Source organism: Hallerella succinigenes, assembly GCF_002797675.1.
Classification (GTDB): Bacteria; Fibrobacterota; Fibrobacteria; order Fibrobacterales; family Fibrobacteraceae; genus Hallerella; species Hallerella succinigenes.
The window spans coordinates 1,151,854-1,266,903 of record NZ_PGEX01000001.1; the positions used below are offsets into that span (position 1 = coordinate 1,151,854).

At 47.0% G+C, this 115,050-nt stretch carries 111 protein-coding genes, 1 tRNA gene and 1 riboswitch (1 of these 113 only partly in view); of the genes, 49 read left to right on the forward strand and 63 right to left on the reverse strand.

What is annotated here, in order from left to right:
• Positions 1 to 106 precede the first annotated feature (106 nt).
• Positions 107 to 754 carry a hypothetical protein gene (locus tag BGX16_RS05165; protein WP_157797877.1) on the reverse strand — a complete coding sequence of 216 codons (648 nt, stop codon included), beginning with the start codon at positions 752 to 754 and terminating at the stop codon, positions 107 to 109.
• A 118-nt stretch (positions 755 to 872) separates the two neighbouring features.
• Between BGX16_RS05165 and BGX16_RS05170 the strand changes: the two genes are divergently transcribed.
• A complete protein-coding gene (locus BGX16_RS05170; protein ID WP_100425093.1) occupies positions 873 to 1,535 on the forward strand; it encodes a DNA alkylation repair protein in 663 nt (220 codons plus the stop codon).
• 50 nt (positions 1,536 to 1,585) lie between these two features.
• Here BGX16_RS05170 and BGX16_RS15075 read toward each other — a convergent pair whose 3' ends face one another.
• Entirely contained in the window at positions 1,586 to 3,229 is a 1,644-nt protein-coding gene (locus tag BGX16_RS15075; RefSeq protein ID WP_100425094.1) for a type IV pilin protein, read from the reverse strand.
• A gap of 470 nt (positions 3,230 to 3,699) precedes the next feature.
• Here BGX16_RS15075 and metH point away from each other — a divergent pair, with 470 nt between their 5' ends.
• Positions 3,700 to 7,266, forward strand: coding sequence for a methionine synthase (gene metH, locus BGX16_RS05180; protein ID WP_100425095.1), 3,567 nt, complete (start codon positions 3,700 to 3,702; stop codon positions 7,264 to 7,266).
• Positions 7,267 to 7,390: 124 nt separating this feature from the next.
• On the opposite strand, the gene BGX16_RS05185 is transcribed toward metH, so the two are convergent.
• On the reverse strand, positions 7,391 to 8,503 hold the full coding sequence (locus tag BGX16_RS05185) for an Rpn family recombination-promoting nuclease/putative transposase (RefSeq protein WP_100425096.1): 1,113 nt from the start codon (positions 8,501 to 8,503) through the stop codon (positions 7,391 to 7,393).
• A gap of 301 nt (positions 8,504 to 8,804) precedes the next feature.
• On the reverse strand, positions 8,805 to 8,975 hold the full coding sequence (locus BGX16_RS14535) for a hypothetical protein (protein WP_157797878.1): 171 nt from the start codon (positions 8,973 to 8,975) through the stop codon (positions 8,805 to 8,807).
• Positions 8,976 to 9,251: 276 nt separating this feature from the next.
• Between BGX16_RS14535 and BGX16_RS05195 the strand changes: the two genes are divergently transcribed.
• Positions 9,252 to 10,466 (forward strand): IS256 family transposase, encoded by a 1,215-nt coding sequence (locus BGX16_RS05195; protein ID WP_100424606.1) that lies wholly within the window; start codon positions 9,252 to 9,254, stop codon positions 10,464 to 10,466.
• A gap of 422 nt (positions 10,467 to 10,888) precedes the next feature.
• Here BGX16_RS05195 and BGX16_RS05200 read toward each other — a convergent pair whose 3' ends face one another.
• Together BGX16_RS05200 and BGX16_RS05205 are read right to left on the reverse strand one after the other, a co-directional pair.
• Positions 10,889 to 11,854, reverse strand: a complete 966-nt coding sequence (locus tag BGX16_RS05200; RefSeq protein WP_157797879.1) for a hypothetical protein — start codon at positions 11,852 to 11,854, stop codon at positions 10,889 to 10,891.
• 93 nt (positions 11,855 to 11,947) lie between these two features.
• Positions 11,948 to 15,121 (reverse strand): fibrobacter succinogenes major paralogous domain-containing protein, encoded by a 3,174-nt coding sequence (locus BGX16_RS05205; RefSeq protein WP_241899460.1) that lies wholly within the window; start codon positions 15,119 to 15,121, stop codon positions 11,948 to 11,950.
• Positions 15,122 to 15,579: 458 nt separating this feature from the next.
• Between BGX16_RS05205 and BGX16_RS14820 the strand changes: the two genes are divergently transcribed.
• Positions 15,580 to 15,930: a hypothetical protein gene (locus BGX16_RS14820; RefSeq protein ID WP_198514864.1), complete on the forward strand. Its 351-nt coding sequence runs from the start codon at positions 15,580 to 15,582 to the stop codon at positions 15,928 to 15,930.
• A gap of 176 nt (positions 15,931 to 16,106) precedes the next feature.
• Entirely contained in the window at positions 16,107 to 16,304 is a 198-nt protein-coding gene (locus BGX16_RS05215) for an HMG-CoA synthase (protein WP_100425098.1), read from the forward strand.
• A 98-nt stretch (positions 16,305 to 16,402) separates the two neighbouring features.
• Here the strand turns inward: BGX16_RS05215 and BGX16_RS05220 are convergent, their stop codons facing one another.
• The 5 genes from BGX16_RS05220 to BGX16_RS14540 all read right to left on the reverse strand — a co-directional run bounded on the left by BGX16_RS05220 (position 16,403) and on the right by BGX16_RS14540 (position 23,239).
• On the reverse strand, positions 16,403 to 17,020 hold the full coding sequence (locus BGX16_RS05220; RefSeq protein ID WP_241899461.1) for a DUF5915 domain-containing protein: 618 nt from the start codon (positions 17,018 to 17,020) through the stop codon (positions 16,403 to 16,405).
• A gap of 171 nt (positions 17,021 to 17,191) precedes the next feature.
• Entirely contained in the window at positions 17,192 to 18,529 is a 1,338-nt protein-coding gene (locus tag BGX16_RS05225) for a DNA cytosine methyltransferase (RefSeq protein ID WP_100425099.1), read from the reverse strand.
• Between the two features lie 34 nt (positions 18,530 to 18,563).
• Complete coding sequence (locus BGX16_RS05230) at positions 18,564 to 19,529, reverse strand: hypothetical protein (protein WP_100425100.1); 966 nt, start codon at positions 19,527 to 19,529, stop codon at positions 18,564 to 18,566.
• A 115-nt stretch (positions 19,530 to 19,644) separates the two neighbouring features.
• Positions 19,645 to 22,845, reverse strand: a complete 3,201-nt coding sequence (gene ileS / locus BGX16_RS05235; RefSeq protein ID WP_100425101.1) for an isoleucine--tRNA ligase — start codon at positions 22,843 to 22,845, stop codon at positions 19,645 to 19,647.
• 121 nt (positions 22,846 to 22,966) lie between these two features.
• Complete coding sequence (locus BGX16_RS14540; RefSeq protein ID WP_157797880.1) at positions 22,967 to 23,239, reverse strand: hypothetical protein; 273 nt, start codon at positions 23,237 to 23,239, stop codon at positions 22,967 to 22,969.
• A gap of 31 nt (positions 23,240 to 23,270) precedes the next feature.
• Here BGX16_RS14540 and BGX16_RS05240 point away from each other — a divergent pair, with 31 nt between their 5' ends.
• Positions 23,271 to 23,912, forward strand: a complete 642-nt coding sequence (locus BGX16_RS05240; protein ID WP_146139538.1) for a hypothetical protein — start codon at positions 23,271 to 23,273, stop codon at positions 23,910 to 23,912.
• 25 nt (positions 23,913 to 23,937) lie between these two features.
• Here the strand turns inward: BGX16_RS05240 and BGX16_RS14545 are convergent, their stop codons facing one another.
• Positions 23,938 to 24,111 carry an HNH endonuclease gene (locus BGX16_RS14545; RefSeq protein WP_157797881.1) on the reverse strand — a complete coding sequence of 58 codons (174 nt, stop codon included), beginning with the start codon at positions 24,109 to 24,111 and terminating at the stop codon, positions 23,938 to 23,940.
• A gap of 253 nt (positions 24,112 to 24,364) precedes the next feature.
• Between BGX16_RS14545 and BGX16_RS05245 the strand changes: the two genes are divergently transcribed.
• The 3 genes from BGX16_RS05245 to BGX16_RS05255 all read left to right on the forward strand — a co-directional run bounded on the left by BGX16_RS05245 (position 24,365) and on the right by BGX16_RS05255 (position 28,908).
• Positions 24,365 to 26,281 carry a cellulase family glycosylhydrolase gene (locus tag BGX16_RS05245; RefSeq protein ID WP_100425103.1) on the forward strand — a complete coding sequence of 639 codons (1,917 nt, stop codon included), beginning with the start codon at positions 24,365 to 24,367 and terminating at the stop codon, positions 26,279 to 26,281.
• 173 nt (positions 26,282 to 26,454) lie between these two features.
• Positions 26,455 to 28,338, forward strand: a complete 1,884-nt coding sequence (locus tag BGX16_RS05250) for a DNA cytosine methyltransferase (protein ID WP_100425104.1) — start codon at positions 26,455 to 26,457, stop codon at positions 28,336 to 28,338.
• 9 nt (positions 28,339 to 28,347) lie between these two features.
• Complete coding sequence (locus BGX16_RS05255) at positions 28,348 to 28,908, forward strand: hypothetical protein (protein WP_100425105.1); 561 nt, start codon at positions 28,348 to 28,350, stop codon at positions 28,906 to 28,908.
• Here the strand turns inward: BGX16_RS05255 and BGX16_RS05260 are convergent, their stop codons facing one another.
• Positions 28,909 to 29,955, reverse strand: coding sequence for an IS630 family transposase (locus tag BGX16_RS05260; RefSeq protein ID WP_073306514.1), 1,047 nt, complete (start codon positions 29,953 to 29,955; stop codon positions 28,909 to 28,911).
• A gap of 23 nt (positions 29,956 to 29,978) precedes the next feature.
• Between BGX16_RS05260 and BGX16_RS05265 the strand changes: the two genes are divergently transcribed.
• A complete protein-coding gene (locus BGX16_RS05265) occupies positions 29,979 to 30,698 on the forward strand; it encodes an MvaI/BcnI family restriction endonuclease (protein WP_100425106.1) in 720 nt (239 codons plus the stop codon).
• A gap of 471 nt (positions 30,699 to 31,169) precedes the next feature.
• On the opposite strand, the gene BGX16_RS05270 is transcribed toward BGX16_RS05265, so the two are convergent.
• Positions 31,170 to 31,931 carry a tRNA threonylcarbamoyladenosine dehydratase gene (locus BGX16_RS05270; protein WP_100425107.1) on the reverse strand — a complete coding sequence of 254 codons (762 nt, stop codon included), beginning with the start codon at positions 31,929 to 31,931 and terminating at the stop codon, positions 31,170 to 31,172.
• A 177-nt stretch (positions 31,932 to 32,108) separates the two neighbouring features.
• Here BGX16_RS05270 and BGX16_RS05275 point away from each other — a divergent pair, with 177 nt between their 5' ends.
• The gene (locus BGX16_RS05275) at positions 32,109 to 33,407 is read left to right on the forward strand and encodes an OmpP1/FadL family transporter (protein ID WP_100425108.1); all 1,299 of its coding nucleotides are present in this window, start codon (positions 32,109 to 32,111) and stop codon (positions 33,405 to 33,407) included.
• A 3-nt stretch (positions 33,408 to 33,410) separates the two neighbouring features.
• On the opposite strand, the gene BGX16_RS05280 is transcribed toward BGX16_RS05275, so the two are convergent.
• Positions 33,411 to 34,178 (reverse strand): nuclease-related domain-containing protein, encoded by a 768-nt coding sequence (locus BGX16_RS05280; protein WP_157797884.1) that lies wholly within the window; start codon positions 34,176 to 34,178, stop codon positions 33,411 to 33,413.
• A gap of 203 nt (positions 34,179 to 34,381) precedes the next feature.
• On the opposite strand from BGX16_RS05280, the gene BGX16_RS05285 reads away from it, so the two are divergent.
• The 4 genes from BGX16_RS05285 to prmC are packed head-to-tail and all read left to right on the forward strand — an operon-like array spanning position 34,382 to position 37,868.
• Positions 34,382 to 34,942 carry a LemA family protein gene (locus BGX16_RS05285; protein WP_100425110.1) on the forward strand — a complete coding sequence of 187 codons (561 nt, stop codon included), beginning with the start codon at positions 34,382 to 34,384 and terminating at the stop codon, positions 34,940 to 34,942.
• Between the two features lie 9 nt (positions 34,943 to 34,951).
• Positions 34,952 to 35,926, forward strand: coding sequence for a M48 family metallopeptidase (locus tag BGX16_RS05290; RefSeq protein ID WP_100425111.1), 975 nt, complete (start codon positions 34,952 to 34,954; stop codon positions 35,924 to 35,926).
• Between the two features lie 26 nt (positions 35,927 to 35,952).
• Positions 35,953 to 37,017, forward strand: coding sequence for a peptide chain release factor 1 (prfA, locus tag BGX16_RS05295; protein WP_100425112.1), 1,065 nt, complete (start codon positions 35,953 to 35,955; stop codon positions 37,015 to 37,017).
• Positions 37,014 to 37,868, forward strand: a complete 855-nt coding sequence (prmC, locus tag BGX16_RS05300) for a peptide chain release factor N(5)-glutamine methyltransferase (RefSeq protein WP_100425113.1) — start codon at positions 37,014 to 37,016, stop codon at positions 37,866 to 37,868. Before prfA ends, prmC begins: the two co-directional genes overlap by 4 nt.
• Positions 37,869 to 37,877: 9 nt before the next feature.
• On the opposite strand, the gene BGX16_RS05305 is transcribed toward prmC, so the two are convergent.
• The 6 genes from BGX16_RS05305 to BGX16_RS05330 are packed head-to-tail and all read right to left on the reverse strand — an operon-like array spanning position 37,878 to position 44,107.
• Positions 37,878 to 38,099, reverse strand: a complete 222-nt coding sequence (locus BGX16_RS05305; protein ID WP_100425114.1) for a hypothetical protein — start codon at positions 38,097 to 38,099, stop codon at positions 37,878 to 37,880.
• A 44-nt stretch (positions 38,100 to 38,143) separates the two neighbouring features.
• Complete coding sequence (locus tag BGX16_RS05310; protein ID WP_241899463.1) at positions 38,144 to 40,036, reverse strand: tetratricopeptide repeat protein; 1,893 nt, start codon at positions 40,034 to 40,036, stop codon at positions 38,144 to 38,146.
• A 51-nt stretch (positions 40,037 to 40,087) separates the two neighbouring features.
• Positions 40,088 to 41,797 (reverse strand): tetratricopeptide repeat protein, encoded by a 1,710-nt coding sequence (locus tag BGX16_RS05315; protein WP_100425116.1) that lies wholly within the window; start codon positions 41,795 to 41,797, stop codon positions 40,088 to 40,090.
• The gene (locus tag BGX16_RS05320; RefSeq protein WP_100425117.1) at positions 41,797 to 42,639 is read right to left on the reverse strand and encodes a sigma-70 family RNA polymerase sigma factor; all 843 of its coding nucleotides are present in this window, start codon (positions 42,637 to 42,639) and stop codon (positions 41,797 to 41,799) included. The genes BGX16_RS05315 and BGX16_RS05320 overlap by 1 nt, the downstream gene beginning before the upstream one ends.
• 53 nt (positions 42,640 to 42,692) lie before the next feature.
• Positions 42,693 to 42,989: a DUF971 domain-containing protein gene (locus BGX16_RS05325; RefSeq protein WP_100425118.1), complete on the reverse strand. Its 297-nt coding sequence runs from the start codon at positions 42,987 to 42,989 to the stop codon at positions 42,693 to 42,695.
• A complete protein-coding gene (locus tag BGX16_RS05330) occupies positions 42,986 to 44,107 on the reverse strand; it encodes an Mrp/NBP35 family ATP-binding protein (protein ID WP_100425119.1) in 1,122 nt (373 codons plus the stop codon). The genes BGX16_RS05325 and BGX16_RS05330 overlap by 4 nt, the downstream gene beginning before the upstream one ends.
• A 40-nt stretch (positions 44,108 to 44,147) precedes the next feature.
• Here BGX16_RS05330 and crcB point away from each other — a divergent pair, with 40 nt between their 5' ends.
• A complete protein-coding gene (gene crcB / locus BGX16_RS05335) occupies positions 44,148 to 44,519 on the forward strand; it encodes a fluoride efflux transporter CrcB (RefSeq protein WP_100425120.1) in 372 nt (123 codons plus the stop codon).
• Here the strand turns inward: crcB and BGX16_RS05340 are convergent.
• Positions 44,516 to 45,895 carry an ATP-binding cassette domain-containing protein gene (locus BGX16_RS05340; protein WP_100425121.1) on the reverse strand — a complete coding sequence of 460 codons (1,380 nt, stop codon included), beginning with the start codon at positions 45,893 to 45,895 and terminating at the stop codon, positions 44,516 to 44,518. The two genes, crcB and BGX16_RS05340, sit on opposite strands and share 4 nt — an antisense overlap.
• A gap of 36 nt (positions 45,896 to 45,931) precedes the next feature.
• On the opposite strand from BGX16_RS05340, the gene BGX16_RS05345 reads away from it, so the two are divergent.
• Together BGX16_RS05345 and BGX16_RS05350 are read left to right on the forward strand one after the other, a co-directional pair.
• Positions 45,932 to 47,803 carry a BatD family protein gene (locus tag BGX16_RS05345; RefSeq protein WP_241899464.1) on the forward strand — a complete coding sequence of 624 codons (1,872 nt, stop codon included), beginning with the start codon at positions 45,932 to 45,934 and terminating at the stop codon, positions 47,801 to 47,803.
• On the forward strand, positions 47,800 to 48,555 hold the full coding sequence (locus tag BGX16_RS05350; protein ID WP_100425122.1) for a tetratricopeptide repeat protein: 756 nt from the start codon (positions 47,800 to 47,802) through the stop codon (positions 48,553 to 48,555). The genes BGX16_RS05345 and BGX16_RS05350 overlap by 4 nt, the downstream gene beginning before the upstream one ends.
• A gap of 39 nt (positions 48,556 to 48,594) precedes the next feature.
• Here BGX16_RS05350 and BGX16_RS05355 read toward each other — a convergent pair whose 3' ends face one another.
• From BGX16_RS05355 to BGX16_RS05380, 6 genes are all read right to left on the reverse strand, one after another.
• A complete protein-coding gene (locus BGX16_RS05355) occupies positions 48,595 to 49,884 on the reverse strand; it encodes an efflux RND transporter periplasmic adaptor subunit (RefSeq protein ID WP_100425123.1) in 1,290 nt (429 codons plus the stop codon).
• Positions 49,881 to 51,161, reverse strand: a complete 1,281-nt coding sequence (locus BGX16_RS05360; protein ID WP_157797885.1) for a TolC family protein — start codon at positions 51,159 to 51,161, stop codon at positions 49,881 to 49,883. Before BGX16_RS05360 ends, BGX16_RS05355 begins: the two co-directional genes overlap by 4 nt.
• A 70-nt stretch (positions 51,162 to 51,231) precedes the next feature.
• Entirely contained in the window at positions 51,232 to 52,071 is an 840-nt protein-coding gene (locus BGX16_RS05365; RefSeq protein WP_100425125.1) for a lecithin retinol acyltransferase family protein, read from the reverse strand.
• Between the two features lie 54 nt (positions 52,072 to 52,125).
• A tRNA-Val gene (locus tag BGX16_RS05370) sits at positions 52,126 to 52,200 on the reverse strand.
• Between the two features lie 66 nt (positions 52,201 to 52,266).
• Positions 52,267 to 52,731, reverse strand: coding sequence for a PTS sugar transporter subunit IIA (locus BGX16_RS05375; protein ID WP_100425126.1), 465 nt, complete (start codon positions 52,729 to 52,731; stop codon positions 52,267 to 52,269).
• Positions 52,732 to 52,863: 132 nt separating this feature from the next.
• Entirely contained in the window at positions 52,864 to 53,565 is a 702-nt protein-coding gene (locus BGX16_RS05380) for a type I 3-dehydroquinate dehydratase (protein WP_100425127.1), read from the reverse strand.
• A gap of 31 nt (positions 53,566 to 53,596) precedes the next feature.
• Positions 53,597 to 53,802: riboswitch (cobalamin riboswitch) on the forward strand.
• 9 nt (positions 53,803 to 53,811) lie between these two features.
• Between BGX16_RS05380 and BGX16_RS05385 the strand changes: the two genes are divergently transcribed.
• A complete protein-coding gene (locus BGX16_RS05385; RefSeq protein ID WP_198514865.1) occupies positions 53,812 to 55,845 on the forward strand; it encodes a TonB-dependent receptor in 2,034 nt (677 codons plus the stop codon).
• 19 nt (positions 55,846 to 55,864) lie between these two features.
• Positions 55,865 to 57,043: a hypothetical protein gene (locus tag BGX16_RS05390; RefSeq protein ID WP_100425128.1), complete on the forward strand. Its 1,179-nt coding sequence runs from the start codon at positions 55,865 to 55,867 to the stop codon at positions 57,041 to 57,043.
• Between the two features lie 72 nt (positions 57,044 to 57,115).
• Here BGX16_RS05390 and BGX16_RS05395 read toward each other — a convergent pair whose 3' ends face one another.
• The 4 genes from BGX16_RS05395 to BGX16_RS05410 are packed head-to-tail and all read right to left on the reverse strand — an operon-like array spanning position 57,116 to position 61,902.
• Positions 57,116 to 58,231 carry a Gfo/Idh/MocA family protein gene (locus tag BGX16_RS05395; RefSeq protein ID WP_100425129.1) on the reverse strand — a complete coding sequence of 372 codons (1,116 nt, stop codon included), beginning with the start codon at positions 58,229 to 58,231 and terminating at the stop codon, positions 57,116 to 57,118.
• A gap of 16 nt (positions 58,232 to 58,247) precedes the next feature.
• A complete protein-coding gene (locus BGX16_RS05400; protein ID WP_100425130.1) occupies positions 58,248 to 59,462 on the reverse strand; it encodes an ATP-grasp domain-containing protein in 1,215 nt (404 codons plus the stop codon).
• Positions 59,463 to 59,473: 11 nt separating this feature from the next.
• A complete protein-coding gene (rffA, locus tag BGX16_RS05405; RefSeq protein ID WP_100425131.1) occupies positions 59,474 to 60,607 on the reverse strand; it encodes a dTDP-4-amino-4,6-dideoxygalactose transaminase in 1,134 nt (377 codons plus the stop codon).
• Positions 60,608 to 60,621: 14 nt separating this feature from the next.
• Positions 60,622 to 61,902 (reverse strand): hypothetical protein, encoded by a 1,281-nt coding sequence (locus BGX16_RS05410; protein WP_100425132.1) that lies wholly within the window; start codon positions 61,900 to 61,902, stop codon positions 60,622 to 60,624.
• A 54-nt stretch (positions 61,903 to 61,956) separates the two neighbouring features.
• Between BGX16_RS05410 and BGX16_RS05415 the strand changes: the two genes are divergently transcribed.
• The 12 genes from BGX16_RS05415 to BGX16_RS05470 all read left to right on the forward strand — a co-directional run bounded on the left by BGX16_RS05415 (position 61,957) and on the right by BGX16_RS05470 (position 73,654).
• Positions 61,957 to 62,898 carry a glycosyltransferase family 2 protein gene (locus BGX16_RS05415; RefSeq protein ID WP_241899465.1) on the forward strand — a complete coding sequence of 314 codons (942 nt, stop codon included), beginning with the start codon at positions 61,957 to 61,959 and terminating at the stop codon, positions 62,896 to 62,898.
• A gap of 1 nt (position 62,899) precedes the next feature.
• Entirely contained in the window at positions 62,900 to 63,757 is an 858-nt protein-coding gene (locus BGX16_RS05420; protein WP_100425134.1) for an ABC transporter permease, read from the forward strand.
• A gap of 30 nt (positions 63,758 to 63,787) precedes the next feature.
• The gene (locus BGX16_RS05425; RefSeq protein ID WP_100425135.1) at positions 63,788 to 64,033 is read left to right on the forward strand and encodes a hypothetical protein; all 246 of its coding nucleotides are present in this window, start codon (positions 63,788 to 63,790) and stop codon (positions 64,031 to 64,033) included.
• A 32-nt stretch (positions 64,034 to 64,065) separates the two neighbouring features.
• Positions 64,066 to 65,178 (forward strand): AAA family ATPase, encoded by a 1,113-nt coding sequence (locus tag BGX16_RS05430; protein ID WP_073301661.1) that lies wholly within the window; start codon positions 64,066 to 64,068, stop codon positions 65,176 to 65,178.
• On the forward strand, positions 65,179 to 65,850 hold the full coding sequence (locus BGX16_RS05435; protein WP_100425136.1) for a DUF4276 family protein: 672 nt from the start codon (positions 65,179 to 65,181) through the stop codon (positions 65,848 to 65,850).
• A gap of 4 nt (positions 65,851 to 65,854) precedes the next feature.
• Positions 65,855 to 67,138, forward strand: coding sequence for an ABC transporter ATP-binding protein (locus BGX16_RS05440; protein ID WP_100425137.1), 1,284 nt, complete (start codon positions 65,855 to 65,857; stop codon positions 67,136 to 67,138).
• Between the two features lie 20 nt (positions 67,139 to 67,158).
• A complete protein-coding gene (locus BGX16_RS05445) occupies positions 67,159 to 68,265 on the forward strand; it encodes a DegT/DnrJ/EryC1/StrS family aminotransferase (protein ID WP_100425138.1) in 1,107 nt (368 codons plus the stop codon).
• Positions 68,262 to 70,088 carry an ATP-grasp domain-containing protein gene (locus BGX16_RS05450; protein WP_100425139.1) on the forward strand — a complete coding sequence of 609 codons (1,827 nt, stop codon included), beginning with the start codon at positions 68,262 to 68,264 and terminating at the stop codon, positions 70,086 to 70,088. The genes BGX16_RS05445 and BGX16_RS05450 overlap by 4 nt, the downstream gene beginning before the upstream one ends.
• Positions 70,082 to 71,068 (forward strand): hypothetical protein, encoded by a 987-nt coding sequence (locus BGX16_RS05455; protein WP_100425140.1) that lies wholly within the window; start codon positions 70,082 to 70,084, stop codon positions 71,066 to 71,068. The genes BGX16_RS05450 and BGX16_RS05455 overlap by 7 nt, the downstream gene beginning before the upstream one ends.
• Before the next feature lie 68 nt (positions 71,069 to 71,136).
• The gene (locus BGX16_RS14825; protein WP_198514866.1) at positions 71,137 to 71,481 is read left to right on the forward strand and encodes a helix-turn-helix transcriptional regulator; all 345 of its coding nucleotides are present in this window, start codon (positions 71,137 to 71,139) and stop codon (positions 71,479 to 71,481) included.
• A complete protein-coding gene (locus BGX16_RS05465; protein ID WP_100425142.1) occupies positions 71,478 to 72,710 on the forward strand; it encodes a type II toxin-antitoxin system HipA family toxin in 1,233 nt (410 codons plus the stop codon). Before BGX16_RS14825 ends, BGX16_RS05465 begins: the two co-directional genes overlap by 4 nt.
• Positions 72,711 to 72,715: 5 nt before the next feature.
• Positions 72,716 to 73,654 carry a glycosyltransferase family 2 protein gene (locus BGX16_RS05470; RefSeq protein WP_100425143.1) on the forward strand — a complete coding sequence of 313 codons (939 nt, stop codon included), beginning with the start codon at positions 72,716 to 72,718 and terminating at the stop codon, positions 73,652 to 73,654.
• Here BGX16_RS05470 and BGX16_RS05475 read toward each other — a convergent pair.
• The 4 genes from BGX16_RS05475 to BGX16_RS05490 are packed head-to-tail and all read right to left on the reverse strand — an operon-like array spanning position 73,651 to position 77,817.
• The gene (locus BGX16_RS05475; protein WP_100425144.1) at positions 73,651 to 74,937 is read right to left on the reverse strand and encodes a glycosyltransferase family 4 protein; all 1,287 of its coding nucleotides are present in this window, start codon (positions 74,935 to 74,937) and stop codon (positions 73,651 to 73,653) included. The genes BGX16_RS05470 and BGX16_RS05475 overlap by 4 nt on opposite strands.
• Positions 74,938 to 74,948: 11 nt before the next feature.
• Positions 74,949 to 76,238: a glycosyltransferase family 4 protein gene (locus tag BGX16_RS05480; RefSeq protein ID WP_157797887.1), complete on the reverse strand. Its 1,290-nt coding sequence runs from the start codon at positions 76,236 to 76,238 to the stop codon at positions 74,949 to 74,951.
• Positions 76,239 to 76,246: 8 nt separating this feature from the next.
• Positions 76,247 to 76,960 (reverse strand): glycosyltransferase family 32 protein, encoded by a 714-nt coding sequence (locus BGX16_RS05485; RefSeq protein ID WP_100425146.1) that lies wholly within the window; start codon positions 76,958 to 76,960, stop codon positions 76,247 to 76,249.
• Positions 76,942 to 77,817: a glycosyltransferase family 32 protein gene (locus tag BGX16_RS05490; RefSeq protein WP_241899466.1), complete on the reverse strand. Its 876-nt coding sequence runs from the start codon at positions 77,815 to 77,817 to the stop codon at positions 76,942 to 76,944. Before BGX16_RS05490 ends, BGX16_RS05485 begins: the two co-directional genes overlap by 19 nt.
• Here BGX16_RS05490 and BGX16_RS05495 point away from each other — a divergent pair.
• Positions 77,780 to 79,477, forward strand: a complete 1,698-nt coding sequence (locus BGX16_RS05495) for a hypothetical protein (RefSeq protein ID WP_100425147.1) — start codon at positions 77,780 to 77,782, stop codon at positions 79,475 to 79,477. The two genes, BGX16_RS05490 and BGX16_RS05495, sit on opposite strands and share 38 nt — an antisense overlap.
• A gap of 13 nt (positions 79,478 to 79,490) precedes the next feature.
• A complete protein-coding gene (locus BGX16_RS05500) occupies positions 79,491 to 79,856 on the forward strand; it encodes a hypothetical protein (RefSeq protein WP_100425148.1) in 366 nt (121 codons plus the stop codon).
• A gap of 71 nt (positions 79,857 to 79,927) precedes the next feature.
• On the opposite strand, the gene BGX16_RS05505 is transcribed toward BGX16_RS05500, so the two are convergent.
• Entirely contained in the window at positions 79,928 to 80,299 is a 372-nt protein-coding gene (locus BGX16_RS05505) for a hypothetical protein (RefSeq protein WP_100425149.1), read from the reverse strand.
• A gap of 102 nt (positions 80,300 to 80,401) precedes the next feature.
• On the opposite strand from BGX16_RS05505, the gene BGX16_RS05510 reads away from it, so the two are divergent.
• Positions 80,402 to 81,007, forward strand: a complete 606-nt coding sequence (locus BGX16_RS05510) for a type IV toxin-antitoxin system AbiEi family antitoxin domain-containing protein (RefSeq protein WP_100425150.1) — start codon at positions 80,402 to 80,404, stop codon at positions 81,005 to 81,007.
• A complete protein-coding gene (locus tag BGX16_RS05515) occupies positions 80,994 to 81,722 on the forward strand; it encodes a nucleotidyl transferase AbiEii/AbiGii toxin family protein (RefSeq protein WP_100425151.1) in 729 nt (242 codons plus the stop codon). The genes BGX16_RS05510 and BGX16_RS05515 overlap by 14 nt, the downstream gene beginning before the upstream one ends.
• A 20-nt stretch (positions 81,723 to 81,742) precedes the next feature.
• Here the strand turns inward: BGX16_RS05515 and BGX16_RS05520 are convergent, their stop codons facing one another.
• Complete coding sequence (locus BGX16_RS05520) at positions 81,743 to 82,888, reverse strand: ATP-binding protein (RefSeq protein ID WP_157797888.1); 1,146 nt, start codon at positions 82,886 to 82,888, stop codon at positions 81,743 to 81,745.
• Positions 82,889 to 82,984: 96 nt separating this feature from the next.
• Here BGX16_RS05520 and BGX16_RS05525 point away from each other — a divergent pair, with 96 nt between their 5' ends.
• The gene (locus BGX16_RS05525) at positions 82,985 to 83,338 is read left to right on the forward strand and encodes a type II secretion system protein (RefSeq protein WP_198514867.1); all 354 of its coding nucleotides are present in this window, start codon (positions 82,985 to 82,987) and stop codon (positions 83,336 to 83,338) included.
• A 71-nt stretch (positions 83,339 to 83,409) separates the two neighbouring features.
• On the opposite strand, the gene BGX16_RS05530 is transcribed toward BGX16_RS05525, so the two are convergent.
• Positions 83,410 to 83,649, reverse strand: coding sequence for a hypothetical protein (locus BGX16_RS05530; RefSeq protein ID WP_100425153.1), 240 nt, complete (start codon positions 83,647 to 83,649; stop codon positions 83,410 to 83,412).
• 221 nt (positions 83,650 to 83,870) lie between these two features.
• Here BGX16_RS05530 and BGX16_RS05535 point away from each other — a divergent pair, with 221 nt between their 5' ends.
• On the forward strand, positions 83,871 to 85,073 hold the full coding sequence (locus BGX16_RS05535) for an ATP-binding protein (protein ID WP_100425154.1): 1,203 nt from the start codon (positions 83,871 to 83,873) through the stop codon (positions 85,071 to 85,073).
• A 131-nt stretch (positions 85,074 to 85,204) separates the two neighbouring features.
• Here the strand turns inward: BGX16_RS05535 and BGX16_RS05540 are convergent, their stop codons facing one another.
• The 3 genes from BGX16_RS05540 to BGX16_RS05550 form a co-directional block, all read right to left on the reverse strand.
• Entirely contained in the window at positions 85,205 to 85,567 is a 363-nt protein-coding gene (locus BGX16_RS05540) for a hypothetical protein (RefSeq protein WP_157797889.1), read from the reverse strand.
• 74 nt (positions 85,568 to 85,641) lie between these two features.
• Positions 85,642 to 86,094, reverse strand: coding sequence for a putative toxin-antitoxin system toxin component, PIN family (locus BGX16_RS05545; RefSeq protein ID WP_100425156.1), 453 nt, complete (start codon positions 86,092 to 86,094; stop codon positions 85,642 to 85,644).
• Positions 86,051 to 86,272 (reverse strand): hypothetical protein, encoded by a 222-nt coding sequence (locus tag BGX16_RS05550; RefSeq protein ID WP_157797891.1) that lies wholly within the window; start codon positions 86,270 to 86,272, stop codon positions 86,051 to 86,053. Before BGX16_RS05550 ends, BGX16_RS05545 begins: the two co-directional genes overlap by 44 nt.
• Before the next feature lie 113 nt (positions 86,273 to 86,385).
• Between BGX16_RS05550 and BGX16_RS05555 the strand changes: the two genes are divergently transcribed.
• Positions 86,386 to 86,733 (forward strand): hypothetical protein, encoded by a 348-nt coding sequence (locus BGX16_RS05555; protein WP_100425158.1) that lies wholly within the window; start codon positions 86,386 to 86,388, stop codon positions 86,731 to 86,733.
• 92 nt (positions 86,734 to 86,825) lie between these two features.
• Complete coding sequence (locus BGX16_RS05560) at positions 86,826 to 87,023, forward strand: hypothetical protein (protein WP_100425159.1); 198 nt, start codon at positions 86,826 to 86,828, stop codon at positions 87,021 to 87,023.
• Positions 87,024 to 87,102: 79 nt separating this feature from the next.
• Here BGX16_RS05560 and BGX16_RS05565 read toward each other — a convergent pair whose 3' ends face one another.
• Both BGX16_RS05565 and BGX16_RS14550 read right to left on the reverse strand, forming a co-directional pair.
• Complete coding sequence (locus BGX16_RS05565) at positions 87,103 to 87,693, reverse strand: N-acetyltransferase (protein ID WP_198514868.1); 591 nt, start codon at positions 87,691 to 87,693, stop codon at positions 87,103 to 87,105.
• Entirely contained in the window at positions 87,690 to 87,848 is a 159-nt protein-coding gene (locus BGX16_RS14550) for a hypothetical protein (RefSeq protein ID WP_157797892.1), read from the reverse strand. Before BGX16_RS14550 ends, BGX16_RS05565 begins: the two co-directional genes overlap by 4 nt.
• A gap of 112 nt (positions 87,849 to 87,960) precedes the next feature.
• On the opposite strand from BGX16_RS14550, the gene BGX16_RS05570 reads away from it, so the two are divergent.
• The gene (locus BGX16_RS05570) at positions 87,961 to 88,236 is read left to right on the forward strand and encodes a hypothetical protein (RefSeq protein WP_157797893.1); all 276 of its coding nucleotides are present in this window, start codon (positions 87,961 to 87,963) and stop codon (positions 88,234 to 88,236) included.
• Between the two features lie 80 nt (positions 88,237 to 88,316).
• Here the strand turns inward: BGX16_RS05570 and BGX16_RS05575 are convergent, their stop codons facing one another.
• Genes BGX16_RS05575 through BGX16_RS15230 form a run of 3 tightly spaced genes read right to left on the reverse strand, consistent with a single transcriptional unit; the run spans position 88,317 to position 89,220 of the window.
• Positions 88,317 to 88,532: a hypothetical protein gene (locus tag BGX16_RS05575; RefSeq protein WP_073301625.1), complete on the reverse strand. Its 216-nt coding sequence runs from the start codon at positions 88,530 to 88,532 to the stop codon at positions 88,317 to 88,319.
• Entirely contained in the window at positions 88,529 to 89,005 is a 477-nt protein-coding gene (locus BGX16_RS05580; protein WP_100425161.1) for a DUF3990 domain-containing protein, read from the reverse strand. The genes BGX16_RS05575 and BGX16_RS05580 overlap by 4 nt, the downstream gene beginning before the upstream one ends.
• The gene (locus BGX16_RS15230) at positions 89,002 to 89,220 is read right to left on the reverse strand and encodes a DUF3791 domain-containing protein (protein ID WP_073301621.1); all 219 of its coding nucleotides are present in this window, start codon (positions 89,218 to 89,220) and stop codon (positions 89,002 to 89,004) included. Before BGX16_RS15230 ends, BGX16_RS05580 begins: the two co-directional genes overlap by 4 nt.
• A 241-nt stretch (positions 89,221 to 89,461) precedes the next feature.
• Between BGX16_RS15230 and BGX16_RS05590 the strand changes: the two genes are divergently transcribed.
• Positions 89,462 to 90,421, forward strand: coding sequence for a site-specific integrase (locus tag BGX16_RS05590; protein WP_241899467.1), 960 nt, complete (start codon positions 89,462 to 89,464; stop codon positions 90,419 to 90,421).
• A 61-nt stretch (positions 90,422 to 90,482) separates the two neighbouring features.
• On the opposite strand, the gene BGX16_RS05595 is transcribed toward BGX16_RS05590, so the two are convergent.
• The gene (locus tag BGX16_RS05595; RefSeq protein ID WP_100425162.1) at positions 90,483 to 90,833 is read right to left on the reverse strand and encodes a hypothetical protein; all 351 of its coding nucleotides are present in this window, start codon (positions 90,831 to 90,833) and stop codon (positions 90,483 to 90,485) included.
• Between the two features lie 94 nt (positions 90,834 to 90,927).
• On the opposite strand from BGX16_RS05595, the gene BGX16_RS05600 reads away from it, so the two are divergent.
• Both BGX16_RS05600 and BGX16_RS05605 read left to right on the forward strand, forming a co-directional pair.
• Positions 90,928 to 92,148: an ATP-binding protein gene (locus BGX16_RS05600; protein WP_100425163.1), complete on the forward strand. Its 1,221-nt coding sequence runs from the start codon at positions 90,928 to 90,930 to the stop codon at positions 92,146 to 92,148.
• Positions 92,149 to 92,188: 40 nt separating this feature from the next.
• Positions 92,189 to 92,548, forward strand: coding sequence for a hypothetical protein (locus BGX16_RS05605; RefSeq protein ID WP_100425164.1), 360 nt, complete (start codon positions 92,189 to 92,191; stop codon positions 92,546 to 92,548).
• A gap of 72 nt (positions 92,549 to 92,620) precedes the next feature.
• On the opposite strand, the gene BGX16_RS15080 is transcribed toward BGX16_RS05605, so the two are convergent.
• Positions 92,621 to 93,100: a type IV pilin protein gene (locus tag BGX16_RS15080; RefSeq protein ID WP_100425165.1), complete on the reverse strand. Its 480-nt coding sequence runs from the start codon at positions 93,098 to 93,100 to the stop codon at positions 92,621 to 92,623.
• Between the two features lie 363 nt (positions 93,101 to 93,463).
• The gene (locus BGX16_RS05615) at positions 93,464 to 94,597 is read right to left on the reverse strand and encodes an Rpn family recombination-promoting nuclease/putative transposase (protein WP_100425166.1); all 1,134 of its coding nucleotides are present in this window, start codon (positions 94,595 to 94,597) and stop codon (positions 93,464 to 93,466) included.
• Positions 94,598 to 94,713: 116 nt separating this feature from the next.
• Between BGX16_RS05615 and BGX16_RS05620 the strand changes: the two genes are divergently transcribed.
• Positions 94,714 to 95,376 carry an HAD family hydrolase gene (locus BGX16_RS05620; protein ID WP_100425167.1) on the forward strand — a complete coding sequence of 221 codons (663 nt, stop codon included), beginning with the start codon at positions 94,714 to 94,716 and terminating at the stop codon, positions 95,374 to 95,376.
• A gap of 109 nt (positions 95,377 to 95,485) precedes the next feature.
• Here BGX16_RS05620 and BGX16_RS05625 read toward each other — a convergent pair whose 3' ends face one another.
• Complete coding sequence (locus tag BGX16_RS05625) at positions 95,486 to 96,895, reverse strand: COG3014 family protein (RefSeq protein WP_100425168.1); 1,410 nt, start codon at positions 96,893 to 96,895, stop codon at positions 95,486 to 95,488.
• 22 nt (positions 96,896 to 96,917) lie between these two features.
• Positions 96,918 to 97,529: a penicillin-binding protein activator LpoB gene (locus BGX16_RS05630; protein ID WP_100425169.1), complete on the reverse strand. Its 612-nt coding sequence runs from the start codon at positions 97,527 to 97,529 to the stop codon at positions 96,918 to 96,920.
• A 165-nt stretch (positions 97,530 to 97,694) separates the two neighbouring features.
• Here BGX16_RS05630 and BGX16_RS05635 point away from each other — a divergent pair, with 165 nt between their 5' ends.
• Genes BGX16_RS05635 through BGX16_RS05645 form a run of 3 tightly spaced genes read left to right on the forward strand, consistent with a single transcriptional unit; the run spans position 97,695 to position 99,090 of the window.
• Positions 97,695 to 98,243, forward strand: a complete 549-nt coding sequence (locus BGX16_RS05635; protein WP_100425170.1) for a hypothetical protein — start codon at positions 97,695 to 97,697, stop codon at positions 98,241 to 98,243.
• Entirely contained in the window at positions 98,240 to 98,668 is a 429-nt protein-coding gene (locus BGX16_RS05640; RefSeq protein WP_100425171.1) for an RrF2 family transcriptional regulator, read from the forward strand. The genes BGX16_RS05635 and BGX16_RS05640 overlap by 4 nt, the downstream gene beginning before the upstream one ends.
• The gene (locus BGX16_RS05645; RefSeq protein WP_157797894.1) at positions 98,665 to 99,090 is read left to right on the forward strand and encodes an RrF2 family transcriptional regulator; all 426 of its coding nucleotides are present in this window, start codon (positions 98,665 to 98,667) and stop codon (positions 99,088 to 99,090) included. The genes BGX16_RS05640 and BGX16_RS05645 overlap by 4 nt, the downstream gene beginning before the upstream one ends.
• Positions 99,091 to 99,269: 179 nt before the next feature.
• On the opposite strand, the gene cysS is transcribed toward BGX16_RS05645, so the two are convergent.
• The 8 genes from cysS to BGX16_RS05685 all read right to left on the reverse strand — a co-directional run bounded on the left by cysS (position 99,270) and on the right by BGX16_RS05685 (position 110,996).
• Complete coding sequence (gene cysS, locus BGX16_RS05650; RefSeq protein ID WP_100425173.1) at positions 99,270 to 100,685, reverse strand: cysteine--tRNA ligase; 1,416 nt, start codon at positions 100,683 to 100,685, stop codon at positions 99,270 to 99,272.
• 21 nt (positions 100,686 to 100,706) lie between these two features.
• Positions 100,707 to 103,145, reverse strand: a complete 2,439-nt coding sequence (locus BGX16_RS05655) for a DUF3536 domain-containing protein (protein WP_241899468.1) — start codon at positions 103,143 to 103,145, stop codon at positions 100,707 to 100,709.
• A gap of 21 nt (positions 103,146 to 103,166) precedes the next feature.
• On the reverse strand, positions 103,167 to 104,213 hold the full coding sequence (gene queA, locus BGX16_RS05660) for a tRNA preQ1(34) S-adenosylmethionine ribosyltransferase-isomerase QueA (protein ID WP_241899469.1): 1,047 nt from the start codon (positions 104,211 to 104,213) through the stop codon (positions 103,167 to 103,169).
• On the reverse strand, positions 104,210 to 105,184 hold the full coding sequence (locus tag BGX16_RS05665; RefSeq protein WP_100425175.1) for a helix-turn-helix transcriptional regulator: 975 nt from the start codon (positions 105,182 to 105,184) through the stop codon (positions 104,210 to 104,212). The genes queA and BGX16_RS05665 overlap by 4 nt, the downstream gene beginning before the upstream one ends.
• A gap of 2 nt (positions 105,185 to 105,186) precedes the next feature.
• Positions 105,187 to 106,452, reverse strand: a complete 1,266-nt coding sequence (locus tag BGX16_RS05670) for a BON domain-containing protein (protein ID WP_100425176.1) — start codon at positions 106,450 to 106,452, stop codon at positions 105,187 to 105,189.
• Between the two features lie 12 nt (positions 106,453 to 106,464).
• The gene (gene gltX, locus BGX16_RS05675; protein WP_100425177.1) at positions 106,465 to 107,931 is read right to left on the reverse strand and encodes a glutamate--tRNA ligase; all 1,467 of its coding nucleotides are present in this window, start codon (positions 107,929 to 107,931) and stop codon (positions 106,465 to 106,467) included.
• Between the two features lie 113 nt (positions 107,932 to 108,044).
• Positions 108,045 to 108,833 (reverse strand): tRNA (N6-threonylcarbamoyladenosine(37)-N6)-methyltransferase TrmO, encoded by a 789-nt coding sequence (gene tsaA / locus BGX16_RS05680; RefSeq protein WP_241899470.1) that lies wholly within the window; start codon positions 108,831 to 108,833, stop codon positions 108,045 to 108,047.
• Positions 108,834 to 108,842: 9 nt separating this feature from the next.
• Positions 108,843 to 110,996 (reverse strand): glycosyl hydrolase, encoded by a 2,154-nt coding sequence (locus BGX16_RS05685; protein WP_241899471.1) that lies wholly within the window; start codon positions 110,994 to 110,996, stop codon positions 108,843 to 108,845.
• A gap of 157 nt (positions 110,997 to 111,153) precedes the next feature.
• Between BGX16_RS05685 and BGX16_RS05690 the strand changes: the two genes are divergently transcribed.
• The gene (locus BGX16_RS05690; RefSeq protein WP_100425179.1) at positions 111,154 to 111,549 is read left to right on the forward strand and encodes a pyridoxamine 5'-phosphate oxidase family protein; all 396 of its coding nucleotides are present in this window, start codon (positions 111,154 to 111,156) and stop codon (positions 111,547 to 111,549) included.
• On the opposite strand, the gene BGX16_RS05695 is transcribed toward BGX16_RS05690, so the two are convergent.
• From BGX16_RS05695 to BGX16_RS05705, 3 genes are all read right to left on the reverse strand, one after another.
• The gene (locus tag BGX16_RS05695; RefSeq protein ID WP_100425180.1) at positions 111,546 to 112,385 is read right to left on the reverse strand and encodes a hypothetical protein; all 840 of its coding nucleotides are present in this window, start codon (positions 112,383 to 112,385) and stop codon (positions 111,546 to 111,548) included. The genes BGX16_RS05690 and BGX16_RS05695 overlap by 4 nt on opposite strands.
• Positions 112,386 to 112,456: 71 nt before the next feature.
• Positions 112,457 to 114,295 (reverse strand): pectate lyase family protein, encoded by a 1,839-nt coding sequence (locus BGX16_RS05700; protein ID WP_100425181.1) that lies wholly within the window; start codon positions 114,293 to 114,295, stop codon positions 112,457 to 112,459.
• Between the two features lie 227 nt (positions 114,296 to 114,522).
• Positions 114,523 to 115,050 carry the final stretch of an ABC-ATPase domain-containing protein gene (locus tag BGX16_RS05705; RefSeq protein ID WP_100425182.1) on the reverse strand. The gene runs 1,182 nt beyond the window's last position, so 528 of the gene's 1,710 nt are visible here — the last part of the coding sequence; its start codon lies off the right edge, out of view; it ends in the stop codon at positions 114,523 to 114,525.

Genomic DNA, 115,050 nt, shown 5'->3' on the forward strand with positions numbered 1-115,050 from the left:
GATATATTCAATTTTTTACAAAAGGGGGGTAAATCCCCGAAACTTGCGAAAAATCGCAAAAATCCGTAAATAAAAAGCTTCCCGGACTTAGGAAGCTTCAAAACGTTCAAGTCGTGCTCGGTTCTTCCGGGAGCGGATTCTTACGAGGGCGTCCGCGTTTGCGCTTGACTGGAGCCACAGGAACGGTGAGCGAGAGAGCCGCAGCTGCACGTTTTTTGGCGAGTTCGCGTAAACGCTTCGCTTCTTCTTCCGCATGCTTCTTGGCAAAATCCGATTCCGAAATCAGCTGCGTCTTCGGAGCGCCGAATTTTCCGCCGAACGAACCGACGAGAACTCGGCCCGTGCTTTGACGCGGAGGAAGCGGTGCAACCGTCGGCTTCGGAATGGAAACCGTCGGAGCCGGAGCCGAAGCAACCTTTTTCATTTGGCTCGGCACAAAAAGCGTTTTCTTGGGAGCGGCAGAGCGGCGAATCGGCATACTCGGGCGACTTCCGTCGTAATCCGAAATCTTTGGCATCGGGCGGGAAAAAGACGAAATGGAATCGCGATTTTTATACTGTTCCGCGATCATGCGAATTTTTTCCTTTTCCTTTTCGAGCTTTTTCGCAGCTCGTTCCCTTTTTGACGGACGGAAACGGTCGCGTTTGTCTGGATTCACAGGATGCAGAGCGATGATTTCCTCATCGGAAAGGCCTCGTAATTCTGGGGGAACTTCTATAATCGGAAGTTCTTCGGTCGATTTTTTATGCGTCATTTTGATTGAGAAGGGTAAAAAGCTTAAAAATTCAAAACCCGTGCTTTCCATTTAATTTAAAAATTTCCGTTTGTCAAGACCTAGAAATTATCGTTCTATAGTTGTATTTTTTACACAAATGCTTCGATTTACACAAGACATTCTTTTAGCTCTCCGAGCCAGAGCAAATGAAGAAGAAGCCCACTCCATGTCCAAGAGCATGAGGGACTCCTTCGACTTCCTCGGCGTAAATGTCATTCGACGTCGTGAGGCTACCTACCCGATTTTCGACAAGTTCCCGCCGAAATCTGGCGACGAACTGGCCGCAAGAGTTTCGGATATGTGGGTTCAGCCGTATCGCGAAGTGCAGTACGCTGCCTGCGATTATCTTTTCAAGCACAAATCCCTTCTCGGCGGACAGCATTTGAATTTTTTGAAAATGCTCATTAAAACGCGTCCGTGGAAGGATACGGTTGATACGATTTCTACAAGTGTACTCGGTGACCTTGCCTGGAGAATCCCACCGATTCGCCAAAAAGTGGCCACCTGGATTCGCGACCCGAACATTTGGGTTCGTCGTAGCGTAATCCTTTTCCAGTTGCAGTACCGCGACCATACGGACTGGGATCTTCTCAAGTCTTGCTGCTTGCACTGCGCCAAAGATGACAACTATTACATTCGCACCGGTATCGGTCGTGCTCTTTCCGAATACGCCCGCATCAACCCAAATGAAGTTCGTCACTTTGTGATGGATACGGAACTCGCTCCGCAGACTTCTCAGGAAGTGCTCCGCAACATCTAATTTCTCGTTTTCATTTCCAAAAAAGACCGCGAATGAACGCGGTCTTTTTTTTACCTAAATTTTCTGAACCACTCCTTTTGGTGTTGCTTGTACCAGCCTTTGTGCTTTCCATTGTCGCACTTATTTTTTCCGTTTTTACCGCCTTTGCCTTGATTTTTCTTTCCATAGCATTTTTTTGCAGCTTCGCAAACTTCCGCCTGGATTTTCGCGTCGTACAAGGATTTAGCAAGGGCATACTTGAACGAATGGTATTTCTGAACCAGTTTTTTGTAGTCCGAAATCCACTTGTTCACCTTTTGCTTGTACTCCTGTTCCGTCATGCAGTTGGATTCTTCGGTGAGGTTGCCTTTTTTTTTGAAGGTACAGAAGTCGCCGCCCGGTCGACGTTCATTCGCCTGCAAAGACATTCTTTCTTTTAAGAGATTTCGCCAGCTTTCATTCCAGGTTTGATAGAATTCCTTCGCCTGATTGATTAGATCGTGTTTGAGATCGTTGTACGACTTTGCATTTTCGCATTTTTGAGCGTATTCCTCTTCGCTAGAAACGCTGAATTCATCTTCATCATCGGCGTTTTGTGTATGTTCGCTTTGGGAATTTGCGTTCTGGGAAGTTGGCGAATCGTTATCCGTAGCAGAAGCCGACCCGAAATCATCCAAGTCGCCTGCTATCGAGGCTACGATTTCGCCCGTTTCCATTGTGCAGATTTCATCTTCCGTAAAGCCGTTTCCGTACAAATCGCTATCCGACCAGCCGGCAACATTTTCCGCTGAAGTTTGAGCAGCGAGTTCCGTTACATAGCCTTCCACTTCCGATTCGTATGCTTCAGCAGCAGATGCCAAAGTCGCATAATTTGCCTCCGACGATGTATTCGCCGAAGCCGCCGCGGAAGTATTTCCGGACGTTCCTGTGGACGTATTGGTGGATACGGCAGCGCTCGTGTTAGCAGACGTATTTGTAGAAGAAGCTGTAGAGGCATTCGTAGAGGACTCCGTGGAGGTCACTGCCGACGTTGTCGGTGTCGTTGTAGATGTCGTTGTAGACGGCTCGATAACGCCCGCCATCGATTCCGCCACCGAAGAAGGGTCCGAAACCGTTGCCATCACGGTATTTTTCGTGGAGGTATTCGTTATCGTTTCGGGAGCCGCTGCAGTCGAAGTTTCCAATTCCGGAGTCGTAACAGTCGGAATGCCCGCATCAAAAATCACCCCGTTCTCCGCTCGATTGTAGGAATCACCCACCATCGCAAATTCTGGAGTCTTTGCGGCACAGTTCGCATTCGAAACCGATGCTGAATAGCTCATGGACGAGCCCGTGCTTCGTGCTACAGAAACGAACCAAAAAGTGCCAGCCGGACAATCTCCCAAGGCGACCTTATTTTTTGCCATCCAGCCAACCTTAGCGCTAGCCACTTCATCGACGTCATAGTTCTGGGTGATTTCCCCCTGGCTGAATTCAAACACGGATCCAGTCGGAGCGGTATAGCCGATATCCGACCATTTGCTTACTGCCGCATGTTCCTGCGCATAGGCTTCCTGCAAACGGACGTACTTTTTAGCAGCGGAAGCAACCGTTGCCGCTTTCGATTTGGAAAGTTGACTTGCAACCACGGGGATTGCTATCACTGCCAAGATGCCGATGACAGCCACAACGGTCATAAGCTCGACCAACGTAAATCCCTTCTGATAGGCTTTCATACAATCACCCTCCGTTTAAAAGACTCTTTTACTTTAATTTATATTCGCCACAAGTTTGCCGTCTTATTTTTGCAATGGCGCAAACGCTCTTTTTTTCACAGGCTGTGAGCTAATCACAGCGAAACGGGAAAGAAAATCCCAGTCCAAAACGCAAAACCGCCAAATTCAAAACTTCTCTGGAACTTTTTTTATACAGCAATTTGGAATAATCTTTATCCGACCATAGTCAGGCTTTCGACCGTCGCACCGCCCTGGAATTTGGAAACCATTTCCTTTTGGCATTTGCGGAAAAGCCGCTTCCATACAAAAGCGTTTGCGCAGATGGGATAGCACCGATTCGATGTCAAACTTTTACTGGTTATCGTTTTTCTGATAACCGACACGATTCGAAACTGTTTAGAACCTAAACACTCCATTCCGACATTTGAAAAGCCAAACTTTGCAAACTCGTTTTCTAAATTTACGCCATCATGACACTTCGCGAAGCTTTTGAACAAAAAATTCTGCTGCTAGACGGCGGCATGGGCTCGGTGATTCAAACCTACGGCATCCAGGGCGCCAACAACGACATGCTGTCGATTGAAAAGCCCGATGTGATTCTCGACATTCAACGACGCTATGTGGCAGCAGGTGTTGACGTTCTGACCGCAAACACGTTCTCGAGTCAGCGCATTTCCCAGCGCGAATATCACCAAGAAAATCGTATTGCCGAAATGAACCGCGCCGCGGTAAAAATTGCAAAGCAAGCGGCAAGCGACGCGAAGAATCGTCCGGTTTTTGTTTTAGGCGACGTCGGTCCGACAAGCAAAATGCTCTCGATGAGCGAAGATGTGAACGACCCGGCGAGCCGCAGCATCACTTTCGACGAACTCGAAGCGGCTTACTACGAACAAATCGACGTTCTTGTGGACGCCGGCGTGGATGCGATTCTCATCGAAACGATTTTCGATACGCTGAATGCCAAGGCGGCTCTCAGCGCTTACCAGAAAGTCAAGGATAAAACGTCCCGACCGCTCGAAGTGATGCTTTCGATGACGGTGAGCGATGCTTCGGGAAGAACGCTTTCCGGTCAGACGGTCGAAGCTTTTGTGGTGAGCGTCATGCACGCCAATCCTTTGTCAATCGGTTTGAATTGCGGCTTAGGCGCAGACGGCATGCTGCCGTATTTGCGTCGCATGTCCTCGGTCGCACCATGTTACATTTCTTGCCACCCGAACGCGGGTCTTCCGAACCAGTTCGGCGGTTACGACGATACGCCGGAAGATATGGTGAAGATGATTCAGCCCTATCTTAAAGAAAAACTGGTGAACATGATCGGTGGCTGCTGCGGAACGACCCCGGAGCACATGGCCGCCTTCCGCAAGGCGATCGATTCCCTCGCTCCGGATTACGAACGTCGCAAGCCTGTTCACCGCTCTCCGATGCTCATGCTCAGCGGTCTTGAACCTCTCGCTGTCGCCCCGATTCAGAAGCACGACAAGTTGAGCTTCTTTGTCAAAGTCGGTGAACGTTGCAACGTTGCAGGCTCTAAAAAGTTCTTGCGCCTTGTGAACGAAAAGAATTACGACGAAGCGTTGGAAATCGCCCGTACACAAGTGGAAAAGGGAGCTCACGTTGTAGACGTGAACATGGACGACGGCCTTTTGGATGCCCAGAAGGAAATGACGCACTTTTTGAATTTGCTCGCAAGCGATCCGGCGGTGAGCTGTGCCCCGGTGATGATCGACAGTTCCCGTTTTGAAGTGATCGAAGCGGGCCTGAAATGTGTACAGGGCAAGTGCATTGTGAATTCCATTTCGCTGAAGATGGGCGAAAAAGCGTTTCTCGATCATGCGCGGACCGTGCAGCGTTTGGGTGCAGCTGTCATCGTGATGCTCTTCGACGAAGAGGGACAGGCGACCAATTACGATCGCCGTGTGAAAATCGCAGCCCGCGCGTACAAGCTTTTGACGGAAAAGTTGAACTTTTGTCCGAACGATATCATTTTCGATCCAAACGTGCTGACCGTAGCGACGGGCATGGAAGAACATTATGCCTACGCGGCGGACTTTATCCGTGCGACGCGTTGGATTATCGACAATTTGCCTGGAGTCCGCATTTCGGGCGGTCTTTCGAATTTGTCTTTCGCATTCCGCGGAAACAATTATTTGCGCGAAGCGATGCACTCCGTATTTTTGCATCACGCGATTCCGAACGGTATGGGAATGGCCATTATGAATCCCGCCGCCGAAATCGAATACAAGACGATTCCGCTCGAACTTCGCATGGCGATTACAGAAGTCGTATTGAATACATTCCCCGAAGCTTCCGAAGAACTGATCGCGATTGCCCAGCGCATGACCGAAGCGATGCTCAAGGCGAAGGAAACCGGCGAAAAGTACGATCCGAAGGCGATCTTCGCCACGTCCGTCGCAAGTTCTTCGAACGATTTCGCCGAAGTTGCAGAAGCAAAGCAAACAACTCCCGAAGAACGTTTGCAGGAAGCGCTTCTCAAGGGAACTTCCCATACGCTGAAAGAAGATTTGATGCAGCTGATTGAACGCGGAGACAGCCCGGTGGGAATCATTTCCGGGCCTTTGATGGACGGGATGAATGAAGTCGGACGTCTTTTCGGCGAAGGAAAAATGTTCTTGCCGCAGGTCGTGAAAACGGCCCGTACGATGAAAAAGGCTGTGGAAGTTTTGCAGCCCTACATTGAAGCGGGCAAGGATTCAAATTCAAGTTCCCGCGGCAAGATCGTGATTGCAACGGTCAAAGGCGACGTGCATGATATCGGAAAGAATATTGTTTCGGTGATCATGGCGTGTAACGGTTTTGATATGGTGGACCTCGGCGTAATGGTTCCGGAAGATGTAATCGTGAAAGCAGCGATTGAACATAAAGCAGACATCGTAAGCCTCTCCGGTTTGATTACCCCGTCCCTTGAAGAAATGTGTCACGTCGCCACGGCCATGCAGGAAGCCGGTCTTCGCATTCCGATCATTGTCGGCGGAGCAACGACTTCCCCGACGCATACCGCCATGAAAATTGCCCCGTGCTACGATGGTCCCGTTTTCCATGTGCGCGACGCTGCAAGCAACCCGGGCCTTGCAGCCAAGCTTTTAAATCCCGAGACTGCGGAACAAACCATTCAAGAAAACCGCGAAGAACAGAAGCGCATTCGGGACAAGCAGAACGGCATTCAGGCGAGTACCGCAAATGCGATGGCAGCCGCAGAGAAAACTCCGGTCGAACGCCGTTACAGCCCAGACTGGAGCAAGTACCAACCGGCGCGTCCGCCATTTATGGGCGAAAGCAAGCTTCCGCCCATTCCGCTCCAAGACGTCATTTCTCTCATCAACTGGGAATATTTCTTCTACACTTGGAAGGTCAAGGCAGACTGCGAAGAAGCCCAAAAGCTTAAAGCCGACGCCGATGCGCTCATTCAAAGTTTGAATCGACCAGAATACGCCCTACGCGCCATTCAGGCGTTCTACGCTGCAGCAGGCACAGAAAATTCGATCAAGTTCAATACGGGCCGCACCGGCACCGAAGAAGACATTGTCGAAGTTTCGACCGCCCGCCAGCAAAAGCCGGAAGGCATCTGCCTTTCTCTCTGCGACTATGTGGCACCCGTAAACGCAAAAACCGAAAGCGCCTTTAGTCAACCTACCGGCAATGACCTATACCGCGATATCGTCGGTGTTTTTGCAGTGACCGTGAGCGAAGCCTTTGTGAAGCGTTTGGAAAAGCTCAAAGCAGAACAGGGTGGCAGCGACTACGATGTTCTTTTAATGCAAACCGTAGCAGATCGCCTCGCTGAAGCGGGAGCGGAATACTTGAGCAAGGAACTCGAAAAGGAAAACGATTGGAAGGGTATTCGCCCGGCAATCGGCTACCCCGTGCTCCCGAACATCAAGGAAATCTTCAACGTCGCAAAGCTCATCGATTTCGACAGTGTCGGAATATCCCTCACCGAGAACGGCGCTATGTACCCACAAGCGTCTGTCAGCGGACTCTACATCAGCCACCCGGAAGTCCATTACTTTAGCTGCTGATTGTGAAAACGTCAGTCTCGTGCGGAAGGGTTTACGTCCAACCGCACTTCATAGAATTTCTCTGTTGCAATAAAAAAGACCCTTTCCGGAGAAAGAGTCTAAAAACAGAAACACGCTTAAAAAGCTAAATGTTTTCCAATTCTTGTTGAGAAAGTTGGAAAATACTCGCTAGTTCATTCAACGGAACTCCGCTCATTTTAAGACGCTTTGCAAGCTGCAACTTTTCTTTCTGCAAATTCAACTTCATTTCGTCCAATTGAGCCTGTTTTTCACAAATCAGAACATTTTCATTGCGAAGGCGAGCGGCTTCCTTCTGCTGGCGGGAAATTTCCTCTTGAATGCGAACGGTCTCTTCTTGAAGGCGAGACTTTTCCTTTTGGATGCGGGCCTCCTCCTCGCGAACGCGGGCGGATTCCTCGCGAACGCGGGCTTTTTCGGCGCGGAGTCTAGCGGCTTCCTCACGGATGCGGGCGTCTTCTTGTTCGCGGTAACTCTGTATCGCGTAAGCGTCCCACTTGGCTTTCTGTGCTGCGTCAATCATCTTCTGTTCCTCTTTACTGAATTTAGCTAATTCAGCGGTACGGAACAAGAGCTCGAAAGAGGAGCCTGTATACTTCGAAGGCATCTTCCGCAATTCCTTGATATGGCATAGCGCGTAAAGGCACTTGTCCAGGTTCGTTTCCAGTTCCTCGAGCTTCTTTCTGAATTTCGGGAGTTCTACGAACACGAAGTTCAGCGTCCGTGAAATTCTTTTGCCATCCTTTTCGCGGAGCATCGCTTTCCGGAGATACTTGTCCTGTTCGTCAAATACGCTGAACTCCATGAACACCACCGTGATCACGGGATCCAGGCCGTATTTATAACCGCGTCCGCGATCCCCTTGCGAAACGACGGTCTGCGCCGCGTAATAGATCGCGCGGTTCACGATATTTTCCTGTTTCGCGATCTGGATCTCGATAATGAATTTCCGATTTTTGGAATCCACGCAGTGCAGGTCAAAAATCGTCGTGCGGTTTTCGTTCGATCCGTCATTATGCTCCTTGTCGCGGGACTGTACGTCTTCAATCGGTTCGTCGATTTCGCCTTCGAGCAGCGCGTTCAAAAGTTCAATCAGGCACACCTTATTTTGCGTATCGGGATTGAACGCCTTTTTAAAGGTCAGATCCAGCAGCAGGTCCGCATAAACACCCGAGCCCTTGTAATCCTCGTAATTGTCCGCTATCTTCGTTGTCTTCATTTTTCTTCTTCAACGGGAACGCCCCCGCAAAGCAGGCGAAGATTTCCTCACCTGTATTTAAAGACGCTCGGGACCGACATTTTTCTACCGGAAAGTGAAAAAAAAAACTTCAGCTTTAATTTCTTTAAAACCTGGCAGATATCCAGCCTGCCCATGCTCTAAATATTTTCGCCCTATTTATAACGTGATTGAATAATAGAAAGCACAGAAATTAAAAAGGCGCCCCACTTTCGGAGCGCCTTTTCAGTTTCAAGGTTTGCTTCAGGACTTCGTCCTTCGCAATGACACATAATCGTATGTCTTAGGCTTTTACCGTTGTGAATGCAAAAGCTTCGCCATCAGCATCATTAACTTCGAGGCCATCGGCAGCGGCAGCCCACTTGATAGCGACCGCTTGAGTTTCGCCTGCGATGTAAGCTTCGTTCTCCGCCACGGCCTGCTTGAAGACTTCGCTTGCAGAGGACAGCGTCACTTCTTCAAATCCTTATCCCTAGAAACAATATATGCAGCATCGATTGTTTCTGCAAGAGTGAGCAAGTAAAGGTCTTTGGGATCACGAATTGGGGATTACTACTTTCATTTTGCGTATCGGACAGCGTTGACTTCCGCCATCCAAACTTTCGGATAAGTTCACTAAACAGGTAACGTATATTTTCTTTCGCAAATTCCTCTAAGGGAGTAAAAAAAATAGGATGTTCCAATTTTTAGATTTGAAATAATCACAAATCAACCTAAAAAGGACCATCCTATGGACAACAATATAATCAAAATCGACGAAGAAGGCCTCAAGAACGACCTGAAAGGAGTCATTAGAAAGACCATCGAGGAAACCCTCAACACGATGCTGGACGAGGAAGCCGCGGAGCTGTGCAACGCGGAAAGGCATGAGCGGACTGACGAGCGCAGGAACTACCGCAGCGGTCATTACCACCGCAAGCTTCTGACTTCCGCCGGAGAGGTCGACCTGTCCGTACCCAAGCTGCGCCTGGCCCCGTTCGAGACCGCCATCATCGAGCGCTACAGACGCAGGGAATCGTCCGTGGAGGAGTCTCTCATCGAGATGTACCTGGCGGGAGTATCCGTGCGCCGCGTGGAAGACGTCACGGAGCTCCTGTGGGGCTCTCGGGTCAGCGCCTCGACCGTCAGCAACCTGAACCAGAAGGTATACGGCAAGATCGAGGAATGGCGAAACAGGGCCATAGGCGGGGAATACCCCTACGTGTTCGTTGACGGCATCTACCTGAAGCGCAGCTGGGGCGGCGAAATGACCAGCGTCTCGGTACTTGTCGCGATAGGGGTGTCCGAAGACGGCTACCGGGAGATACTCGGAGCATGCGAGGGCGCAAGCGAAAGCAAGGAATGCTGGCGTAGCTTCCTCGTAAGCCTCAGGGAACGTGGCCTGAATGGCGTCCGGCTGTTCACATCGGACAAACACCTGGGCTTCCTGGAATCGGCCTCGGAAGTGTTCCCGGATGCGAAATGGCAACGCTGCATGGTGCATTTTTTCAGGAACCTGATGACAAAGATCCCTCGCAACAAGCTCGCTTCGGCCATGCCCCTGCTGAAGGCTACGTACGCCCAGGAAGACAAGGAGGCGACACTGAAAAAGGTTGCCGACGTAGAACAGAAACTGCGCGATATGGGGCTAAAATCCGCCGCAGACCTTTACCGCAAGGGCGTGATGGAGACGCTGACCTATCTCGACTTCCCGCACGAACACTGGCGCAGCATAAGGACGAACAACATCCTGGAACGCCTGAACCGGGAGATACGCAGAAGGACTCGGGTTGTGGGTTGCTTCCCGGACGGGGAATCTGCCCTGATGCTTGTGTGCGCTAGGCTAAGGCATATCGCCACGAAGGAATGGGGTACCAAGAGATACCTGAACATGAAGCATCTTTACGAGATGGAAAAGGAGAACGAGCTGAAACGGGAACAGGAAAAGGACGGAAATGTAGCCTAGATCTGATGTTGGGACAAACTATTTTTGCGAAAAACCCTTGACACTACCACTAAACAGAGACCAATCCTTTTCGGGGACATCCAGATAAATTCCTTTTGCCGCTTGCTCCGCTAACATATTATACCTTTGTGTTAAAACCTACAATCAACATATATTTTCCTTCAGAAGAAATGCAAGTTGCACCCACAGAAAAAAGCCTAGAATTAAGCAAAAAGACCGCAGCGGTGAGCTACGGTCTAAATTTTTTGGGGGCGTTCCCCACTTTGTGGGTCGGGCTGTCGCGGTATCGCACGGCAATTTTACAAACAACAACAAGGTCGCCGTGCGTCCGTTCAGCCTTTGATTTCGTCATTCCGGCCATTGAGCCGGAATTGACTCGTCAAAGTCCGAACCCTTCGGGCTTCCATCCCTAACGCGAAAAGCTACATTTTTGATCCTAAATTAATGGTTTCTATTAAGCTTGAAACAATACTTGTTGGAAACAAGCCATAGGCAACCAGAATGACCGCTGTTGAAACAATTAAGATGGTGGGAATAATTCCTAACCCAAGAAGTAAGAAAACGCACAAGCTCCACTTCTTTGAAAATTGCATTGGCTCTATTTTTCTCCGACTAACAGTCCCAAAAACCTCCGAAACCAATTGTGCGGCGGTGAATTTATTTCTGCCAAATATAAATTTATTCTGAATAACAGCGAGAATCCGCATGATATACTTAATAATACATACAATCGAAACAACAATGAGTGCAAAAAACGATATGGAATACAGCCATCCGCCAACCGATATTTCTTGGAAGCGCAATCCAAACAATTGCGTTGATGAAAAAAGGGTGGATGTTACAAGAAGAGCGACAAAGAAGATAAAGTACCGCATCAAACCATCGGATTGAACTTCTGTTTTTGCTCGTTCCCAGTCATATTTTAGATTATGGGACATACCTTCTTCAAAATAAGCAAGAAGTTTCATTACAGAAATCTTCTCACCATCACCCCAAAATCGATAATCTTTCCATTGCAATGAAAGTTCATAAGTTGCTGCTGCATCCTTGTGTGCCAACATATCCAATATCGCCATTAGTTTACAATCTTCTTTATCACTCAAGTTCAATCGAACTTCAAAGAATGCTTTGGCTTCTGCAGCGGAATGAAATACGATGCCGCAATTTTCCTTACCATCTGTTTCATTCCCTTTGTTACAAAAACGATCCTTATTTTCAAAATATCGCCTCAACGCAATCGTTGCACCTCGCAAGTCGTCTCGCCATTTCTTGCGTTCTTGGGTGATGTTTTCGATGGCGTTCTTTTTGTCGGCGGTTGATTTTGTGATAAAAGCCGTAATCAAGGCTGAAACAATGCCTATTAATGCTGCCGTAATTTCTGAATTCATATTTTCCATAATAATCATCTATTTCTTAAATTTTCGCGACCGAGCTTCGCGCAGGTTGGGGGTGGGGCTACTGCCCTTGGCGGTTGCCTACAGTCAGTCCCGGAGACAACGAACAGAAAACCCGTAGCGCTTGTAGTCGTAGTTCAGGCTCGCATCGTCATTGCTGTAGTACAAGTACATGATGTACGCGTAGCTGCCATTGCTCTCCGTAGAACTCCAGAAGTTCGCGCCGTAGCCGTAGTAGAAGTAGGCGTAGTTGTAGCCGCCAACAGGCAGCGCCGAAAAACCGAAGGCGTCCGTTCCATTACCATTAGAATTCCATCCGTTTGTTGCTTTGAGCATTTTTCCTGCCGTTGATTCTCCTCCTACATTCATGAAAAGGGTTTCAAATTCAGTCCTGGTCGGCAGGTGCCATCCGCTGGGGCAAATTCCACGCACAGGGTATGTGGGCGTGCAAATCTTGCCATATCCGCAGCCTTTTCCTCTGGAACTGAATGTTCCAGCACTATCCATGGCGGCAGCCCAGGTGTATACGCGGCCATATTTAGCGCAACTGTCCAAGCTGTTTTTTAAACACCAGTTCCGTTTTTGCATTCCGGGGTAACTGACGCTATCGGAATAGTTCAGGTTTTCCGCCATCCAGGTTTGAGTTCCGATAGTGACAATTTTATACATCTTTTTATCTCTCCTATCCAACAGATACCCTTCAGGAACAATAATTTCTGAACCCTGCCATACCCCTTTTTTACAAGTATAAATGGAATCGGTTGTGCTAGATATGAGCCTTATGATTTCATTCCCTTCTGTATAGCTGACACAACCCTTATTCAGGGAAATTTCCTGTTCATTTACAGTTCTAAAGGTGTCTGCATCACAGACATATTTGTTTGTTGAAGTAACTTCTCCAAAGACAATTGAACCGTCTGTAAGACATATTTTTCCATAGGTGTCATACTCTAGCACAGTTGCAACGTTCCATTTCTCAGACTTGCAGATGTAATACACGTCGTTCATTTTTTCGACGGCACCATTCTTTGCCGTGGTGCAATATCCTAGTTCATATTCTGTAGCGGTGATCTCTTTCCAAGCTTTATTTTCGCAGATGTAGTACTTGCCGTTGAGCGGATGTTTTTCACTTTCGCGAATGGTGACGCACGCGCCGTAGTTGTATTCCACATCGTTCTTGCTTGCACGCCACGCCCCGTTTTCGTACACGTAATGGTTCGAGGTATCCACGCTGCCTGGCTTGACGGCTCCTTCCGTCCCGGCATCCCAGCCGTAGGTGTCGTATTCTAAAGCCGTTGATTTCGTCCAGCCGCTTGTCTTGCAGGTATAGTAGGTGTTCCCGGACTTACCCACTTCATTCAATCGGCTTGTGACGCATGCGCCCAGGTTGTTTTCGATTTCACTTGCAGATGCCCGCCACGCCCCGTTTTCGTAGACATAATACTTGTTTTCATTTACCTTGCCTATGCGGACTTCGCCGTCGTTGCCCGCACCGAACTGGTAGGTGTCGTATTCCAGCATGGTGGCCTTGCGCCAGTTCTTGCTGTCGCAAATAAAGTAGGTGGTGTCGATTTTACCTATTTCGCCATTGCGGGCCTCGGTACATAGTCCAAGGGCCGTTTCGTTTTTCGCCACGGTCCACTTGCCGTTTTCAAACACATAGTAAGTCGCCGTCACGTTTCCTTTCTTGACTTCGCCCTCTTCACCTTCGGCCCACTGGTAGGTGTCCTTCTCGAAATCGGTCGCCTTCTGCCAACCTGTGGCCTTGCAGATGTAGTGGACTTTGTAATTCTTGCTCTTGGCGTTCCTGTTCTGGGCCACCACATCGTAGCGGGTCGAGGCGCAGCCGCCCAGTTCGTAGGCGTTGTTCCAGTAAATGGTCAGGTAGTTCTCGTAGGCGGGAATGTCCAGGATGTTCCAGCTCTTCACGTTGGCCCGCACGGAACCGCCGTCAAAACCTTCGGCCCAGTCCGCCATGTCGGCCTTGGTCTGGGCGTCGTTCCACTCGCCGTCACCGGCCATGTCCTGCTTAAAGTCGGCAATGGCCTTCTGGATTTCGGCTTCGTTCCTGTCGCCAATGAAAAGCAAAGAAATCGCCATCAGGGTGGCATTGACATCGTGGTTCGTGCTGGTGGATGGCACGAATGTTTTCAGGTCTTCGGAATACTCCACCGTCGTCGCAAAACCGAACGCCGTCATGATTTCATAATCCGCCTGTTTCTTGGCAGCAAACACGCTGTAGCCCTTGTTCACCAGTTTTACGGCGCGGTCGTATTCCAGGTGGGTCAGCAGGTTGATGTTCACCTCGGTGCGAGTGGTAAGGTCCGTCAAGGCGCGGAGCGTCATGGAATCCTTGCTCCATTCGCCGGTCACTTCGTTGCGCCACAGGCCACGGACTTCAAGCACCGCGTAGGGATAAACCAGATTTACCTTCGGAATCACGAAGTCGCCCTTGTTGCTGGAAATTTCATCGATGTATTCGCGGCCCGTGTAGGTCAGTGCGTCGTCGTGCAAAAGGACTTCGCGGAGCGTCAGGGGCGAATCGAACTTGAAAGGACCCTTCTGCGCCGCACCCAAAATGGACGCGTTCTTCACGACATAGCCGTCGGCGGTCTCGGGTACCCACTTTACGGAATCGCATCTGAAGAAGACGGAATCCTTCTTGACCAAAATGCGCTGCTTGGCGTTGCCTGCGTGGCACTGGGGCAAGTCTTCCTTGGTAGGAACGATGTCGTAACCCAGGTAGGTATCGTCCTTTGCCCAGCCATCCGCCTTGCACGTAAAGTAAGAAGAATCGGCCAGCACCAGGGCGCGTAGGCCGATGGCGCTGGAATCGCAGGCGACAAGTTTGTCTTTTGACTGCACTTCGATGTAGGACTCACGAACCGAAGAACTGGAGCCGTTGCCGCTTAGCGGGTCGTCCACTGTGGAACTGCTAGATTCCGGGTCGATGCCCGGAACGATGCTGGAAGAAGACTGCGCCGGGTCGGGATTCTCCGGCAGGGTCGTGATGTCGAGCCAGTTGTTGCCGGAACACAGGTAGTCGATGGATTGCGCCGTGACATACACGGTATCCCCTTCGCGGTCGGGGGTGCAGGCTCCAAGGTCGTAGATAGTGGAAACTTCGCGGACGGGGGCATCTTCTGCTCCGCTGGACTTGCTCCCGCTATCACCACCGCAGGCGGCAAGCACAAGGACCGCCATGGATCCTATCGCTAGGCTCCAGGAGGAAGACTTTTTCGGATTTGGCATGGTTTTCATGGTGTTATCCTCGATTTATAAATGCGGCAAGACGCGCCGTGCAAAAGTGCAGGCGTGTTCGTGTTGCGGAGGCTCTCCGCAAAAACTTGGACTGGGTATCGCGAATCCGCAAGGGCGAAATCGCTTATATTATGTATAGAAAAGTTTACACGGGGGGGGTAACGCTACGCGGTCAAGGGCCGACGGGAGGTGCCCTCCGCGGCAAACAAAACCAGGCCCGCCTTTTGAAAGACAACGGCGGATTATGTAGCTCGTGCGCGACATATATACCCTAAATATAACCCAAAATTCCGCGTAACCGCATGAAATGTTTACAAAAGAGACCGGTCTTGAGATGAAAACGGCGATGCTCGCTATTTTTTAAAGAAAAAGGTATTCCAGGTTATAATGCATAAGGTTAAGCCGATTAAATCGATTGTTAAATCACAATGAAAAATCTATCTTGTACAAGAGGTGACATGGCTGGATTTATTTCTGTACATATTGATGATTTTACCCCTTGTCTCAAGGACAATTCCACAGGTGAGCTTGTGGATACCGAGGTGGTGCGCATTCGTCGGTCATCCTTTCTTTCAAAATACAACAAGCAAAATGGTTGGTATGTAAATTGGGGCTCTTTGGCAAAAAACTCTGAAATCTATGCTCTTGTTGTTAAGGGAACCGTAGATATTCAAGGGTTAGTTTCTCTTCAAAACAATTCTGACGCTAAGGCAATCTACATCCAGTGGATGTGCTCCGCCCCACAAAACAACAAACTGCTAACCGAAAACATTAAGTATTCTGGTGTAGGCGGTCATTTATTTGCATAGCCGGAAAAAATCGGAAGATTATGGATACAACGGCGATGTATTTGGGTTTGCAGCAAGCGAAAAGTTACTTGGTCATTATGTTGAAAAATTGGGAGCAATTCCAATTTGCATGTTGCACCAATTCCATTTTGGGATTTTCAGTGAACAGATGAAAAATATTATGGAGGTATATACTTATGACTGGACTGACGAAGAAATATAAAGAATACCTCAACGACAGTTATTCGCCCATTGATATCAATACATTACCCGCATTCGTTGATATGCGGGCGATGTTTGAGTATGCAAAAAAGAAGTGCGTTCAGATTTCGCAATTAACGAAAGAAGAAAAATCAAAATTTTTAATTCCCAACACAAGGGTTTCAGTCCCCTAGCATAAAGAACTTAACAATCTCTGATTTAGAGTGATTTTTGTACAGAAAAGACCGCAGCGGTGAGCTACGGTCTAAATTTTTAGGTCTGGATTCTTCGATTACGCTTTTACCGTCGTAAAGCTGAAAGCCTCTCCATCGGCATCGTTGGCTTCCAAGCCATCGGCAGCGGCAGCCCACTTGATAGCGACCGCTTGCGTCTCTCCGGCGATGTAAGCCTCGTTTTCCGCGACAGCTTGCTTGAATACGTCGCTTGCAGAGAACAGCGTCACTTCGATTTTGTCGGTGATGGCGTAGTTCTGATCCTTTCTTCTGTTCTGGATGCGGTTCACGAGTTCGCGGGCCACGCAGGCGCGGCGGAGTTCGTCCGTGATCTTCAGGTCCAGAGCCACGGTGAAGTGCTGATTGGCTTCCACGGCCATGCCGTCGGCCACGATGCGGTTGAGCATCAGGCAGTCGGCACCGACTTCACCGAAATCGAACTTGATGGTTTGCGCTTCGCGCCCAACCTCTTCGGCTCGGTCATGAGAAGACAAGTCTTCTCGCGACTCTCGCCTTGCGTGGTTGTCGCCATTCTGCAGCAGGGCCTTGATTTCATCGACGGTCAGCGAATTCAGCTTGGCAGAAATCACCTTCATGTTCTTCGCGTAATCCGGGCCCTTCGCCTTGATGGCGAGGAAGTTCGGCTTGGCGGAGAGCTTCTCGAGCTTGGTTTGCACTTCGTGCCAACTTCATTTCGCGAACGTTGAGTTCTTCTTTTTTAGGGCGTTCCCCACTTCGTGGGTCGGGCTATATTTTATGGGTTGCCCGATTCACTCCGTTCCCGCCCAACCTCATAAAACGGCGCCACAGCGCCGCCCCAAGGGGTCACTATCCCTAACGCAGAAAAACTACAAATCTAGAACAGCAGCCGTTCCTCGTGAGCCTCTTTTTTGAACTAAAGATTTCCGTTCGATGTCCTCAGGGCTCATCATTTTCGAAACTTTTTTTAGTGCTTTCTCTAATCGCAGATTTATTGAGATATTCCGCTCTTTTTTTCTTCGCAAAATACCATGACAGCCAACCGGAGACAAATAAATATCTTGAGATACTTCAGATGTCACAATATCCTGCATTGTTTTAAACACACAGTGACTTGGTACAACAGACGCGTTGACTTTCTTATTATCCGCTAATTCAACTTTTCCATCACCGAAATGATACAAATACGCTTTTTTTGACAGCGTTTCATATTTTAGAAATTTTCTATTCCTTCCCGCAACAAATTCTATTTTTTTGTCGTTAATAAGTCTGTCGCCAATCCACTTTACAACAGGAACAGCCCATGAATTTCCAACAGCCTGATATCGATTCGTTTTCCTCGCACCCTGTATATTCGTGTAATCATCGGGAAAACCCATTAAACGTTCACATTCCAATGGAGAAAGTCTTCTCACTCGTTCATCTTGCACCACAAATAATGACCCGTTGTATGCAGCAGCATTTCCATTCCATTTTGTTCCATATGCAGCATAAAGACAATCGGAATACGATCTAAATACTTCAAAATGGTGTCCGTCCTTTGAAAAGGATAGCGGAGTTACCGGATATTCATATTTTTCATTAGAACTTTCTTCAAAAAGGATTTGTTCGGGATGATAATTTTTTCCGGTTGCTAAAACATACAAGCGCCTTCTTTGCTGGGGCAATCCAAAATACTTCGCATCAAGAACTCTCCAAGCAACATTTCTATCGGGTCCTTCCAATAATCCAGAAGAAGGCCATCTTTTTACATTCTGAATTTTTTTTAATCCTGCTAAAGAAGCTATAAGGCAACCGAAAGCATTCGTTTTATCCGTCAAAACGCCTTCCACATTTTCCCAAAAAACACAGCACCTACTTTTTCTTTTTTTTCGTCTAGCAACATCATTTGCATTGATAATATCAACGAACTTTAACGTCAAATTACCCCTATCATCATTCAGCCCTCTCTGATTTCCCGCTAAAGAAAATGCCTGGCAAGGAGTTCCTCCGCAAATAAGATCAGGTGCTTCAATTTCACCATTTAACAACAAAGAGGGAATATTATTCATATCTCCTAAATTTTTTACAGCCGGATACTTCTCTTTTAGCACCTTTGACTGAAAATTTGCTATTTCAGAAAACCATGAAAAAACTACACCAAAAGGCTTCCAAGCAACAGAAGCCGCTTCAATACCAGAACATATGCTTCCTACAGTTTGTATCATGAGATTCCCTGCAAAAACAGATTCTTTCGTAAAATCAATATCCTATTTCTTTTAACATCTTATTGAATTTTTCTTTCCAATCCGCCAAGTCATACCATGGACATCCAACGCATCCCTTTTCATCAGATTTGTTGTCGCCTTTCCAACTACAATCTCCTTCCGAATACCAATCTATACCAAAGAAGTCACCTCTTTTACCAGTTTGCAAACATTTTGCACAATATCTTTCTTTTTGAAGATTTGTTTGCTGTGTCAACAACTGAAATTTACTTTTTATTTCGTCATCAGTCATTGAAGCAAAATTTGGATTTTCCCCAACTACCCATCTTGTTGATGGAAACTTATGATCAACCACTAAATTCTTTGAGCCAGCACCATACTTTTCATTAAAACAGGCATCCGTATACTCAAAAAGTTCTTTTATTCGACGCATTAGCGATGTTGGTATAGAAAAACGTTTATTGCTATTCCCAACAAGTTTTGGAATCCTAATCAACAAATCATGCGTTGTATATTTTCCACAAACCTCACACTTAAAATCTTTTGTTGCAATGTGATATCCATGAGTTTGTTTAAGAGCCCGTATTCTACTAGCCGCCTGCGAATTTACGCTACTTGTATCAGTACATTGCCGACACATCCAATTCGTTTGATGATATTGTGTTTCTCCATTTAAAACATCAAACAAAAGTTTTGCCATATCTGCCTTGGAACGACCACTCCAATACAAATCCTCATCAGCATTCCATGTTTTTGAATTTCGAGGATCCAAGTCGTTATAACAATTTTTTACATATTCAACAACATCTTCTTTTGGCAATTGTGTTTTATCAAGACCTTGATACTTTTCTAATATGGGTATACAGCCCTTCCATGCAGGAGTTTTAGGATACTTAAATTCAACTTCAAGAAATAAATCCGGCATTTTGGAAACCTGAAACACTTTAAATGTTTTAATTTCAGGGCAGATTTCCAAATCTTCAAAATCAAACTTTTTCATATTAAAGAGCCTTTTTTTTAAGCATTCTCATACAACGAAATATACAAATCATCAAAGACAATTTTTGACAAAAAAGCCCCTGAAATAAAATTTTTCAGGGGCTTTTGTTTCTTTTTTATGCTCTCACAGCTTCAACAGCAACCTTTTCGCCGTCAGCATCTGTATCCTGCAAACCTGCTGCAGAATCCTTCCACACGATAGCATTAGCCTGAGTTTCACCCTTGATGTAGGATTCGTTTTCGGTTACAGCCTGTTTCAGCACTTCACTTTCAGAATAAAGTTCAATGCTGATGCGATCTGTAATGGCGAAATCTTGGTCCTTACGGCGATTTTGAATACGATTAACCAATTCACGGGCAATGCACTTACGACGAAGTCTGTCGGACACCGTCAAATCAAGGGCAATCGTGAAGTGCTGGTTCGCTTCGACAGCCATACCTTCAGGGACTTTTCTTTGGATAAGTACATGTTTAGAAGTGTATTTCACATCAGAGCAGAAAGCACTTGTAACAGAGCCACCATTCTGAAGATTAATAATATCACTTGAACTGAAGCCGGAAATTTCCTGCTGGAATTCACGCATCGGATGTTGTCCGAAAAGCGATGCAAAATCAGACTTGATGTTCAAGAAGTTAGGTTTAGCAGTACATTCAACCAAACTTGATTCGTCTTCTATGAACTTCATTTCTTCGACATTAAGTTCTTCGAGGATCAAGTCCTTCATGGCCTCAGCCACGTTCTTTTCGACCTTACCGTGAGCAACCACCGTCATGCTGGCAATCGGCATACGGTTCTTTACGTTGTTCGTAGCGCGAATCACGCGGCCCATTTCGACCATGCCACGCACCATGGCGATGCGTTCCACGAGCTTTTCGTCCATCAGGGACTTGTCGGCGCTCGGGAATTCGCAGAGGTGCACGCTCACCGGGGCGTTGGCGTCCACTTCACGCACGAGAATCTGGTAGATTTCTTCGGCGAGGAGCGGGAGGAACGGGGCGAGAATCTTGGAGAAGTCTACGAGCACCTTGTACATGGTAGCGTAGGCGGCGTTCTTGTCGCCATCGTTTTCGGACTTCCAGAAACGGCGACGGCTGCGGCGCACGTACCAGTTCGTGAGGTCATCGACCGCGGCAATCACGGCGGGCACCACGTTGTACAGGCGGTAAGCCTTCATTTCCACTTCGACTTTGGCAGCGAGATCCTGCAGCGTTGCAAGCATCCAGCGGTCAAGTTCGTTGTCGCTCTTGACTTCCTGACCTGGGCGCCAGTTGAGCTGGCCCTTGGCGGCGTCGGCGTTGTGGTTAGAAACAAAGAATGCAACAGCGTTCCAAAGCGGCAACATCACCTGCTTCACGATGCCCTTCACGCCTTCTTCGCTAAAGCGGAGGTCTTCAGCCTTCAAAGCGGCGGAGTTAATCATGAACAAGCGAATAGCGTCAGCACCCGTGCGTTCAATAAGGTCGTTCGGGTCCGGGTAGTTGCGCTTGGACTTGCTCATCTTGGAACCGTCTTCGGCCAAGATGATACCGTTCACAATCACGTTCTTGAATGCAGGCTTTTGGAACAAAGCATTGGAAAGAACCGTCAGCGTGTAGAACCAACCGCGGGTCTGGTCCAGCCCTTCGGCGATAAAGTCTGCCGGGAAACTGGCTTCAACAACTTCCTTGTTTTCAAAGGGATAATGGCGGCTGGCATACGGCATGGAACCGGATTCAAACCAGCAGTCGAACACTTCGGGCGTGCGGCGGTAAACCTTGCCATCCTTTTCAATCGTGAGCTTATCGACAAAGTGCTTGTGCAGGTCATCGAGCTTCACGCCGGTGAGCTGCTGGAGTTCTTCGATAGAACCCACAGCAATCATGTCGCCGTCGTCAGAGAGCCACACCGGAATCGGCGTACCCCAGAAGCGGTTACGGGAAAGGTTCCAGTCGCGGGCGCCTTCGAGCCACTTGCCAAAGCGTCCGTTCTTGATGTGGTCCGGCACCCAGTTCACGGTCTGGTTGTTTTCGACCATCCATTCCTTCAGAGTCTTGGTCACGCCGTCCTTGCTCGTCACAGGCGCATCGATCTTCAGGAACCACGTCTTGAGGGCGCGGTAAATCAGAGGAACGCCGGTACGCCAGCAGTGCGGGTAGCTGTGGACAATCACGTCCTGCTTGAACACGCGGCCCTGTTCCTTGAAGTAGCGGATAATTTCCTTGTCGGCTTCCTTTGCGCCCAGGCCCTTCCACATCGGGACCTTGTCGGTGAACTTGCCTTCGGTATCCAGCGGGTCGAAAAGGCCGAGGTCGAGTTCAGCACCCTTCTGGAAGTCTTCTTCACCGAAGGAAGGAGCGGTATGCACGGCGCCGGTACCGTCTTCGGTACTCACGTAGTCGGCGGGGTAAATCTTGTAGTGGCGGGACAGCTGGTCCGGCGTCACGAACGCGTCGGAAATGCGAGATAGCGGTTCGTAGTCCTTGCCCACGAGTTCAGAGCCCTTGCAGGTATCGACGATGTTCGGGTTCTTGAAGTAGGCAGCGGTGCGGCTTGCGGCAATCCAGTACTTCTTGCCATCAGTCTCCACCAGGTTGTAGTCCATGTCCGGGCCCACAACGATGCAGAAGTTGGAATAAAGCGTCCACGGGGTCGTCGTCCACACGAGAATGCTCGTGTCCTTGAACTTGGGCTCGTTGGAGTTAATCGGGAAGATGAGCGTCAGGGACGGGTCCTGACGGTCCTTATAGCCCTGGTTCGTTTCGAAGTTCGAAAGCGGAGTGGCGAGAGCCGGGCTGTACGGTTGGATGCGGTAGCCCTGGTAAATAAGGCCCTTGTCGAAGCACTGCTTGAACACCCACCACACCGATTCCATGAAGTTCTTGTCCATGGTCTTGTAGCCCTTGTCGAAGTCGACCCAGCGGCCCATGCGGCGAACGGTCTTCTTCCATTCGTTGGTGTACTTGAGCACCTTGCTGCGGCAAGTTTCGTTGAACTTGTCGACACCGAGCTTCTGGATTTCGGCAACGCCAGCGAGACCGAGTTCGTTCTGAACGAGAGATTCAATGGGGAGGCCGTGGCAGTCCCAACCGAAACCGCGGGGAACCTTCTTGCCCTTCATGGTCCAGTAACGCGGAACGATATCCTTGATGGTACCGGCAAGCAAGTGACCGTAGTGCGGAAGGCCTGTCGCAAACGGAGGGCCATCGTAGAAAGTATACGGTTCGGTTTCCGGACGGGAGTCCAGCGACTTCTTGAACGATTCATCCTTATCCCACAGGGCGAGCACGCGCTCTTCGATCTGCGGGAAGGTCTCTTCTTTCTTTACTTCACGAAACATGATATAATAACCTCAATCGGTAATTTTTTTGGCATAAATTTAGAAATCAATAAAAGCTGACGACCCACGACAATGTTGTTTTGGGGGTATTACTCGCAACATCCAAAACTTGACCATCAACCTATGCGTTTATCCGATAAGGTCGACCGCCCAAATTATGCAATTTGAACAGATAACGGCGATTTCTTTCAAATGTGAAGCCTCTTTGGAAATACCAGTCCGACAGAGGAATTACACTTTCATCCAATGACAAGAAACCTGTTAATTCAGCCCTATCTTCCAACGGATTTAACTCAACATTTCCATACTCGTCATATAAGCTATATATATAGTGCATAGATTCATGCAATAAAGTTCCCGCAGCCTCATAAGTTTTTGCACGACGATCGTTCATCACTTCAACATTTAATATCTATATTGAATTTATGAAGCGTTTTTTTCTTGCATTACTCTTTATATCTTCAGTTTGTTTCGCTCAAGATGCGGCAAGCTCAAGTTCTGTAGAAAAAAGTTCTTCATCAGCTGCGGATTCACAAATACGCTGTCCTGAACTCGAATACCACGGAATGCAAACGACCAAATACATCCCCAACAAGCCCTATATCATAAATTGGGATCGAAATACCATAGATTTAGAAGGCATTGTAGACTATGTTGGTTCCGACACCTTTTTTGTTGACGGGATAATTCCGATTCTTTTTGCAGATTCCACCAAAATTGCTGCAAAACTTATAAAGCTTAGGCAAGTAACGATTAGTTCTACAGACAATTCTATGAAAACCGCATTTGATTCCAACTTCGTCTACATCCCTTTGACTTTTAACACAAATAAAGGCGACACTATTTCTGCTAACAACTATTCCGCATCCATTTTTTTAGATTGTTCATCACCTTACATCGTCCCATACGCCTTTTTTATGGGAGACTTTTCCGTCAATTCGCCATCGAATGTCACGGCAATTAAACCAATCCATCATAAGCAAAATAATATCTCGGTAAAAACACATAACAGAAATGCGTCTGGAAGATTTCTAAATAGGAAACCTTCCAAAATAATTCGGTACTAAGTATATCTGTAGCGGAACTTCTGCTCTACTTGTCGCTCTTTCTCCGATTGCAATCCCTGCATAACATTTGACAGTTTGTATCAATTGCCGGGCGAATGTCGAGCTTGCCACCAAAGGCGACAACGCGCCCCGTTTCGTCATCGTTGCAGGAACCTTCCACAAGGTCGCGGATTTTAATTTGCTTGTGTTCAATTTTCATGATTAGGATTTAGGGATTAGGATCTAGGGGTTAGAGGTTTTCTTGGCGGCGGATAAGGATGCGAGCGTAAGTTGGTTTGCCGTTTATACTGTGCCTTTTTGCCCAAAGCAATTCTTCCCCATTTTCCAAATTTTCCCTTCTATCTAAATCTAATACGGTTGATACAGAAAACATTTAAAAATCAGTATTCAAATTCGTCCTCTTTCTCCGTTTTTCTATATCTTTAATTTAAACCTTTTTAATAGGAGACTTTATGCGCTTTCGTAACCTAGCACTCATCTCTGCAGCATCCGCATTTGCCCTGTGGACAAGCGCCTGCTCCGACGATAAATCCAGCGCGCCGGAAGAAGACGCGCCTCTTGTTTCCTCTGCAGTCGAAGAAAGCTCCTCTTCCGTAGCGGACAAAAACGATCCGGAAAGTTCCTCTTCCGACTCTACAACCGCTTCAAGTTCGAGCATTGCCGCTCCAACAAACGGACTTTTATTAGATGACATGGAAGACGGCGACGGTGGAACTTCTATCGGTTCCGGCTGGTACACCTATAACGACAATGACAACAAAGCCGCCTCGGTCATCACGACTCCTGTTGACGAAAGCGGCAATCCGATTGCATCCCCGACGGACAACGGTTCTTCTTATGCGTTCAAGGTGGAATTCACTTTGGACAAGGGCGATTACGCTTACGATCCGTATGTCGGCTGGGGCTTTGAAGTCCCGAGCACGGTCGACGTCAGCAAGTATGCTGGCATTCGCTATTCGTATAAAGGTGCCGCTCACTACATTCACGTAGAAACTTCCGATGTCATCGACTACGACGTGCATCTTTCCGCCGTGAAAAAATCCGACACTTGGACAACCGTCACGATCGACTTCAACAACCTCGTCCAAGGCGGTTGGGGCGAAGCAGTCGCATTCGATCCGGCACATGTCACCAACATCAGCTTCCAGGTTAAGGGCAACGGCAAAGTGGATTCCGTGATGATTGACGACGTTTACTTCATCATGGAAGAAGATCTTCCGCCGAAGACCGCCGACATGACGATTCACGCACCGCAAGTGATTAGTCCGAACATCGGCGATATCACCATCAGCACTCCGCTCCAAGAAAAGGCGATGAAGTATTTGGACAAGGGCGTGAACTTTACCAACTGGCTCGAAGAAGCGGACGGCAAGTTCACCGGTAAATTTGAACTCGGCGAAAATGATGTTAAGATCCTTTCCGAAAACGGTTTCAAGGCTCTTCGCCTTCCGATCGACTTGGACCTTTACGTAGACAACCGCGCCGAATATCTCGCCGACACGACCGGCACCGTGAAGCTCCAGATGAACGATTCTATCTACATCGTACTCGACTCCTTCGTGAACTGGACGAAGCGCTACGGCATGTCGCTCACAATCGACTACCACGAATACGACAACAGCTACAACGTAACAACGTCCACCGACGCAAAGTACCTCGCCATGATGGCAAATGTTTGGAAAGCTGTCGCCGCCCACTACGCTTCGAACGAACGCGAAGACCTCTTCTTCGAACTTTTGAACGAACCGGATATGAAGGACGGTAAGGTGACCCAGGCGAACTGGACGATTGCCGCTCAGGGTATGATCGATTCCATCCGCACGGTCGATACCAAGCACACGATTATCTTCGGTGACGCCCAGTGGTACTCCATCGCTCTCCTCGCCAAGCGTACTCCGTTCACCGATGACAACATCATCTACGCGGTACACTCTTACGAGCCGTACATCTTTACGCACCAGGGCGCCTCTTGGACGGAAGCCTCTTCCATCAAGAACCTTCCGTTCCCGTACGACACCACCAAGTGGTCCGTCTACTCTTCGGATTTCGGCGTGAACGCTTCGACGGCTAGCTGGATCAAATCCGCAGTCAAGAACTATTACAAGACCGGTAGCAAGGGCTACATCCTGAACCAAATCTACACCGCCAAGAAGTGGGCTGTTGAAAATCAGGTTCCGATCATCATCAACGAATTCGGCGCTTACAACGTCGCTTCCACGGCAGAAGACCGTTTGAACTACCTCACCGCTGTCCGCGAATCCTGCGATTCCCTTCAGGTTCCGTGGCAGCATTGGGGCTACACCGGTGGCTTCGAAGTCATCCGCGATGGAAAGCTGATCAACGGCATGGACAAGGCTCTGGGGCTCTAAAGACTTCTTTCCCCTAATAATTAAAAAAGCTCCCGAGAAATCGGGAACTTTTTGTTTTAAATAGAAGTTTTGGATTTTTCCAAAGCGTGTGACCATGCCGCCTGCAAACTTTTTGTCATAAAATGACATTTGGATAAATGTATATTTGTTTCGTATGAAATAGGAAGATTTTTATGACCCAAAAGAAATCTTTTTTGAAAGGGAAAAAAGCGGTCGCTTTTTTAGATCTTTTTGCTGGTGCAGGTGGTATTAGCGAAGGCTTTCTTCAATCCTATACGGACGAAAAATATTATGATTTCATTCTAGCTAGCGATATCAATTCTAATTGCGAATTGACGCACCGAGCAAGATACAATAATGTGCTAGGCTTAGACACGGACTTTTTGTGTGAAGACATTATGTCCGAAACTTTTGTCGAGCATTTGAAGAAAAAAATTGGTTCCCGGGAAATTGATGTTGTTACAGGCGGTCCGAGTTGCCAATCTTTTAGTTTATCGGGACGTCGTCGCAAATACGACAAGCGAGACAACTTGTTTGAACATTATCTCAAGGTGATAACTGAACTTCGTCCGAAGTATTTCGTAATGGAAAATGTCAAGGGAATTTTGACGAAGGATCATGGGCGATTCAAAGATGAAATCATGAGCCAGATCCGCTCCATTATTGATATAACGAAAGTTCGTGAACTTTATGATTACCTTAATTCATTGCTAGGTAAAACCGTATCGAACTTTGAGAAAACTTGCTTGATTGCTAAGGTTCGGTTGGAAATTGAAGATGATTCCAAAACAGAAAGGTTTGTTAAGAATTTCTTTGATTGTATCGAAGAAAAATTCAAGGAAATGACTCGTGGAATAGATTATCGGGCCAGCAAATCTGATGCAAACGTGGCAACTATTCGCCACGGCATAAGCCTTTTGAAACACAGTGCATCTCGAAATAAAATAAGGTCATTGATAATTCAAGAAAAATCGTCTTCGGATATCGATAATGACGCTTTTGTCGATCCGATGAATAAGTTTATCGAATCGCTTGAAGACGATTCCATTGTGCAAAGAATTGTAATCGCTTTAGAGAACATCAAAGAATTTGATAAACAAACAGATGATGTTGAAAAATTCAAATCGATGCTTCGAGTTTACGCGATGACTTTGGACGAATGTTTTGTTGAAATATCAAAGTTGTCTGAAAAAGCAGGGTCGAAGGATAAGTTCGATTCTATTTTAGACGCGGTTCGCTTGTATCGTATCGATAAGCCGATTGTGGTTCTTTCGTCTAATTATGGCGTACCGCAAAATCGCGAAAGAGTTCTTTTTATCGGTTGCCGAAACGATCAGGAACTGATTACCAACATTCCCGCGACAGTTTCCGACAAAGAAAAAGTAACAGTTTACGAAGCGATTTCAGATCTTGATTTTATTGGTAATGGAGAAACTTGCACTGAATATGGAACTCCTAAGAAAAATAAGAAGTTCGATTTGCTTGTTAAAAAACGTGATGTTGCAGGCCCTTTAAAATCAGCAGGAGATTCGCGGACTTATGCGGAATGGTCTCGTGAAGGGCGGTTGGAACATCGATTTGTTTTTGATACAAAACCATTCTATGTCAAGAATAATGAAGATTTAGCAAATCCGTCTGCACATGCGAAATATGTTTTGTTCAACCATCAGACAAGTTCTCAAAATCCTGAGGTTAAGCGTCGTCTTGAAATTATTGCAAAGCATGGGGATTATGACGATGCTTGCAAGGCGGAGCTGAAAAAAGAAAACCTTGAATCGAATAAACGAAATTATACGGTTCTAAATCCAACAGGACAAAGCCCAACCGTTGTGACTATGCCGGATGATTTTGTTCATTATTCTGAATTTCGTGCAATGACAGTTCGTGAAATGGCTCGTTTGCAGTCGTTTGACGATTCTTTTGTTTTTCAAGGAAAGCGTCAGACGGGCGGCGATAAACGCAAATCTGAAATTCCTCAATATACGCTTGTAGGAAATGCAGTTCCACCATTGATGGCGAGAGCTATAGGGAACGTTATTTTGAAATCTATTAAGTAGGAACAGAATATGATTCATATGCGTCCCTTTAATTCCTTTGAAAAGAAAAATATTGAATATTTAGTCAATCATAATATTCCGTTTACCCAAGTTCAAATAACTGCAACGGGCTTAAAAAAAGCCATCCTTGATGCGACTGCACCGATGAGGGCTTATTTTAAGGAAAATAATGTCCATGATTATGCAATTCAACAGAAAGGGCAAGAAAATAAAGTTTCTAAACCGACTTTTATTCATACAAGATCGAAAGTTATCAAAACCACCACTTCGTTGTATCGTCCAGAAACAAAAGATGGAGATCCAAGATTATGGATTTATGGGCTGAAGGAAGCAACAGAGGCTAATGATATTCATGCTATAATAGCATTTTCTCCAAATGAACTTCATGTAGTAAATTTGTCTAAAGAGGATATTCGTTGTTGCTGTGAAACAGATGTTGTTAACCCTTTGCGTGATTTAATATTGAGTATATCAGATGTTGCCGATACCATTTCTAGAGAATTGCTTGGCAAATTGATGAAATATCGGAATGAGTGGATTATTGCTCCGGCGGATATATTTTTTACATAGTCATGCTGCATAAGAGACATGCTTGTCGCCAAAATACTTGATTACTCGTTCAGGGCTGTTGCTCACCATTTTCATGTGGGATTCCGCATGGGAGCGTAGCTTTTCGCGAGTCCGAGCCGGTGCGTTGGAAGATATTTCGTGTTTCAGGTCGGCATTAAGACGTTCGTCAGGATTCAGCTCGGGACTGTAGCTGGGCAGGTAGAATACGCTTATCTTGTCCGTGTTCGCTTCAAGCCATTCCTTTACCGGCTTGCTGTGGTGAACCCTCAGGTTGTCCATCACGAGAAACACTTTCTTCCCTTTCCCGTCTGCATACACATCCTTCACCAGAGCCGTCATGAAGTCGATGAGCTTCGTCGCGTCGAACGCCCCGTCAATCATCATCCAGTGGCACTTCCCGCGATTGTTCACCGCCGATATCATGGAAAAGCGCTCCCTGCATCCGGGAGCCTTCACGACCGGGGTCTGCCCGCAGGGGGCGTAGCTGCGGCCACGGACATCCGTGTTCACGATGGCGGTCTCGTCCGCCCAGTGGATTTCCGCATTCTCGCATACCGCATCGGCCTTTATTTTCGGGTATTCCTCTTCGAGCCACTTCTTCACCGCTTCGGGGTTTTGCTCGTACGCGCGGACAATCGGTTTTTGCGGGGTGAAGTTCCATCTTTTGAGGTAGTCGCCGACCGTTCTCTTGGCCAGCTTCACTCCAAATTTGCTGCGGACAAGCTCCGCAACCGCTTCGCGGGTCCAGAGGGCGAACTTGAACTTGAGCTGTTCGGGACGCTTGTCCCGGATTAGTTTCTGTATCTCGGATTCTTGATTGGCGGAAAGGAGCCTTTTTTCCCTTTCCTTGCGGCCCCTTGTCTTCGGCTTGAGCGCATTCATCCCGCCTTTCTCGTAAAGCGATAGAACTGCATCCACCATGGGGCGGCTCACGCCGCAGGTCTCTGCGATCTTGCTTTTCTTGAATCCCGCCTTCTTCATTTTTACGATTGTCTTCCGTTTTTCGAGAAGGCTCTGGACATTCTTTCTTGCATCATCTTTTTCCATGATGCAAATATAGTAAACTTTGCTTGTTTTGTAAAGTATTTATCTGCCTAATCTATAATACAGACATAAATGCGGATACGGCGATTGGACGTCAAGTAGAATCATTGCTCGGAATTAGTATGAATAATTCGGATAACCCGGATTATAAAGGAATTGAATTAAAAAGTTTTCGTAGCAACCGCCCAAATATTAAGAAAAACCTTTTTTGTAAGGTTCCCGATTGGGATATTAGTTGTTTGAAAAGTGGTGCAGCAATAGTAGAGAAGTATGGCTATGTTTCTGGAGGAGTGAAATCCTATAGGAATACTCTTTATTGTAAATCTCCAAATTCCCAAAACTTGCGTCTCAATGTTAATTATTTAGATTCCTTGTTGGAAATAGAAGAAGATAAAATTCTAGAGAATAGTGAATTTAAGAAAATTGCGGATGTCGCTGTTTGGAGACTACAGTCTCTCCATAGTAAACTTTTGAAAAAACATCATGAAACTTTTTGGATTGAAGTTAATTCTCGCAGGGCAGATGATGAACGAGAACAGTTCATGTTCACAAAAATAGAGCATACAAGAAATCCAATAATTCCCCAGTTTGATACGTTGCTTGAACAAAGTTTGATCACTGTAGATTTGCTACTGGGACGTCCACGAGATAAAAAAGGTGGAGATTGCGTAAGTTTCAAAATAAAGAAATCTGCGGCAGGACTTCTTTTCCCAGAAAGCAAAATCTACGACTTTTCAACCTTGTAATAATTAAGATTTTCTGTTAGAATTTGAAATATGAATATGGCTCATTATTCTTTTTTAATCGTCTTCACAACATTTTTAGGAAACTTTCTTTAAATCCTATTTAATGTAGAGCATCAAAAACACACCAGCATTGAGCCCCAAAGCCTCGCCATTGAACTTGAGCAAACTTTTCAACACCACTCTGGGTCCAAAAAACACCGCCAATCTACAACACACCTATAGAACTGCGAAATCGCAAGCAGCCTCTGCATAAAATTATACTCTGAAATTAATGCAGTAACAGGCCGAAAAAGAAAACGGATCTTACCTCAAGAATAAGCCGGAAATTAATGTCATTGCGAGGAGCAATTTTACAACGAATTTGCTAGACTCTGATGCAAGTTGTTAAAAATTCTTCGCAAAAGCAGAGATAGCAAATATTCATGAATTTTCAAAAAAAATTCAAATTCAATGAAATACCGACAGCATTTCTTAAATAGAAGTTTTGAATTTTTCCAAAGCTTTAAATTTATCAACAATATCTTTGACGACAAGCCCCGCGATGGTGAAACCGTAAATTGCGGTGATGTGCGAAAGCGCCCCGTTGATCTGTGCCTTTCGCGGATCGCTTTCGTCTGTACCGCCCTGGTTTTGCAAAAGTTCTTCACTGAAAACGCACTTGAATTTTTTCGCCGGCAAAATATGCATAGAGCGGAACTTGGTCCGCAGCGCCCGCGCAAGCGGGCAGCCCTGCACCTTCCAAAATTCTGCGACTTGGATTTTTGTCGGGTCGAGTTTTAAGGCGGCGCCCATCGAAGAAAAGAACTTCGCCTTTGTCTTACAGGCAGTCAAAATCAGGTGCGCCTTATCCTTTAAAGAATCAATGGCGTCGATGATGTAATCGTATTCATCAAGCTTAAAGCTTTCCGCCGTTTCCGCAGAAAAGACTTCCCTATGCGCATCGATTTCTGCATGCGGATTGATTTCGAGAAGACGCTGTTTCAAGGCTTCTACTTTCACAGCGCCTACTGTCTTTGTCGTCGCCATCAACTGACGGTTCAGATTGGAAACGCAAACACAGTCACTATCCACAATCGTTATTTTTTGAATTCCTGACCGCACAAGGCTTTCGACGCACCACGAACCGACACCGCCCACGCCAAAAACAATGACACGTTTTTGAGTCACCTCCTGCAAAGCAGAGGCGCCCAGAAGACGCTCGACGCGAGCCAAAAATTCAAAATCCGTATTCATATTCCAAAAGTTAGCAAATCCGGCTAATTTCTTAAGAATCTGTCATTTAATGAATCTTCATTCAACTAATCAACCAATTTCGTAAATGAACAACAATTCATTTATATGTAATGAATTACTTGCAGATTCCCATCAATCTTGTAACAAAACGCTTATTTAACTAGTTTGCGCGGCACTATGAGAAATCCAATGCATATCACCAAACTTCTTCCGCTGTTTGCAACCGCTGCCTTTGCCGGCGGCATTATGCACAACACAAACCAGTCCACGGACTTCGTTCGAAACTTTGCCCAGGACGCCTCCATTTCTAACTCCGCCGTTTATTACAACCCGGCGGGAACAGCTTTCGCAGACGACGGACTTTTCGTTTCGGTCAACAGCCAAACCGTTTGGCAGACCCGAGAAATCGAAACCGACCTTCTTGGCGATTATGAAGGGGAATCTTTTGTTCCGGTGATGCCTAGCATTCTCTTGAACTGGCACCGCGGAAACTTTGCCGTGTCCGGCGGTTTCTTTTTAATCGGAGGCGGTGGAGAAGCCAAATTCTATGACGGTCTCCCGATGATCGACCAGCTCATTTCCGCGATGATTACAGCCCAGTCCAGCGCTAATCCGGCTCTTGCAAAGCTCGCCGCGGCTGCAGGGATTTCAAACCCGACCGATCTTTTTAGCGCAAAATTTACCGGCAAGCAATACGTTTACGCTTGGCAACTCGGTGCCAGTTACCGCTTCTTCGATATGTTCTCCGCATTCCTCGGCGCCCGTTTCAACTACGCCGACAATGCATACGAAGGAACCATGAAGTCCTCGATCGACAACGAAACGCTGAACGCCCTGTTCACCAAAACGCTTCTCGATTGCGAACAGACCGGTTGGGGCATTACTCCCATCGCAAGCCTCGGTTTCCACTACAAAAAACTTTCCGCAGGCATCAAGTACGAGCACAACACTTCCATTGAAATGGAAACCGACACCGAAGAAATCGATGCGACAGTCGCCGCCACAATGCCTCAATTTACAGACGGCGCAAAAACGGACAACGACCTTCCGGCCATCCTTTCTGTCGGCGTCAGCTACGCATGGTTCGACTGGCTCCGCACGGGCATCGGATACCATCATTACTTCGACACTTTCGCCAGCTATCCCAACGACAAGCAAGACGATTTGGACGGTGACGAAAATGAATTCGTCTTCGGCATCGAAGCCGACATCGTGGAACAGCTCACGGTTTCCCTCGGACTCCAACGGACACTCTACGGAATCACCGATGAATATATTAACGACCTGAGCTTCGTGACCGATTCCTGGTCGATCGGCGGAGGCCTCGCATTCCGTTTTACTCCAAAATTCCAAGTCCAAATCGGTTACATGGAAACGATCTACGAAGATTACAAGAAAAAGGAAGCCACTGGCATCACGAAAACGTATGATAGAACAAGTCACAACATCGCTGTCGGACTTGACTTCAAGATTTAACGTTTAGTAATCCGAAAATTGATCGGACAATGCGGCGAGTTCTTTTGCGAACTCGCCGATTTCATTTTCCGAAAAAACCGGAGTCGCCAAACTAAACGTCCGCAACAAGCTCTGCAACAGCTGGGATCTTAAAACGAATTTGCGGTTCACCGTACTTTCAGGAATTTCTTTCAACACCGCCTTATCGTCAAAGACGATATACGAAAAGCACGGAATCGAAGAAAAGTCCACGCCCTCGAACATACGCCGCAAAGCCTCTTCATTTCTTACACTGCGCGCCATCGGATTTTCAAAGTTCGATTCCCGGTTCACGTTTTCCTTCATTTTCGTCGCATGCCAGGATTTGGAATTGGCATCTCCGTAAATCCAGCCGGTTTTCTGCACATTTTCAAACAGGTAAAGTCCCGTCGGGTGAATGAGCACTGAGTCAATATGCGTCGTATCGTTCAGGCTGTTTCGCAGCAAGTAGACGTTATTCAGAATTTTAAAATAGGTTCCTTTTGAAGCCCGAAACAAAATCGAATCCGTCAAGAATTCCGCATTGCGATGCCGTTTTTCCGCATCATCCGGCATCGAACGCAAAAACTTTGCTTCCGCATCCAACTTTACCGCATAATTCCACTCATTTTCGGTAACCTTATTATGAACAAGCTTGATTTTCCGCACCAGGCGAGGCTTTAAGCAGAAAAGGCCCCGATGCCAGACTTCAAACGTATAAGTCCCATAGGCAAGGCCGATTAACGCGCCTTCATCGGCACGATCCAGCTGCACTTTACAGCTCAAAAGACGTCCTTGCTCATCTCGCAAGACGATCTCATCCCATCCCCACACAAGAAAGGCGAAGATAACTCCCAATACTGCCAAAAATACGATTACCATCACAAATAAATTAAGGTTTATTTTGACAACGAAATGTTATATATTACTTTCAGAATTAAAATCAGTTCAACAACGAACTTTTTAGAGAGGTTTTTATGAGTTTTGGGCTCGTTATTCTCGTCGCGATCGTCATTATCGTCATCGCCATCATCAGCATTTACAATTCGCTCGTCCGCTTGCGCAATAACCGCGAAAACGCCTTCGCCGACATCGATGTGCATTTAAAACAGCGCCACGACCTGATTCCGCAACTCGTCGAATGCGTCAAAGGCTACGTCAAGCACGAAAGCGAAACCTTAGAGGCGGTGACAAAAGCCCGTGCCGGTGCCATGACCGCAAACACGGTCGACGAGAAGATCGCCGCCGAAAGCAAGCTCACCTCCGCCTTGAACGGATTGAAGGTTTCCCTCGAAGCCTATCCGGATCTGAAGGCGAACCAGAACTTCATTCAGCTCCAAGAAGAAATCGCGGACATCGAAAACAAGCTCGCCGCAAGCCGTCGCTTCTTCAATTCCGCTACCAAGGAATACAACAACCAGGTTCAAACCTTCCCGGCAAACATCTTTGCTAGCGCCTTCGGCTTCCACAAGGAACCTATGTTCGACGTGGGTGAATCCCGCGCATCGCTTGAAGAAGCTCCAAAAGTCCAGTTCTAACCGAGCTTTATGGCGAAAGAATATGTTGGATTGCAAAAGCAGATCACGCGTAACAATCGCAGTTGCGTGATTATGCTTTTATCTTTTCCGGCCATCGTCCTCGGGTTAATTTATGCGGCATGCTACGTCTGGGCGTTCAGCGAACAGTTGAACAGTCTGGTCGCCATCCCATGGAAAGAACACGCTTTTGAATATTTTACCCAGGTAGGCCCAATCGCATTCCTGTGCATTCTCGCCTGGTTTCTCATCGCGTACTTCTACAACGTCTCGATCATCAGCTATTCTACAGGCGCCCGCAGCATTGAACGCAAAGAAAACAAGCGCGTATATAACCTGATTGAAAACCTCTGTGTCGCCACAGGCACGAGCATGCCCAAGGTTCAAATCATCGACGTTCCCACGATGAACGCCTACGCAAGCGGCATCAACGAAAGCACTTATACAATCGCTCTCACCCAGGGCATTATCGACAACCTCGACGACGAAGAACTCGAAAGCGTCATCGCACACGAACTTTCACACATTCGAAACAACGATGCCCGCGTCATGATCGTTTCAATTGTCTTTGTCGGCATCTTTTTGTTGCTCGCCCAGCTTTTTTATTACCTGATCCGTTCAGGCATTGCAAGCGCCGGAAGTTCTTCCCGTAAAAGGGGAAAGGGAGCAGGTTCCCTATTGCTTCTTTGTTTTGTTTTAATGATCCTTTGCTACTTCGCCTATCTGCTCTCGTTCTTCATCCGTTTTGCGGTCAGCCGGAAGCGGGAATATTTGGCGGACGCCGGCAGTGCCGAAATCACGCACAAGCCTTGGGCTCTCGCCAGAGCCCTGCGGAAAATTTCCGGAAATTCCGATATTCCGGGCATTAAAGACTCCGCCGTATCGCCACTTTTTATCGACTCTTCAGAAGATGCAAGTTTTTTCAACTTCTTTACCAGCACACATCCGCCCATTGAAAAGCGAATCGAATTTCTTGAACAACTCTAATTCTCAAATTTTCTAAATTTGGGGCAATGTTAGACGCCGCACAAAAAGTCATCGAAAAATACGAAGAACTCGAATCGGAACTCGCCTCTCCGGACGTGATTGCCGATCAAGCTAAATACACCAAGCTCCAGAAGCAGTACAAAGGTCTCGAAAAGAGCTGCCTCAAGGCGAAGGAATTCGTCCAGCTTTCGAGCGATCTGCAGGAATGGAAGCAGGTCCTTGCCGGAAACGACCCGGAACTTTCCGAAGCCGCCAAGGAAGAAATTCCGCCGATTGAAAAGCGAATCGAAGAGCTTGAAAACGAGCTTCAGATTTTGATGGTCCCGAAAGAACCTTGGGACTTCCGCAATGCGACTCTCGAAATTCGCGCAGGTACCGGCGGCGACGAATCCGCCCTGTTTGCAGGAGACCTCTTCCGCATGTACCGCGGTTACTGCGATCGGATGGGATGGAAGATGACCGTACAAGATGCTTCTGAAGGAACCGTCGGCGGATACAAGGAAATCCGAGTCTTTATCGAAGGGGACAGCGTCTACGGCACGCTCAAGTTTGAAAGCGGCGTGCACCGCGTGCAGCGCGTTCCGGATACCGAAACGCAGGGCCGCGTTCATACGTCCGCGGCAACCGTCGCCATTCTCCCGGAAGCAGAAGAAGTCGATGTGGAAATCCGCGAAGCCGACATCCACATGGACACGTACCGTTCTTCGGGCGCTGGCGGTCAGTACATCAACAAAACCGACTCCGCCGTTCGACTCACCCACATTCCGACAGGCGTCGTGGTGAGCTGCCAAACGGAACGTTCGCAGTTGCAGAACCGTTTGCACGCTATGGAAATGCTCCGTTCCAAAATCTTGGATGCGGTCATTGCCAAAAAAGAACAGGCCGAAGCCGCAAGCCGTAAGGCTCTCGTCGGTACCGGCGACCGTTCCGCTAAAATCCGCACGTACAATTTCCCTCAGAACCGTGTGACCGATCACCGTGTGAACCTCACCCTTTATAAGCTCGACAACGTGATGACGGGAGACATTCAGGAACTTGTCGACGCCCTGCAGATGGCTCACGCCCAGGAAGTTCTTGGAAAGCTCGCATGAACACCGTCCTTGAAATATTAAACAAGACGACAACGTTCTTTCAGCACAAGGGCGTGCCCAACCCGCGTCTCGATGCGCAGTACATCCTTGCGCACGGCTTAAAGATGAAGCGCATGGAGCTTTACCTGAACTTCGACAAACCGCTTTCCGAAAGCGAACTCGAAGTTCTGCGTCCACTCGTCGCCCGCCGTGCAAAGCGTGAACCGCTCCAGCACATTGTAGGCAGCACAAGCTTCCGCGGAAATGAAATTCACTGCGACCGCAGAGCGCTTATTCCGCGTCCCGAAACGGAATCGCTGATCGACTTCTTAAAGGAACGTTTGACCGGTAAAGACAGGTACCGCATTGCCGACATCGGCACAGGCACAGGCGCCATCGCCATTGCCGCCGCCAAGGAAATCAAAGGCGCAAGCGTTGTCGCTACCGACATTTCCAAAGACGCGCTGGAACTTGCCAAGGAAAATGCGACTGCAAACGTAGCCAACGTGGAATTTTTCCAAGGCGATCTTTTGAACGCTCTCCCGGAAGGCGAAAAGTTCGACGCAATCGTCAGCAACCCGCCGTACATTCCCGATGCCGAAAAAGAAAAGCTCCAGCCGGAAGTCCGCGACTACGATCCGTCGTTCGCACTGTTCGGCGGCCCAGACGGTTTAACTCTCGTCCGCAAGCTTTTGGAACAGTCCAAAGACCATTTGAATCCGGGCGGAATCATCCTGATGGAAATCGGCCCGGAAGCCGACGAAGACAAGATTCTCGAAAAGGAATCCGGGAACTATCCATGGCTCAAATGGGTCGGCGTTCTGCCGGACTTTTACGATAAGCTTCGCTTTGTGGAATACAAAGCCATTTAATTCCTTTTCTCAATTCTCGTAACCGAACGCGGCGAGGACGTATGTTTCGTTTTCACCGTGACGGTAATAGCTCAGAAGAGTTTCATCATCCTCTTCCGAAAGCTCGTAACCTTGCAGCGCAAGCTGGTCGGCAATGCGATGGCGAAACGATTCAAAGCCGCTAGGCGTATAACGGGAAAATGCGGCTACAAGGCGATTATTAAAACAAGTGTTCTTTTGTGCAGTTTTCATGTACACAATTATAGATTCCTTTTTTGACAATTTATGTCAAAAACTTACTCAAAATCGTACATGCTGTTATAAGAGTTTTCGAGTTCTTCGTTTTCTTCGACTTGAATGTCCGGACCTTTCTTTTTGTTTTCAGCCTCGGCGAGACCTTCGTAGTATTGCTTCGAAAGCTTTTCGACGTAAGCTGTATTCTGGTCCACACGTTTGCGCAAGCGGGCCAAGGATTCATCGGTAATCGAAGCGCGGGTCTGCAAGCGATTTTCTGCGTCGCGGCCCCACGGCGTATCACGATGTTCATTGCGAAGCTTCTTAAAGGCGAATGCTGCGCTGTCCTTTGTTTCCGGGGTCATTTCCCAGATAATCGCCTTCATGTACAAGGCTTGAATTCCAGCCTGCGTTTCCGGATAAGCCTGATAAACCGTATCGTAAGCGGTCAAGGCGCGGGCGTAAGCGGAGTCCACGGAATCCATTTGGTCAAGCGGGACTTCTTTTGCGGCCACAAGCAAGCTTTCTGCGATCAAGAACAGCTCGTGCGCGTCGTCTTCCGGAGTCTTCACAGTAACGCGAACGCCCAAGTTTATCTGCGCCTGTTTTGCGTAATCCGTCTTCGGATACTTGGCGATGATTTCCTTGTAAAGTTCTTCCGCTTTTTCTTCATCCTGTTTGAATTCATCGTAGATAAAAGCTCGGGCATAAGTGGCGCGCATGACGATCGCGGTATCTTCCGAGCCTTCAATAATGCGGTCCAAACGCACCAGGGAGCTATCCATTTCCGAGAGCTTAAAGAGGAAGAGCTCTGCAATCTGGAATTCCGTATCAAAGAACTTCTTTTTCGCATGCGCAGTCGTATCGGCAAGAGAATCCTGGGCGCGGAGGGCGAGCAAACGCTTTAACGCATCGCGACGTTCCCGAGCGTTTCTGCCCCAATTCGAAACAGGCTTTGCCATAAAGCTCGAATCGTAATAGGCCAAAGCCTGTTCGTAGTCGCGCTTTTCGGTCTGGTAAAATTCGCCGAGGTCAAAGAATCCACGGGAAGCGTATTCCGTTTTTTCATATTCATCGGTCACATAGTGCAAAAGTTTTTCTCCGTCCGTCCAGTTCGACGCCAAAAGCAAGAGTTCCGCGCGGCGCACCTGCATATCGGGCAAATGCTTTTCGAACTCTTTATTTTTGATCATCACCAGATATTCTTCGGCGGCTGGCGCATAGGCTTCGGTCAGCGCAAGGCATTCTGCGGCATGCAGGGCTGCGGAATACTGATCGTTCATCGGCAGTTCCACAATTTCTTTTGCCTTGTAATGTTCGCGCGCCTTCGAATAGTTTTCCGTTTTAAAGTAGAGCGAAGCGAGTCGCATGTGCGCACGCCCGCGCATATAAGGCGTTCCGTTCGTATCGGCGAGCATCTTTTCGAGAGCGGCAATCGCCTGTTCGGTAAAATCACCCTTTTCTTCTAGGAGCGAAAGCAAGTTCAATCCATCATGGTAGAACGGATGCGAATCGCCTGCGTCCAAAATCGACTGCAACGCAAAACGGCTAATGTCGTATTCGCCATTTTTATAAAGGCAGTAGGCACGTTCGTACTCCACCTTCGGCATGGAATCGTGATCGGGGAAGTAACGTTCGAATTCATCGTACTTGGTAACGGCCTTGCTCCATTCCCCCTTGTGACGGAAAGCTTCTCCAATGAGAAAAACCGCACGGGCTGTTTGCCGGTCGTTGTCCGGGAAACGTTCCAGCACACGGGAACCTTTTTCGATGACTTTGTCGTACTTCTTTGCTGCTTCACCGGTCGCCACAAAATCCGAATCGCCCGGAAGCGAATCCGCTTTTGCCTGTTCCAGTTCCACCGCTTCTTCGTAATTGCGGTCGGCATTAAAAATATGATTCAAATAAGCGCAGCACGTACAGCCTTCAAGCATCATCGCGATAGCGAAAGACATCAGGGCAAAAATAAAGGTTCGTGAGCGCAACATAATTACAAATTACAAATATCAATACATCAAAAGGTATTTCATGTAATCGCAAAGGCGCGTCCCTTCCGGGATTGCGTCGCGATTCAAGCGAATCATACGGACTTCTGCCGGTTTTCCTGCAAAACGGGCGAGCATTTCAAAGTTGTCGCGCGTTTCCCAAGTCGCTCCGGCAAGCACCTTGCCGTCACAGTCCGTTTCGCCCGTTTCCGAGCCGACGCCCGAAAGCCTCGAATTCAACTGCAGCAGGTTCGTGTAAATTTCCGGCGTATTCGTCGCCGTCTTGTTCATCACCACGTTCGAATCGGTGACGACTACATGTACACCGTAAAAACGTCCGTCCTTGTCGAAGAGGACTGTGTACCTGTGAAAATACGGAGCTTCATAAAAGGATTCCTGCCACGTGTTCTTGTCGAGCTTGCGAAAGTTCGCCGCAGAATACTTGCGGAAGAATTCCTTCTGCGTTGCACCATAGCGCACAAGGTAATGTCCCAGAGCCGATTCAAAAGAATGTTCCGTCGTCGGGAGCGTTCTCATGCTGTCGATAGCACGGCTCAAGTCATCGGCAAGAAGATTCTTTTTGGTTTCGCGGACCGGAGGCGCGGAGGAAGCTTCTTGAATGCGGCGGGAAATTTCCGGATACTCCGGATCTCGGGATTGAATTTCTAGGAACTGCGACTTGGCTCGGTCAAAATCACGACCCTTTAAATAAGAGCGTCCAAGCGCTTCACGGAGCGGCAAATTTTCCGGATACTGATTCACAAGCGGTTCGAGGATTTCGTATGCGACCTGCGCACGATCGCGCGGAGAAAGGCGCGCTCCGCCGCCCACTCCCGGAGGAGCCTTTTGGCCCAAGGAAAGGAGCGCTTCCGTAGCGAGCTTAAAGCCCGGACGGATGGCGAGAACGCGGCGGTAAGTTCCTTCTGCGTTTTCAAAGCGTCCCTTGTATTCTTGCAAGTAACCCTGCAAGCAAAGCAGTTCCGCGTTCACCGGGAATTTGGAAAGAGCGTATTCCACCACAAGTCCGCAACTGTCAAGACCCCCCTCATCGTGATAGATTTCAGCTAGGCGAGCGAACGCCTTCGGTTCGTTCCCGTGCGAAAGGCTGATTGCGGCACGGGCTTCAATCGCACTTTCCGCATAACGGCCCGCCTTGTACAGCAGGTCCGCGTAAAAAAGGCGCGCATCGGCAAAGACCGGCGCCTTTTCCGTCGCCACGCGGGCAAGTTCCAAAGCGGTCGAAGCGCTGCCCGCTTTTTCTGCGGCACGGGCATCCATCAAAAAGGCGACCGAGGACTCCGGATAGCGCCCGCGCAAAGCCTTTTGCATCCGATCGAGCTGGGACTGCCAAATCGGGAGCAGGGAATCCTGAGCGAGCAGAGAATTGACAACGCCCCACTGCGCAAGGAAAGCTTCGGGGTACTGCAAAGCGATTGCTTCGTATACTTCCGCCGCATCGTTAAACATTCCATTCTTCTGGAGTTCCGCGGCACGGCGCAGTTCCTGCTGCGTCGAAAGCGGCATCAATTCAAGACCTGCCAAAGTATCGGGCATGTCGCCCACGGCAAGCTGCGTTCCGCCGGGCAGCCCGAACGGAACATTCGGGACTTCCAGGTGGCGAGGACCGATTTTTAAATAGAGGTTATAAGCGAATAAAGCGATAAACGCTCCTCCGAGGAGCGTGAGAAAAAAGACGGCGGCTCGACGCGCCTTCGCTTTGGAAATGGCCATTAGTTTTCCAAGAAATCGCTCAGGCGTTCGCGCTTCTCTTTGTTCTTCTGCAACTTGCGGAGAGTCTTGTTCTTGATCTGACGCACACGTTCGCGGCTGAGCTTGAGGTCTTCACCTATATCCTTCAAAGTCGTATCTTCCACGGCATCGAGACCGTAGAACATGCGGAGAATTTCCTCTTCGCGGTGCGGCAGGGACTTGAGAGTTTCTTCGATCAGAGCCTTGCGCTCCTTCTTTTCCATCTCGTCTTCCTGGTTGCCTTCCGTTCCGAGGACATCCATGAGGGAACTCACGGAATCTCCCGATGCACCATCGTCGTTGATCGGAGCGTCGAGGGAAATGTCCACGATTTTTTCCATCACTTCCACGATGTCCTGTTCGGAATCTGCGAATTCCGGCATCGCCATGGTGCGTTCGTAGTCGCCGCCGTTCTGCACAAGAGCGCGCTTGAAGCGGTTCACCAAGGTGAGCTTGTTCGGCGGAATGCGGACTGCGCCGACCTGTTCAAAGAGGGCCTTCTGGATCGACTGGCGAATCCACCAGACCGCATAGCTGATAAACTTCACGTCTTTGGAGCTGTCAAAGCGCTTGGCGGCCTTGAAAAGACCCAAGTTACCTTCATTGATCAAATCCAAGAGAGAAAGGCCGCGGCCCTGATACTTACGGGCAACACTGACCACAAAGCGCAAGTTACCACGGATTAAATGCTGCAATGCAGACTGACGGATGTCTTCCGTTTCCCCATTCTTGATGATCGAGATAAGCGCAGTCTCTTCCTCCGGCTTCAGAGTCGGATATCGATTTAAGTCACGAAAATACAACGATTCATTAAAATCACTCATACAGAGACAACCTACGCCAAGTTTATTTTACTTTCCTTCCAAAATATGGCTTTTTATGCCTTATCCGTCAAACGCTTTAAGAGATCATAGGGGTATATGCCCGTGCGATGACCATCGCTCCAGAGGATGCCGACCGCATAGCGTCCAATCGACTGGATACTCTCGATCAAGATATCTTCCGGCACGGTTTTCGGGTCGAGCAGGTGCTCCCCCGTATTTTCATCTACACAAAGCGCACAAGGGCAAGCGAGACGAAGATCTCGCAGCTTAAAGACCGACCGCGTCCCATCGTCCCAGTCAAATCCGAGCTCATTGTTCTTTGTGCGAAAGACTTTCAAAGGCTGAATCATGAGGCTTCCTCCAAAGGAATTTCGTCAAAGCGGAAGTTGAAATTGTGCAAAACGTTGCCGGAATGTTCCAATTGGGCAATCGCACAGATTGTTTTTTCGGCGATATCGGCAAATGCCCTACCGCTTTCGCTGTTCGGATAACGGAGGACCGCCGGCATTCCAAGGTCCCCGCAGTCGGCAACGGATGGTTCAAGCGGAACCTTGCCAAGCATCGGTACTCCGAGAGCCTTGGAAATACGTTCACCGCCGCCCGAACGGAAAATACTGTGACGCTTACCGCAGCCATCGCAAATGAAGTAGCTCATGTTTTCAATGATACCGACCGACGGCACTCCGACACTGTCAAACATCGCAAGGCCCTTGCGGCAGTCCGCAAGCGCCACTTCCTGCGGAGTCGTCACTACGACCGCACAAGTGAGCGGACACTGCTGGGTCAGCGTTAGCTGAATATCGCCTGTTCCCGGAGGAAAGTCGATTAGCAAGTAATCGAGCTCGCCCCAGCGCACGCGGTGCACAAAATTCTGGATCATCTGGCTCGCCATCGGACCGCGCCAGATTGTCGCCTTGTCCGACTCCGCAAACATCGCCATCGAAACAAGAGAAATACCGCCCTTGACTTCAACCGGGGCAAGCGTCTTATCGGGGAAAACTTCTGGAGCGGAGTCCACACCGAACATGATGTTCATCGACGGGCCATAAATATCTGCATCCAGAACGCCCACACGGGCGCCCGCAAGGCTCAAAGCCATGGCGAGGTTCGCTGTGACTGTCGATTTACCGACGCCACCCTTACCGCTCGCCACGCCGACGATACGCTTCACGCCCTTCAAAAGTTCATTGTCAAAATTCGGAGCCGGCGAGCTTTCCACACTCCCATTCTTTGCCTTCAAATTCACCACCGCTGAGCGGGCTCCCAAGTGCATCAAAATGCTTTCGCACTGATTTTTAAAACGGTCACGGATTGGGCACGCTGGAGTGGTCAGCACCAAATCCAACGAAACGTCACCTTCGGGAGAAATTTGAATGTTCTTCACAAAGCCCAGTTCCACGATATTTTTATGCAAATCGGGATCTTGAACACTCGACAAAGCTCGAAGTATTTGTTCTTCAGTTATCACAGGCACCTCTTGTAATCTTTAAAGATACTAAATTTTTTACATGATTCCTTCGATTCTTTGCGTTGGCGTCGGCAGTTTCTTCGGCGGAATCTGCCGCTTTTTATGCAGCCGTTTTTTGAATGCCTACGCGCCGGGATTTTTTCCGTTCGGCACCTTTGCCGTCAACATTTTGGGTTCCTTTTTGATCGGACTTTTTTACGGTCTTTCGGACCCCATTTTGAGTCCGAATGCGCGTCTGCTGTTGACCGTCGGATTCTGCGGCGGATTTACCACCTTTTCCACGTTTGCAAATGAAGGCCTGAACTTTATCAAGTCGGGATGCATTTTGCAATTTGCCCTGTACGCAGCGCTGAGTGTTTTTATCGGCATCATCGCGGTGTACGTTGGCAATATGGTGACACGTCTTTTTTAAAGAGCGTTTTCCATAGAGAATTTAGGCATGCGCAGAATATGCGTCATGCAAGGTGGCCATTCTTCTTCGTAATGCGTTACGAAAATGATGGTCGTTTCTTTGGAAAGGAACTGCAAAAGGTCAAAAAGCTTTTCGCGGAATCCCACGTCCATGCCCTGAGTCGGTTCGTCAAGAATCAAAACCTTGGGCGGGCGAATCGCGGCGCGGGCAATCAGAATCAAGCGTCGTTCCGTTGCAGAAAGGTCCTGGAACGGTCGAAAAACATCGGCAAAGCCAAATTCCTTAAGCCAGCTAATCGCCTTTGCTCTTTCTTCCCAAGAAGGAGGCACGAAAAGTCCGAGACCCGTCGTAAAGCCCGTGCAAAGGACTTCTTCCAAGTTCAACTTTTCACGGTACTGCGTCGCAAGTTCCGGAGAGAAGAATCCGATTTGGGCCTTGTGTTCCCAAACGTTCAAGCCATGGCCCGGCTTCTTTCCAAAAAGCGTTATGTCATTTGAATAAATCTGCGGATGGTCTGCGGAAAGGAGTGCAAGCAGCGTACTTTTTCCAGCACCGTTCGGGCCCATGACCACCCAGTGTTCACCCTTTTTCACTTGCCACGTCAGATTGTTAATAATCTTTGTGGAACCGTAATGCACATTCACCTGTTGCAAGTCGAAGAGAGTTTCTCCGACATTTTCCTGGGCATGCAAAACCTGGGTTTCGTAATGCGTGAGGAAAGGCTTTTTTTCTTCGGGCGGGAGCGCTTCGGGAAGTTTCCCTTCGAATTCACGGAATTCCCCGTTCTCATAAACAAAAGCGGGAATCAGGGGCAGAAGCTCTTCTTTACGTTGCAGGCTCACAGCGAGCTGGACCTCTTTTTCGGCCATTTTCAAAATACCACGGGCAAGATGGTTCCGATATTCCGGATCGAGACCGCCGTACGGATCGTCCAAAAGAATATAGTCCGGAGATTCCATCCAAAGGCGAGCGAGCAAAATGCGGCGCAGTTCCCCGTTCGAAAGGCTCAAAAGCTTGACTTTAAGCACCGATTCCGGCAGATTCGCCATGGCGAGCGCCTCGTCGAGCTTTCCCGGATTCGTCGGCGGGAACGGATTATCTTCGACGTAATGCTCCGTGTGCAAAAAGAATTTCGGTTTCAAAAGCAAATCGCGCACGCGCGGGGCATCTTCATCTCGCAAGCTAATAAAACGTTTCTGCCAAAACGGAGCCAAAGCGCGCTGAATCCGTCGCTGGAGTTCAGTGGAAGACAAAGCGACATTCGGATGATTTTCTGCAAACTCTCGAAGCAAACGGGATTTTCCACTGCCCACCGGGCCGATCATCTGAATTCTTGAATATTTCTCAAAGAGCGATTCCAACGTTTTATACGACATGGCTCTAAGATAGCTTTTTTGTATCTTTTAAGCGTTATGAAACGCTTTTTCTTTTTAGTTCTGTTAGGTGCTGTTTCCATTCATGCTCAGGCAACCGATCCCTGGGCAATGTTTGACGAAATGCAACAAAGAATGGCCGCGATGATGGGCGGTCAGCAATCCAGTCCAGGCCAAATGCAGACAAGAGGTCCTTGGGATGTACAAGTCAATAAAAATCCCGTGGAGACCGGCGAAGAATTTTCGTTCCAATTCATCGTCCTTCAAAATCAGATCGAATCCGTCCAAGCGCCACCCCAATTTTCTGTCCAAAATGGATTTGTCCTCAAATCCATAGACTCCTCTGTTGTCAAAGTCGGAACCCGCAGAGGTACGGCTTCCGCAACTCAATACGAATTTAAGCTTATCGCTCCCAAAAAAGCAGGGCGCAAAGCAGCCGGCGTCCTTTCGTGGAAAATCAATAACGCAGAATACGATATTTTCCATTTGACAATGAATGTCCGCAAATCCTACGATGATCCAGCCGTCGATGTTTCGCTCACTCCAAACAAAAAGACTGTCTATGAAGGCGAACAGCTTTCCGTCACCTTAAATATTCATACCTATGAACATTTCCAAGGCGAACTGATGGCAACCAACATGGATCTCGGCAGTGACTTCATCGCCCATCGCGCAGACCTTTCCAATGTTAAGTTGATGCCATTAGAAGACAATCCAAGAGAAGCTTCTAGCAGCGATAAATTCGCCTGGATTTCTCCTCTTAAAACGGGTCAAGTTTCAATTCCTCCCTTCCAGTTCAAATACAAAAAAATCGGCAAACCAAAAGTCGTAGAAAAAAAATCCAATAAAATAGGCGTTTCCGTCAGTTTCTCCAGCATCCAGCAGGAACCGGAAGAAGCCGAAGCCAAAACCGCCCCGCTGAAGATTACGGTTCTTCCGCTACCGGCGCAGAACAAGCCCAAAGACTTCACCGGCATGGTCGGCAATTACAATTTCAAAGCTTCTTTCGACAAGGATTCTTTGACCCTCGGCGACGCGCTCACGCTCTCCATTCAAATTTCAGGCGACGGCAAACCGGGAACGATTACCGACCCGAAGCTCCCCGACTTCTCGGACTTCCGCTCTGTTCCCCCGGAAAACGACATCAAAAAGAAAGTCACCGGCGGAAAAGTCATCACCACCAAGAACATTCGCATTTTCCTTTACCCGAAAAAGAAGGGGGAATTCGAAATTCCTGCGATTTCTTACAACTGGTTCAACCCCGCTAAAAAGAAGTACGAAACCAAAACCGAAGGCCCGTGGAAAATTGTCGTCGAAAAGGGCGAAGGTTCTGCGGCCCCATACATCCCGAGCACGCCGACATACACGCCAGCCGCCAAGGAAGAAATCGAAGACCTGGGCCGCGACATTCGCTACATGCACTCCGTCCACGAAGTTCCCCCGCAAGAAGCTCCGCTGTACAAGTCGCCGCTCTTCTGGATTCTTCTGTTGATTCCAATTCCGTTGTATGCAATCTTCTGCGCCTTCATCCGTTCGCACCGAAAAAATTCAAGCAACACGGCTCTTGTACGCAAGGCAAAGGCGAAGAAGAATTTAAAGCAGTACACGTCCGCAGCGAAAACAGCATTGCAAAAGGATGACGGCAAAGCCTTCTACGCCGCCCTTGAAAATGGTCTTGTCGGTTACCTTTCGGATCTTTCGAACCGTGAATTCCGCGGTATGACCAAAGACCTGGTGAAGCTGAATTTGACCGAGCTCGGCGTGAGCGAAGAAAACATTCAAAAGGTTATGAAGTGGCAAGAAGATTGCGCCTTCGCAAGATTCGCCCCGGTCACCGCATCCGCAGAAGAACGTTCCAAGGCGCTCCTCGAATTTGAAACTCTCTGCGACGCACTGGAGGTTTTAAAATGAAAAAGCTACTTTTGATTTTTTCCCTTTTGACGTCTTCCCTTTTTGCCGAAAGTTGCAAAACGCTCTTTACAGGCGCCGCCGCATACAAGGCAGGCGACTTTACCTCGGCGGCGGAAGCTTGGCAGAACTGCGTCGACAACGGCTATCAGAACGGTGACCTCTATTATAATTTAGGCAATGCTTATTTCCGCGAAAATCGCCTGGGGCTCGCCATTTTGAACTATGAAAAGGCGCTTCGTTTTGATCCGACGAATGACGATTACGAATACAATCTCAAATTCGCCCGCAGCATGACGAAGGATAAAGTCGAAGAATCCGAAGACATGGAAAATCCGATTCTGAACTTCGCCTTTGAAGCGCACCACGTCCTTTCCGAAAAGCAACAGTTCATCGGCATCCTGATTCTCGTCTGGGTCATCTTCTTCCTTTGCATTGTACGTGTGCTTTCTGCAAATCCAAAGGTCAAGACAGCCCTCGCCGCAAGCATCTTCCCCATCGCCTTGATTCTTGGCATTTTAGCCTGCAGCGTCGGCTACAAGGTTTACAAAGAAAATACATATTCCTTGGGAGTCGTGATTGCGGAAACCGCCGACATCACCAGCGGCCCGAGCGATAAGGATCAAACCTTGAACATGCTTTCCGAAGGCACCGAAATCGAAGTGCTAAGCGTGAAAGACGGATGGGTCCACGTTCGACTCGGCGAAAAAATAAACGGATTCGCCAAGATTAGCGAAGTCGGCATTGTGAAGTAAAACCGTTAACGATTTCGATTTAAGAAGTGATGCCCCGCATCACTTCTTCTTTTTGCGCGGTCCCGGCATAAACGGACTCACGGTTCCGTCCGAACTTTGAAAAACGACAGCAGCCGATTCCTGACGTACCACCACAGAATCGCCTTCTGCAAGACCCGCGAGTATCTGCACATTGACGCCATCATTTAAGCCTGTTTTCACCGGACGGAATGCGGCCTTGCCGTTCATATTAATCCAAACGCCTTTCCCGACTAATTTCTGGGTCGAAGAAGAACGCTTTTTGGAAACGCCACCGCCCATCGGGCCGCCCTGCATTCCCGGCGGAGGTCCAAAGTCGTCACCGTCGGAAGCTTTTCTTTTGGGTTTTTCCGGACGCGGCATTTTACGCATATCCATCATCGGAGTTCCCGCGGCCGGTGTAAACTGGATCGCGGCCACCGGAACGCTTAAAGCGTTTTCCACTTCTTCCGTCACAATCGTGCAAGTTGCCGTCATGCCCGGGAGCAGTTTCAAATCCGAATTGTCTGCCGAAATCACCACCGTATAAGTCACCACGTTCGAAGTCACCGTCGGATTCAAACGGACCGATTCCACTTTGCCGCTGAACGTTTCATCTTGAAAGGCGTCCACGGTAAAGGTCACCTTCTGACCAGCCTTCACCTGCCCAATGTCCGCTTCATCGACGTCCGCCATCACACGCATCTTGGAAAGATCTTTTGCAAGCACAAAAAGAGTCGGCGCGCTCATCGAAGCGGCGACCGTTTGCCCCACATCCACAGAACGTTCAAGCACAACGCCGTCGATCGGGCTTTTAATGATGCAGTAACTCAAATTCAGCTTTGCCTGCTGCACTTCGCTCTTGCGAGCTTCCCATGAGAACTTTGCCGAGTTCATTTCATATTCTGCATTTTCCAAATCCACAGCGCTTGCACTGTTCGACTCGGCAAGCTTTTTCGTGCGATTGTACACAGAAAGTTTGTGCTCGTAATCGTTCTTTGCACTGGATTCCGCTATCTGCGCCTGGTACAGCGTCGACTGCAACTTGGAACGATCCAGTTCCGCAATCACCTGGCCTTTTTTTACATTGGAATTAAAGTCCACATAGATCTTGCTGATGTCGCCCGAAACCTGCGTACCGACGCTCACCGTATCCATCGGCGAAATCGTACCCGTCGAAGTAATCGTCGTTTGGATCGTGGCAAGCTTTACCTTTTCGCTCATCATCACCCCGGCGCTTTCCGCTTCGGTGGCAAAGAAGAATTTGTGAACGGTAAAAAAGATCGCGCCCAAAATCACGAGGACGATCAAAACCTTCAAAAGCTTTTTCATTGGAACCTCCCCATGTAAAGGTCGAGCAGATTCCGAGCGAGAATGCTCGTGTACTTCGCCTGGGTCAGTGTATTTTTCGCACTTTGCAAATTGTTCTTCTGTTGCAAGAAATCCGTCGAAGAAATCGTGCCGGCAGCTCGCTGTTCCACAGCCACATGGTAAGCTTCCGTTGCACTTTCAAGCCCGGCGATTGCGGCAAGCCAGCTCGCGTCGGCGCTTTCCGCCTGCATATAAAGTTTTTCCAGATTATTTTCCAAGGTTTTTCCCGTTTCACGTTGGGAAACCTTTGCCCGTTCACTTTCCACTTGCGCCAAAAGCACCTTCGCCGTCGTCGTTCCACCGTCTATAATCGGAATGTTAATGCCGAGCGTCAAGCTATGCGTATAACCGTTTTTCATCTGGCGCGCATAGCGGTCCGATTCCCAGGCTTGGAATCCCGTCGAAGCTTCCGCCCCGAGCGTCACCGAAATTGAACTGTTCTTGCCCGCAAGTTCCACGTCTTTTGCGGCAGCCTGCACCTTTAAGCTATCCGAAATAAATCCCGGATAATGCGCCTTCGTTTCCGAAAGCACTTCGTCAAAAGTCGGAAGTTCACCCATGTCCGAAGGCTTCTCGTAATTCACCTCGGGCGCGACAATCCTTAACGAATCCAAACGGGAAATTTCAAGCACCTGACGGAGATTCGTCTTTGCCGCACGTTCCGCCTGCGCCGCCGAAATCTGCTTGACCTTTGCACTCGCGGCGTCGCTCTTCACCAGCGTAAGATCGCTCCGTGTAATGGAACCCGCATCGAACAAACGTTCGTTATAACTCACCAAAGAATCCGAAAGCGCAAGCGCGGAGTCTGCGGTTTCCAGATCTTCCTTCGCAGCGAGCAGGTTCACAAAAGCATTCATCGCGCTTTCTTGCACATTCAACGCGGCGAGTTCCGTACTGTACTTGCTCGCTTCAAGCGAAAGCTGTTTGCTTTCCACGTTAATGCTCGTGGAACCGCCATCCCAGATTGTGTACGATCCGGAAAGTCCCAGGCTAAAACGGTAATGGTCCTGCGACTGTCCATCGAAAGGCGTATCGTAAAGCGTATTCCTTACATACGCAGAAACCGTTGGACGCCCCGATGCCTCCGACGATTTCAAAGAAGCCTCGGAAGCCCGTTCCGAAAGTCTCGCCGTTTCCATGTCAAGGCTCTGTTCACGGGCAAGCTTTACGCAATCTTCCAAAGAAAGCGTTCGCTCCGCAAAGGCTGCACCCACCCAAACGGCGCACAAAAAAAGCATCTCGTATCGTAAGTTCACAATACTACGATGCTTATAAAAAAAAATCGTTGCATACAATGCGAAAAAAAAATCACTCGGCGTCTTCCACCGACTTCATCGCTTCCAACTCCTCCTTTCGACGGCGAACCTTGCGAAGCTGATCGCGTTCTAACGTATCCTTTAAGCGGAAGGCGGCATAAGTGCTCAAGCCTCCAAATACAGGAAGGAAAAACGGGAAAAGGCTTTCCGAAAGTTTGGAATCCTTGCGAATACCCAAAATGGCAAAAAGCGGAGCCAGCGCGAGACCGCAGCGCGTACCGACACGGCCAAAGTAACGGTTGCGGCGTTCTCGACCGCGAATCCCTTCAGCAGGCTGCAAAGCGTCGAGCGTAAAGTGCGCAATGATAAACGAACCGATCGAAGCCGAAGCTCCGCTCAAAAGAACGCGCGCCCACATCGGCATTTTACGAGTCAGCTTGGAAATGCCGAGCGCGTGAATCAAAAATCCGAGCGTTGCAAAGCCGATCAAAATACGTGTAACAGCAGGGCTCTTGAACGTATCGTCAATGCACCAGTTCACAAAATGCTCGCAGTTATTGCTGTATAAATAATAGGAGCGTTCATACAGGCGTTTTTTGGCACGCTCCACCACCGCTTCACCCGTAAACTTGGCATGCGGATGTTCAATCACGCGAAAACCGTGACCGTCGCAAAAACGCTTGATCGAAGTCTTGACAATGCAACCGTAGCGGATAAGGCCCGGAAGACGCACAATGTCCTTGTGCGTGAGCGTGCGGGCCATTCCCGAATAGTGGACGACTCGGCCATTTCCAATGTAAATGCCGTGATGGTTAAACCCCGTCCGTGGGGAAAGCAAGTGCGAACCGACTGGCGGTTCAGGAATCTTGGATTCGTCTATCGTATGGCTCATATATTCAATATATAAGAAAAAAGAGACCCGGTGCGAACATCGGATCTCTTAAAGTGGACGATACTGGATTTGAACCAGTGACCTCTGCCGTGTGAAAGCAGCGCTCTAAACCAACTGAGCTAATCGTCCAAAGCACCGCAAAAATATAAAAGCCTTGACTTTGCGTCAAGGCTCTAATCTCTTTTAGATTGATTTTTACAGATACTTGTCTTCGGCCTTGCCCAAGATATCAAGGAAATCGACCTGATTCTTGGAATCAATCAAGTCCTTGCGGACTTCGGCGTTGGCAAGGATACGGCTCACCGAGGACAAAGCCTTGAGATGCGGACCGACCGTATTGCCCGGGCTCACGATCAAAATGAGCAAATGGACCGGTTCATTGTCCATTGCATCAAAATCGATGCCCTCTTCCACCGTAGCAGCCACCATGCACATACGATCCACATAGTCAATCTTCGCATGCGGCACCGCCAATCCACAACCGATACCTGTAGAGCGAGTCTGTTCACGTTTCCAGACAGCATCAAAGATTTCGTCGCGATGTTCGAGCTTGTAAGAAGCGCAAAGCGTATCCACGAGTTCGTTCAGGATTTCTTCCTTGGTCGAACCCTTGGCATTGATGATCACGCTGTTGTCAGCACATCGTTCAGAAAGACGCATAATTCTTTTGTTTCCTCTTTATCTCTAAAAAGTTTAGTAAAAAAAAGCCACTTGGGTGTATTTGTGAGCGAAAAAGCACTTTTCCTTGAAACTTTGGCTTTTTTGAATAAATTTGGCTATTTTTTGCAAATTTTAGCGATTTTTTGCAAGTTTTTTGTACTGATTCAGGGCATCTTCGACCGAAAGTTGCCCCGGAGCGACCGCTTTACCGATGGAACAGTAGGTGATGTTTGCCCCAAAAAGCAAACTTTTCACTCGGGACTCCTGTCCAGAGGCTCCCATGGCAAAGAGCGAGAACAGTTCAAAGTTCTTCGACTCCTGCTCGATCAGCGGATAAATTTCATCAAAATCGCCGGCGGCGGTACTCATGCAGGCGGTCTTGTAACCGTTTGCGCCGGCGGCCTTTGCCTGTTCAATCCAAGCCTCTAATTCCGAAACGGACGGCACCTTCAAGAAATCATGATGCGAAACAAGAAACTTTGTCCCGGTCGATCTAAGAACCGGCCGCACCTTGGGAAGCAAGGTTTCGAGCTCTTCGACTTCGATGTCCACCACGTTCGGACGGTCGACGTTCGAAAGGATCGCGTTCAAGTAGCGGTCGCGGTCTTGGGCGTGCGCATCCGAGAACATTCCCCCGTCGCGCTTGAGGCGGATCGTGCCTATCTGGAAAGCTTTGGGGTAAAGGTTTCGAACACGCTTCGAAAGAGCGGTCAAATCTTCAAGCGAAGCTCCGCGTTCCAAAAAAAGATCATAGCGAATTTCGAGCGCCGTGCAAAGCGCGGCGGATTTCGCAAGCAGCGTTTCAGGGTCGATAATGCCAGCAAAGAGTTGCATAGACAGAAGATAGAAAAAGAGCTATCTTTGCGTACAAACAAACGATTTCCATGCCCTGAAAAGCCGAGGCAATGCAAATTGCAAAGCCTTCGAGAGAATCCCGTGAGAATCGGGAACGGTCCCGCCGCTGTATGGGAGGACGAAACCGGCAAAGAACCAATGTGCAGAAATGCATGTGAAGGAGCCGGCGTAGAACGATCCCCGAGCCAGAAGAACTGTGGAAACGAACAGATGCGAGAGACATCCATGAACGCACCTCATGCGCGTTTTTTTGCGTGTGCGCTGATTTCGGCGACGCTTGGCATTCCAAGTGTTTTTGCTGCCGATAGTGCGAGCGTTCAAAATCTCGGCACATCTGAAATTTTAAGCGGCTTAAAAGAAGCTCCCTTCACCGAAAGCCCGGACTTTATCACGATTGATTCCAAGGCGTGGGAAGGCAAGAGCCTTTCTGCGGGGGAACTCCTTTCGAAAGAAGCGGGCATTCAGCTGCAAAAGCTCGGCGGCATGGGAAGCTTTGAAACGGTCTCCGTACGCGGCGCTTCCGCAAAGACAGTCCTCATCTGCATCGACGGGATTCCTGTGCAAGATGCGGGTGGCGGAGCGGTTTCGCTCGGCGGCATGGACCTGAACCAATTTGAACGCGTCGAGATATACAAGAATTATGCGCCAGCCAAATTCGGCGGTAACGCGATCGGCGGTGTTATCAACTTTGTATCCAAGCCCGAAGCTTCGAACCGTAACCGTTTGCTTGCAAGCTACGGCAGTCACAACAGCTACGAACTTTCGTATGCGCTCACGCACAAATTGAGCGACCGCTTAAAACTTTCGAGCCAAGCAGGGTTCCGCCACAGCGATAACGACTACGAATATTTGGACCGCAATGACACCAAGTACAACACGGAAGACGATACGGTTCGCACCCGTCAAAACGCCGACTATTCCCAGTTCTCCGGCACGCATTCTTTGCGCTACATGCACAGCGGACATTCCTTTTCGAGCTGGATCGTCACGCATTCAAACGAATGGGGCGGAAATCCAGGCAAGGAAAACAACCAGACTTACGTCGCCGGTTTTGAAAATTCCCTGTTGCAGGCGAAGTACCTATGGGAATCCCCGTACACGGACGCCTGGCGATTGGAAGCAGGGGCTGCGGGCAAAGTCGAAAAGGCCGTTTCGCATTCGTATTTTCCGTTGGACCGTCTGGGTTACACTTATAACGGTTACATGGAATACGGTGCAATCTCGTACACGGCACGTCCGGAACTGCGACTGTTCTTTGAACCGTTCCACTGTCCGTACAAGATTCACGGCGGTTTGCATTTAACAGGCGATTTTGAACGCGTGGAAAACCGCGACAACAATCAGATCGCTTCACGGTACGACTGGCACTTGGAAAAGGCGCAGGGCGACCTTGCAGCGGAATTCGGAATTTCTCCGAACAGCCTTTTGACTTTTGACCTGAATCTTTCGGGACGCGGCGATTACATTCACAGGTCTCGGGGCGTTCTTTTTAACGCGGTGAACCGTGACACGCTTCCGAGTGCGAAAAAAAAGCATTTGTATTGGGCGGCAAGAACTGCGGCCCTTTTCGGAAAAGAAGAATGGCCGGTGCAAGGTTTTGCCTCTGTCGCCCGTTACTTTAGGGCGCCGCAGATGCTTGAGCTTTACGGCGTATACCAAAACGTTCTTTCGAATCCGAATTTGAAAGCGGAAACCGGTTTGAACTGGGAAGTAGGATTCCGTTTTGCAGAAAACCGTTTTAAGAATACGTTGCAGGTTCTGTACTTTGAAACGCGTTCCAAAGACGGCATTACCTGGGTCACAAGCGGAAGCCTTGTCAAGCCTTTGAATATGGACAAAGCTCTCACCCGTGGCGTCGAATTTGAATGGAGCAATCGGACATTCCGATTCTTGGATTTGAGTTTCAAGGGAACCGTGCAAAATCCACGAGACCTTTCCAGCGCCAAGTATTACAACGATAAGTATCTGCCAAACGAACCTGTTTTCAGCGAACATTTGATTTGCACTTGGCACTTGCCGTTCCAAATCGATTTGACCGGCGAACTGCATTACCGCAGTAAAACCTATTGCGACCGCGCGAACAAGGAAAGCGTCGACAGCGAAACCCTTTTGCATGCGAGCGTTTCCAAAACGTTCAAAACCAAAACGCGTTTCACATTTGCGGTAAACAACATCACCGATGAAGACCATCAAAACATTTATGATTCTTACCCGAAGCCCGGGCGAGAATACAAGGCGACCATCATTCAAGATTTTTAACACCCTATAGGAGAAAACAATGCACATCACAAAGGAAAAAATTCTGACAATTCTTGCTGCGAGCGCAGCCTCCTTTGCCCTCATCGGTTGCGGAAGCTCCAGCTCTTCTGCAGAATACGACGACGAAAGTTCGAGCAGCGTCGAAGAATCCAGCAGCTCCCAAGAAAGCTCCAGCTCGGAAGAAACTGTTTCTTACGGCAACAGTGTCGTCGTTCACTTTTCAACCGATTACACGAGTAGCATGCTCACCTATGGCAACGTAAACGATAACTCGTTCGAAGACGCCAGCATTGATCTCGGTAGCGACGCTTTCCTTTTTGCAAACGGCAAGTACGTTTATGCACTCTCCCCGAGCCATGTGACCTTGATCGACGCAAGCAAGCTTTCGGAAGGCTCTGGTGCGATCGTCAAGCAGGCAAGCATTGGCAATTCCGCTTATCCGTATGAAATCGCCTTTACCGATGCTGAAACCGGCTGGATCGTTTTGAACGGTCGTTCTACGATTCTCAAGGTGAACGCGACTTCTCTCGCTATTTTGGACTCCATTGACGTTTCTGCCTTTGCTGCAGAAGGCGCAACCACCGCTAGCGGCGTATCCATTAAGGTCGTCGATGGCAAGCTCGCTGTTTTGTTCGGACGTTTGAACAACTATGTTCCGAACAAACCGGCTCTTCTCGCTCTTTATGACGCTGAAAGCGGTGAACTCCAGGATACCATCTGCTTGAAGGGTTATAACCCGGCCAGCATGAAGACGCACAATGGCAAGCTCGTTGTTTTGACTCAGGGCGCTTACGATGCCGATTACAAACTGCCGGGCGATGAAACCCGTGGCATCGAAATCGTCGATCTTAAAAAGAAGACGAGCGAATTCGTGATGACCGGCAAAGACCTTGGCGCCGGCTCGACTAAACTGGCTCTTGACACCATCCACAACATCGCATATGTCAATATCTACAACTCCTATGGTAACGCTCCGATTGCCGCAGTCGATCTCGCAAAGAAGAGCACAGCCAAGTCTACGGAAATTGCGGATGCCGAAGGCGGCTTTGTGTTCGACGCTGTGAGCGGCAAGCTCTATGTGGGCGACCATGCTTATGGCGCTGCCGCTCTGTATGCTTACAACGGCACCGATTTCACCAAGGTCGTGGAACCGGAAGGCGTTTTCCCGTCTTACAGCATTGCAGTCGCCAACTGGTAATTTGATAAAATGCTGCGCCTGTAAAAGTAAGTCGAGCCTTCGGGTTCGACTTTCTTTTTTGAATTTACAGGATTAAACGTTTTCCCACTTGTCTGTTTGCGCCGACTTTGCTGCGGCCTGCATCATTGCAAGACCTTCGAGAGACGTCTTGATTCCGCAAACATATTTGCTTTTAAAGGTTCCCGTTTTTTGGAACTGCGAAAGGCAATCCGCAATGTCTTCGTAATAGTTTGCAAAGGCTTCGATGAACCCGGCCGGATGCCCCGCCTTAAAGCGGTTGTAACGTGGCTGGTTTGCAATTTTCACTTCACCCGTGCGATCGCACAAGCTCACATGACCGCGCAAGTCACAGGTTTTGAGCGTTTCCGGTTCGAGCTGGAACCATTCCGCACTGCCTTCGCTGCCGTAAACGCGGATGCGCAAACCGTTGCGGTTTCCAAGAGCTGTTTTGCTGAACCAAATCTGGGCGCGAACACCATTCGTGTACTTGGCAAGCGCTCCGACGTTATCCACGATCTGCGGGAAAAGCCCAAAAGTCGATTGATCAGCCACAATGCGCTCCGGACGTTCACCCGTTAAAAAGTAAACCATATTGTGCAAATGACTGCCAAGATCCAGAGAAATTTTCGGAATGACCGTATCCTTTAAACGCCACGCCTGCGGTTTAGGAGGTTCGCCTTGAACGCCCAAACGCATAAAGCCTTCCTGCGGCATTTCGACTTGCACCTGCTGAATTTTACCCAGCTTACCGTCTTCAATGAACTGCTTGAGTTCGCGGACCATCGGGTAACCTGTATAATTGTACGTGGTGCAAAAGAAGCCTTTGGTTTCTGCAATCACCTTTGCAATTTCTTCGCCCTCTTGAACGCTCGTCGCCAAGGATTTTTCACTGACAACGTGAAAACCTGCGCGCAAAGCATCGACAATAATGTCTTTATGAAAATCCGTCGGAGTAAGGATCACGACCGCGTCGAGCTTTCCCTTTTCCTTCGCTAAAAGATCTTTATAATCCGCATAGGTACGCTCCAAAGAAACGCCCCAAGTCTCTGCCGTTGCACGATTCACCGCATCATGCGTGCTGAATGCGCCGGCGACCAGCTTAAAAAAGCCATCCATCTGACTCGCCGCGCGATGCACTTCGCCAATTGCAGAGTTAATTCCACCACCGATAAAAGCAATCTTGAACATAAAAACTAATATACATTCAAATCGTAATTCTCAACGAGCAATTCATTTCCGTTTGGACTTTCACCAAGTCCGTCATTTTCTCCGTCAGGGTCTGCATTTCTTCGGGAGAAGTGAACTTCATAAAGACGATTCCTGCCTTGTAATAAAGCGGGTCAGTGATCGGCTCGCCTTTTTTGTACCACAGGAATTTTTCAACAATATTCTTTTGAAGTTCAGGAGCAAAGGTCACATCTTGAACCGTACCTTTTTGCGCCGCCATAATGCAGTGACGTAAAAACGGTTTGGGCGGCGTTCCGAGAGACGGCAAAGATTCCGTGCAAGCTTCTCCTGTTTCCGCCTGAATAAGCATTTTCGGGTAATCGACTCCCGTCGCATACTGCACGAATTTGATGTACAAATCTCCCGGCGGACGGCGGCAAATTTCGATGATCACCGGCGTTCCATCCGATTTTTCAATATACTGGATGTGCAAAATTCCATTGACCAGCTTTAGCTCTTTCGCAATGCGCTCGCTGTATTCGCAAAGAAGCTTTTGTCCGTGCACACTTGTGGTCGTCGGGGTATTTGCACCGCTCACCATATACTTGTTCAAAAAATACTGTTCATTGTCCGCAAAGTAGAATGTGATTTTTTGATTTTGCAAGTAAGCGGAAAACCCGTGGTTCGTGCCGACGACAAATTCCTCGACAACGACATAGTCTTTCCGGGTGCGGCTCAAAGCGTTTGCGTATGCGGCACGGGCTTCTTCCGCATTGTCGGCTCGGTGAACGCCTTTACCGCCCGTGAGATCCACCGGTTTTACGATGACAGGAAAAGTGAGCGTTTGAAGCGCGATTTCAAATTCTTTTGCATTGTGAACCGAGAGCGCTTTCGGCGTCGGAATGTTTAATCGCGTAGCGAGGGCGCGGTACCTGTCTTTGTGGTGAATTTCGAGGCTGGTCTCGTAAGAATCATGACCGGGCAAGCCTAATTTTTCGCAAACATAAGCGGTGCTCAGCAAAGCGAAATCGTTGCAGCCGGAGCAGACTCGATCAACGCCTTCGGCTTTCGCAAGGGCGAGCATCTTTTCGTGATCGGAGAAATCTTCAAAAACGTTTTTATCCGCGTAGGCGTGACCTAGTCCATCGCGATTGTTCCCCGTAGTAATCACGTACCAGCCCAATTCGTGTGCAGCTTGGATTAAGGGAATTTCGGCATGACTGCCGCCTAAAAGAAGTATTTTTTTACACATAAAAAATGCTATCAGAAAAACGCATGAATCTTGTCGCAGACAAAATCGAGATCGTCTAATTTTAAGCCGTAGAACATCGGAAGGCGTAGCAAGCGGTTGCTTTCTCGCGTGGTAAATGCATCTACGCCAGAGAATCTTCCAAAACGTTTTCCCGCCGGAGCATTGTGCAGCGGCACGTAATGGAATACCGCCAAGATTTCATGTTTCACCAGATGAGCGATCATCTTCGTGCGCCCTTCAAGATCCGGCATCTTAATGTAGAACATATGCGCGTTATGCTTACATTCTTCCGGAATCTTCGGAAGTTCAATCAAGCCCTTCTTCTGCAATGGTTCCAAACGTTCGTAATACGCATTCCAGCTCGCCATGCGATTATCAAAAATACGCTTCGCCTGTTCCAGTTCCGCATACAAATACGCCGCATTCAGTTCGCTCGGCAAATAGCTCGAACCGAGTTCCACCCAAGTGTACTTATCGACTTCGCCACGGTGGAACTGCACACGGTTCGTTCCCTTTTCACGGATGATTTCCGCACGGTCGGCAAACTTCGAATCACGAATCAAAAGCGCTCCGCCTTCGCCCATGCTGTAATTCTTGGTCTCATGATAGCTGTAACAGCCAAAGTCGCCTAGATTTCCCAAAGCGCGGCCTTTGTAAGTCGCCATCATGCCTTGCGCCGCGTCTTCGACCACAAACAGGTGGTGCTTTTTCGCAATCGCGTTGATTGTATCCATTTCACAGGAAACACCCGCATAATGCACAGGTACAATCGCCCTGGTCTTTGGCGTAATCGCTTCTTCGATCTTTTTTTCGTCAAGGTTCATCGTGTCAGGGCGAATGTCCACAAACACGCACTTCGCACCGCGCATCGCAAAAGCGTCCGCCGTCGAAACGAAAGTGAACGAAGGCATAATCACTTCGTCACCCGGTAAAATATCGCAAAGGAACGCCGCCATTTCAAGCGCATGTGTACAGCTCGTCGTCAGCAGCGCCTTAGAAGTTCCCGTATGTTCCTGTAACCATTTGTGGCACTTTTGATTGAACTGTCCATCGCCACAAATGCGACCACTTTCGACAGCCGCACGTACATACTCAATTTCGGAACCGACAAACGGCGGTTTGTTAAAAGGAATGCGAATGCTCATAAAACCCTCTCCCCTCAATTTAATACAATGAACGGCACCCAGCGCTTATAAAAACGTTCTTGGAAAGCGACCGGTGAAAGAATCGGCTCGTGATCACCCTGCACCACAAAACGCACATCCGGATGCCTACGCGCCAAGTCTGCAATTAGGCGAAGGGTTCCCATCAAACGCACCGTGTACGCGGAATCATTTTCATCCGCAGAGCCTTGATAAGCTCCACCCAGACCTTGTAACGGGAATTTGGTATCGCGTGTCGTCCAAGCGATAAACTGTTTTGCGGAATCCAAAGCGGTAGAATCCGAAAGTACACTGTCGATCTTTGTCGCCATCACGCTATCGGGAAGAGCCTCTTTCGCAAGGCTCAAGTCAAGCTTGGGTGCATTCACCGCGAGCGGTCTTGCATTCGGATTGAACCCGCCGAAATAAGCGTTTTCAAAAATGCGGTAGATGTACTTGTAACGCCACTGCTCCGCACTGTCGCCGCCAAAAAAGAAACTTGTTTTAAAACCTTTCTTCGCCAATTCCTGCGGTAAAAAAGTCGTATCCTTCGCATGCGTCACGGAATCGCGCGTAAATTCAAGCATCAGGTCTTCCCGTTCGGCGGTACGCGTGCGGCTGTACATTCTCGAATGCACCCCAAGCTGTTGTACAACCCCATCAAAAATCCGAAGTTCTTCCGTAAAGCGGGACTCCTCCATCGGAACGCCCCAGCTTTCGACCAGAATCACCACGTTGCTGCGAAGCGTATCCACATAATGGCGCGTGACCGTTACCGAATCCACCACCTTGTACTTTTGCACAAAAGACTCCGGCAAAACTTTACGTTCCACGGGATTCGGCGCAGTACGGCTCAAGTAATCCACCACCGGGAACTGCGCAAGCGGCTGAGATGCATTCCAGTTCAACGCCGCAAGGTGCGCAATCAGCGAAACAAACACAATAAAACTGATTGTCGGAAAGGGAAAACTCGGCACCTTCGCCATCATCGCCACGGCAAGCGAACACGTCAAAAGCGGAATCACGCCATAAACTCCCGTATTCCAATTCTTGAGCGCAAGCAGATTCTGCAAATCGATCCAGGCGACCGCAAGAATCAAAGCGGAAATCGCCACAAGCAGCACAATACGCAACGCACCTTTCGTGCGATCCCTTGCACAGGCAAACAGCAACAGTAGCGCGAATTCGCTAAAGCCAAAAAGACCGCGCACAATATCTTGCCCCTTTTCGAAGGTAATCAAAAAGGGCGTAATCGTAATCAACGCACTTGCAATCAGCGGATAAAGTAACTTCTTCACGGTTTAAATGTAAATTTTGTTTTTATATTCATACCCATGAGCGAGCAAAATAATTTGACTTTACTTTCTTTTGTGCTTCCCTGCTACCGTAGCGAAAATACGATTGAAACCGTCGTAAACGAAATTCGCACTACCGTAAAAAATCGAAACGCAGAATCCAAAGACGGACGCACGTTCGACTACGAAATCGTCTTGGTAAACGATTGCAGCCCGGACGACGTTTGGGGTAAAATCAAGCAGCTCGCATGCGCAGATAAAAAAATCAAGGGCATTTGCCTTGCAAAAAATTTTGGACAGCACAACGCCCTGATGGCAGGCTACGCAGAAGCCACAGGCGATTACGTAATCAGTCTCGATGATGACGGACAGACTCCGGCAAGCGAAAGCTTTAAATTGGTCGATAAACTTGAAGAAGGCTTTGACGTTGTTTACGGCTATTATGAACATTCCGCTCAGCACCTGTTCCGCCGATTCGGAAGCTGGGTCAACAAAAAGATGGCGGAAGCGATCATCGGGCAGCCGAAAACTTTGAAGACGACGAGCTTCTTTATTATGAAGCAATTCATCGCAAAAGAGATTGTGCAGTACCCGAATCCATTCCCGTACATCAGCGGGCTCGTTTTTAGAGCGACCCAAAATTTGGGGAACGTCGCCGTAAGCCATCGCCACCGTTTGCAAGGCGAATCCGGCTATACAATCGCCGGATTGATTGGACTTTGGGTAAACGGTTTTACCGCCTTCTCTGTAAAACCTTTGCGCGCCGCCACGTTCATCGGCATCCTTTGCGCGATCATTGGATTTGCCGCAGGCCTTTTTGTAATCTACGAAAAAATAACGGTCGCAGCTGCGCCGATCGGTTACGCAAGCCTTCTCTCGACACTTTTGTTTGTCGGCGGCATGATCATGTTCCTGCTCGGTCTCATCGGCGAATACGTGGGGCGCGTTTATATTTGCATCAATCAGGCTCCGCAGTACGTGATTCGGGAAAAGGTTTAACATGACAGAAGGGCAGAACAACTGGACAACCGTCATCAAGCCGAAAACGAGTCTGTTGAACGTCGACTTTCACGAACTCTGGCAATACCGCGATTTGTACCGCATGTTCGTCAAGCGCGACATTGTGACGTGGTACAAGCAGACAATCCTTGGACCGCTTTGGTTCTTTATCCAGCCGATTATGACGACGATTATGTTCATGGTTGTTTTCGGCGGGATTGCAAAGATCAGTACCGACGGACTTCCGCAACCGCTGTTCTATTTGGCGGGAATCTGCCTTTGGCAGTATTTTGCCGAAAGCCTGAACCAGACCAGCAAAACGTTCATCGATAACGCGAATGTTTTTGGAAAGGTTTATTTTCCGCGTTTGGTTGTTCCCATGGCGACCGTGACGAGCAATCTGGTGCGCCTTGCGATTCAGATGGGGCTCTTCTTTTTGGTGTTCGCGTATTACATGTTTTTTACCGATGCGCCTGTGCACCCGAACCTGTATTTGCTTTTGACGCCAATTCTGATTTTAATTCTCGCCGCGCTTGCACTCGGATTCGGTGTGCTGTTCAGCAGCCTCACGACCAAATACCGCGACCTTACTTTTTTGCTGACTTTTATTGTGCAACTTTGGATGTACGCAACGCCCGTGATTTACCCGCTCAGCACCATCGAAAATCCCAAGCTCAAATTGCTGATGCAGGCGAATCCGCTCACAAGCATCATGGAAACGTTCAAGTTCGGCATGCTTGGCGTCGGCGAATTCAGCTGGGCCGCACTCGGCTACAGCGCAGGCTTTGCGGCTTTGCTTCTCGCCTTAGGCGTGATTGTCTTCAACCACATTCAGCGCACGTTTATGGACACGGTTTAAAACAATTTTTTCTAGTTATATTACCAATACATGATCGCCATAGAATTCGAGAACATCAGCAAGCAGTACCGCCTGGGGCTCGTGAGCACAGGAACTCTGACCCGCGCCGAGATTACCCGCAAGCCCGACGAGATCGTGGACTTCAACGGATACGAACGCTACCTGGACACCCCCGTAAAACGTTACAGCAACTTAGCAGAAGTTCTCAAAAACAATACCGTCATCGGAAAATTCTTAAATGACGGGAAAACAGCATTGAATGGGCTATATTCCTAGCGCAAAACTACTATTTTGTAGTTGAGGTCAAAATGAACAATAAATCTAAGTTAACACAAATAGCAATTTCTGGATTCAAGTCGTTTGGTTCAGATGAGCTTTCGTTGAATTTGGACCTAAAGGATGTTAACATCATTATTGGTACAAATGGAGCTGGTAAGAGCAGTTTCATATCCTTTTTTGAAATGTTGAACCATATGTCAACCGAAGCACTGCAATTATATATTGGGAAAAATGGCGGGGCAGACAACATTCTTCATTTTGGATCAAAAAAAACGCCAATTATCCAATCATCCTTGACATTTGAAAATCCTAATTTTAAAGATGTATATCAATTTAAATTAGCAAAATCCGTAAAAGATGCTTTGATTTTTTTAGAAGAAAAAATCAAAGTCAATGACAAAGAATTTGAGCTGGATGGAGGTCAGAAAGAAAGCCTTCTATATGCAGATGACCAAAAATACGCAGGCGCCAACGCTCTAAAGGCAATTCTGTCACAATGCCGGACATATCAATTTCATGACACATCGGACCAATCTCATATCAGAAATTCGGCAAGCATAGCCAATAATCGATATTTATTTGCTGATGGCGGAAACCTACCTGCATTTTTATACAGAATCCAACAAAAATACCCTAAGTACTTTGAACGTATTACAAGTAGAATCCGATACGCTGTCCCTCAATTTGGAAAATTCGATTTATTTCCAGATCCGTTAAATATGTCATCCATAAAGCTCAATTGGAAATCTGAAATCGACAACGATTATTTGTTTGGACCAGATCACCTATCGGACGGCTCCATTCGTTTTATAGCCCTCGCAACACTTTTTTTGCAGCCGCCGGAACTCTTGCCTAACATCATCCTTATTGACGAACCCGAGCTAGGTTTGCACCCACAAGTTATTGATTTGCTTGCCTCTATGATAAAAGAGTGCTCTCAATACGCCCAAATTGTGGTAGCAACACAGTCTCCCCGACTTTTGGATAGCTTTACGCCCGATCAAGTAATTGTGGCCGAGACAAACTCTGCCTCAGGATCCTCGATTTTCAAAAGATTGAATGAACAAGATTTGGATGAGTGGTTGGAAAATTACAGTCTTTCCGAAATATGGGAAAAAAATATCATCGGAGGACAACCTTAAATGAAAAAAATATTTATAGTCACCGAAGGTCCGTCCGAAGAACATTTTGCCAAAGCCATACTTGCGCCTCATTTTTTGGATTATGAAAAAATTATAATTCCAATAACAATATTGACCAAAAGGGATAATAGACATGGAATTATGTATAAAGGCGGAATGTGTTCGTATAGCAAAATGCAGAACTCTCTAGAACCTGTATTAAAGCGCGCCTCGAAAAGCGAAGATTCTTATGTTTCAACAATGGTTGATTTCTATGCGCTTCCAACAGACACTCCCGGTTACGCCAATGCGATGAAATATTCTGATGCCTACGATAAAGTCCGTCAATTAGAGAATTCTATTTTACAAAAGGTGGGTCACGAACGTCATTTTAAGCCGTATATACAGTTGCACGAATTTGAAGCTTTATTATTTGCAGACATAGAACAGCTTTCTACAGAATACTTCGACTGCCAAATTGACGAATTACGACAGGCAATCAGTGCACAACCGAATCCAGAACTGATAAACAATAGTTTTGAAACGGCCCCGTCAAAAAGAATTTTAAAAGCCATCCCCGCCTACGACAAAACTGTAGCAGGAATTGAAGTTTTACGCAGAATTGGGTTAAATAAAATCAGAAAAAAATGCAGACACTTCAATGATTGGATTACGCATTTAGAACAGATCTAGTAGTATGTCGACCGCCATTGAATTCGAGAACATCAGCAAGCAGTACCGCCTGGGGCTCGTGAGCACAGGAACGCTCAGCCACGACCTGAACCGTTTTTGGCAAACCAAGATTTTGCACAAGGAAGACCCTTACCTGAAAGTGGGCGAAGTAAACGACCGTACAAGCAAGGGTAAAAGCGATTATGTTTGGGCACTCAAGGATATCAACTTCAAGGTCGAAGAAGGCGACGTTGTTGGCATCATCGGCAGAAACGGCGCAGGGAAAAGTACACTCCTTAAACTTTTAAGCCGAGTGACCGCACCGACCACCGGCACGATCCGCGCCCGAGGCCGCATTGCGAGCCTTTTGGAAGTCGGAACAGGTTTCCACCCGGAAATGACCGGGCGTGAGAACATCTACATGAACGGAGCCATCATGGGAATGACCCGTGCCGAAATCACCCGCAAACTAGACGAGATTGTGGACTTCAGCGGCTGCGAACGTTACCTGGACACTCCCGTAAAACGTTACAGCAGCGGCATGACCGTACGTCTCGGGTTCGCCATCGCGGCACACCTGGAACCCGAAATATTGGTGGTGGACGAAGTGCTTGCCGTGGGCGACGCCGAATTCCAGAAAAAGGCCATCGGCAAGATGCAGGACGTAAGCCGCGGCGAAGGCAGGACCGTACTGTTCGTGAGCCACAACATGGGCGCGGTGAAGAGCTTGTGCAAAACAGGACTATTGCTCGAAAACGGTATAATCAAAGATTACGGTGACGCGGATTCAATCGTCTCAAAATATATCCGTGGCGACAGCGACTCCCCTACCCACAAGGAATGGAAAGACAAAATCGAGTATTCCAAAGACGGATTTGAGCTCCTTGAAATCGGAATCAGGCGCAAAGGCGGCGAATACGGTGAATCCATGCCTATGGACGACGACATGGAACTTATAATTCGCTACCGGCTTACAAAAGATTTTGAGAAAATGTGGCTCACGATGCATTATAAAAATGAGTTCGGGACCACAATCTTTTCTAGTAGTGCCGGAGAACAAGTTCCCAAAGCAAAGGCAAAAGGCGAATATACCCAGATTTGCACCATTCCCAAGAATACACTCAATTGGGGCAACTTTTCCATCACTTTGCTCGCATTCCATGACAACGCGGAATCACTATGCCGAGCACTGGATGTTCTCAGTTTTCCCGTTTCCGCCAAGACCATCAAGATAGGCAACTGGATGGGCGGCCGCGAGCCTGGCGACGTAACGCCAAAGTTCCCGTTTAGCGAAAAGCAAACCGGTTAAGCATTTTCAGAGAAATAAATATGCAAGAAAAGATAACCGTCATAAAGCCCCTTATTCCCGATCTGGATGAATTCATCCCGATGCTTAGGGACATTTGGGACCGTAAGTGGCTTACCAACAACGGCCATTACCACCAGGAACTGGAAAAGGCCCTGGCAGATTATCTTGGCGTACAGTACCTGTCGCTCTTTACGAACGGGACCCTCCCCCTGATTACCGCCCTACAGGCTTTACGCATCAACGGCGAAGTCATCACGACGCCCTACAGCTTTGTCGCCACCACGCATGCCATCTGGTGGAACGGATTAAAGCCCGTATTCGTGGATGTTGAAGAAGAAACTGGACTCATCAACCCCGAAAAAATTGAGGCGGCCATCACCCCGAAAACGTCGGCCATCATGCCGGTGCACGTTTACGGCAATCCATGCAACATGGAGCGTATCCAAGAAATTGCCGACACATACGGCCTTAAGGTTATCTACGACGCAGCTCACGCCTTTGGTGTAAAGGTCAACGGGAAGACCGTTCTCGAAAACGGTGACATGAGTACACTCAGTTTCCACGCCACGAAGGTCTATACAACAATAGAGGGCGGAGCTCTCGTCTGCCACGATGCCGCCACCAAGAAGAGAATCGATTACCTAAAGAACTTCGGATTTGCTGGGGAAACCACCGTAGTTGCCCCCGGAATCAACAGCAAGATGGACGAAGTCCGTGCCGCCTATGGACTCTTGAACCTGAAGCAGGTGGATGCAGCCATCGCAAGCCGCAAGGCAACCGCGCTAAAGTACCGCGAAGCGCTCAAGGATGTTCCCGGCATACGCATGCTACATGACATCGAGGGCGTCCACCACAATTACGCCTATTTCCCGATTTTCGTAAATGAGAAAGAATACGGTATGAGCCGAGACGCCCTCTACGAAAAGCTCAAGGAGCACAACATCTACGGACGCCGCTACTTCTACCCGCTTATCAGCACATTCAGCGCCTATAAAGGCCTTGATTCCGCAAGTCCCGAAAACCTGCCAGTAGCGCATAAATTGGCTGGCCAAGTGATTTGCCTACCAATGTATGCAGGGCTGAAGGAAGAAGATCTCAATAGAGTCATTGAAATTATAAAACGATGAAAACAGACGAAAAACAGGCAATCGTGATATTTAGTGGCTTCAACATGCGAGCCGTAATTGCCTTTTTGCGCACACTAGAGAAAAATCATTTAGATTTTTACATTATCGCCATTTCTCAAAACGACCCCATTTTTAAATCCAAATACAGTTCCAACGTCGTTTCTATACGAGAAAAAATTTCTTTAGATTTGGCCGACATTTCCAAATCTCTTTCTAAGGTAAGAAACATTACTCATGCGGACGAATTGTTTATAGCGCCCTCAACAGAAGCTCTAAATCGTTTTCTACAAAAAAATAGACCCTATTTTGAAGAACTGGGTTGCATAATTCCCCTAGTGCCGAATGACGTTTATAATATTATTTCCGACAAAAAAGCTTTCCGAGATTTGTGTGATGCAAACGGCATCCTAATCCCCAAAGAAGTTGATTTTGACAAAACAAATATTCCTTTTGTTATAAAGCCAAAATATTACGAGACAACAGAAATTCTTTCAGCCCCCATTATTGTTGATTCAGAAGATGTTTTCAATTCCATAGTTTTCAATGGCTATGATTATTTTTGTGAAGAATTTGTAAAGGGCAATTCGTATTATATACTATACTATTTTTCGAAAAATCAAAAAATCTATAAACTTTTTCAAGAGAATATTGCCCAGCAGCCCTTTGGGAAATCTGTTATCGCGGCGGAAATATCAAGTGCATCTCTAGACGACAGCAAATTTATTGCCATGTTCAAGAAACTGAATTTCCAAGGCCTTGTAATGGTTGAGGTTCGTAAAAAAAACAATCAACTTTTCATGATAGAAGCGAACCCCCGTTTTTGGGGCCCCAGCCAACTGTTTGTTGACTACGGGCAAAACTTCTTCGATTATTTTCTAGAAGATTATGGATTTGCAGTAGAACATTCATCATCAATAAACAAAAATGCACGCTATTATTGGAGTGGGGGACTTTCGTATAATACCATATGGCACAACAAAAGTTCGTTCCTTCCTGAAACATTTGAACCATACGACATATACAAAAGAGACGATACAAGAGAAATTTATAAACAGGAATTGATTGACCGACTGAAATCTAGCTACAACGCCATCAGCAAGCATTCACAATACCAGATTCTACCGCGAAGCCTATCAAGATGCTTTGCTCAAGAGACGCTAAACACAAAATCACGAGCCGAGCAACAACGTTTTGACTATATCACTCAAAAGGTTTCGTTAAAGGGCAAATCCTTAATTGATATCGGGGCTAATACAGGATTTTTTTCTTTCAACGCCATTGAAGCCGGAGCAAAGCATGTTACCTCTTACGAAGGAAACACCGCCCATGCGGAATTTATGTCTGCAGCAACAAAATTACTCGAACTATGCAGCCAAATGGAAGTGAAAAACGAGTATTATAATTTCAATGACACAAGAAAATATGACATCTGTTTTCTGCTAAACGTCATCCATCACCTCGGCGATGATTATGGCGACAAATCGTTAAGTATAGAAAAGGCTAAAGAATTCATGATTCAGCAACTTAACAAAATGTCTTCTATTTGCCAAACCATCGTATTCCAACTAGGATTCAATTGGAAAGGAAATAGGGAAACCTGCCTTTTCGACAATGGCACTAAGCAAGAAATGATTGACTTTATAAAAAACGGAACAAAAGGATTTTGGGATATCAAGCATATCGGGGTCGCAGAAAAACAAGACAAATCAATCATATACAAAGATTTATCCCCCCAAAACATCCAAAGAACAGACGAAATGGGCGAATTCCTGAATAGACCCATATTTATTATGGAATCAGCCCTCTTTGAAAGCAAATGCTAAAAAAAATTCTTTCAAACATCAAAATGAAAAAAATTATAATCATCAACACTTACACTTATTGTGGAGGACCGTTAGTTCTCTCTGAACTATGCAGGTGTCTAACCAAGCTAGGTTATGATGCTCGTTTATTTTTACTACACTCTTTTCCGACTAGCGAAAAGGATTTGCTTATTTTTTCAAAAAGAGAGCATTTTATAGTCAACATAAAACTAGCCATAGCAATATTCCTAAACCGACTTTTTCCAACTCTCGGTTTCAACAAGAAATTTTTCCCCGAATATTTCAGAGCTCCGCATTTAAAAGGGTGTAAATTACAAATAAGCCCTTTCTTTTCAAACAAAAAAACTATAGTATTATATCCAGAAATAGTTTACGGGAACCCGCTTAAAGCAAAGAATGTTGTTAGATGGTTGTTATACTTCAATCGCTATCCACAAGAAAAATCTGCCTACAATAAAAAAGATTTATTTATTTGTTTTCGAGATATATTCAACGATTACACGTTAAATCCATCTGCGAGAAAAGTCAAAATCAATTATTTTGACAACAATTTATATAAACAGTCAAATTTTTCCAAACATGCCGGAAACTGTTATTTTATCCGAAAGGGCAGAAACCGAAAGGATTTACCTTCAAACTTTGACGGTCCAATTCTTGACGATTTGTCAGAAGAAGAAAAAGTTAAAATATTGAACGAGTGTGAATTCTGTTATAGTTACGATACGCAAACATTTTATTCTTCCATAGCAGCAATCTGTGGATGCAAATCCATTGTTGTTCCAGAACCAGGAAAAAACAAAAAAGATTACCGCCGAGCAGACGAAAATACATATGGGGTCGCTTTTGGCGACAGCATTGAAGAGATTAATTGGGCTGAATCAACAAAAAAAGATTTGATTAACAGTTTAAATTATGAAGAATCAAACAAGAAAAACGCACTACTATTCATAACATACATTAATGATTATTTCGGAAAATAGCATGCCCATCCCCAAGGTTTCTGTCATAGTCCCCAACTACAATCACGCGCCTTATCTTCGGCAGCATCTTGATTCCATATCCATTCAATTTTTTCAAGATTAGCGTTCCATGTTTTCCCGTTCGGGAATATTTTACATATTTTCAAACAAAAAGCATTAATTTTCCCGTTCGGGAATATTATATTTATGGCATGGACATTCAAAATACAGAAGATTTATCCAAAGCCATAAAAGGACGCCGTAAAAGCCTCAAACTGACACAAGCGGAATGTGCCACATTTTGCGGCGTCGGGCTACGATTTTTCTCAGAGCTTGAAAACGGCAAGCAGTCACTACACTTGGGCAAAGTGATGCAAGTCCTACAGATGCTAGGCCTCAAAATGCAGATTATCGGAAACGAGGAAAGCAAATGAAACTTTCTGTATATCTAGGAGAAAAACTGGCCGGATATCTAGAGTCCACCGCAGAAAAAGGTGTTGTCTTTTTTTACGACACAGCCTATATCAAAGCAGGGCAACCGCCCATATCATTATCACTCCCTTTAAGCAATGCTGAATTTTCACAAAAAGATTGCCTCCCCTTTTTTGAAGGACTATTGCCTGAAGGCGATGTAAAAAAGAGAATCTCGGATTACCTGCATATATCCGAAACCAGCACATTCAAACTTCTCAAAGAACTGGGCGGAGAATGCGCCGGCATGGTTTCCATTTTGCCAGAGGGAGAAAGCAATAAAGCCAAAAGTGCGTATGCATTTTCACGGGACAACTACGAACCTCTGTCCGAAAAAAAACTTGCCGAATATATTCAGAACATAAACACCCGTCCTTTGCTCAAGATCAAGGAGAAGCTCCGCCTCTCCCTTGCCGGAGCGCAAGAAAAACTCCCTCTCGCTTATATAAATGGTAAATACTATTTGCCAAAAAATGGAGCCCCATCTACCCATATTCTCAAGCCAACTGGAAGCGGAAAACTATCCAACCTTGCTGCAAACGAATACATCTGCACCAAGCTTGCCAAATACAGCGGACTTCCAACATCCAAGACAGAACTTAAGCAAATTGGCTATACAGAGTTCCTTTTAATAGAGCGCTACGACCGCATTTCCGAGAACAACCAAATTTCAAGGATCCACCAAGAAGACATTTGCCAAGCACTCGGGATCCTAAGCGACCGCAAATACCAGAACGACGGCGGTCCAAGCATCGCAGACATCTATAACCTTCTCAAAGAGAAAACGACAATTCCCCTAATCGAAACGCGTAATTTTCTCCGCTATATCATATTCAACCTGATCATAGGAAACTGCGACGCCCATGGCAAAAACTACTCCCTACTATTCCAGGGAAATACCATCCAGCTAGCCCCCATTTACGACACAGTCAGCACAATCATTTACCCGGATTTGACCCGCAAGCTATCAATGAAGGTCGGCAAGCACTACGAATTCAAAAAAATTAACAGCGAAGACTTTGTGTTGCTTGCCGGCCAGCTCAACCTAAAGCCCAAAACAATCCTAGATTGTTATTTTGAGACTATCGAAAAAATCGAGAAAAACTTTGACAAAGTCAAGAATGATTCAGCTTTGATAGGACATGAGAAAACTATTGAAATCATTGAAAAAAACATTTTGAGAATAGACTAAAAAACATGCCTCTCGTTTCCGTCATAGTCCCTAACTACAATCACGCGCCTTATCTTCGGCAGCGTCTTGATTCCATATTCAATCAAACTTTCCAAGATTTTGAAGTCATCATTCTTGACGATTGCAGTACGGATAACAGCAAAGAAATCATTGAAGAATATCGCAATCGTCCACAAGTAAGTCACGTCGTTTACAACGAAACAAATAGCGGTTCGCCATTCAAACAATGGGCTAAGGGATTTGACTTAGCCCAAGGCGAATACATCTGGATTGCTGAAAGCGACGATTGGGCAGAATTGAATTTTTTGGAAGAAACTGTACAAAGAATAAAAAAAAATGACGTCAATCTTGTTTTTACAAATTCCTTTATAGTCACGCCAGAAAAACAGACAATAGACATAAACATTCAAGAGGACAGAGTTTTTAATGGCAAATGGCTTCTTCGTAAAAAAATGATATTTCAAAATTTCATTTTAAATGCAAGCGCTGTTTTGTTCAAAAAAGAAACACTCAAATTCATACCCAAAACATATCAATCCTTTAAATCCAGCGGAGACTGGTTATTTTGGATAGAATTTTGCCTAATGGGCAATATTTTTTATTGTGCAAAATGTCTCAACTATAATAACCGACATGGAGCGAACACGACTGCACAATGGGGCAAAGCAATGTCCTCAGGGCAAGCGGCCATTGAAGATTGTGCTATTTATCATTATTTAAAAATCAACGATAGCGTTCCTTTTTTTCATCAGCATACAATCCCATTAAGTCATATCGAATGGGCTGACGCAAATAAATCTAGATTTGACTCTGCAAATTGCTATAAATCCGTGCGAGACCATTGGAGAAAAGAATTGTTTTCCATAAATTATTCTTTAATCGTTCGAGCTGCAGGAGTACAACTTTATAAGTTACTCAAGTTTCTGCAAATTATAAGGAACTAAATATTCCTTTTCATTATTTCGACCATCTTATCAACTGTTTTTTTCCAAGAAAACATCTTTGCTCGTTCCAGGCCCTTACGACTATTTTCTTTCCGCAGTTCTTTATTGAAGTAGTATTTTTCATATGCTTCAATATGTTGTTCATCGCTATCCCAATCAATCATGATGCTGGCATCACCAACAACCTCGGGCAGGGAAGAATTGTTGCTTGTGATTACGGGGCAACCACATTGCATTGCTTCTAATGGGGGTAAGCCAAATCCTTCATATTGACTTGTATAGACAAACCATTCCGCATTGCTATAAAGAGCAGGCAGGTCTTCATCATCTATATAGCCAGCCTGAACAACATATTTCGAATCCCAGGCGACCCCGTTTTTCTGCAATTCTTTTATGAATGAATCCCAATGACCACCACCCATAACCCACACTAAATCCTCTATATGATTTTTTTGAACAAAAGTCATGAAGCAGCGAACCGCTCGCACCAAATTTTTTCGAGGTTCAAGAGTGCAAAGAGAAAAAACATACCTTTTTTTAAAAGGGATTTGATACTTTTCTCTAATATGTTTAAGAATTTCACAGTCTGAGATTTGTTTAAAATTATTATTTGCAGCCAAATACAATACACTAGATCGAGATTCTGTCAAATACGGAAATATTGTTTCCATATCTTTTTTTGTATGATTAGAGATATAAAAAATTTTGTCCGTTCGTTTGACGGAAGAAATTATATCCCTAAGAAAATTCGCCCATTCTGTAGATGTGTAACAGTTTAGATTAACAAAAGGAATTGCATCATAAAAAATTATATAGTTCCTCAATCCAGTGTTTTGCCTCACAAATGGAGGTACCTTATATACTGGAGAGAAAAATACCTCGGCGTTTTTGACATTTTCATTATTTGATCGAATCTTAATTACTTTTCTAAAAAAACCTTGAACTCCTATAATCCCTGCCGCAGAAATTTTTTTTAGTAAAAAATTTCTAGGATACTTTTCATAAACCAACCAAAATTTATTTAAAATTTTCGCAAGGCTATTGAAAAAAACATTCGACTGATTGTGCACAAAAGGTACATTTTGATAAATCTCTTTTTTTAAACGCAGTTCTTCAGAATACTTTTCTGGAGACACATAAAGACATACATCCACATCCGAACGTTTCAGCAATTCTCTTAATATATTTGAAGCTACAAAAAAAATTCCACTCCTAGAATCATTTTTTCGAAATCCATTTGTTAAAACAGTAGCATCAAAAATCATTTTTAACGATTGCTTCATATTGATCCTTTTTACAACAAGCCTTCTCGTGAATTTATAGACAAAATTATCGAATCAACAGTTCTCTTCCACGAAAACCATTTGGCTCGTTCAAGTCCTTTCTGCCCATTTTCTTTTCTTAATGATTCATTAAAGTAATATTGCTCGTATGCAACCATATGCTGTTCATCGTTATCCCAATCGATCATTATACCTGCATCACCTACAACTTCAGGCAACGATGAATTATTGCTGACAATCACCGGGCACCCACATTTCATAGCTTCTAACGGAGACAATCCAAATCCTTCGTATTGACTTGTGTAAACGAACCATTCCGCATTACTATACAAAACAGGAAGTTCTTCGTCCGCAACATAACCAATCCACTTGACATACTTCGAATACAAAGATTTCACTTCTTCATCTTCGACCAACTTTTTTTCAAAGTCATGCCAAGAAGGTCCCCCCAAAACAAAAATCATATCAGTGATCGAATTCTTTTCAGAAAATTTGATAAAAGATCTTATTGCCCTTATAAGATTTTTTCTAGGTTCAAGCGTACACAAACTAAAAACAAATTTTTTGTCAGAAGGAATTCCATACTTTGCTTTAACCGACGCAATTAGCATTTGATCTAGCTTAGGGCAAAACGACTCTTTAGCCCCTAAATAGACTGTTTGGAAATGATCGGGGGCAATATTAGGAAAAATGTTACAAAAATCTCTTTTCGTCGAATTAGAAACGGTGAAGTAGAAAACATCTTTATTTAAAAAATAACAAACCCATTTATTATTTAACTGATTCTTATATTCGTGTAACTTAAATGGAATCGCATCATGTAAAACGACAAACCTTCTAATTTCATTTTTCCGCAAATGTTTTGAGGAGTCTGCAGTTGGAGAAAAATAAACGATATTTTTTAATTCTCTCAGCTCTTCCGGCCAAGCAAATAAAAATCTCGAATAAATTTTTTCGTAACCATTATCAATGATCAGCTCAAGTAGAGAAAACATTTTCCTGATCAATGCCATTGAAAAAATTTTTTTCTTTATCAATCTAATATGAAAGAGAATAGAAAAAACCTGATTGGAAAGCCAACTCCCCTTATCTAAAATTTTGCAGTTTCGAGACGCAATTTTTTTTAATCCAGCTAATTTCGACGGACACGCGGTGAGATAAACGTTCACATCATTTTTCAGTGTCATCTCATTTAAAATGTTTTTTGCAACAAAATAAATTCCTGTTCGAGAGCTAGAATCGACAGATCCATCCACAAGAATTGTCGCATCAAACAAGATGTTTAATTTTTCTTTTGCCATCTCACCTATCACCTATTAAACAATTTCTTCTTCAGCGAAAACAGACTCGCCGCAACAAGCCCCACAAAAGCACCATACTTTTTAGAAAATTCCACTCGAATTCTAAAGTACTCACGCTGATAATCATTGAACCAGTTTCCATCAAAATGATGAATACAATAAGTCTTTGACGTGATTCGAAGTTTCCCCGTCCGATTATCTTTGGGAGAAAAATATTCCGCCGGCAACACTTTAACACCGTGAAAAATCATCAACGCATTTTTTATAACAACCGGTATCGCAATCGATGGATTATTTAAGTCCGATACATTGAATCTTCGGTTTTCATACCAATCCAAAGATTTTTTTACCCACGCTAGATTCGGTTCTGCACCCATCACTGCAGCTTCTATCACATTCTTATGAGATTCCCGTCCAAGAAAACTATCTTGAGCAAGAATATCATCAAAAGACTTTAGGACTTCTACATCGCAATCCAAATAAATGCCGCCATAGTTGTAAAGAGCAAACAACCGTACATAATCTGCAGCAAAGGCCCATTTTCTTTCTGCTAATGCAGATTCTACCCACGGGCACAAACATTCTTGAATTTTTTTTCGATCCCATAACACAAAGTTATAGTCCAGCAAATGATTCCGCCAAGACTTCATGCATTTTTGCACAAGTTCCGGATAAGGCTCCCCGCTCAACCAGCAATAATGTATCACTTTTGGGATTGCCATTTTTTCACCTGGAATAAAGAAAGCCCTTTTTGTTTGCAACGGGACAATGTGTCCTGAAAACTATTATACTTCAAATTCACAAACACCGCATAAATCGTAGAAAGCAACGTTCCCACATTTTCACCAAACAATTTGCAAAATTTAATTCGAGCATTTACATGCTTCCGCTGTGCCATAGAATACCACGAGCCATTAAAATGATGCACAGAATATGTTTCCGCAGTAGCTTCCACAATCTGCGTTCTTGTATTCTTGGGCGAAAAATAATGCATCGGAAGTAAATCTCGCAAAGCGCCTTCTTGATTTAAGACACTTGCCATGATATGCGGAAGAACGGTCGTATCAAAAGCGCCGTTCGCCATAATAAAATTTTTACCTGCGTAATAATCTAAGCATTTTTTTATTAAGGGATGATGAATTTCTGCGCCAAAAGTCGCAGCCTCGATGATATGACTAGAATCAATCCTATCCGGCGTATGCTCCTTCCCAAAAAAGTATGGTCTATCCAGTAAATCATCGAATGATTTCAAAACTTCCACATCGCTGTCTAAATAAATTCCGCCATGATTATAAAGTGCATAAAGACGGATGTAGTCTGCCGCAAAAGCCCATTTCTTTACAGAACAAGCCTGCTCCACCCAAGGCACAGAATGCACATCAAAATGATTCATATCCCACAGTATTAATTCATAATCCGGAAGTTTTTCTTTCCAGCTCTGAATACAACGCTGAACCAATTCCGGATACGGATCATTGCTTAGCCAACAGTAGTGTACAATCTTAGGGATAGACATATCGATAAAAATATATATTTCTCCCATGCCTATTAAAAAAGCTTTGGCATTTTCTGCCATCATCAACCTCTTCTTCCTAGTTCTTTGCCTTATCTTTGGGGATCTCAAGTTCGGAGCCATCGACGACTATTTTATGGCAACCAGGCTTACAGGCGCATTCGGTACCGAATACAACCCGCACCTGATTTTTGTCAACGCCATTTACGGATATGCGCTTTTGCCTCTTTATCACCTTTTCCCTAAAATCGGGTGGTACTACATCGGCGAAATGACAGCCGTCTTTATCTCGTTCTTTACCATTGGCTATGTCCTTTTGCGCAAAATGGGAGCAAACTGGGGAACGCTTTTAGCCACGCTATTTACAGCCCTCTTCGCCAGCGACTTTTACCTGGTCGTACAGTTCACGCAATGCGCTTCCATTTTAAGCGCAGCAGGCATGCTTTTATTCGCCTACGAAATTTGCGAAGTCAGCAAAAAAGAAAACGCTTCCAAATTCACAAAAGCATTCCCTTTCACGATAGCATTGTTCCTTATGCTCTGGGGATCTATGATGCGTTGGCAAGCGTTCCTGATGGGCATGCCTTTTTTTTGCCTCAGCCTTTTGTTCATGCTGAAGGAATGCTGGAATGCAAAATGGCTCACCATCACTTGCCTTGCCATTTTATTCGCCAGTACTTTTTCCATGCACGCTTTTGACAGGCATATTTATGAAGCCCCGGAATACAAGGAATTTAACGAATTTCAAGGTCCACGAGTCGCATTTGGTGACAAAAATAATTACAATCAAAACGCAGTATACGAAGATCTCGAAGAACGCGGTTTAAGCGGTAAAGATTACCACATGCTCACCACTTGGACCTTCTATGATACCGAAGCATTCTCCGCAGACAGCCTCAGACCTTATTCTGCAACAATTCAACCCTACAAAGATCAAATCCAACATTCACAAATACCTCGCAATTTAGTCAGCGCTTTATCCCATTCTCTGCAAGCGCCTCTATTTTGGACATGGTTTATTTTCTGCCTAGTTCTCTATTTTACCAATCGATCCAAATTTATTTATCTCGTCGCTAGTTTAACTTTAATTCTTAGTCTAATAGCTTACTTACAATTCGCCGGACGTTTGGTCTACCGAGTCGAAAATGGATTTTGGCTCTACGCAGCCGTCCTCGCCATTCCTTTAGCAAGAGATTTAAAATTGAAGCTGTCTCCAAAAATCACAGTCATTGCACTCACATGCATTGCGATCATAAATGTTTATCTCTATGCAACAGAAGGAGAAATGGTTCGTGACCCCAACTCCGGCAATTTACGCACGCTTGCTGTAGACGACTCTACGAACTACTCGCAAGTTTTTGAATTCATGAATAAGAATTCAGATAAAATGTTTTTGCTCAGCATGAAATCTTTTATGCGCTTCAGCCATCACAAAAATCCGCCCTATTTAGCAGAGCCTATCGGTAGCTACCGTAATTCAGTTTCTTTTGGATATTGGACTCCTTATTTACCGGAAGTTAAAGAAGCACTAAAAGATTATGGAATAGTCAATCCAATCAAAGATGTTGTCAAAGAAAACGTCATCGTTCTAGACAATTCTACTTTAAGCGACTACCTACAACATCACTATTACGACAGCGTCGCTGTAGATACCTTAAAAACATTTGGAGAAATGACTTTCTCTAAATATCGGTTGGTTTCTAACGTCGCAAGCACTCAACATTAATGCAAGAACCTACGTGAAGTTGCAACAGGCTTATGTTTCTGAAGCAGTAGCTATTGGAACTTGGTCTGTTATTGGTTATAAGGGCCCTGGCGACAATACGAACGCTACTGGTGCTACCGGTGGTGCATCGTCTAAAACGAATAATTTCAGCTACAAGGATACAACCGGATATGCCAACAACACTGCAGCTTTGGATGCAACGGGAAAGGTCGGTTTTACTGCCCACAACGAAGCTAAATTGAACGATTGTACTCAGGGCGACCATTGGACCATTACGGTTAAATCAGGATCAGCTGCTGGTGAGGCAACCTTCATTCCGAGTACTCTTAATCAAGACTGCTTACAGCTCACTCCGAACTGGAATCAGATCGGCAAGTAATAGCTAGCAGAGTTTAGGATAAAAAAGAGCTCTCTTTGGAGAGCTCTTTTTTATTGTGTTTTATTAGGCGATTACTTGCCGATTTTGTCGAAAGTCGGAGTAAGGGCTACGCAGCCTGGACTATTAGCAGAGGCATTAAAAGTGACATCCGCTTGTGAGCCGGTATTCACAGAAACCTTAACAATCCAATGCGAATTTGTGGTCGCGTTAGTTGCTTTTGCCTGTGTCATGACGGTTCCCGCAACGCATTCGTTGAGAGTCACCTTATTATCAGCGGCCCAGCCAACAACATTTTGAGCGTTCTGAGATGCACTTCCAGAATGAGCGATTGCAGCACCATAGTAGAAGTTGGTCGTTTCGCCGCCATTCGGAGCGATGTAGCCAATCATATCCCAACCACCAATCTGGTTGTTTTCGCTGAAGTAAGCCTGCTGCAACTTCACGTAGGTTGCGTTCGATTTCGTCTTGTTTTTGTTGAAACAACAATCGCATGTCGCATTTTCATATTGCTATATAATATAAATTTTATTATATTTTGTAGCAGTATGATAAAGATGCTGGAAAATGCCCAAAAGCTGCTTGAATTTGCCCCAAAAGTTGGCGGAGTTTTTTCTCTTTCTGAGTTAAGTTCGCTTTTTGATATGGCGAGCCAACAAATGCTTTGGATTAAGATTAGGCAATTTGAAGATGCCGGTTTACTAAAACGTTATTCACGCGGCATCTATGTCACACAAAATTTTGACCGCATGATTCTTTCGGCGAAGGTCAGAACAGAATCATACGTATCTTTCGGCTCAGCCTTGGCTTTCTACAAACTTATTGGCACGGAAAGCCCGTTTCTAGTGAGCTGCGTTGTTTATTCGAGGGCCAGTGAGTATAAGGGCGATGTGAATCTCTCATATTCCCAAATATCAAAGAACTTGTATTTCGGGACGACCATTCTCGAGAATGGAGTGCGAATTGCAGATGCAGAAAAAGCTGTGCTTGACACGCTCTATTTTTACCAGCACAAGAAAAGATTTTACTTTAACATTTTTCAAGACATTCATTTTTCCGCATTGTCAAAAGAAAAAGTGGATTCGTATTTGGAGCGTTACGCCAATCCAAAGTTCAAGGCATTTGTAAGGAATACAGTTTATGGAAATGTTTAAAAGCACCGAAGCCCTTTTGTCGTGGATTGTCGACTTTTTTGCTCAAAAGTTTGGAAATTCCGCAATTCTTAAAGGCGGCATGTCGTTAAGGTTGATGCACAGTCCTCGATACACAAACGATGTCGACTATATCTTTGTCCCCTTCGATTCTAAAAAGGATGTAAAAGCCCTTGTCGGAGAAGCCCTTGCTCAAGTTGAAGGATTGTCATTCAATACAACAATGAACTCGAAAGCTTTGCGTATAATCATAGATTATGCGGGACAACAAGCGCAAATAGAGATTAACGTTGAAAAGAAATGCCCGTCTATACCAATGTCATCGACGTTGTTGAGCACTCCATATGGCTATCCAGCCCGTATAATCCGTGTAATGGAGCCCGGAGCCGCGTTCGCACACAAGATCGCAGCATGGAACGAGCGAGAACTGATGCGCGATCTGTACGATGTCTATCAGTACGAGTCGTTGTGCAAGGCTATGCCGCGAATGGATGTTTTACTCGTGCGCTTGAAGAAGGCTCGTTCGTATAGGAACGTAGTCGCGGCCAAAAATTTGGACGGACTTGTCGACAAATTGAGAATTTGCGCAGAAAACTTGACGGAAGAATCCTTTGGTGAACTCGTGCCGTTGTTGGAACCCAATGAATTGGCCGGCTTATCTTTCAGAATTAGACCGTCAATTCTCGCGCTTTGCGACAAGATGGAAAAATTGGTTTAGGCCCCCTGAATCGATAGATTTCAAAAACTAAAAAATTTTAGGTCTCTGAAATTCATAAATCCGTTATCAGGCTTGTCCCAACCCTTTTCCCCGTCGTAAATGACTTGACGGGACTTCAAGCCCCCCTCAATTACTTTATCCAGGTAATTTAAATTCTTTACAAAATCACTATTGAATGCCGTCGCCGACTTTATCTCATATGCAGAAAGGCCTCCCTCATCAAGCAGCAGATCGATTTCGTGCTGCGACTTGTCCCTATAAAAATACGCAGGAGGTTCAAGCCCCTTGTTGTAGAAATTTTTTACAAACTCCATTATAACCAGATTTTCAAAAAGTGCACCCCGCAAGGGTGAGTTCGACACGTCGTTTTCGCTCTTCAATCCGAGCAAATAGCAGGCTAGGCCCACATCGCAGAAATAAAGCTTTGGACTCTTGACAAGCCGTTTCCCTATATTCCTGTAGAAGGGCGGCAAAAGGTAGACTATATAGGACGTTTCAAGTACGCTCAACCATCCCTGAATCGTCTTTACGGAAACACCCACTTCCGAAGCTAGGCTACTTGCGATAAATTCACTGCCAACCCGTGTTGCGCAAAGCCTAACGAATTTTCTGAACAGGTCCATATCCTTGATATTAATTATCTGCCGAACGTCTCGTTGTATATAGGTGCTAAAATAGCTGTCATAGACGGCGGAGACTGGGCGATTCTTGCCCCATATGGCGGGGTAAAAACCTTTATGAAGCAGTTCGTTCGTGCCGTGATTTACACCGATTTCTTTTAGGGATAGAGGCAACAACCGCAAAAAGGCTACACGCCCCGCGAGAGACTGGCTTATGTTTTCCATCATCAGCCAATTGCTGCTTCCTGAAATGACGTATCGCCTCGAATCATCTTCATCGGCAACAATTTGGAGTGCGGAAAAAATTTCGGGCAGCCGATGGACCTCGTCGATCACAAGTCCTTTACCATACTTCCTGAGAAAACCCTTGATATCCTGTTTTACAATATCGCGACTTTCCTCATCTTCCAGATTCATGTATTCGTATCCTGGAAATACCATTTTGCAAAGGGTTGTTTTCCCAGACTGGCGAGGTCCGGTCACGGACACGATTGGAAAATTGCGGTTGTACTCTATCAATTTTTCGCGAATTTCTCTTTGAAACATATATTTTTTTGTCCAGATTTTAAGTTGAACTTCAAATTTGTCCAAAATATAGAAAATTTGAAGTTTTTGACATTATGTCATCCGGACTCATCCTACGTGAAGTTGCAGGATGCTTATGTGGCTGAAAGCGGAATCTATGTTGGTAACTGGACAACGATTGGTTACAATATGCCCGGTAGCAACAATTTCACGTATGCGCAGGGTCAAACGACTGCTCAGACGGTCGCATTGGCCGGTCTGAGCGCTCAAACTGGTTGGACTGCAACCAATAAAGCTAAATTGAATGACTGCGCCGCAAATTCTGTATGGCAGATTACTATTGCAGAAGCAGACAACGGAAATGCATCGAAGGGATCTCCCATTGCTTATAACGCAACGACTCCGGCTGCAGGTAATAACGCCGGCGATTGCGCTGCTCTTACTCCAAACTTTACCAAAATCGGCCAGTAATAAGGCAAAATGTGCTTAAGGAGCCTTCCCATACGGGAAGGCTCCTTTTGAATATTTATGTCAACTAGCTATTACTTGCCAATCTTTTCGAAGTTCGGAGCCAACGCCAAGCATGTTGCCTGATTAAGAACCGTCGCCGTGAATTCAGCGTCACCAGCAGAATTAGTGTTTTCTTTTACCTTAACCTGCCAGTTGATCGCAGGATTGCAATCATTCAACTTTGCTAGATTCTTTGCATTCCATCCAATAATATCGCTGGCTCCCAGAGCAACAGTATTGTTTGCGAAAGTTTGAGATTCTGTATATTCCAAATTGGTTGTGTGGGATTTGCCGCCACCCGTGAGATCACTCTTGACATCTTCATCACCCGGGCCCTTGTAGCCAATGACACCCCAGTCACCGATAGCAACAGATTCGGAAATGTAAGCCTATTGCAACTTCACGTAAGCGGAAACAAAAATACAGCCACGCTATATTTATTTCGCAATTTTTATTATTTTTATTATTGCGAAATAACGAAATAGGCTTCCTAATGAAGTTAATCCAAAGAATCGAATACATAAATCGCTTGTTGTCTGTCGTCGGTACTCCAGACATCAAGGTTATTACGGGTATTCGCCGTAGTGGCAAGTCCAAACTAATGGACATGTTTATGGAGCGTTTAAAAAAAGAGAACCGTAAAGCAAACGTAATTCATGTGAATTTCAACGATCCTAAATCAGAGCCTTTAGCAGAATACCATGCGCTTTATGATTTTGTTCAAAAAAAATACAAACAAAATGTTCCGAATTTCGTTTTCATTGACGAAGTTCAGATGTGCAAAGGTTTTGAAAAAGCAATTAATGGCTTGCATGCAACAGAAAAATTTGACATATACATAACAGGATCAAATGCATTTCTTTTAAGCAGCGATCTTTCCACGTTATTCACCGGTCGAACCTTTGCTATAGAAATGTTCCCCTTCTCCTTCGTTGAGTTTATGCGGTATTATGAATTAACAGATATTCAGGGTGCACTTGACCGATATTTGAAGGGCGGCGGCATGGCCGGTTCCTACGTGTACAACAATTCAACGGATAAATATAAGTACATCAAGGACGTATTTGATACGCTTGTCTTAAGAGATATCGTAAAAAAATACAATATTCGGAATAAGGTTTTATTGGAACGGCTATGCGACTTTCTTTCTGACAATATATCCAATATAACATCCCTAAGAAGCATTTCAGATGCTTTGACTAGTAGCAAAGTTCCCGTTAATGACAAAACGATCGGTTCGTATGCGGGTTATCTGTGTAACGCGTTTGCATTCTATAAAGTTCGCAAGTACGACATTCGTGGGAAAAAGTACCTTGCGTCACAAGACAAGTATTATCTGGGAGATCATTCTTTTAAGTACGCTCGGCTTGGAACAAAAAATATGGACTATGGCAGGGCGTATGAAAACATAGTCGCCATAGAACTTCTTCGACGTGGTTATGAGATTTATGCAGGATTTCTTTATAAAAAGGAAATAGACTTTGTGGCCTTGAAAAAAGATGAAAAAATCTACATACAGGTTTCGGATGATATTAGCACAGAAAGTACTTTTGATCGTGAGGTATCGCCTCTTTTGAAAATCCACGACGCATATCCTAAAATGGTTATAGCCAGGACAAAACATGAACCTTATCAATACGAAGGTATTCGTATCGTGGATTTGGCGGAATGGTTGTCCAATCGTTCGATTCAATAGTCTTTAAAAGAGTCTCTTCCGGCTTGTATTTTATCATATAAATGAAAAAAGAGTCATCATCATCAGCTTTTAAAACAGAAAAGAGCTCTCCGTAGGAGAACTCTTTTTTGCAATTGTCTTTTGCTAGACGATTACTTACCGATGTTAGCAAAGGTCGGAGTCAAAGCCTGGCAACCTGCAGTCTTAGCTTCAGCTTTGAATGTCAAATCGGTGTTCGTAGAGTTCGGAGTAACGCTAACAGTCCAGTTTGCTCCAGAAAGGTTTACATTACCAGCAGTGACACTAGCCACAGCTGCGCATTCGTTCAATGCCTTCGGGTTTGCAGCCTGCCATGCAACCGTTGCACTGGAAACATTCGAGCTGTTTTTAAGACCAATTTCACCGATACCGTAGTAGAAGTTCGTCGTTGCGCCATCATTCGGAGCCGTGTAACCGATAAGCGTCCAACCGCCAACAGTAGAGGCTTCAGAATAGTAAGCCTGCTGCAACTTCACGTAAGTTTGAAGTGAAAATGTCGCGACAATATCAAGCTGAGAGGAATACAATCGTCATCAAACCATAGAGAATCCTATGCTTCGCCTTGAGCGAATTCATCCAATGATTTGGTATGTACCACAGGAAATTTAATTTGTCTCAATTCTGAGAAATGAGCATCGTCCGTCACAATGTAGTCCGCTTGGCAGGCAAATGCGCAGTCAACAAACTTATTGTCATCGGGATCTTTTTTGATTAGGTTTAGTTTGAAGAATGGGTCTTTGCGGATGACATTTTCTGAAAACTCAAGAACTTTAACGAACAAACTTGCGACTGCCGGAGACGCCCGCATTCCCAAAATTTCTTCATATTCATGCATAATTTCGTTGGACAAACACAGTACGTATTCCTCGTTCAAAAATTTTTCATAAAGGAAGTGATACTTGCTATGCCTCCCCAACATTTGCAAGATTGCGTTCGTGTCGATAACAATTTTTTTCCTGCTATCCACGATACGGAGTCCGCAGGTGTTCGGATTGCAATTCATCTAGACGGATTTGGTCCAAAGTGCCGTCCGTCCACAGGTGGTCGAGTTCCTTTTCCAACCGTTGGGCATAGAAATCCCTTAGCGTCTTCATCAAGGCGCAAAGTTCCTCTTCGCTGGACACATTCGCGAAGGATTTCAAGACCAGCATTTGTGCCGGGTTGATTTCTGTCAGTGTCATATCAACGGCCATATACATCCTCAGCAAGAATATACATTTTTTTTCAAAGAAAATGCAATTGCATTACACAAACACCACAACAAATCAATAATTCCCCCGTATACTACGTGAAGATGCAGGACGCGTATGTTGCAGAAAGCGGGACGTATGTCGGCAACTGGACGATGATTGGCTACAACATGCCGCAGAGCAACAACTTCAACTATACGGGAGCAATTCAAACCAATACGCTGGCTTTGGCTGGTCTTCAGGCAACCGAAGGCTGGAGTGCAACCAACAAAGCAAAGCTCAACGATTGCGCAGCCAATTCTAAGTGGAGCATTCAAGTCGAAGAAGCACAAACGGCAAATGCAGCCAAGGGATCTCCGATTTCCTATACGGCAGATACTCCGGCAGCTACAAATAGCTCCACGTCCGACTGTAGCCAGCTTACCCCGAACTTCACCTTTATCGGACAATAACCAAAACATTCAGCAAGGTTTCGTCTACAAAGTGTAGGCGGAATCCTTTTTTGTAGGTAATAAGCCCAAAAAAGAAAGAGGCCGTTTATGGTATGGTAAAAGTAAAAAACGACATTGCAAGCAAATCCCAAAGAAATCTAATCTACACTGGAACGATGGTTGCTGCATCTGTAGAGCTGGGCAAGAGACCTACTGTATTTGCCATCAAGGAAAAAGGGGAAAAATTGGCAGGCTTTCAATTTCGATGGGTTCGGTTTCCTGGAATCCCAAGTCAAGCCAAACTCCCATAACCAAAAGATGGACGGATTTGAAAGATTTCTTTGAAAACGATTAGGAATAGGCATCCCCATCTAGATGCTTTTTACACGATTACAAAAGTGTCGCTAGATCAAAATACATCTGTCGTGTCCTGAGAGGCTCTTCTTCTGGAATGCTGTTGCATATTTTTTCTTGATAAACGTCTCTGAATAGAAAAGAGAAATCGTTGTGATTGTTGGAATAAAAATGCAGAACATCCTCTCTATTGTAGGCGTCAACAACGATAAATCGGCATCCAGTTTTGTTGTGGTCGCTTAAAAACCAGGCCTTTATAAAGTCAATGATTTGCGATCCGAGTTTCTGATTCCTGTATTTTACGTTAACTCCAAGACGTCCGATTAAAACGGCGGGATAGTTTCTGCCTTGTTTGATCCAAGGAATGAGCTTTACCAGTCTACGCTTGGCGTTGTTTGGAAGTTCGGTAACCCGAATTGCGGAATTCGATAGAGTGAATGCTGCCGCAATATCGTTGTCCGTTGCCGATAAGAAACAATACGAACGTCCTAAAAGTTGGGCATCGTAGTTAAATGCATCCTCTCGAAAGAAATCGTTCAAATCTTTGTCGCCACAATCAAAACCAGAAACTCTTTCGGCAAGTTCCTTGTTATAACGACGAAAACGGAAGTCATTTTCTAAAATCAAATGAGACCGGCCTCTTTGAGAATCGCGTCAGCCTTTCGTATTTGTTCCGAAAAATTTTGACGACCTCGTACTTTAGTCGCACGTTCAGCGGCCAACGCAAACGCCAAGGCTTCTTGCCCCTTTAAAGTCGGAATAGGTCTAATTTCAAGTGCCATACCTACAATATAGAATTGATGAAATTAAAATACAAGCACAAAAGGTTGATTTACGCCATATCTGGACTCATCCTACGTGAAGTTGCAGGACGCGTATGTATCGGAATCCAATATGATTGGTGGTTGGAAAAAAATTGGATATGTCATGAATGCAACAACCAACTTTACATATGGGGGTGATACTGAGGACGGAACTGTTGCTGTCACCGACGGAAAAGAAGATGCATGGAACGCGACATCAAAAGTTGCGTTGAATGACTGCGCAATAGGCACAAAGTGGCAGTTGGATGTTGCAGGTGCTACTAATGGAAATAGTGTAACGTATACAGCAACTACACCTAATTGTGGGGAAGCTCTTACTCCGACCTTCAGTAAAATCGGCAAGTAAGGTCTAGTACGCATAACATTTCAAAGGGTCTCCATTTGGAGGCCCTTTTTGCACAATTGTAGCAACATAGTGACAAATGATTATTTCTTTAAAAATTCTTCTCTAATGAGTTCGTAAATATAATCGGGGCTTCGCGCCCGTAGGCCAGTTTCAGGATCGTTCAGAGCTTCAAATACTCTAGATTTATAGACAAATCCAAACGCGGATTCCATATCCATGGAAAAATCGTTCATTAACAATTGAACATTTTTTTCTACAATTCTAGAGACCAACGATTCTGATTGAGCTGTCGTCATTTCTTTACTCTCCGCAAAAAGGAAATCGCCCTTTTCGTCAAGAAACAGTACTGGCTATTCAAATTCTTATACTCAAGTTCCATAGCCAGCTCTTCTAAAGTTCTCAAACCCTCCTCATACAAGTTTAGTAAATAGGCCACGCCGTCATCTGCAATTGGTCCGATAACAATATCGTAATCATGAGTGAAGTTTGTGTACCTGCTACGGTTTTTATAAATAAACTCGGCCCATTCTACACAAACCTTATCAAAGCGCAAAACTCGTAAACCATTTGATTGAAGGACTGTTTCATCGAATTCATATTCTTGGACAACGGGTGCGCCTCCCCAAATGCGGCTTCGAGTTTTGGCGAGTTCACAAGCCTGCTGTCGAATGTCGGTTACATAAAAACCTTTGCCGAAATCTTTGTACAGTTTGGTTTTCTCTAGGTCAATTATAGTGAAATCGCAATTCGTTCCGTGATAAAGAATCATCCGATTGCGCCCCCGTTATTCTTGCAAACGGCAACCAAATCATTTAAGGTATCTTCCACCGGCAGAAGGTGCTCTGTAGAATAAGATTCGTCTAGAAATCGGATACCCTTAAATCGGCACAAGTAATCCGCCGCCCCCTGAAGCGGCAACTGGAATCGCTTAGCAAAAAGGCGAATGCACATGTTTACGTAAGGAATTTTGTACTTGTCCGTCATGTTTAGAATATAGATTATCGTTTTTGAAAAAACAAATATAAGTATGCCGAACAGAGTTCCTTTGCTTCTCTTTTTTTCATCCTACGTGAAGCCGTAACTACTAAAAAAGATTTTTTTCACCCTTGAATAAGCGAAATCTCCGTAAAGAATGACACGACGGACTTTTACAGGTTCATAGACAAGACACCGATTGTCGAGGAATTCCAGAAGATTGTTTTAACCTACACTCAGCCGAAGAAAGATGTCCTCGGAACTTTCTGACGAAGAAATTGCCGGGTTAGAGAAAGCGCTTAATCAGTTTTTTATATCCTACCTCCGCCCTGAATGTTCAGAGCATTCGCCAATTTCATTGGCAGGAGGCTTTATGCTTTTTTATGACACTGCGATACAATATTTAGAAAAAGAAAAAGAAAACCTGGCTCCACAAACACAGCGGACTTATTTCTGGAATCTAAAAAAAATCCAACATTTTGCTCCAAATCTCGACTGTACAGCCATCGATGAAGATTTAATTCGGAAAATCCGATCCCATTTACAAGATGTTGGCAACAAGCCGGCAACGATTAGCAAAGCCTTGTCGGTCCTGCGAATCTTTGTAAACAAGATGATCGTGGACAAATTGATTTCTGAAAACCCTTTCGAGCGAATCAAGATTGGACGAGTCTATTCGCATCGGGGATTCTTGACAATCCGTGAACTCAAAAGCTTGTACCTGAATTTCAGCGACAGGCAAAGTGTATTAACACCAAATGAGCGCAATATTATGCGAATTTTTTTGTTTAGCTGTTTTACGGGGCTTCGCTACACAGATTTGAAGACATTGGATGCTTCTGAAATTTTTGACTGGAAAATTCGCAAGCAGACACACAAAACAGGCGAACCCGTTTACATACCGATTCCCATCCAAGCTCGGTTATTGATGCCGGAAAAAATTAAGGCCGGACTCGTATTTCAAGTTCCTGACAACTGCACATTTAACAGAACTCTTCGTAAAGCGGCGAAAAAGCTTGGCTATTACAAACATATTCACTGTCATTTGGCTCGACATACTTTTGCGACTACATGCATCACACTCGGCATTCCGCTACCGGCGACAAGTAAACTCTTAGGGCATCGAAATCTGGACACCACGCTGATTTATGCAAAATTCGTGGACACATTTTTGGATAAAGAAATGCGAAAGTTCAATCAATTAAAATGATATTTGAAAAAAGAGTTCTCCATAGGAGAACTCTTTTTTCATCGTTAACTCTGCGAGTTGATTAGTTACCAATATTTTCGAAGTTAGGTGTGAGCGGCTTGCAGTTTGTTTGGTCGCTATACACCTTAGCATACGTAATGCCGTCGGTCTTGCCGGTAACGTTCATCGTCCAAGTGGAGTTAGCAGCGCAATCGTTAAGAGCGACTCTTGCGGTAGCAATCCATCCACCAGCCATTGTTGCTCCAGCAGTTGTTAACGCGACAGAAGCGCCACCAGCTGGAGTGGAAGAATAGGTGAAGTTTGTAGAAGAGAAGCTTGTCGTTGAGGCCTTAGTTCCCGGAGCTGTATAGCCGATAAGTTCCCAACCGCCAAGTTGATTAGATTCGGCAGCGTATGCATCCTGCAACTTCACGTAGGTTTACGCCTTCTTCCATGAAATCTAAAATTGACTAATTTAATACTGAATATTATATTAGTCGAAAAGTCAGTATTACACAAGAGGTTTTATGGATTATTTTAAGCGGACGCTCGAAAACGCGATCAGAAGGCTGGCCACATCCTTCCCGGTGGTCATGGTTACCGGTCCACGGCAGGTGGGCAAGACCACCTTGTTACGCAACTGCGACCCGAACAGGCGCTACGTATCGCTGGATCGCCTGGAACTGAGGGCGCTTGCCCAAGAAAACCCGGATCTTTTTCTCCAGCGTTTTCCACCCCCTGTATTCATTGACGAGGTGCATCATGCACCCCAGTTACTCCCTTATATCAAGGCGGTCGTAGACGAATCGCATGAGCGCGGCGCATTTTGGCTGAGTGGTTCCCAACAGTTTCGCCTGATGAAGGGCGTTTCCGAAAGCCTTGCCGGGCGTGTCGGCGTATTGCAACTGCAAGGTTTTTCGTTGAACGAAACCGCTGGCGCCCCCGATATAGAAAAGTTCGTACCGACTACGGAATGGATAGAAAAACGCGCTTCAGTAGTCGATGGCATGGAATACGGGAGCATATTCCACCGTATATGGCGTGGAAATTACCCTGCCCTTTATGAAAATCCGCTGATGGACTGGGAAGACTTCTATAGTTCCTACGTCCAGACCTATGTAGAACGGGATGTCCGCGAATTGATAAACATCGGCGACGAACTCGCTTTCACCAAGTTTATCTCCGCCATCGCTTCCAGGACGGGCCAACTCCTTAACTATTCCGATGTGGCAAAGGACATCGGGAAGAATGTGCCGACCGTACAGCGCTGGTTGTCGCTGTTAATTGCTTCGGGGCTTGTCTACTTGCTATACCCGTACGCACAAAGTATCGGAAACCGCATGACAAAGATGCCCAAGGTCTATTTTCTCGACACGGGCCTTGCCTGCTATTTGACACGGTGGACTTCGCCGGAAGTGCTTGAATCCGGTGCCAAGAGCGGGGAAATGCTGGAAACCTTCGTCGTTTCGGAACTTTTGAAAACCTACTGGCACAACGGTCGTCAACCGAACTTTAGCTTCTACCGGGACAAGGAAAAAAGGGAAATTGACCTGATTGTCGAGGATGCCGGGAAATTATGCCCGGTCGAAATAAAGCAAACGTCAAACCCGACACGAAGGGACATTCGCCACTTTGACATTCTTGAAGAAAATGGAATGGACGTCGGTTGTGGAGCCGTAATTTGCCTCGCAAAAACGCATTTGCCGTTAACGGATAAGGTCAATATATTGCCGTTAGCCTACTTGTAGAAAATCAGTCTATTACAGGCGATTTCAATCGTAAACCTACGTGAAGTTGCAACAGGCTTATATTTCTGAAGCTGTTGCTATCGGTAATTGGAGCGTTATTGGCTATAAGGGTCCGGGTGATAATGTTAACGCTACCGGAAATGGAGCCGCAACTTCTTCCACAAACAACTTCACCTATACTGACGCATCCGGCTGGGCCGACAATACAATCGCCCTTGCTACTGGAGCGATCGGTTTTTCTGCGTCTAACAAGGCTAAGTTGAATGATTGCGAGTCCGCAGCGAATTGGACGATTGATATTGCCGCGGGATCAGCTGCTGGTGAGGCAACCTTCACTCCGAGTACTCTTGATCAAACCTGCTTACAGCTCACTCCGAACTGGAATCAGATCGGCAAGTAATAGCTAGCAAAGTTTAGGATAAAAAAAGAGCCCTCTTTGGAGAGCTCTTTTTTATTGTGTTTTATTAGGCGATTACTTGCCGATTTTGTCGAAAGTCGGAGTAAGGGCTACGCAGCCAGTAGCACCAGCGCTAGCTGCAAACGAAATATCCGCAGAAGTTGTACCGGAAGCCTTGCTCAAAGTCACAGTCCAGTTCACAGCGCTTGAGCATTCGTTCAGAGCAACTTTGTTCTTTGCATTCCAGCCAACCTTGCCTGTAGAAAGGGCATCGGAACTCTGAGCGCCAATGGGAAGTTCTATACCGTATTCGAAATTCGTTGTAGTTCCGTTGTTCGGAGCCTGGTACCCGATCAACTGCCAACCTCCAGCCATATTGCTTTCGCTGAAGTAAGCCTGTTGCAACTTCACGTAGGTTCCAGCAGCCGGGCCGACTTCGGAAGCCTTAGACTTCGCGATCATGCCGAAGAGCTTAGGAACTGCGACAGCAGCGAGAATACCGATGATGACCACGACGACCATCAATTCAATAAGAGTAAAACCTTGTTTCTTCATAATTGAACTCCTTGTTTTAAAGGTTTTGTTGCTTTTGATCAACACGGATAATATATACGTTTTGTTTTAAAGAAGCAATAGTTTTGTCATCATCTTGTCATTTTTTAGTCACGCAAATGCAAAAACTTGCGAATTTCTTTAAAAATCGGCCATTTTAGCATTCCAAATTGGACTAAACTTTCATTTACAAGATCGAGAAATCGGCGAAATTTTGGGATTAAAAAGTCCAAAATTACGTTTATATGACAACATTTTCTGATTTTATCCCATAAATGGAGCCTTTCAATTGTCATGAAAACGTCATGTTGGCACGCAAAAGGCCCTTTCAAGAGAAAGAGCCTTTTCGGTTAATTTATTCACATTCTAAAGAGTTTTCAACTCTTCTTTCGAAAGATGAATTCGGGCCGCAATTTCATCTAACGGGACTCCACTCGCTTTGAGAAGTTTCGCAACATGTCGCTTTTCTTCTTGAAGGCGAGACTTTTCCGCTTGGACGCGGGTATTTTCTTCCTGTAGGCGAGACTTTTCCGCTTGGATGCGGGCGTTTTCTTCCTGTAGGCAAGACTTTTCCGCTTGAACGCGGGCATTTTCTTCTTGAATGCGAGCAGCTTCCTCTTGCATGCGGGTATTTTCTTCCTGTAGGCGAGACTTTTCCTTTTGGAGGCGAACGTCTTTTTCCTGCAAACGTGCGGATTCTTCCTGCAAACGTACGGACTCTTCCTGCAAACGTGCAGACTCTTTTTCGCGGTAGCTCTGTATCGCGTACGCATCCCACTTGGCTTTCTGTGCAGCGTCAATCATCTTCTGTTCCTCTTTACTGAATTTAGCTAATTCAGCGGTGCGGAACAAGAGCTCGAAAGAGGAGCCTGTATACTTCGAAGGCATCTTCCGAAGTTCCTTAATATGACAGAGAGCGTACAAGCATTTATCCAGATCTGTTTCAAGCTCTTCAAGCTTCTTTCTGAATTTCGGAAGTTCCACAAACACAAAGTTCAGCGTCTGTGAAATTCTCGCGCCATCCTTTTCCCGAAGCATCGCTTTTCGGAGATACTTGTCCTGTTCGTCAAATACGCTGAACTCCATAAACATCACCGTGATTACAGGATCTAAACTGTAGCTGTAACCGCGTCCTCGCTCCCCTTGCGAAACGACCGTCTGGGAAGCATAATAGATCGCACGGTTCACGATATTTTCTTGCGGAGCAATCTGCACTTCGATAATAAATTTTCGCTTTTTCGTGTCTACGCAGTGCAGGTCAAATATCGTCGTGCGGTTTTCGTTCGATCCTTCATTATGTTCCTTGTCGCGGGACTGTACGTCTTCAATCGGTTCGTCGATTTCGCCTTCGAGCAGCGCATTCAAAAGTTCAATCAGGCACACCTTATTTTGCGTATCGGGATTGAACGCCTTTTTAAAGGTCAGATCCAGCAGCAGGTCCGCATAAACGCCCGAGCCCCTGTAATCCTCGTAATTATCTGGAACATTCGTCGTCTTCATCTTTCTTCATCAACGGGAACGCCCCCGCAAAGCAGGCGAAGATTTCCCCACCTGTATTTAAAGACGCTCGAGAAGGCGATTCGTCTACTTAAAAAATGAAAAACTAAATTTTCCCTATGCAAGCGATTATCTTCGATCTGGACAACACACTCTATCCTTACACACCTTGCGACAACGCTGGCCGTGATGCGGTTTACTCTTACCTCTATCCGATTTGCCAAATACCGCGCAATGAGTTCGTAAAACTCTACGTTGAATGCGACATGGAAACAAAACGTTTGAATCCGCTGACCGCGGCGGGCCACAACCGCATTCTCTTTTACCATCACATGTGCGAAGTGCTGAACTTGCCAGGCGAGATTTACGACATCCCCATGTACAACGCCTACTGGGACGCCTACCTGAACGCGATGCAAATTTTTCCGGGTGCGTTTGAACTTTTGCAAAAGCTCAAAGCGAAAAAAATTCCTCTCGGTATCTGCTCCGATTTAACATTGCACATTCAGATTCGCAAACTTCAAAAACTTGGACTTGTGGGAATCTTCGACAAGATTACCGTGAGCGAAGAAGTAGGCGCAGACAAACCTGCCGCCATCATGTTCACAAGCATTGCGCAAAAGCTTGGCGCAGACCCCAAAGACTGTGTCATGATTGGGGATAATTACAAGCGCGATATTCTAGGAGCGAAATCCGTCGGGATGCAAACGATTCTCTATGGCAAAAAACACGAAGGTACGGCCTCCGCGCAAAATTTTACTGAACTCGCTCAAATGTTATAATCTGTTTGCTTCGCCCGCAATGGCATTCCGCTGTGTCATAACGAGCCGATGGCGTGGTTATCGCAAGGACTCGTCTACTGTCATTGCAAGGAACGAAGTGACGCGGCAATCATCTGATCGCCGGGACGACAATGACGGACTTGCCGCCAGCCTTCACATGTACGGTATAAGTGTATTCTTTCACGGCGCTGCCGTTGCTGTTCGTCGCAAGAACTTTAACCGTATGCGTCCCCGGTTTTGCAGGCACACGAGCCATCCGCACCTGATGTGGCAAGAAGAGCGCGACGCGCAAATCAGCCTGTTCCAGCTGGCCTGCGGCCACATCCGTTCCAATACTTGTCACCAGGTTCAAAAAGACGTTATCCGTTTCCATCGCCTTCTTTGCCTGCTGTGCGGCAATCGTGCGAGTAATGACGCGAACCGCGGTGCGGCCGAGCGTTGTTGCACGTTCCTGCTTCAAATTCTTCACAAGCTGCTGTGTGTTGTCTACATAGACTTCCGGCTTGTACGGCAAGCGCTTATCATCAATCCGAACTTCAAAGCCTTCTACAACGTGCGGCACATCCTTGCGTTCCGGAATTGCAATCGTCACCGAAAACGTCGTTCCACCGTGAGAGCCGACCGCTGTTGCCGGGAACGGAATCGTCAGTCCATCGACCTTGCCTGTTTGCGGATTCTTGCCCATTACATTCAAAACGCCACCGCGTACATAGGTTCCCGAAAGCATCCATTCACCGAGAATGGCGCTGTGGCCTGCATAACCGATAATTACGATTTCACCGTTACCCGTTTCTGCCGTCATCGGCACAATCATCGGGGCTTTCCCGTTCGCAAGTCCAATACTCTTTAGATCGTCGGCACGCCCTTCTTTTTCAAGCGTGTTCTTGATAAAGGCTTTCGCTTCTTCCGGAATCGGCATGCCTTCTTCTGCATAAGCCTTTGCCGTTTTGTAATAAGCAATCGCAGCGTTATCCCTTTCGCCTTCCATTTCATAAACAAGGCCGATCAGATAACGGAGATATCCGGCATCATTTGTTTTGTCGTTATCCTTCTGGTAAAGAGCCTGCAAGGCAATGTCCGAAGCTCTCGCTTCCACCAGGGCGCCGTCGATATCTTTCATCGCCAAATAGTTGACGATATTCATTTCGTAAAGCGCTAAAATTTCAAACGGGCGCGCGCGATACGGACGCACATTATCATTCGTAATCACCGAAGCCGCTTCATTCGTTACGGACTTCGTGTAGAGATCTTCATAAACCTGCTTCGCCTTTTCAAATTCCGCGGCACTCTTTTTGTAGTCGCCGTTGTAATGGTATAGCGTCGCTAAGTCAAAGTGATAAAGGAACAAGGTATTGTCGCCATAAAGATCCTCTTTTTCTCCCTGTACTTTGCTGATTGCCCCCGGGAAGCCATCCTTTTTGAGAGGTTCCAAAAGAGCTTCATATCGCACCATCGATTTATTGGAGCAGGCGATAAAAAGAAAGGAGCAAAGAACAAGCAAAAAAAACCGGATCTTCATGGTAACAGTTCCTAACTTCAGATTACATCTTCACCGAGGAGCGGCTCATGTACTTCTTGATTTTCTTATCGCCAATCCAGACGGTCTTGTGGGTCTGAATGTCGACAAGCTGAAGGTCGATCTGGTAGAACACGACCTGTTCGCCGCCTTCCTGGTCCACGATGGAATTGAGGCTACCGGTGAGCATCAGGTCTGCACCGATTTCCTGACCGGCTTCCTTACGGGTTTCTTCCGTTGCATTTCCAGACTGGGAAGCGAGTTCTGCGCGGAGTTCGCCACGTTCTTCAGCATTCGCAACAAAATCCACCTTGCCGGAGTTGATGAGAGCGCGTTCCATATCCTTGATGAAGGTTTCCACGTTGATGTGTTCGTGGCTCTTGTTGCGGACACTGCCGATGACGACGGTCGGGAGTTCACCGTTCTTCGTGTTCAAAAGCTTATTGTACCATGGACGAGCAATGCAGTCCTGGATCATTTCTTCTGCAACGAGACGGGAGTCTGTATCGTTCCATTTGCCGGAAAGATCGGTCACGGAGTCGGATTCGATACGGGTGACTTTTTTACCGCCGCCGGAGCAAGCGACGAGAGCGGTCATAGCAGCCATGAGCACAAAAAGGCGAAGAATTTTAGACATATTTACCCTTTGTTGAATTGTGAGTTTAGGGGAAAATATAGTAAAGCATTCCTTTTAAAACACAAAATGACGCTTTATCCAAGAAGAAGACAATTCCTAGCGGTTCACTAAAGTTTTTGATTATTTTTCTATATTGCAGAATGGTCTGCATTGGGAGACTCTACTATGAAAAAGATCATGATTGCCATTTGCGCTTTAGCCGTACTCAGTTTTGCAGGGGAAGGACGCTCTGTTTATAGCCCATTCGCCAGCTACGGTTTGGAAATCAGCGTCGTAAAACCTTTGAGCGATGCTTGGAAAAGCAACCGCACTGCCTTTGGCAATGTAAACTTCATCAGCAATTTCCAGATTCTGCCGTACACAAGCGTGACGGGCGACATAGGATATTCTTTTCCGGGAAACGGTTTCGACGCAAAGATCGGTTTGCAGCAACAGCTCTTGCCGACAGACATTGCGCCTTTTGTCGGCGGCATGGCCGGTGTGCAGGCAATTCCGGAAGATGACTTTGCGGATTCCTTTGAAAAGCGCATCGGTCCGACCGTGGAAGCAAATGCGGGTTTATACTTCTTTAGAGAATCTTGGATTTCCCTCCGACTCAAAGGATCCTACCAGTGGACCTTTGCCGACGAAATGAATCACGGCTTTGGTGTATCGCTCGGCATTCTTTTTGCCAATTCACGCCCAGGCTTGAAAGCGATTGATGTGAGCAGATGAAGATCTCAACACGTGGACAGTACTCTTTGGAAGCGCTGCTGTGTCTAGCGACAGCGACAGAGGATAAGCCTTACAGCATCCACACGATTGCCGAAAAGACCCATATTTCGGACGGCTACCTGGAACAACTCTTTATTCCGCTGAAAAAAGCGGGATTTGTAACGGGAAGCCGAGGCGTACAGGGTGGATACAAGCTTGCCAAAGCTCCACAGGAAATTACTGCCTATCAGGTGTTGAACTTGATGGAAACGACTCTCCACAGCATTCCCTGCTTGAACGGTGACGAATGTTCCAAATTCGAAATCTGCGAAAGCCGAACGGTATGGGAAGACGTAGAGACTTCAATCGAAAGCGTCATTCATGCGATCACGCTCGCAGACCTTGTCTCGATTTACCGCAACATACAAGGAGAAAGCGCCGCATGAAGATTTCGACCAGAGGCCGTTACGGAGTTCGATTCTTAATCGACGTTGCAGAACAAGGGCTTGACACGCACACGACCCTCGCAGAAATTTCTAAACGTCAAGACATTTCTTCCGCCTATTTAGGACAGATTGCAGTCTCGCTCAAGCGCGCCGGCTACATTCGATCCATCAAAGGGTCTAACGGCGGGTTCATTTTGGCAAAGCCCCCCAGCGAAATCCAACTGCACGATGTCCTCGGCAACTTGGAAGGAGATTTGACGATAGTCGATCCGCCTCTCCCCACCGAAGAAGAAACCGACTACCGTAAAGCAATCCGCATCGGTCTTTACCAAAAAATCGATGACGCCATCACACAGGCACTCAGAGCGCTGACGTTAGAAAAGCTGCTCTCGAAGAAAAATTTGCAAAGCTATTTTAATTAACACATTGGAATTCTTGTCAGCCGCTCTCGATGCTCTGTTTTTGCAGATTACAAATAACAGTCGGATTCATTCTTCGCAATCACTCGCATGCGACCTTGCAGAACCTCCAACCGATACATCGTTTCACCCGCTTCTTTTTCGAAAAGCTGAGCTTTGATAACTGTCAATTGACATTATCTTTACACCCTTTTCCAGCTGGTTCCGTCCTTCGAGTCCTTGATTTCAACGCCTTTTTCTTTGAGCAGGTCGCGGATGCGGTCGCTTTCTGCCCAGTTTTTGGCCTTGCGAGCTTCCGTGCGCTGGCCGATTAAAGCTTCGATTTCCGCGGTGTCGTCGACGGCGTTCGGGTCCGGCTTCTTCACAAATTCTTCGCGAGGATGATCGAGCTTCAGTCCGAGTACCTTGTCGAAGTCTGCAACGAGAGCCGCCTTTTCACCTTCAGAAAGTTCCGTTTTCAGAATGCTGTTCAAGATTCCAAGGGCGCGTGGCATATTCAAATCGTCACCGATTGCATCCTTGAATTCCTGTTGCCACTTCTTGGCTTCTTCACTTTGAATCGCAGTCGCCTTGCCGATCAGCGGATCGGTCTTTTTGTGAAGGCTCTTCAAAGCTTCACGGGCGCTGTCGAGAGATTCAAAGCTAAAGTTCAAGTAGTTGCGGTAATGGCTGGTGAGGGCGAACAAGCGGTAATCCATCGGGTTGTAACCCTTGTCCATGAGAACGCTCACCGTCAAGAATTCACCCGAACTCTTGCTCATCTTGTTTCCATCCAAGCGCAAAAATTCACCGTGCATCCAGAAACGGGCAAACGGTTTTCCGGTTGCGCATTCGCTCTGAGCAATTTCATTTGTATGGTGAACGCGCACATGGTCCGTTCCGCCGCAATGAATGTCGAGCGTCGGGCCGTTGTACTTCATCGCCATTGCGGAACATTCAATGTGCCAACCCGGGAATCCGATTCCCCACGGGCTGTCCCATTCCATCAAACGTTTCTTGTCCTTCGGGCTGAACTTCCAAAGAGCAAAGTCCGTCGGGGCACGTTTTTCGCCCATGTCAATGCGGGAGCCCTGCTGAAGGTGTTCCACGTCCAAACGGGCGAAGTCAGCGTAATGCTTGTCCTTCAAACTGTCAAAGTAAATACCGTCCGAGGTGCGATAGGTGTAACCCTTTTCTTCGAGAGTCTTCACCAAATCGATTTGTTCCTGAATGTGATCGGTCGCCTTTGTCCAACGAGTCGGTTCTTCGATGTTCAAAGCGTGCCAGTCCTTCATAAAGGCGTCGGTATAGTACTGAGCGATTTCCCACACGCTCTTGCCTTCACGGGCTGCACCCTTTTCCATCTTGTCGTCACCGGTGTCGCCGTCGCTTGTCAAATGCCCGACGTCCGTGATGTTCACAATGTGGTTCAGTTTGTAACCATAATATTCGAGAGTTCTACAGAGCGTATCTTCGAAAATATAGGTGCGCAAGTTGCCGATATGCGCATAGTGATAAACCGTAGGACCGCAGCAATACATCTTCACGGTATCGTTACCGGGGAGAAGGCTGAACGGTTCTTTTTTTCGAGATGCTGTATTGTAGAATGTGAGAGCCATAGTATCCTTCAATTTAGGAAATTAACGTTCCTTGGAACGGCGTTCAAAGTTGAGCCAGTCAAACATCGGGAGCAAAGTGCGGTTATGCGGGTCTTCCGGGTTCTCAATGTACTTCTGGTAAATCGGGAACACCTGATTTTCGAGCGTTGTCTTGTCGATGTACAAGTGCAACCAGCCCGCCATCGAGATGAGGCCTGTGATATGCGAAATCACATTTTCATCGTATTCCGAAGATGCCTTGGCGATGAGTTCCGTAAGTTTTTTGTGGAACATACGGCCCGTGCCGCCGAACGAGAACTGCGTGCGAAGATCCGTCGCTTCATCCACAAGTTCGTGCACATCTTCCAAAAGTTCCGCATCGTGACCCTTCAAATACTGCAGAGCCATTTCGTGAATTTTTGCATTGATTTCGAGCGAAAGCGCCTTGCGCATCGTATCGGTAAGCGTGTGATCCTGGTCGGCGAGGGAATCGATCGAAAGGCCCTGCGAAAGAGCAAAGCCGTTGAACGACTTCGTGACGCTTTCCAAGCGGGACTTCGTCAGCAAAATGTTGATATGGCGCAGAGAATCGCTCATCAAATGACGCATGCGAAGCACGTAAGCGGTCGGGAACTGCACCTGCAACTGCTTAAACGAAACATTCTGATTCGGTACAAAGCTCACCGAAGCAGGATCCGTATCGCTGAAGACGACCGACGTAATTCTGCCCATCGAATCGCTCAACGTGAGAATCGTCGCTTCGGTCTTTTCACCGATATCCTTGTCGTCGAATGTCACATGGACAACCGTTTCAAACTTGCGAGAAGCTACAACCTTTGCAGTAATACGCGAATCGAGCTTTTCCGGATTTTCGTACTTGTCGAGTCCCATGTGCAAAACGACAGCCCGCTCCGCAAGAAGCTTGAGCGCGACCGGCATGTCCGGCATCGCATAGCGCACAAAGACTTCCGTACCGCTCCAACGATGTTCATTGGAAGTAGCGCGTCCGAGAATACTCATAAACTGGTCGCGAATCGGATGGTTGATCGGGAGGAACGGGCGGAGAAGTTCCATGGCACGTTCCGCATAGCGCATGTTCTGTACCGGTTCAAGACCTTCGATGTCGTTGAAGAACCAACCGCAGCTCGTAAAGGTGAACAGACAGAACTTTTCGATTTCCATCAAACGAATCGCCGTTGCACGAGCTTTTTCATCGCTCGGGTCGCGCAAGATTTCGTTCAAGAAATTTTCCTTGCGTTCCTTTTCTTCCGGCTTCACGAGGACGTCCACGTAAAGGTTGCGGGCGTCCCAAGCGTTGACCTTGCCGATTTTTTCGAATTCACGCAGGAATACGTCATCGGCAAACTTTTTCAAGAAGTTCATCGCATCACGAAGCGGCGTGCGCCACTTTTGATTCCAGTCCGCACCGCCGCCCGTTGAGCAGCCACAGTCACGGTACCAACGTCCCACGCCGTGTGCACAGCTCCAGGCGCAGCCTTCGGAATGTGCGTTCTTCAGTTGCACTTCGTACTTCGGCGGGAACTTTTCAAGGAACCAGCCAAAGTTCACCGGGATCATATTGTGCTGAGGAGCGTAATGGTTAAAGAGCCAAGCGGCACACATGTCGCCGAACGGTTCGTGGTGACCGTAAGATTCACCATCCGTTCCGATGCTCACCAGCTGAGGTTCGTCGCGGTTCGGGTCAAAAGCATCTTGGATGCGCTTACCAAAAACATTGGCGTCGCGGAGAAGATGTTCAAATCCGACAGCGCTCGAAAGCCACGGGTTGTAGAAGAAAACGTCCAGGTAACCATCGCAGATCTTGTTGCCTTCGGCGTCGACCGGGAAGATGCGGTACGGACGGGTCGTATCGATGTCCGTATTTTCACAACCCTTCCACGCATCATTCGTGCCGCCGAGCGGACGAAACTTTAAAGCCTGTGTCGGAGAAAGGATGGTGAACTTGATACCTTCGCGAATCAGATCCACCACCGTGTCCATATTGATTGCGGTTTCGGCGAGCCACATCGCTTCCGGCTTTCTGCCAAAATGCGTTTCAAAATCCTTGATGCCCCAACGGATCTGCGTAATGCGATCTTCCGGCGAAGCGAGCGGCATAATGATGTGGTTATAAACCTGAGCGATTGCGTTGCCGTGTCCAAGGCGCTGGACCGTTTTTGCATCCGCTTCTTGGATGCGACGGTAAGTGTCTGGCAAATGTGTGCGGATCCAACCCATCAGGGTCGGGCCCATGTTAAAGCTCATGTATTCATAGTTATTGACTATGTCCTTGATACGTCCACCGCCCGAAAGAATGCGGCTTGCGGCATTCGGGCTGTAGCACTGGGCAGCGATTCGGTCGTTCCAATCGTGGAACGGTGCGGCGCTCGGCTGATTTTCAATTTCACCCGTCCAAGGATTTTCACGAGGTGGCTGGTAGAAGTGTCCGTGAATTGCGAAGTAAAGTGGTTGTTTTGCCATAATCTTACCGTGGTGTAAACCTTAAAGAATTAACATACCATCGCCGTAACTAAAGAGGTGCAGTTGATGTTCCACTGCATACTTGTAAGCGGCAAGCGTATTTTCTCTGCCGTAGAACGCGGCGACGAGAAGAATCAAAGAACTTTTGGGCCAGTGGAAATTCGTGAGAAGTCCATCGGTGATTTTATAACGGTAGCCCGGATAGAAGAAGGCGTGGGTCACACCGGTTTCTGCCTTGAGTGTCCCATCTTCGGCGGCAATCGTTTCGATGACGCGGGTGCTCGTCGTTCCGATCGGCACAATGCGCCCGCCCGCCTTGCGAGCGTTGTTGATGATGTCCGCATTTTCCTGCGTGAGTTCGTAATGTTCGCCGTGCATTTTGTGTTCACGAAAATCTTCTTCCGAAATGTTCTGGAATGTTCCCGGTCCCACGTGGAGAGTGACCTCTGCGATGAGGACGCCTTTTGCCCTGAGATCGTTGAGCATTTCCGCGCTAAAGTGGAGGCTCGCGGTCGGAGCGGCAACGGCTCCATTGTATTTGGCAAAGATCGTCTGGTACGCCTTTTTGTCTTCTTCGTCGTCCGGACGGTTGATGTACGGAGGAAGCGGAACGTGCCCCTGCTTGTTCATAATCGCTTCGAGTTCGACCGGAGTCGTGTCAAAGCGGATCACACGGGCGCCGTCTGGATTGATCGCTTCCACGGTCACCTTGACACCGGCAATTTCCAGTTCACGTCCAATCTGGAAAGCTTTACCCGGACGCACCCAGGCTTCCCAACGGGCGTGCCCCTGTTCATCGGGGAAAAGCGTCTGCACAAGCAGAACTTCCACTTCACCGCCGTGCATCGTGTGCCCGTAAAGGCGTGCCGGTATCACCTTCGTATTGTTCACCACAATACAGTCACCGGGGTTAAAAAAGTCCACAATCTTCGGGGCGGGAACTATTTCGAGCGGGCCGCCGTTCTTGGAACAGTGCAGAATTTTCGTCTTACCCTTGCCCGGCGTGCGCGAAGCAATCAGTTCCTTGGGGAATTCAAATGAGTAATCAGACAGATGTGTCGATATCATGATAATGCTTCACTTGATTTTTTTAGCTGTAACCGCAGCCTTTCTTTAAGGCTTTCCGGTTCCAAAATTTTCACATCCGGAAGAATACCGAGCAACCAACCTTCGAGATCCGGAGTATCGCAAATATTCAATTCTACGGTCATCGGGTTCTGCTTTCGAATTTTGATCGGCGGATTAAAGTGCGCTTCCCGAAGCTGCGTCTGCAACCAAGAAGATTTCACTTCCATCACAAGCTTGATCTTCGGAAAATCCTTCCCTGTATATTTGCCAAAGCAATTCGCGTAAAGGTCTTTGTAGCTGAACGGAATTTCGGGGAAGAATCCGCCGGTCTTGCGGAAGTTCCGAATACGGCGCACGGCGAACAAACGACGTTCCAGTTTACCTTCCCCCAGCTCTACATAGGCGACAAGGTAAAGCGTGTCCACACGCAGCACAAGCTTGACCGGACAAATGTCGATTTTTTCTTCCGTTGCATTGTCGTGCGCAGAAACGTATGTAATTTTAAGCTTGCTGCGGTTCTTGATCGCGTCCAGGAACTTGTCAATTTCCGTTTCGCGGAACTGCAAGTTTTCGCTGTATTCCGAGAACGGTCCAAGGTCCACAACAAAATCGTTATCCACGTTGATGGCGTGATTTGCGGCTTCGACGGATTCCGATACTTCGCCGTTTAATATCTTGATCGCCTTTTTGATGCTTTTTCCGTGAGCGACGCCCATGTTGTCCAAGACTTTTTGCGCCGACTTCAGTTCTCGTATCAGAGATTCCGGGCGCTTCGGCACATCGGGCGAAATGAAGAAACGGTGCGTTTTCTTATCTTGCTTTAGACCGCAGTTTTCCCCTTCGAGCGTGGTGATGTAGCGGTAGATCGTGCGAATGTTGCAGTTCATGTAATCGGCGAGTTCTTGGATACTCGTCGGATGTTCCTGCAAACGCTTTTTCACCTGATTGAGTTTATCATAAGTCGAAGACATTCTTATATCTCCCCCAAGGAATTATCAATTCGGATACGGGTATCAATTCGGACTCCTTTCGCGGCACGTGCGATAAAAATATTCAAGAGGCTTTTTTGTAACATGCTTTTGACCGACCCTTCCACCAAAACGCCGTCCGCCATCGGAATAATGCGCAGACGTTGATCCATTTTTGCCTTTTTATCAAGCTTCATCTTGACTCGAAGCATATCCGCCACGTGTCGCATGTGCGGAGGTGGAGCGCCCACTTCTTCGATTTCAAACTGAGCATCACGCAAGCCTTGAATGTGACGTAGGCGCGCTATCGTCGTCCTGAAATCGCTTCCCGAAGTGTAATAGGCGTTCAACTTTAATATACCGTCCCTCACTTGAATTTCACAATTAAAGAACGGCGAATCGTGATCTTCTAAAATGCGGAGCACCGCACGCCAAAGTTCATCATCGGGAATCGGATCGCCCGGGATTCTCACCGAGAGCAAATCCACAACACCGCGAATATCCGGCAGTTTTTTGATTTCACGAATCACTTCTTCTTTTAACGGAAGTTCCGGAACCGATCCGTAAACGTAAACAACCGAATGCACCACGTTCAGCTTGACCGTCTCCACGATCGACGAAAAATACGTTTTCACGCATTCCGTCAAATGTTCAAGCAAAACACGATCCGGAAGCAGCTGATACTCATCTGGAAGCGTCATAAAAATGATCTTTCCGTTTTCAAGCTGCACCACGAGCTTTTCTGCGCCATGATCCGAAACACGACCGACGACAAAACCGGTCATCTGGCGCAACACGTGATAAATCGGATCGCCCAAAAGGGCAACACCCGCCTGCGCCGGCAAAAGTTTGAATCCCAGCGGAGCGCGTTCGTTAAAATGCGTCATCAGCGGGCGCGTGAATTTTTCACGTTCGCCTTGGCCAAAGTCGAGTTCCACCACTTCTTCCGTCCGCGTCGAATAATGTCCCGCAACGCAACCCGGTCGAGTTTTGCCATCGACGTAAACCCAATCGTTCGGCGCAATCCGATTTTGCGAAAGGAGCTTGGCATATTCCGCATTGAAAGACGGCTTACCGAAGTAAAGCTCTTGTGAGAACGCCACAAAGAACGTTTCGCAGAGTTTGCATCGGCAGACCAGAGGTATTCCGAACGGGACACCAGCGTGCACCGAAAACGGTTCTCGCGAATAAATGCTGTACGTTGAAATCGCACTGCATTCTGCGCAGTAGAACTTTTTTTCGATGAGTTTGTACGTCCAGGATCGGAGCATTTCGCCTCTGAACTAGTCCTGCATCAGCGGAAGAGCCGCGTCGATACGGCGAAGCGTTTCTTCCTTGCCGACGGTTTCAAAAAGTTCCCAAAGGCTCGGACCAGCGACAACGCCGGAAACCGCAAGACGCGGAGCGCCCACAAGTTCACCGACCTTATGACCGCAACGTTCAGCCAAGTCATAAAAAGCCTTTTCGATGACCGGCGTCTTAAATTCGTCGATTGCAGCGAGAGTATCGCGGACGAGAGTCGCAAGAACCTTAGAACCTGCGCCAAAGTGTTTCTTCATCCCCTTTTCGTCGTAAGACGTCGGAGCGACAAAGAAGTAAACAGACATATCCGCCAAATCCTGCACAAAGTGAGCGCGCGGCTTGAGAAGAGTCACGATCATGTCCAGACGTTCTTCCGGTTCGTTCGAAAGATCGATGCCCTTCTTTGTGAGACCTTCCTTCATGAGGCCCTTGAGGAATGCGTTGTCGCACATGTGAATGTGCTGAGCGTTCATCCATTGGAGCTTCTTTTCGTCGAAGCTTGCCGACTTCGGATTGATACGGTCCAATGTGAAACAATCGATCATTTCCTTCACCGTCATGACTTCGCGATCGTCACCCGGATTCCAGCCGAGGAGAGCGAGGTAGTTCACGAGAGTTTCCGGCAAGTATCCAAGATCGCGGAAGTCACCGACCGATGCAGCACCCTTACGCTTACTGAGCTTACCGCCGTTCTTGTCGAGAATCACCGGCAGGTGGCACCATACAGGAGGTTCCCAACCGAAAGCCTTGTATAAAAGTTCATGCTTCGGCGTGGAACTGATCCATTCATCACCGCGGAGCACGTGCGTCGTTCCCATCAAATGGTCATCGACGACGCTTGCAAAGTGATAAGTCGGGTAGCCGTCGCGCTTGATCAGCACGAGGTCGTCCAAAAGTTCATTCTGGTAAGAGATATGACCGCGGATCAAATCGTCGAATTCCGTCACACCCGTTTCCGGAACCTTAAAGCGGATAACCGCCTTTTCGCCAGCGGCAATACGCGCTTCGGCTTCTTCTCGGCTAATGTGACGGCAGTGACGGTCGTAGCCGGTAACTGGCACATGGGACTTTTCCTGTTCTGCGCGTACTTCCTGCAAACGTTCCTCGGTGCAGAAGCAGTAATAAGCGCAGCCCGCGTCCAAGAGCTTCTGGATTTCGCGGTGGTAGATTTCCAAACGATCACTCTGGAAGTACGGACCGCAATCCCCTTCGCAACCCGGACCTTCATCCCAGTGGAGACCGAGCCACTTGAGGTCACGCATCAAATCCTGAAGCGCCTGTTCATTGTAACGCTTGCGGTCGGTATCTTCAATGCGCAGATAGAACGTACCGCCCATCGCCTTGGCGAAGAAGTAATTGTAAATGGCAGTACGAGCGCCACCGACGTGAAGATAGCCAGTCGGACTCGGAGCAAAACGGACTCGAACTTTGCGAGTGGATTCAGACATAAGAACCTCGAATAAAAAATTCCAAAAGAGAATTAGAGATTTGTGAACAATAATAGTTTTTTAGACTTTTGCCGTTGCAAAGCCTTTGTCAAAAAGCGTCAAAAACTGACGCCTTAAAATTTTTGCTTCAAGAACGCCAAATGCAAGGGCTTGTCGTGGTAGACGTCTTCCGTCGAAGCGAGTTCCGCAGCCGAATATCCACTGCGAATTCGAAGCAAAAGAATCTGTTTTTTCGCCTCGTCAAACTGGAAGTCCATACGGAAAGTGCGGAAGGCGAGCTCCGCCGTATGCGTTTCCATATTTACCTTCACGCGGCGCCGTGTCGAATCCAGCGGGCTGTTTGCAAGCTGACATTCGGCAAAGCTTTGCAAATCCCAGCCGCACATTTCAAAAATCCAATCGCTTTCCGCCTTAAAAATTTCGCTCGGAACGATCTTCCACTGTTCCATGTTCTGCGCATCCACCCAGCCCGCTTTCGCATTCGGAAAAGCATCCGCCTTGGGAATGTAAGGCTTGATATCCAAAATCGGAGTTTCGTTCAACAGGTCCGCTTCATCGAGGTGCAACGTAAGCTTTTCCATGGAAACGAGCTTTACGCAAGAAAGTCCTATGGGATTGGGACGGTACGGGCTTCGCGAAGCGAAGGTTCCGACGCGGTCGTGATCCGCGGGCGGAACAGGCGGTCGAGTCGTCGGGCGCCAACCGGAATTCTGGTGAAAATGAAAAACGATCCATAGGCGTTCAAAACTTCCCAAATCGCGGAGAGCCTCTTCAAATCCCTTATGCGGTAAAAGCTCTATCCGTCCGGGATGCCCACGAAAAAAGACCCCCTGCCGCGGGACTTCGTACTTGTACGAAGCCTGGCTGTAGAAGGTCCCGATTGGTTCGAATTCAATTTTCACGCCTATAATTTAGCGTTTTACAGCGGTCGTCGTGTGAGATCCCGAGCGAATCATATACACGCCCGCCTTCAAATTCTGAATATGAAGCGTGTGACCGGAAAGTTCCGCTTCGGAAAGTGTTCCCGTCCAGACCATACGACCGTGCAAGTCATAAATCTTGGAAATACCATTCGAAGCGATCGGCGTGTAACCCACCTTACGCACCGGAATCGCCGAAGAACCACAACCCGTAGCGATGATCTTCGAAATATAAACGCCCGGACCATCGCTGTTGAAGGTAAGCTGAGTCGAACCGTAGACCGTGTTTGCGTCACCCGTTTCGCTTGCAAGGTCAATCGTCGTCGTCACCCAAGATTCGCTACCGCCCTGCACGCCGTACTTGTAATTCACCCATTGTGAACCGCCGGCGCCACCCACGTTCACATAGGTCGTCGTATCGGCCATGGAATGCATCGTCACTTCAATCGCGGAGCATTCCTGCAAAGCGGTGTTCACACTCGACGGCAAAGCAAAAATTGCATGCTGATAACCGCAATCGCTCTGAGGGCAACCGGCAAGAGGCACCTCCGCATAACCCGAAATTCCATCGAGAACCTTCGAACCATAAGAAACCGCAGTCAAGGATTCATCGCTTTTCCAGTTCGAAACATCGGTCGTTTCGCTATAATCCACAAGTACGAGCGTATCGGAAGAAACCGGCTTCGCATTACTTTCATCCGTTGTTTCGTCTTCGCAAGTCGTTGCAGACGCTTCGGTAGCGCCCTTCACCAGCACAAGCGTCGTCACGGAACGCGCAGGAAGCACAAAGCAGCTTGAAAGGGTAATGCTCTTGCTCTTAAAACCGTTTTCCTTGGACTGCACCGCATAAGCCGTGCCGTAACCCGAAACCTTCGGACGGTCAAGAGTCAAAGCCGTTGTACCGGAATTCGTTAAAACCAGCGAAATGGAATCCGCATCTTCGCTCACAAAAGCGACAGTCTTCAAAGCGGTTTCATCAGAAGCTGTCGAAATCACCTTCCAACCCGGATTCACAAACTTGGAATAGTGACGCATTGCGTGGTATTCCGGACTGATCGTGATTTCATCAGCCGTACAGTTGCCCCAGCCATTTGTGCAAACACCAATCAGCTGACCCTTGCCCTCACCCCAGAAAAGTTCCCAGGCGATGTAGCCGTTCAATTTGCCATCGGTAAAACCGACCTGCATAATGTGCGCAAGGCCCACCATGTAAGATTCCACGCCATTTTCTTCCATAGAGCAGAATTCCGTCATAATGATCGGCTTTGTATCCGAGCCGTAAGAGCTTGCGATTTTCGTCATCGGAGAACGGAAATTTTCCGGGTTCTTGTAATTGTTCAAAGAATTGTCGTGGCCATCCCCGGCGTGATACAAGTGGTAAGCATACCCACCGAGTTTGGTTTCGTCCAAAACGTTCATGTAACCCTGGAAATTGTTATAGCCAATGCCAAGAGGTTCAGGACCCACAATCGTCGGTGCATTCGGAAGCGTTGAAAGGGAATCGTAAATAGCGATCAGTGCTTCGGCATAGCCTGCGCGTCTCGATGTTTCGCTCGGAGCAAAGAGCGTTTCTTCATACGTCGCAAACATATCCGGTTCATTCTGGAAACTGATGTAATCCGGGGCGATTCCGGCTGCGGCATACCTTTGATAAGAGACCTTCCACCAATGAGCAAAATCACCGTAGGCGTAACTACCGTACTTGTCGGAGTTCGAAGTCTTGAGAGTCGCCTTCAAGGAGTCGCCATCTGCGTCGCTTCCGTTCACGCTGCCGCTCGGTTTTAAATAAGCCGGAGCTGACCAACTCGACATCAAAACCTTCATCTTGTCACCCAAACGAGCCTTACCCGCCCGAATAATGATGGAATCGTTTTTTAGAGAAGCCGTAGTATCCTGTAGCCAATTACCGACACGTAAAAGCGAAAGGTTCAAACCCGTGAAAGCGGTGTCGTAAAGGGCTTCCTGTTTTTCATTACCGAGAGCCGTAATCCAATTCTGGTAATAGACGCTCCCCGCGCCAAAGCCCACCACTTTCTGCTTTGTAAAAGAAGGATCTATCGTCACAGAAGCTGCCGAAGCAATTCCCGCAGCCACACCGATCGTTACCGAAAAAGCCGCCAAAGCGGTCCACATTTTATGAGTCATAAGTTCTCCATTCATCGGTAAAATAAGTTATTCCATCCCAAACCGTACATGCGAAAGTTTAACTTACTTCTAAGGAGTTCCCGCTTAAGCTTTGTTCCTTTACTTCAAAATTGTATACATTTGAAATGTTCCACATCCAATCGGAGATTTGAATCTTATGGAAACCGCGCTCGAATTTTTGAAAAAAGCAGGCGTTTTTTACTTGACCACCACCGACGGCAACCAGCCGAAATGCCGCCCGTTCGGCATCGTCGCCAAGTACAATAACCGTCTGTACATTTGCACCAAAAACGACAAGGATTGCTACAAGCAGATGATCGAAAATCCGAAGGTGGAAATCTGCGCCATGGCGGGCGACGACTGGATTCGCATCACTGGCGAAATCGCTCCGGACCCAAACCGCGAAGCCAAAGAAGCTTTACTGGAACAGAATCCGTTCGCACAAAAGATTTATTCGATCGACGATCCGCATTTTGCCGTTCTCTGCTTTAGACAGGCTCAGGCCAATGTTTACCAGTCCGTCGGTCAGATCGTTACCATTCCGATGGTTTAATGTTCCTTGCAGCGCATTGCGGCGCCCGTCACATAGCCTTGAATGAATGTCGGGTTTGCGACGGTGCGACGCAAAAGTTCTTCCAGGGTAAAGTGTTTTTTCACATCCCGGACAACACAGCTGCAAATTTCTTTCGACACAACCGTCGTACAAGAATCCATCAAGAACTTTTCCATTTCCGCCGTGTACTGTTTTGGAACACAGGGCAAGATCATTTCCAAAGCGAGCGAGTCATTCATCTCGCCTTTTGAATCGACTAAACGGATAAGATTTTCTACACCGCCGTTCGCAATGATCTTTTGATAGGCGCATTCACACGTACTTGCCGCCCGGCTCGTTCCAAAGTACGGACGAATTTCTACGGCGCAGTCCGCAAGGAAAATGTTCTTGTATTCCGGGGATTCGAGCAACGCGCTCATCACGCCTTGGGCAAAGTCCGCGTCAACGCCCAAAGCTTCTAGCGCGGCGAGATCTTCTGCGGAAAAAGCCGAGGCGCTTTGAGCCCGTTTTGGCGTTTGAGATTTTTGAGCGTCTTCACTTGCGGCAAGCGCTCCGAGGGAGGAGCCCGATTTGAGCTTTGCATTGCATTCCTGCGAAGCCTTTTTCACAAAATTCGTGTAGCCCATGTCCGCATGACCGCGGCGCATTTTCAGTTCAATCGCATCGATCTGCGCCTGGGAATATTTCTGTTCCACCTTGCCAAAAACGCAATCGCAGAAAGCAAGCGAAGAGCCTCCTTCTTCGCAAGAGACGACAAAGTTATCCCGAACTTCTTCCGAAAGCGCCGCAAGCGAAATTGCGGTACTTGCCAACACGATGCCGAAAAAATGCTTCATGATTTTCAAATTACAAAAAGAAAGATCCTCCGTTCGGAGAACCTTTCTTGGTTTTGGTTGTGAGTAAGTGTTTAGTCTACCTTCACACGGCGAGAGAGACTCAAACCGGCGCCACGGACATTCAAGTAGTACGTTCCCGAAGCAATCGATCTGCGAGAAAGATTCACCGAATTTTCACCGGCGTTCGCATACACACGTACCGACTGCACCGCAATGCCCATCGCATTCATGAGCGTTACCCGCACCATGCCGGGATGCGCAGCGGTAAAGCGAAGAGTCGAAGTCGAAGAAATAACCGCCGGAGAAAGACTCATCTGCGTCTTCGCCACGTTCACCATCGAAATCGCTTCCGTCGCTTCAGAGCTCGAAGATTCCACGACTTCTTCGCTGCTCGAGGAAAGGACCGTTTCACTGCTAGACGAAATCGCGACAGAAGAGGAGCTCTTTTCCGAGGAAGAAGAAAGCGCAACGGAGCTCGAAGAAGCTGTAGAGTTTGCAGCCGTCACCGTAATCGTCCCGGACTTCGAAACGTTTGCCGTCGCACCGGTCGTCGTCACCGTGAACTTGTACGTTCCCACAGCTGCCGTTGCAGAAACCGAACCCGAAATCGTGATATTCAAGCCGTCAAGCGTTCCCGCGACACCATCCGGAAGACCCGTCACCGTTGCGCCCGTCGCATTTTCAATCGTGTAATAGAAGCTCGCAATCGCTTCACCCTGAGCGACCGTCTGCGTGGCAGAACCCGAACCGTGCTTGGTCAATGCCGCCGCACCGCTCACTGCCGCAGAGCTCGATGAAGTCGCGATCGAAGAAGAACTCTTCACTGAGGAAGATGAGGCTACAGAACTCGAAGACTCCGTAGCGCTCGAAGAAGCAGGCGTTACCGTGCCCGAAGAACCCGGATCCGGAAGGGTCGCTCCCGCATAAAGTTGAATGGAATCGCGGAGAGCATAAGCCTTTGCCTTCGTGCTCACATCGGTAATGCTCATGGAATACGTCGGCGTAAAGGCGTTCGAATTCGTGCCGCTACCGGAATTTCCACTCGTATTTTCCGTGTAATTGCCATTCGAATAAACCGCGGTATAGTCCCCGTCATAAAGGTCAATCGGTTTGTTCACCCCGATAAATACGTTGCCTTCCACACGCAAATTCGCTTTATAGGCAGCACGCACGCAGTGGCTCGCATCATCGCTATCGAAAAGGTTGTTCGCTACATGGACTTCGCCAAAACGCACGCGCGGCATACGTTCCTTGGCACCGTCTGCCCACCAGTTGTGATGCATCGTGGTTTTGAGTTTTCCGGAGTCAGTCGTTTTACTATCGCTATTGCCGATAAGGTTGCTGAACTGGTGATTTGAAGAAGCGCTGGTGTAGTGGAACTTGCTCCAAGAAATGGTCACATAGTTCGCACCGTTGATCACATCCAGGTTTCCATCTTCGCCGTCGTAGACTTCGACGTGGTCAATCCAAACGTGAGATCCGCCCTGGACATGCATGCAGTCGCCCGCGTCCTTATCGACAGCGCCAGCACCCTTCACTACAATGTTCCGGATGATGACGTTATCGCCTACAATGTTTAAAACGGTGTTGTCTTCGTTCTTCGTGCCGGTATAGGTTTGCGCAATGATCGCGCCCTGATAGCCGTAAATCGTCACGTTATCGCCGACATTGATTGCGCTCTTGGAAGGAACGGTATAAGTTCCCGGCTTCACATAGATCGTGTAGCCACCCTTTTCTGCATACGCGCGTAGATCGTCCACGTTACTCACGGTGACCGTGGTTTTACCCGCACCGCCCGTGGTGCCTCCGTTTTGAGTTGCCCATCCCGTCATCGGAAGATCCGGAGCGGTCACAGCAAATGCACTCGTTGCAAGAAGAGCCGTAGCGAAGATTGCCTGTTTTGTTCTCATAGGTCCACCCTTTTCCCTTTACTTTGAGAATGTTCTCAAAATTTCTAAAAGAAAATTTATATCAAATTATCAAAAACACAATAGATTTTTCAAACCACAAATAAATCAAATCAGAAAAACATTGAATTTGCGCAATTTCTAGGAACTTGAAAACAAAAATTTACAAAGTTTATGTCACAGACATCTCCATTGAAATGTTCTCAAATTTTCAATTCACCTACAAGGTGTTACGGTTTAGGTGGATTTTCAAAACGGAGTAGCGCCGCAGCGATTTCTTGTTCACGCGGAAGCTCCGAATCCTTGGAAAATCCTTGCGGAAGTCGGCGGAAGCCCACATTCTGAATCTGCACATAAAGTTTGTGGATCGCTTCGTCGGTCGGAAGCTCTTCTACGTTCTGCAGCATATTGAGCAAAAAGAGCCCAAGACCGCTAAGCTGTGCCGTACGAGCGGTCGGGAAAAGGGCTCGCAAATCCGCAGTGATGTAACCGATTGTAAGCTCCGTTCCACGCAGGCGAATCTTCACCTGGCGCTCCTGGGCGGTACGCGTTTTCACGCCGCCGACAAGATCTTCCGAGAGCGCCGGAAAAGGTCTGCACTTGAGATTTCCAAAAGACGGAAGCTTTTCAAGCGGAGCCTGCAGGCTCGAAGCCGCGGCGATTTCTTTCGCCTTTGCCGTCTCATCCATCGGCTCGTAATTCTTCATCACAAGCACCGTATCGGCGACCTTCAAATAATCGCCACAGGCGCCGACGAC

Bases quoted from the DNA above. Each gene is read 5' to 3' on its own strand.
- BGX16_RS05165 (WP_157797877.1), bottom strand. From the start codon at position 754: ATGACGCATAAAAAATCGACCGAAGAACTTCCGATTATAGAAGTTCCC.
- BGX16_RS05170 (WP_100425093.1), top strand. From the start codon at position 873: ATGCTTCGATTTACACAAGACATTCTTTTAGCTCTCCGAGCCAGAGCA.
- BGX16_RS15075 (WP_100425094.1), bottom strand. From the start codon at position 3,229: ATGAAAGCCTATCAGAAGGGATTTACGTTGGTCGAGCTTATGACCGTT.
- metH (WP_100425095.1), top strand. From the start codon at position 3,700: ATGACACTTCGCGAAGCTTTTGAACAAAAAATTCTGCTGCTAGACGGC.
- BGX16_RS05185 (WP_100425096.1), bottom strand. From the start codon at position 8,503: ATGAAGACAACGAAGATAGCGGACAATTACGAGGATTACAAGGGCTCG.
- BGX16_RS05195 (WP_100424606.1), top strand. From the start codon at position 9,252: ATGGACAACAATATAATCAAAATCGACGAAGAAGGCCTCAAGAACGAC.
- BGX16_RS05200 (WP_157797879.1), bottom strand. From the start codon at position 11,854: ATGAATTCAGAAATTACGGCAGCATTAATAGGCATTGTTTCAGCCTTG.
- BGX16_RS05205 (WP_241899460.1), bottom strand. From the start codon at position 15,121: ATGAAAACCATGCCAAATCCGAAAAAGTCTTCCTCCTGGAGCCTAGCG.
- BGX16_RS14820 (WP_198514864.1), top strand. From the start codon at position 15,580: ATGGCTGGATTTATTTCTGTACATATTGATGATTTTACCCCTTGTCTC.
- BGX16_RS05215 (WP_100425098.1), top strand. From the start codon at position 16,107: ATGACTGGACTGACGAAGAAATATAAAGAATACCTCAACGACAGTTAT.
- BGX16_RS05225 (WP_100425099.1), bottom strand. From the start codon at position 18,529: ATGATACAAACTGTAGGAAGCATATGTTCTGGTATTGAAGCGGCTTCT.
- BGX16_RS05230 (WP_100425100.1), bottom strand. From the start codon at position 19,529: ATGAAAAAGTTTGATTTTGAAGATTTGGAAATCTGCCCTGAAATTAAA.
- ileS (WP_100425101.1), bottom strand. From the start codon at position 22,845: ATGTTTCGTGAAGTAAAGAAAGAAGAGACCTTCCCGCAGATCGAAGAG.
- BGX16_RS14540 (WP_157797880.1), bottom strand. From the start codon at position 23,239: ATGAACGATCGTCGTGCAAAAACTTATGAGGCTGCGGGAACTTTATTG.
- BGX16_RS05240 (WP_146139538.1), top strand. From the start codon at position 23,271: ATGAAGCGTTTTTTTCTTGCATTACTCTTTATATCTTCAGTTTGTTTC.
- BGX16_RS14545 (WP_157797881.1), bottom strand. From the start codon at position 24,111: ATGAAAATTGAACACAAGCAAATTAAAATCCGCGACCTTGTGGAAGGT.
- BGX16_RS05245 (WP_100425103.1), top strand. From the start codon at position 24,365: ATGCGCTTTCGTAACCTAGCACTCATCTCTGCAGCATCCGCATTTGCC.
- BGX16_RS05250 (WP_100425104.1), top strand. From the start codon at position 26,455: ATGACCCAAAAGAAATCTTTTTTGAAAGGGAAAAAAGCGGTCGCTTTT.
- BGX16_RS05255 (WP_100425105.1), top strand. From the start codon at position 28,348: ATGATTCATATGCGTCCCTTTAATTCCTTTGAAAAGAAAAATATTGAA.
- BGX16_RS05260 (WP_073306514.1), bottom strand. From the start codon at position 29,955: ATGGAAAAAGATGATGCAAGAAAGAATGTCCAGAGCCTTCTCGAAAAA.
- BGX16_RS05270 (WP_100425107.1), bottom strand. From the start codon at position 31,931: ATGAATACGGATTTTGAATTTTTGGCTCGCGTCGAGCGTCTTCTGGGC.
- BGX16_RS05275 (WP_100425108.1), top strand. From the start codon at position 32,109: ATGAGAAATCCAATGCATATCACCAAACTTCTTCCGCTGTTTGCAACC.
- BGX16_RS05285 (WP_100425110.1), top strand. From the start codon at position 34,382: ATGAGTTTTGGGCTCGTTATTCTCGTCGCGATCGTCATTATCGTCATC.
- BGX16_RS05290 (WP_100425111.1), top strand. From the start codon at position 34,952: ATGGCGAAAGAATATGTTGGATTGCAAAAGCAGATCACGCGTAACAAT.
- prfA (WP_100425112.1), top strand. From the start codon at position 35,953: ATGTTAGACGCCGCACAAAAAGTCATCGAAAAATACGAAGAACTCGAA.
- prmC (WP_100425113.1), top strand. From the start codon at position 37,014: ATGAACACCGTCCTTGAAATATTAAACAAGACGACAACGTTCTTTCAG.
- BGX16_RS05305 (WP_100425114.1), bottom strand. From the start codon at position 38,099: ATGAAAACTGCACAAAAGAACACTTGTTTTAATAATCGCCTTGTAGCC.
- BGX16_RS05310 (WP_241899463.1), bottom strand. From the start codon at position 40,036: ATGTCTTTCGCTATCGCGATGATGCTTGAAGGCTGTACGTGCTGCGCT.
- BGX16_RS05315 (WP_100425116.1), bottom strand. From the start codon at position 41,797: ATGGCCATTTCCAAAGCGAAGGCGCGTCGAGCCGCCGTCTTTTTTCTC.
- BGX16_RS05320 (WP_100425117.1), bottom strand. From the start codon at position 42,639: ATGAGTGATTTTAATGAATCGTTGTATTTTCGTGACTTAAATCGATAT.
- BGX16_RS05325 (WP_100425118.1), bottom strand. From the start codon at position 42,989: ATGATTCAGCCTTTGAAAGTCTTTCGCACAAAGAACAATGAGCTCGGA.
- crcB (WP_100425120.1), top strand. From the start codon at position 44,148: ATGATTCCTTCGATTCTTTGCGTTGGCGTCGGCAGTTTCTTCGGCGGA.
- BGX16_RS05340 (WP_100425121.1), bottom strand. From the start codon at position 45,895: ATGTCGTATAAAACGTTGGAATCGCTCTTTGAGAAATATTCAAGAATT.
- BGX16_RS05345 (WP_241899464.1), top strand. From the start codon at position 45,932: ATGAAACGCTTTTTCTTTTTAGTTCTGTTAGGTGCTGTTTCCATTCAT.
- BGX16_RS05350 (WP_100425122.1), top strand. From the start codon at position 47,800: ATGAAAAAGCTACTTTTGATTTTTTCCCTTTTGACGTCTTCCCTTTTT.
- BGX16_RS05355 (WP_100425123.1), bottom strand. From the start codon at position 49,884: ATGAAAAAGCTTTTGAAGGTTTTGATCGTCCTCGTGATTTTGGGCGCG.
- BGX16_RS05360 (WP_157797885.1), bottom strand. From the start codon at position 51,161: ATGCTTTTTTTGTGCGCCGTTTGGGTGGGTGCAGCCTTTGCGGAGCGA.
- BGX16_RS05365 (WP_100425125.1), bottom strand. From the start codon at position 52,071: ATGAGCCATACGATAGACGAATCCAAGATTCCTGAACCGCCAGTCGGT.
- BGX16_RS05375 (WP_100425126.1), bottom strand. From the start codon at position 52,731: ATGCGTCTTTCTGAACGATGTGCTGACAACAGCGTGATCATCAATGCC.
- BGX16_RS05380 (WP_100425127.1), bottom strand. From the start codon at position 53,565: ATGCAACTCTTTGCTGGCATTATCGACCCTGAAACGCTGCTTGCGAAA.
- BGX16_RS05385 (WP_198514865.1), top strand. From the start codon at position 53,812: ATGAACGCACCTCATGCGCGTTTTTTTGCGTGTGCGCTGATTTCGGCG.
- BGX16_RS05390 (WP_100425128.1), top strand. From the start codon at position 55,865: ATGCACATCACAAAGGAAAAAATTCTGACAATTCTTGCTGCGAGCGCA.
- BGX16_RS05395 (WP_100425129.1), bottom strand. From the start codon at position 58,231: ATGTTCAAGATTGCTTTTATCGGTGGTGGAATTAACTCTGCAATTGGC.
- BGX16_RS05400 (WP_100425130.1), bottom strand. From the start codon at position 59,462: ATGTGTAAAAAAATACTTCTTTTAGGCGGCAGTCATGCCGAAATTCCC.
- rffA (WP_100425131.1), bottom strand. From the start codon at position 60,607: ATGAGCATTCGCATTCCTTTTAACAAACCGCCGTTTGTCGGTTCCGAA.
- BGX16_RS05420 (WP_100425134.1), top strand. From the start codon at position 62,900: ATGACAGAAGGGCAGAACAACTGGACAACCGTCATCAAGCCGAAAACG.
- BGX16_RS05425 (WP_100425135.1), top strand. From the start codon at position 63,788: ATGATCGCCATAGAATTCGAGAACATCAGCAAGCAGTACCGCCTGGGG.
- BGX16_RS05430 (WP_073301661.1), top strand. From the start codon at position 64,066: ATGAACAATAAATCTAAGTTAACACAAATAGCAATTTCTGGATTCAAG.
- BGX16_RS05435 (WP_100425136.1), top strand. From the start codon at position 65,179: ATGAAAAAAATATTTATAGTCACCGAAGGTCCGTCCGAAGAACATTTT.
- BGX16_RS05440 (WP_100425137.1), top strand. From the start codon at position 65,855: ATGTCGACCGCCATTGAATTCGAGAACATCAGCAAGCAGTACCGCCTG.
- BGX16_RS05445 (WP_100425138.1), top strand. From the start codon at position 67,159: ATGCAAGAAAAGATAACCGTCATAAAGCCCCTTATTCCCGATCTGGAT.
- BGX16_RS05450 (WP_100425139.1), top strand. From the start codon at position 68,262: ATGAAAACAGACGAAAAACAGGCAATCGTGATATTTAGTGGCTTCAAC.
- BGX16_RS05455 (WP_100425140.1), top strand. From the start codon at position 70,082: ATGCTAAAAAAAATTCTTTCAAACATCAAAATGAAAAAAATTATAATC.
- BGX16_RS05465 (WP_100425142.1), top strand. From the start codon at position 71,478: ATGAAACTTTCTGTATATCTAGGAGAAAAACTGGCCGGATATCTAGAG.
- BGX16_RS05470 (WP_100425143.1), top strand. From the start codon at position 72,716: ATGCCTCTCGTTTCCGTCATAGTCCCTAACTACAATCACGCGCCTTAT.
- BGX16_RS05475 (WP_100425144.1), bottom strand. From the start codon at position 74,937: ATGAAGCAATCGTTAAAAATGATTTTTGATGCTACTGTTTTAACAAAT.
- BGX16_RS05480 (WP_157797887.1), bottom strand. From the start codon at position 76,238: ATGGCAAAAGAAAAATTAAACATCTTGTTTGATGCGACAATTCTTGTG.
- BGX16_RS05485 (WP_100425146.1), bottom strand. From the start codon at position 76,960: ATGGCAATCCCAAAAGTGATACATTATTGCTGGTTGAGCGGGGAGCCT.
- BGX16_RS05495 (WP_100425147.1), top strand. From the start codon at position 77,780: ATGCCTATTAAAAAAGCTTTGGCATTTTCTGCCATCATCAACCTCTTC.
- BGX16_RS05490 (WP_241899466.1), bottom strand. From the start codon at position 77,817: ATGATGGCAGAAAATGCCAAAGCTTTTTTAATAGGCATGGGAGAAATA.
- BGX16_RS05510 (WP_100425150.1), top strand. From the start codon at position 80,402: ATGATAAAGATGCTGGAAAATGCCCAAAAGCTGCTTGAATTTGCCCCA.
- BGX16_RS05515 (WP_100425151.1), top strand. From the start codon at position 80,994: ATGGAAATGTTTAAAAGCACCGAAGCCCTTTTGTCGTGGATTGTCGAC.
- BGX16_RS05520 (WP_157797888.1), bottom strand. From the start codon at position 82,888: ATGTTTCAAAGAGAAATTCGCGAAAAATTGATAGAGTACAACCGCAAT.
- BGX16_RS05535 (WP_100425154.1), top strand. From the start codon at position 83,871: ATGAAGTTAATCCAAAGAATCGAATACATAAATCGCTTGTTGTCTGTC.
- BGX16_RS05545 (WP_100425156.1), bottom strand. From the start codon at position 86,094: ATGAATTGCAATCCGAACACCTGCGGACTCCGTATCGTGGATAGCAGG.
- BGX16_RS05550 (WP_157797891.1), bottom strand. From the start codon at position 86,272: ATGACACTGACAGAAATCAACCCGGCACAAATGCTGGTCTTGAAATCC.
- BGX16_RS05555 (WP_100425158.1), top strand. From the start codon at position 86,386: ATGCAGGACGCGTATGTTGCAGAAAGCGGGACGTATGTCGGCAACTGG.
- BGX16_RS05560 (WP_100425159.1), top strand. From the start codon at position 86,826: ATGGTAAAAGTAAAAAACGACATTGCAAGCAAATCCCAAAGAAATCTA.
- BGX16_RS14550 (WP_157797892.1), bottom strand. From the start codon at position 87,848: ATGGCACTTGAAATTAGACCTATTCCGACTTTAAAGGGGCAAGAAGCC.
- BGX16_RS05570 (WP_157797893.1), top strand. From the start codon at position 87,961: ATGATTGGTGGTTGGAAAAAAATTGGATATGTCATGAATGCAACAACC.
- BGX16_RS05575 (WP_073301625.1), bottom strand. From the start codon at position 88,532: ATGACGACAGCTCAATCAGAATCGTTGGTCTCTAGAATTGTAGAAAAA.
- BGX16_RS05580 (WP_100425161.1), bottom strand. From the start codon at position 89,005: ATGATTCTTTATCACGGAACGAATTGCGATTTCACTATAATTGACCTA.
- BGX16_RS15230 (WP_073301621.1), bottom strand. From the start codon at position 89,220: ATGACGGACAAGTACAAAATTCCTTACGTAAACATGTGCATTCGCCTT.
- BGX16_RS05590 (WP_241899467.1), top strand. From the start codon at position 89,462: ATGTCCTCGGAACTTTCTGACGAAGAAATTGCCGGGTTAGAGAAAGCG.
- BGX16_RS05600 (WP_100425163.1), top strand. From the start codon at position 90,928: ATGGATTATTTTAAGCGGACGCTCGAAAACGCGATCAGAAGGCTGGCC.
- BGX16_RS15080 (WP_100425165.1), bottom strand. From the start codon at position 93,100: ATGAAGAAACAAGGTTTTACTCTTATTGAATTGATGGTCGTCGTGGTC.
- BGX16_RS05615 (WP_100425166.1), bottom strand. From the start codon at position 94,597: ATGAAGACGACGAATGTTCCAGATAATTACGAGGATTACAGGGGCTCG.
- BGX16_RS05620 (WP_100425167.1), top strand. From the start codon at position 94,714: ATGCAAGCGATTATCTTCGATCTGGACAACACACTCTATCCTTACACA.
- BGX16_RS05625 (WP_100425168.1), bottom strand. From the start codon at position 96,895: ATGAAGATCCGGTTTTTTTTGCTTGTTCTTTGCTCCTTTCTTTTTATC.
- BGX16_RS05630 (WP_100425169.1), bottom strand. From the start codon at position 97,529: ATGTCTAAAATTCTTCGCCTTTTTGTGCTCATGGCTGCTATGACCGCT.
- BGX16_RS05635 (WP_100425170.1), top strand. From the start codon at position 97,695: ATGAAAAAGATCATGATTGCCATTTGCGCTTTAGCCGTACTCAGTTTT.
- BGX16_RS05640 (WP_100425171.1), top strand. From the start codon at position 98,240: ATGAAGATCTCAACACGTGGACAGTACTCTTTGGAAGCGCTGCTGTGT.
- BGX16_RS05645 (WP_157797894.1), top strand. From the start codon at position 98,665: ATGAAGATTTCGACCAGAGGCCGTTACGGAGTTCGATTCTTAATCGAC.
- cysS (WP_100425173.1), bottom strand. From the start codon at position 100,685: ATGGCTCTCACATTCTACAATACAGCATCTCGAAAAAAAGAACCGTTC.
- BGX16_RS05655 (WP_241899468.1), bottom strand. From the start codon at position 103,145: ATGGCAAAACAACCACTTTACTTCGCAATTCACGGACACTTCTACCAG.
- queA (WP_241899469.1), bottom strand. From the start codon at position 104,213: ATGATATCGACACATCTGTCTGATTACTCATTTGAATTCCCCAAGGAA.
- BGX16_RS05665 (WP_100425175.1), bottom strand. From the start codon at position 105,184: ATGTCTTCGACTTATGATAAACTCAATCAGGTGAAAAAGCGTTTGCAG.
- BGX16_RS05670 (WP_100425176.1), bottom strand. From the start codon at position 106,452: ATGCTCCGATCCTGGACGTACAAACTCATCGAAAAAAAGTTCTACTGC.
- gltX (WP_100425177.1), bottom strand. From the start codon at position 107,931: ATGTCTGAATCCACTCGCAAAGTTCGAGTCCGTTTTGCTCCGAGTCCG.
- BGX16_RS05685 (WP_241899471.1), bottom strand. From the start codon at position 110,996: ATGACTCATAAAATGTGGACCGCTTTGGCGGCTTTTTCGGTAACGATC.
- BGX16_RS05690 (WP_100425179.1), top strand. From the start codon at position 111,154: ATGGAAACCGCGCTCGAATTTTTGAAAAAAGCAGGCGTTTTTTACTTG.
- BGX16_RS05695 (WP_100425180.1), bottom strand. From the start codon at position 112,385: ATGAAGCATTTTTTCGGCATCGTGTTGGCAAGTACCGCAATTTCGCTT.
- BGX16_RS05700 (WP_100425181.1), bottom strand. From the start codon at position 114,295: ATGAGAACAAAACAGGCAATCTTCGCTACGGCTCTTCTTGCAACGAGT.